This is a genomic window from Micromonospora sp. DT46 (assembly GCF_049841735.1).
Classification (GTDB): domain Bacteria; phylum Actinomycetota; class Actinomycetes; order Mycobacteriales; family Micromonosporaceae; genus Micromonospora; species Micromonospora reichwaldensis.
In genome coordinates this window covers 115344-230686 of the sequence record NZ_JBNCKW010000003.1, presented here as the reverse complement: position 1 = coordinate 230686, position 115343 = coordinate 115344, and the positions used below count along the sequence as shown (strand labels likewise).

Annotated in this window: 83 protein-coding genes and 1 pseudogene (2 of these 84 cut by a window edge); 38 read left to right on the top strand and 46 right to left on the bottom strand. The window is 74.9% G+C overall.

Annotation, left to right across the window (positions count from 1 at the left end):
* The 3 genes from ACLQ20_RS08915 to ACLQ20_RS08905 form a co-directional block, all read right to left on the bottom strand.
* On the bottom strand, nt 1-132 hold the 5' end (the start) of the coding sequence (locus ACLQ20_RS08915) for a TerC/Alx family metal homeostasis membrane protein (protein ID WP_425854958.1). The gene continues 888 nt to the left of window position 1, outside the view; only the first 132 of its 1020 coding nucleotides appear in the window; the start codon lies at nt 130-132; its stop codon lies off the left edge, out of view.
* Between the two features lie 225 nt (nt 133-357).
* A complete protein-coding gene (locus ACLQ20_RS08910) occupies nt 358-1347 on the bottom strand; it encodes a glycosyltransferase family 9 protein (protein ID WP_358122594.1) in 990 nt (329 codons plus the stop codon).
* A complete protein-coding gene (locus tag ACLQ20_RS08905; protein ID WP_358122596.1) occupies nt 1340-2518 on the bottom strand; it encodes a glycosyltransferase in 1179 nt (392 codons plus the stop codon). The genes ACLQ20_RS08910 and ACLQ20_RS08905 overlap by 8 nt, the downstream gene beginning before the upstream one ends.
* Before the next feature lie 73 nt (nt 2519-2591).
* Here ACLQ20_RS08905 and ACLQ20_RS08900 point away from each other — a divergent pair, with 73 nt between their 5' ends.
* Nucleotides 2592-3758, top strand: a complete 1167-nt coding sequence (locus tag ACLQ20_RS08900) for a CaiB/BaiF CoA transferase family protein (RefSeq protein ID WP_425854957.1) — start codon at nt 2592-2594, stop codon at nt 3756-3758.
* 85 nt (nt 3759-3843) lie between these two features.
* Here ACLQ20_RS08900 and ACLQ20_RS08895 read toward each other — a convergent pair whose 3' ends face one another.
* Nucleotides 3844-4254: a DUF2267 domain-containing protein gene (locus tag ACLQ20_RS08895; protein ID WP_151454788.1), complete on the bottom strand. Its 411-nt coding sequence runs from the start codon at nt 4252-4254 to the stop codon at nt 3844-3846.
* A gap of 154 nt (nt 4255-4408) precedes the next feature.
* Here ACLQ20_RS08895 and ACLQ20_RS08890 point away from each other — a divergent pair, with 154 nt between their 5' ends.
* Complete coding sequence (locus ACLQ20_RS08890) at nt 4409-4681, top strand: DUF2795 domain-containing protein (RefSeq protein ID WP_151454787.1); 273 nt, start codon at nt 4409-4411, stop codon at nt 4679-4681.
* 200 nt (nt 4682-4881) lie between these two features.
* The gene (locus tag ACLQ20_RS08885; protein ID WP_225852208.1) at nt 4882-5535 is read left to right on the top strand and encodes a DUF1345 domain-containing protein; all 654 of its coding nucleotides are present in this window, start codon (nt 4882-4884) and stop codon (nt 5533-5535) included.
* A gap of 257 nt (nt 5536-5792) precedes the next feature.
* Here ACLQ20_RS08885 and ACLQ20_RS08880 read toward each other — a convergent pair whose 3' ends face one another.
* The 4 genes from ACLQ20_RS08880 to ACLQ20_RS08865 all read right to left on the bottom strand — a co-directional run bounded on the left by ACLQ20_RS08880 (nt 5793) and on the right by ACLQ20_RS08865 (nt 10167).
* On the bottom strand, nt 5793-6458 hold the full coding sequence (locus tag ACLQ20_RS08880; protein WP_151454786.1) for a hypothetical protein: 666 nt from the start codon (nt 6456-6458) through the stop codon (nt 5793-5795).
* Nucleotides 6459-6500: 42 nt separating this feature from the next.
* Nucleotides 6501-7472, bottom strand: coding sequence for a pirin family protein (locus tag ACLQ20_RS08875; protein ID WP_327028096.1), 972 nt, complete (start codon nt 7470-7472; stop codon nt 6501-6503).
* Between the two features lie 442 nt (nt 7473-7914).
* Nucleotides 7915-8508 (bottom strand): hypothetical protein, encoded by a 594-nt coding sequence (locus tag ACLQ20_RS08870; protein ID WP_425854954.1) that lies wholly within the window; start codon nt 8506-8508, stop codon nt 7915-7917.
* A gap of 855 nt (nt 8509-9363) precedes the next feature.
* Nucleotides 9364-10167, bottom strand: a complete 804-nt coding sequence (locus tag ACLQ20_RS08865; protein ID WP_425854952.1) for a DedA family protein — start codon at nt 10165-10167, stop codon at nt 9364-9366.
* A 175-nt stretch (nt 10168-10342) separates the two neighbouring features.
* Between ACLQ20_RS08865 and ACLQ20_RS08860 the strand changes: the two genes are divergently transcribed.
* A complete protein-coding gene (locus ACLQ20_RS08860) occupies nt 10343-11170 on the top strand; it encodes an MOSC domain-containing protein (RefSeq protein ID WP_358122808.1) in 828 nt (275 codons plus the stop codon).
* Between the two features lie 6 nt (nt 11171-11176).
* Here ACLQ20_RS08860 and ACLQ20_RS08855 read toward each other — a convergent pair whose 3' ends face one another.
* The 6 genes from ACLQ20_RS08855 to ACLQ20_RS08830 form a co-directional block, all read right to left on the bottom strand.
* Nucleotides 11177-12730 (bottom strand): serine/threonine-protein kinase, encoded by a 1554-nt coding sequence (locus tag ACLQ20_RS08855; RefSeq protein ID WP_425854950.1) that lies wholly within the window; start codon nt 12728-12730, stop codon nt 11177-11179.
* Between the two features lie 136 nt (nt 12731-12866).
* Nucleotides 12867-13070 carry a hypothetical protein gene (locus ACLQ20_RS08850; protein WP_425854949.1) on the bottom strand — a complete coding sequence of 68 codons (204 nt, stop codon included), beginning with the start codon at nt 13068-13070 and terminating at the stop codon, nt 12867-12869.
* Nucleotides 13071-13072: 2 nt separating this feature from the next.
* Complete coding sequence (locus ACLQ20_RS08845) at nt 13073-14128, bottom strand: LacI family DNA-binding transcriptional regulator (protein WP_151456399.1); 1056 nt, start codon at nt 14126-14128, stop codon at nt 13073-13075.
* Nucleotides 14129-14409: 281 nt separating this feature from the next.
* Nucleotides 14410-15258, bottom strand: a complete 849-nt coding sequence (locus ACLQ20_RS08840; protein ID WP_151456398.1) for an SAM-dependent methyltransferase — start codon at nt 15256-15258, stop codon at nt 14410-14412.
* Between the two features lie 107 nt (nt 15259-15365).
* Entirely contained in the window at nt 15366-16247 is an 882-nt protein-coding gene (locus ACLQ20_RS08835; protein ID WP_151456401.1) for a helix-turn-helix domain-containing protein, read from the bottom strand.
* A gap of 135 nt (nt 16248-16382) precedes the next feature.
* Nucleotides 16383-16622, bottom strand: a complete 240-nt coding sequence (locus tag ACLQ20_RS08830; RefSeq protein WP_425854947.1) for a DUF397 domain-containing protein — start codon at nt 16620-16622, stop codon at nt 16383-16385.
* Nucleotides 16623-16882: 260 nt separating this feature from the next.
* Here ACLQ20_RS08830 and ACLQ20_RS08825 point away from each other — a divergent pair, with 260 nt between their 5' ends.
* Complete coding sequence (locus ACLQ20_RS08825; RefSeq protein WP_151456396.1) at nt 16883-17533, top strand: GGDEF domain-containing protein; 651 nt, start codon at nt 16883-16885, stop codon at nt 17531-17533.
* A gap of 118 nt (nt 17534-17651) precedes the next feature.
* Nucleotides 17652-18302 carry a flavodoxin family protein gene (locus tag ACLQ20_RS08820; protein WP_425854945.1) on the top strand — a complete coding sequence of 217 codons (651 nt, stop codon included), beginning with the start codon at nt 17652-17654 and terminating at the stop codon, nt 18300-18302.
* 4 nt (nt 18303-18306) lie between these two features.
* Here the strand turns inward: ACLQ20_RS08820 and ACLQ20_RS08815 are convergent, their stop codons facing one another.
* Nucleotides 18307-18789, bottom strand: coding sequence for a type II toxin-antitoxin system PemK/MazF family toxin (locus ACLQ20_RS08815; protein ID WP_425854943.1), 483 nt, complete (start codon nt 18787-18789; stop codon nt 18307-18309).
* Nucleotides 18790-18877: 88 nt separating this feature from the next.
* Here ACLQ20_RS08815 and ACLQ20_RS08810 point away from each other — a divergent pair, with 88 nt between their 5' ends.
* The 5 genes from ACLQ20_RS08810 to prfH all read left to right on the top strand — a co-directional run bounded on the left by ACLQ20_RS08810 (nt 18878) and on the right by prfH (nt 23066).
* Nucleotides 18878-19483, top strand: a complete 606-nt coding sequence (locus tag ACLQ20_RS08810) for a DUF4291 domain-containing protein (RefSeq protein ID WP_425854942.1) — start codon at nt 18878-18880, stop codon at nt 19481-19483.
* A gap of 53 nt (nt 19484-19536) precedes the next feature.
* Nucleotides 19537-20511 carry a class D beta-lactamase gene (blaOXA, locus tag ACLQ20_RS08805; RefSeq protein WP_425854940.1) on the top strand — a complete coding sequence of 325 codons (975 nt, stop codon included), beginning with the start codon at nt 19537-19539 and terminating at the stop codon, nt 20509-20511.
* A 25-nt stretch (nt 20512-20536) separates the two neighbouring features.
* Nucleotides 20537-20926 (top strand): bleomycin resistance protein, encoded by a 390-nt coding sequence (locus ACLQ20_RS08800; RefSeq protein WP_327028088.1) that lies wholly within the window; start codon nt 20537-20539, stop codon nt 20924-20926.
* 278 nt (nt 20927-21204) lie between these two features.
* Entirely contained in the window at nt 21205-22380 is a 1176-nt protein-coding gene (locus ACLQ20_RS08795) for an RNA ligase RtcB family protein (protein WP_151456390.1), read from the top strand.
* Nucleotides 22377-23066, top strand: coding sequence for a peptide chain release factor H (prfH, locus tag ACLQ20_RS08790; RefSeq protein WP_327028086.1), 690 nt, complete (start codon nt 22377-22379; stop codon nt 23064-23066). The genes ACLQ20_RS08795 and prfH overlap by 4 nt, the downstream gene beginning before the upstream one ends.
* Here prfH and ACLQ20_RS08785 read toward each other — a convergent pair.
* A complete protein-coding gene (locus ACLQ20_RS08785; protein ID WP_327028085.1) occupies nt 23055-23741 on the bottom strand; it encodes a macro domain-containing protein in 687 nt (228 codons plus the stop codon). The genes prfH and ACLQ20_RS08785 overlap by 12 nt on opposite strands.
* A 227-nt stretch (nt 23742-23968) precedes the next feature.
* Here ACLQ20_RS08785 and ACLQ20_RS08780 point away from each other — a divergent pair, with 227 nt between their 5' ends.
* Nucleotides 23969-25585, top strand: coding sequence for an ADP-ribosyltransferase domain-containing protein (locus ACLQ20_RS08780; RefSeq protein WP_327028084.1), 1617 nt, complete (start codon nt 23969-23971; stop codon nt 25583-25585).
* A 10-nt stretch (nt 25586-25595) separates the two neighbouring features.
* On the opposite strand, the gene ACLQ20_RS08775 is transcribed toward ACLQ20_RS08780, so the two are convergent.
* Together ACLQ20_RS08775 and ACLQ20_RS08770 are read right to left on the bottom strand one after the other, a co-directional pair.
* Nucleotides 25596-26174: an AAA family ATPase gene (locus ACLQ20_RS08775; RefSeq protein WP_151454681.1), complete on the bottom strand. Its 579-nt coding sequence runs from the start codon at nt 26172-26174 to the stop codon at nt 25596-25598.
* Nucleotides 26175-26307: 133 nt separating this feature from the next.
* On the bottom strand, nt 26308-27945 hold the full coding sequence (locus tag ACLQ20_RS08770; protein WP_151454682.1) for a BCCT family transporter: 1638 nt from the start codon (nt 27943-27945) through the stop codon (nt 26308-26310).
* Between the two features lie 473 nt (nt 27946-28418).
* On the opposite strand from ACLQ20_RS08770, the gene ACLQ20_RS08765 reads away from it, so the two are divergent.
* On the top strand, nt 28419-29009 hold the full coding sequence (locus tag ACLQ20_RS08765) for a D-alanyl-D-alanine carboxypeptidase family protein (RefSeq protein ID WP_425854936.1): 591 nt from the start codon (nt 28419-28421) through the stop codon (nt 29007-29009).
* Between the two features lie 31 nt (nt 29010-29040).
* On the top strand, nt 29041-30297 hold the full coding sequence (locus tag ACLQ20_RS08760) for a hypothetical protein (protein WP_358122792.1): 1257 nt from the start codon (nt 29041-29043) through the stop codon (nt 30295-30297).
* 3 nt (nt 30298-30300) lie between these two features.
* Here the strand turns inward: ACLQ20_RS08760 and ACLQ20_RS08755 are convergent, their stop codons facing one another.
* The 6 genes from ACLQ20_RS08755 to ACLQ20_RS08730 all read right to left on the bottom strand — a co-directional run bounded on the left by ACLQ20_RS08755 (nt 30301) and on the right by ACLQ20_RS08730 (nt 36114).
* A complete protein-coding gene (locus ACLQ20_RS08755) occupies nt 30301-31254 on the bottom strand; it encodes a TauD/TfdA family dioxygenase (RefSeq protein WP_151454685.1) in 954 nt (317 codons plus the stop codon).
* An 87-nt stretch (nt 31255-31341) separates the two neighbouring features.
* Nucleotides 31342-32100 carry a thioesterase II family protein gene (locus ACLQ20_RS08750; protein WP_151454686.1) on the bottom strand — a complete coding sequence of 253 codons (759 nt, stop codon included), beginning with the start codon at nt 32098-32100 and terminating at the stop codon, nt 31342-31344.
* Nucleotides 32101-32368: 268 nt separating this feature from the next.
* Nucleotides 32369-32758 carry a DUF2267 domain-containing protein gene (locus ACLQ20_RS08745; protein ID WP_425854933.1) on the bottom strand — a complete coding sequence of 130 codons (390 nt, stop codon included), beginning with the start codon at nt 32756-32758 and terminating at the stop codon, nt 32369-32371.
* A gap of 139 nt (nt 32759-32897) precedes the next feature.
* On the bottom strand, nt 32898-34262 hold the full coding sequence (locus ACLQ20_RS08740) for an MGH1-like glycoside hydrolase domain-containing protein (protein WP_425854930.1): 1365 nt from the start codon (nt 34260-34262) through the stop codon (nt 32898-32900).
* Nucleotides 34259-35077 carry a TIM barrel protein gene (locus ACLQ20_RS08735; protein ID WP_425854928.1) on the bottom strand — a complete coding sequence of 273 codons (819 nt, stop codon included), beginning with the start codon at nt 35075-35077 and terminating at the stop codon, nt 34259-34261. Before ACLQ20_RS08735 ends, ACLQ20_RS08740 begins: the two co-directional genes overlap by 4 nt.
* Nucleotides 35074-36114: a zinc-dependent alcohol dehydrogenase gene (locus ACLQ20_RS08730; RefSeq protein WP_151454689.1), complete on the bottom strand. Its 1041-nt coding sequence runs from the start codon at nt 36112-36114 to the stop codon at nt 35074-35076. The genes ACLQ20_RS08735 and ACLQ20_RS08730 overlap by 4 nt, the downstream gene beginning before the upstream one ends.
* A gap of 116 nt (nt 36115-36230) precedes the next feature.
* On the opposite strand from ACLQ20_RS08730, the gene ACLQ20_RS08725 reads away from it, so the two are divergent.
* The 5 genes from ACLQ20_RS08725 to ACLQ20_RS08705 all read left to right on the top strand — a co-directional run bounded on the left by ACLQ20_RS08725 (nt 36231) and on the right by ACLQ20_RS08705 (nt 40801).
* Nucleotides 36231-37625: an ABC transporter substrate-binding protein gene (locus tag ACLQ20_RS08725; protein ID WP_425854926.1), complete on the top strand. Its 1395-nt coding sequence runs from the start codon at nt 36231-36233 to the stop codon at nt 37623-37625.
* A complete protein-coding gene (locus ACLQ20_RS08720; RefSeq protein ID WP_358122008.1) occupies nt 37622-38584 on the top strand; it encodes a carbohydrate ABC transporter permease in 963 nt (320 codons plus the stop codon). The genes ACLQ20_RS08725 and ACLQ20_RS08720 overlap by 4 nt, the downstream gene beginning before the upstream one ends.
* On the top strand, nt 38584-39450 hold the full coding sequence (locus ACLQ20_RS08715) for a carbohydrate ABC transporter permease (RefSeq protein WP_132240245.1): 867 nt from the start codon (nt 38584-38586) through the stop codon (nt 39448-39450). Before ACLQ20_RS08720 ends, ACLQ20_RS08715 begins: the two co-directional genes overlap by 1 nt.
* A gap of 50 nt (nt 39451-39500) precedes the next feature.
* A complete protein-coding gene (locus tag ACLQ20_RS08710; RefSeq protein WP_425854923.1) occupies nt 39501-40100 on the top strand; it encodes a GNAT family N-acetyltransferase in 600 nt (199 codons plus the stop codon).
* A gap of 95 nt (nt 40101-40195) precedes the next feature.
* Nucleotides 40196-40801 (top strand): class I SAM-dependent methyltransferase, encoded by a 606-nt coding sequence (locus ACLQ20_RS08705; protein WP_425854922.1) that lies wholly within the window; start codon nt 40196-40198, stop codon nt 40799-40801.
* Nucleotides 40802-40978: 177 nt separating this feature from the next.
* Here ACLQ20_RS08705 and eccB read toward each other — a convergent pair whose 3' ends face one another.
* On the bottom strand, nt 40979-42364 hold the full coding sequence (eccB, locus tag ACLQ20_RS08700; RefSeq protein WP_425854920.1) for a type VII secretion protein EccB: 1386 nt from the start codon (nt 42362-42364) through the stop codon (nt 40979-40981).
* 215 nt (nt 42365-42579) lie between these two features.
* Between eccB and ACLQ20_RS08695 the strand changes: the two genes are divergently transcribed.
* The 4 genes from ACLQ20_RS08695 (at nt 42580) to ACLQ20_RS08680 (ending at nt 46080) form a co-directional block, all read left to right on the top strand.
* The gene (locus ACLQ20_RS08695) at nt 42580-42849 is read left to right on the top strand and encodes a metal-sensitive transcriptional regulator (RefSeq protein ID WP_151454694.1); all 270 of its coding nucleotides are present in this window, start codon (nt 42580-42582) and stop codon (nt 42847-42849) included.
* 136 nt (nt 42850-42985) lie between these two features.
* Nucleotides 42986-44389 (top strand): MBL fold metallo-hydrolase, encoded by a 1404-nt coding sequence (locus ACLQ20_RS08690; protein WP_425854917.1) that lies wholly within the window; start codon nt 42986-42988, stop codon nt 44387-44389.
* A gap of 135 nt (nt 44390-44524) precedes the next feature.
* On the top strand, nt 44525-45127 hold the full coding sequence (locus ACLQ20_RS08685) for a rhodanese-like domain-containing protein (RefSeq protein ID WP_151454696.1): 603 nt from the start codon (nt 44525-44527) through the stop codon (nt 45125-45127).
* On the top strand, nt 45124-46080 hold the full coding sequence (locus tag ACLQ20_RS08680) for a sulfite exporter TauE/SafE family protein (RefSeq protein WP_425854914.1): 957 nt from the start codon (nt 45124-45126) through the stop codon (nt 46078-46080). Before ACLQ20_RS08685 ends, ACLQ20_RS08680 begins: the two co-directional genes overlap by 4 nt.
* Here the strand turns inward: ACLQ20_RS08680 and ACLQ20_RS08675 are convergent.
* Nucleotides 46038-46223 carry a hypothetical protein gene (locus ACLQ20_RS08675; protein ID WP_425854913.1) on the bottom strand — a complete coding sequence of 62 codons (186 nt, stop codon included), beginning with the start codon at nt 46221-46223 and terminating at the stop codon, nt 46038-46040. The genes ACLQ20_RS08680 and ACLQ20_RS08675 overlap by 43 nt on opposite strands.
* 121 nt (nt 46224-46344) lie before the next feature.
* Here ACLQ20_RS08675 and ACLQ20_RS08670 point away from each other — a divergent pair, with 121 nt between their 5' ends.
* The gene (locus ACLQ20_RS08670; protein WP_151454698.1) at nt 46345-47058 is read left to right on the top strand and encodes a spermidine synthase; all 714 of its coding nucleotides are present in this window, start codon (nt 46345-46347) and stop codon (nt 47056-47058) included.
* 572 nt (nt 47059-47630) lie between these two features.
* Nucleotides 47631-47807, top strand: a complete 177-nt coding sequence (locus tag ACLQ20_RS08665; protein ID WP_425854912.1) for a hypothetical protein — start codon at nt 47631-47633, stop codon at nt 47805-47807.
* Here ACLQ20_RS08665 and ACLQ20_RS08660 read toward each other — a convergent pair.
* Entirely contained in the window at nt 47764-49392 is a 1629-nt protein-coding gene (locus ACLQ20_RS08660) for a glycosyltransferase 87 family protein (RefSeq protein WP_425854910.1), read from the bottom strand. The genes ACLQ20_RS08665 and ACLQ20_RS08660 overlap by 44 nt on opposite strands.
* A gap of 108 nt (nt 49393-49500) precedes the next feature.
* Between ACLQ20_RS08660 and ACLQ20_RS08655 the strand changes: the two genes are divergently transcribed.
* Entirely contained in the window at nt 49501-51195 is a 1695-nt protein-coding gene (locus ACLQ20_RS08655) for a long-chain-fatty-acid--CoA ligase (RefSeq protein WP_425854909.1), read from the top strand.
* Nucleotides 51196-51343: 148 nt separating this feature from the next.
* Here the strand turns inward: ACLQ20_RS08655 and ACLQ20_RS08650 are convergent, their stop codons facing one another.
* Nucleotides 51344-51709: a hypothetical protein gene (locus ACLQ20_RS08650; RefSeq protein ID WP_151457840.1), complete on the bottom strand. Its 366-nt coding sequence runs from the start codon at nt 51707-51709 to the stop codon at nt 51344-51346.
* Between the two features lie 130 nt (nt 51710-51839).
* Nucleotides 51840-53654 (bottom strand): acyl-CoA dehydrogenase, encoded by a 1815-nt coding sequence (locus tag ACLQ20_RS08645; RefSeq protein ID WP_425854906.1) that lies wholly within the window; start codon nt 53652-53654, stop codon nt 51840-51842.
* Between the two features lie 494 nt (nt 53655-54148).
* On the opposite strand from ACLQ20_RS08645, the gene ACLQ20_RS08640 reads away from it, so the two are divergent.
* Nucleotides 54149-55729: a pectate lyase family protein gene (locus ACLQ20_RS08640; RefSeq protein ID WP_327028071.1), complete on the top strand. Its 1581-nt coding sequence runs from the start codon at nt 54149-54151 to the stop codon at nt 55727-55729.
* A 265-nt stretch (nt 55730-55994) separates the two neighbouring features.
* Here ACLQ20_RS08640 and ACLQ20_RS08635 read toward each other — a convergent pair whose 3' ends face one another.
* The 3 genes from ACLQ20_RS08635 to ACLQ20_RS08625 form a co-directional block, all read right to left on the bottom strand.
* Entirely contained in the window at nt 55995-57167 is a 1173-nt protein-coding gene (locus tag ACLQ20_RS08635) for an alanine--tRNA ligase-related protein (protein ID WP_425854904.1), read from the bottom strand.
* Nucleotides 57168-57423: 256 nt separating this feature from the next.
* On the bottom strand, nt 57424-58566 hold the full coding sequence (locus ACLQ20_RS08630; protein ID WP_327028069.1) for a fatty acid desaturase family protein: 1143 nt from the start codon (nt 58564-58566) through the stop codon (nt 57424-57426).
* A 14-nt stretch (nt 58567-58580) separates the two neighbouring features.
* On the bottom strand, nt 58581-59672 hold the full coding sequence (locus tag ACLQ20_RS08625; RefSeq protein ID WP_327028068.1) for a ferredoxin reductase: 1092 nt from the start codon (nt 59670-59672) through the stop codon (nt 58581-58583).
* 84 nt (nt 59673-59756) lie between these two features.
* Between ACLQ20_RS08625 and ACLQ20_RS08620 the strand changes: the two genes are divergently transcribed.
* From ACLQ20_RS08620 to ACLQ20_RS08590, 7 genes are all read left to right on the top strand, one after another.
* On the top strand, nt 59757-60995 hold the full coding sequence (locus ACLQ20_RS08620; RefSeq protein WP_425854902.1) for a PucR family transcriptional regulator: 1239 nt from the start codon (nt 59757-59759) through the stop codon (nt 60993-60995).
* A 245-nt stretch (nt 60996-61240) separates the two neighbouring features.
* Entirely contained in the window at nt 61241-62635 is a 1395-nt protein-coding gene (locus ACLQ20_RS08615) for a hypothetical protein (RefSeq protein WP_425854901.1), read from the top strand.
* Entirely contained in the window at nt 62632-63714 is a 1083-nt protein-coding gene (locus ACLQ20_RS08610; RefSeq protein WP_425854899.1) for a transporter substrate-binding domain-containing protein, read from the top strand. The genes ACLQ20_RS08615 and ACLQ20_RS08610 overlap by 4 nt, the downstream gene beginning before the upstream one ends.
* Nucleotides 63715-63728: 14 nt before the next feature.
* A complete protein-coding gene (locus ACLQ20_RS08605; RefSeq protein WP_425854897.1) occupies nt 63729-64598 on the top strand; it encodes a hypothetical protein in 870 nt (289 codons plus the stop codon).
* Nucleotides 64595-66772 (top strand): tetratricopeptide repeat protein, encoded by a 2178-nt coding sequence (locus ACLQ20_RS08600; RefSeq protein WP_425854896.1) that lies wholly within the window; start codon nt 64595-64597, stop codon nt 66770-66772. Before ACLQ20_RS08605 ends, ACLQ20_RS08600 begins: the two co-directional genes overlap by 4 nt.
* A gap of 35 nt (nt 66773-66807) precedes the next feature.
* Nucleotides 66808-68259 carry a VWA domain-containing protein gene (locus ACLQ20_RS08595; protein ID WP_425854894.1) on the top strand — a complete coding sequence of 484 codons (1452 nt, stop codon included), beginning with the start codon at nt 66808-66810 and terminating at the stop codon, nt 68257-68259.
* Between the two features lie 6 nt (nt 68260-68265).
* On the top strand, nt 68266-70002 hold the full coding sequence (locus ACLQ20_RS08590) for a hypothetical protein (protein ID WP_425854892.1): 1737 nt from the start codon (nt 68266-68268) through the stop codon (nt 70000-70002).
* A 32-nt stretch (nt 70003-70034) separates the two neighbouring features.
* Here ACLQ20_RS08590 and ACLQ20_RS08585 read toward each other — a convergent pair whose 3' ends face one another.
* The 5 genes from ACLQ20_RS08585 to ACLQ20_RS08565 form a co-directional block, all read right to left on the bottom strand.
* Entirely contained in the window at nt 70035-70415 is a 381-nt protein-coding gene (locus ACLQ20_RS08585) for a VOC family protein (protein WP_151452392.1), read from the bottom strand.
* A 21-nt stretch (nt 70416-70436) separates the two neighbouring features.
* Nucleotides 70437-70682 carry a DUF5988 family protein gene (locus ACLQ20_RS08580; protein ID WP_327028061.1) on the bottom strand — a complete coding sequence of 82 codons (246 nt, stop codon included), beginning with the start codon at nt 70680-70682 and terminating at the stop codon, nt 70437-70439.
* Between the two features lie 254 nt (nt 70683-70936).
* Entirely contained in the window at nt 70937-71674 is a 738-nt protein-coding gene (locus ACLQ20_RS08575) for an ABC transporter permease (RefSeq protein WP_151452394.1), read from the bottom strand.
* Nucleotides 71671-72612 carry an ABC transporter ATP-binding protein gene (locus ACLQ20_RS08570; protein WP_151452395.1) on the bottom strand — a complete coding sequence of 314 codons (942 nt, stop codon included), beginning with the start codon at nt 72610-72612 and terminating at the stop codon, nt 71671-71673. Before ACLQ20_RS08570 ends, ACLQ20_RS08575 begins: the two co-directional genes overlap by 4 nt.
* 275 nt (nt 72613-72887) lie before the next feature.
* On the bottom strand, nt 72888-73562 hold the full coding sequence (locus tag ACLQ20_RS08565; RefSeq protein ID WP_425854890.1) for an HAD-IA family hydrolase: 675 nt from the start codon (nt 73560-73562) through the stop codon (nt 72888-72890).
* 238 nt (nt 73563-73800) lie between these two features.
* Here ACLQ20_RS08565 and ACLQ20_RS08560 point away from each other — a divergent pair, with 238 nt between their 5' ends.
* Entirely contained in the window at nt 73801-75210 is a 1410-nt protein-coding gene (locus ACLQ20_RS08560) for an acyl-CoA synthetase (protein ID WP_425854888.1), read from the top strand.
* Here ACLQ20_RS08560 and ACLQ20_RS08555 read toward each other — a convergent pair.
* Nucleotides 75207-75869, bottom strand: coding sequence for a 4'-phosphopantetheinyl transferase family protein (locus ACLQ20_RS08555; RefSeq protein ID WP_425854886.1), 663 nt, complete (start codon nt 75867-75869; stop codon nt 75207-75209). The two genes, ACLQ20_RS08560 and ACLQ20_RS08555, sit on opposite strands and share 4 nt — an antisense overlap.
* 173 nt (nt 75870-76042) lie before the next feature.
* On the opposite strand from ACLQ20_RS08555, the gene ACLQ20_RS08550 reads away from it, so the two are divergent.
* Nucleotides 76043-76522, top strand: a complete 480-nt coding sequence (locus tag ACLQ20_RS08550; RefSeq protein WP_425854884.1) for a cold-shock protein — start codon at nt 76043-76045, stop codon at nt 76520-76522.
* A 45-nt stretch (nt 76523-76567) separates the two neighbouring features.
* Here ACLQ20_RS08550 and ACLQ20_RS08545 read toward each other — a convergent pair whose 3' ends face one another.
* Nucleotides 76568-77947 (bottom strand): AMP-binding protein, encoded by a 1380-nt coding sequence (locus ACLQ20_RS08545; RefSeq protein WP_151452400.1) that lies wholly within the window; start codon nt 77945-77947, stop codon nt 76568-76570.
* Between the two features lie 1394 nt (nt 77948-79341).
* Between ACLQ20_RS08545 and ACLQ20_RS08540 the strand changes: the two genes are divergently transcribed.
* Together ACLQ20_RS08540 and ACLQ20_RS08535 are read left to right on the top strand one after the other, a co-directional pair.
* Nucleotides 79342-82194 (top strand): AAA family ATPase, encoded by a 2853-nt coding sequence (locus ACLQ20_RS08540; RefSeq protein ID WP_425854882.1) that lies wholly within the window; start codon nt 79342-79344, stop codon nt 82192-82194.
* A gap of 808 nt (nt 82195-83002) precedes the next feature.
* Complete coding sequence (locus ACLQ20_RS08535; protein ID WP_358122043.1) at nt 83003-85819, top strand: helix-turn-helix transcriptional regulator; 2817 nt, start codon at nt 83003-83005, stop codon at nt 85817-85819.
* 67 nt (nt 85820-85886) lie between these two features.
* Here ACLQ20_RS08535 and ACLQ20_RS08530 read toward each other — a convergent pair whose 3' ends face one another.
* The 7 genes and pseudogenes from ACLQ20_RS08530 to ACLQ20_RS08500 all read right to left on the bottom strand — a co-directional run.
* Complete coding sequence (locus ACLQ20_RS08530) at nt 85887-87293, bottom strand: glycosyltransferase (RefSeq protein ID WP_425854880.1); 1407 nt, start codon at nt 87291-87293, stop codon at nt 85887-85889.
* A gap of 482 nt (nt 87294-87775) precedes the next feature.
* Entirely contained in the window at nt 87776-88615 is an 840-nt protein-coding gene (locus tag ACLQ20_RS08525) for an ABC transporter permease (protein WP_151452404.1), read from the bottom strand.
* A complete protein-coding gene (locus ACLQ20_RS08520) occupies nt 88612-89664 on the bottom strand; it encodes an ABC transporter ATP-binding protein (protein WP_327028054.1) in 1053 nt (350 codons plus the stop codon). Before ACLQ20_RS08520 ends, ACLQ20_RS08525 begins: the two co-directional genes overlap by 4 nt.
* A gap of 87 nt (nt 89665-89751) precedes the next feature.
* Nucleotides 89752-95229: pseudogene (locus ACLQ20_RS08515) on the bottom strand (type I polyketide synthase); the annotation flags it as partial.
* Between the two features lie 25 nt (nt 95230-95254).
* Complete coding sequence (locus ACLQ20_RS08510; protein WP_425854878.1) at nt 95255-104761, bottom strand: type I polyketide synthase; 9507 nt, start codon at nt 104759-104761, stop codon at nt 95255-95257.
* A gap of 49 nt (nt 104762-104810) precedes the next feature.
* Complete coding sequence (locus tag ACLQ20_RS08505; protein WP_425854876.1) at nt 104811-109811, bottom strand: type I polyketide synthase; 5001 nt, start codon at nt 109809-109811, stop codon at nt 104811-104813.
* Between the two features lie 36 nt (nt 109812-109847).
* Nucleotides 109848-115343: the 3' portion of an SDR family NAD(P)-dependent oxidoreductase gene (locus ACLQ20_RS08500; RefSeq protein WP_425854874.1), read on the bottom strand. It continues 5451 nt past the right edge of the window; 5496 of the gene's 10947 nt are visible here — the last part of the coding sequence; its start codon lies off the right edge, out of view; its stop codon occupies nt 109848-109850.

Sequence of the window (115343 nt, the reverse complement as noted above, 5' to 3'; positions counted from 1 at the left end):
CTCGTGCGGCTTCCGGGTGACCAGGAAGTCCAGCACCAGCAGTGCGATCACGGCGGCGATGGTGACGCCCCACAGCGTGGGGGTGCCCACCGACTGGAGATCGGTGGCAGCAAGATATGGCAAATCGGACATGGAGCCTCCTCGAACACCCTGTCATGTTCGAGGTCTCCTTCACCCACTTTCGTGGGCAGCCACCCGAGGCGTGCTCCGGGCACGCCGTACTGACCGGGATGGCTCGTGGGAAGTACTCCCCTCGTCGCGACAAGGTTAGGGCAGGCCCGTGGGCTCGGCAAACGCGGCACGCCAGATCACGCGCGCAAGGCGTGATCTGGGGCCTCGAGGGGCTTTCGTCCCAGCTCAGCGGGCGGTGACGGCGGCGAGCACGGCCGCCACGTCGAGGTCGGCCATGCACGCCGGGCCGGCCGCGTCGAGCGGGCAGCGCGCGTCCCACCAGCAGGGCTGTTCGGTGATGGCGGTGGGGCGCCGGTACCCGCAGCCGGGCAGGCCCTGCAGGTCGGTGCCGCCCATCCCGTACCGCCGGGCGTCGGTGGGGCCGAACAGCGCCACCGTCGCGGCGCCGGTCGCGGCGGCGAGACGCACCGGCCCGGTGTCCGGCCCGACCACCACCCCGCCGCGCCGACCCACGGCCGCGAGCTGCCCGGCGAGGGTGGGCAGGTCGGCTCGGGGCAGCGGCACCCCGACCGGCGCGACGGGGTCGACCGGGCCGACGGTGAGCACCGGGTGTCCGCGCCGGGTCAGGGCGCGGGCCAGCCCCCGCCAGCGCCGGTCCGGCCAGCGCTTGACCGCCATCCCGGCGTCGGTGACGAGCACCACCGGCGGCGCGAGGGGCTCCCCCACCAGCCGGGCCACGGCCCGCTCCCCCGCGCGCCGGGCCTCCTCGCCCAGGTGGACCCGGGGCCGGGCCTCCCGGTCGGCCGCGCCGAGCAGCCCTTCGGCGCAGAGGATCTCCAGGTAGCGGTCGCCGACCGGCTGCTCCGGCGGCGGAGCGCGCCACAGGTTCGTCACGGCCCGCCCGGCGTCGGCCTCGAGCAGGTCGGGGATGCCGTCGTAGCGGGTGGTGGCGACCGCCAGGTCCGGCCGGCAGGCCGCGAGGGCCTCGGCGACCGCCTCCCGCTCGGCACCCGGCCGGCCGTGCCGGGGGGTGCGCACCTCCGCGACCGCCGGGTCGGCGCGCACCAGGTCCGCCCCGGGCTCGTGGGTGAGCAGCCGCAGCCGCGCGCCGGGATTGCGGCGGGCCAGGCCGTGTACCGCCGGCAGCAGCATCAGCAGGTCGCCGATCCCGCCGAGCAGGTCGACGACCAGGATGTCCGCGTACCGGTCAGGCATCCGCGCGCCCCAGGGTCCGCGCGTAGAGGTCACGGTGCGCGGCGGCCACCCTCGGCCAGGAGTACGCGGCGGCGAAGGCCCGCCCGCGCTCGGCGAGCCGGCGGCGCAGCACCGGATCGGCGAGCAGCCTGCCGACGGTACGCGCGATCGCGGCACTGTCCCGGCGCGCGCCGATCACCGCCACCGCGCCGCTGCGGTGCGGCCCGTCGTCGCCTGCGTCTGACTGCGTCACCGCGGTCGGCACGCCGTGCGCGAGCGCGGCGAGCAGGGCGCCGCTCTTCGTGCTCACCCCCGTGGTGAACGGCAGCACCGCCACGTCGGCGGCGTGCAGCGCGGCGGAGACCCGGTCGGCGGGCAGGTGCCCGGTGAACGTCACCGCGTCGACCACCCCGCATCGGTGGGCCAGCCCGGTCAGCTCGGCGCGGAACGCGCGCGCCTCCCGCTCGGGCAGCGCCTGCGAGGTGAACCCGCCGACCACCAGCAGCCGCAGGTCCGGATGGTCGCGACGCAGCTCCGGCAGCGCCTCGATCAGGTACCGCAGTCCCTTCACCGGGTGCACGAAACCGAAGAAGGCCAGCAGCGGCGCGCCCTCCGGCAGGCCCAGCTCCGCCCGCAGGCGCAGCCCCGCGGTGGACGCGCCGACGCGGTCGACGACGTTCGGCGCGATCGGGATGTGCGTGGCCCGCCGGCCGGTACGCGCGTGGACCACGTCGCCGTGGCCGGGATTCGTGACGATCACGGCCGCGCTGGCCGGCACCAGCCGGCCGGACTCCCGGTCCCAGCAGCGGGCCCGCTCCAGCGCCGACCAGAGCCGGGTCGGCAGCCAGCCGGGGCAGGCCCACCAGCCGTACTCGTGCAGGGTGGTGACCAGCGGCGCCCGCCGGGGCAGCCGCCACGGCAGCAGTCCGGGCTGACCCGAGAACCGGTACGCCGACGGGGCGAACTGCACGTGCACCACGTCGGGGGCCAGCTCGCGGACCCGGCGGGCGGCCCGGGCGGTGGCGGCCCGCCAGCGTTCCCGGTCGGCGTCGGGGCGCACCGGCACCGGGGTCACCTCGACACCGACGCCGTCGAGCGCCTCGACCAGGTGCGTCACGTAGTCGCTGACGCCGTCGGCGTCGGGCCGACCGGGACCGTGCAGCATGGCCACCCTGATCCGGTCGTCGACCACGCCACCTCCCGCTTCTCGGCGGGCGGGTTCCCGGCCCCTTACGACGCAAACGCGCCTCGCCTATGGTGTGCCGATGACCGAGGACGTCCCGGCCGGCCCGCTGGCCGGCGTACGGGTGATCGAGCTGGCCGGCATCGGTCCCGGCCCGTTCGCCGCGATGATGCTGGCCGACCTGGGCGCGGACGTGGTCCGGGTGGACCGGGCCACGGACGTCGACCCGGACGCCTTCGGCACCCCGCACCCGGACCTGCTCAACCGGGGACGCCGCTCGATCGGGGTCGACCTGAAGTCCCCCGGCGGGCGGGAGGTGGTGCTGGCCCTGGTCGCCGACGCCGACGCGCTCATCGAGGGGTTCCGCCCGGGGGTCACCGAGCGCCTCGGGGTCGGCCCGGCGGACTGCCTCGCGGCGAATCCCCGGCTGGTCTACGGCCGGATGACCGGCTGGGGACAGGACGGCCCGGCGGCGCCGTACGCGGGGCACGACATCGACTACCTCGCGTTGACGGGCGCGCTGCACGGGATCGGCCGGGCCGGCGAGCGCCCGGTGCCGCCGTTGAACCTGCTCGGCGACTTCGGCGGCGGCGGGATGATGCTCGCCCTCGGCCTGGTCTCCGCCCTGTACGCGGTGCGCGGCGGCGCGCGGGGCCAGGTGGTCGACGCGGCCATCGTCGACGGCGTGGCGGTGCTCAGCACCCAGATCCACGCGCTGCGCCGGCTCGGCATGTGGCAGGACGCGCGCGGGGTGAACCTGCTCGACGGTGGCGCTCCCTTCTACGACACCTACGAGTGCGCCGACGGCCGGCATCTGGCGGTCGGCGCACTGGAGCCACGGTTCTACGACGAGCTCGTCCGGCGCACCGGCTTCCCGCTGGCCCCGGACGAGGCGCTGGACCGCACCGACCCGGCGAACTGGCCGGCGCTGCGCCAGTCGTGGGCGCGGGTGTTCCGCACCCGGACCAGGGACGAGTGGACGGCGCTGCTGGGCTCCTCGGACGCCTGCGTGGCGCCGGTGCTGGACTGGCGGGAGGCGCCGGAGCACCCGCACCTGGCCGCGCGGGGCACCTTCGTCCAGCGGGACGGGGTCACCCAGCCGGCGCCGGCGCCCCGCTTCTCGGGCACTCCCACCGCGCTGCGCCGCCCCCCGCCCCAGCCGGGCGAGCACACCGACGAACTGCTGGCCGGGGCGGGCTTCGCCCCGGCGCGGGTCGCCGCCCTGCGCGCCGCCGGCGCCGTCGCCTGAGGCGGCGCACCACCGCGGCGGGCGGCACCGTGCGCCGGCAGCACCGGGTGGAAGTCCGGCCGGCGTCGCCGGGCGGGCGGCAGGGTCAGGGGCGGCGCAGGGTGGCGCCCGGCGCCATCGCGGGCTCGACCATGTCCCGGAAGTCGCGCGGGAGCTGCATCACCACGTCGTCGAACTCGCCGCCGCTGATCGCCTCGCGCAGGGTGACGAAGACCGCCCGGGCGGCGTCGCGCGCCGCCGGCTCGGTCACCCCGGCCCGTACGGCGACGCGGGCGACGAACTCGGCCGCGCCGAACCGCTCCGCCGACTCGGTACCCGGCCTCGGCTTCAACACGAGCTGCAACGGCTTGGGCAGCTGGGCCGCCAGGTCCAGCACCTCCCCGCCGGTCAGCCGCTCGGCGAGGGTCTCCAGCGTCGCCCGGGTCAGCGTCACCGCCTGCTCCGAGGAGGTACGGGTGCGCTGGGCGACCTGGTCGACGAAAGTGTCGTAGTTCATCCGGGCTCCTTCAGGCTGCGTCGGGGCCTGCGCGTACCCGCCGGCGCGGCCGGGAAACGACGGGGATTTCCGCGCGGCACGGCGCGTGACGGCCCGCCGGGCGGGTAACCGCCGCCGGTCGTGACCGGATCGATGCCCCGGAGGAGCCGACACCATGGCGAGTTACGCCGACGTGCTGCAGTACCTGTCGAGCCTGGACTACCCGGCCGAGAAGGACGACGTGGTACGCGAGGCCGAACGGGAGGGCGCCCCGCCGGACGTGCTGCGCGCGTTGCGGGCCCTGCCGCCGGTCGACTACGCCAACGGCAACGAGGTGGCCCGTTCCGCGGGCATCGAGGCGGCCCCGGAGGTGAGCTCCGCGCAGCGGGCGGCGCAGGCCCGGGACAAGCGGCACCAGCGCGTGTCGCAGCACCTGCGCGGCATCTGACCCTTGCTGTCGCGGGCCGACGACGCGCCCGGGCCGGGCACGTCCGAGCCGGGCACGTCCACGCCGGGCGCACCGGGCACGTCCGGGTCGGGCACGTCCAGGTCGAGCACGGTTGGGCCGGGCACGCCGGGCACGTCCACACTGGGCACGTTCGGGCCGGAGCATGGCGCCCGCGCCGAGCGGGCCCGTGCCGGTGACGGATGACGACGCGCGGGCCGGTCGGGCACACCCCGGCCGCGCTCCAGCTCACCGTGATGGGCGCGATCGGCCTGGTGGCCGGCGGGCTCACCGCGCTGGCCGTCACGCCGGCGCTGGCGCCGCTGGCCGGCTGGGACGCCGCGGCGTTGAGCTGGCTGGTGCTGGTCTGGCACCGGCTGTGGCCGATGGACGCGCGGGGGACGGCCCGACTGGCCGTGCACGAGGACCCGAACCGGGCGGCGCGTGACGCGCTGCTGCTCGCCGCCTGCCTGGCCAGCCTGCTGGCCGTCGGCGTCGTGGTGACCAGCGCGCACGGGGCGCCCGCCACGCCCGCCCGCGACGTCTACGGCGGGCTGGCCGTGCTGAGCGTACTGCTGTCCTGGCTGGTGGTGCACACGGTGTTCGCCGCCCGGTACGCGCGGATCTACTACACGGGGCCCGACGGTGGGATCGACTTCAACCAGTCGGAGCCGCCCCGCTACTCGGACTTCGCCTACCTGGCGTTCACCGTCGGAATGACCTTCCAGGTCTCCGACACAGCTCTGACCAGCAACGAGATGCGCCGGACGGTCCTGCGACACTCGATGGTGTCGTACCTGTTCGGGGCGTTCATCATCGCGGTCACGGTGAACCTGCTGGCCGGCCTGGCGAGATGAGCCGGCATCCGCGTGGAGTGGGCCGATGCCCGGCGGAGGGCGGGAGTTGCCGGACAGGCGGGCGCCCCCGTCGCGAACCGCGACCGGGGCGCCACACAGAACCTGTCCGGTGGCCGGTCGGGCCCGAACCGGGCCGCGACCACCAGGCGGTCGATGCACGCCCGAACCGGGCGGGCATCAGTGCCGCGACCATCATACGATGAAACATCACCCGTTCGGACGATTACGAAGGAAGTGTGGGCCAGCCCACCACCGCGTCAGGCGGCCAATTCCGCGTACCGCTTCTCCAGGTCCACCCGGGCCAACGCCCCGACCAGCCAGGCCAGGCGCTCGGACTCCCCGCTGCCGGCCAGGCCCGCCAGGTCGTCGGCGGAGCGGCCCAGTCCCAGCCGGCGGGCCGCGACGAGCGCCCTCCGGTCGGCCACCGGCGCCACCTCACGCCACAGCGCCTGGGCCTCGCGCAGGAACAGGTCGACCACCGTGGCGTCCACCCCGGGCAGTTCGGTGAGCAGTTCCCGCTCCCGGGCCGGGTCGTGGTGGGCCACCGCGCGCAGGCGGCGCAGGTCGCCCCGGTAGCGCTCCACCACGGCGCGCGCCAGATCGCCGAGCGTGTCAGCGAGCGCGTCGACGTCACCGCGCTGGCCGCTGTCGCGAAGCACGCGTACCCGGTCGCCGTGCAGGGACCGGGCCAGTCGGGCGGCGCTGTCCCAGCCCGCGGCGGGCAGGGCGTGCGCGCTGTCCACGGCCCGCCGGAAGTCACCCCGGCGGGCCAGCAGCACGGCGAGACAGAGCACCTGGAACAGGCTCGACGGGTTGTTGACGACCCGGAAGCCGTACTGCTCGGCGAAGCCGCGCCCACTGCCGGCAAGCCGGCGTACCAGGCGTTTCCTGTCCTCGACACGGGTAGTGGATGTGGTCGGCATGCCGGCGACTACCCGCGCCGCGCCCGGCCACGCCTGCCTGCCTCAGCCGTGCAGCCCGCCGCTGCGGTCGCGCGCCTTGAGGCGGGTGGTCGGCAGCGCCGGGGCGGGCAACGGCGGGGCGGGATCGTCGGCGACGACGCCGAAACGACGCCCGGCCATCCAGTCCTCCCGCGCGGCGGCCACCTCCTCGTGCGAGCGGCCGACGAAGTTCCACCACATCACCAGCGGCTCCTCGAACGGGGCCCCGCCGAGCAGCAGCAGCCGGCTCCCCGGCGCGCCCGTCAGGGTGAGCCGTTCCCGGCCGGTGCCCAGGTAGAGCAGCGCCCCCGGGGTCAACGGCACCCCGTCGACCTCGGCGGTGCCGGACATGGCCAGCAGCCCGTACTCGAAGTCGGGCCGCAGCGGCAGCGTGGCCGGCGCGGATCCGTGCAGCTCCACCTGCGCGCCCAGCAGCGGGGTGTACGTCAGAGCCGGGGACCGCTCGCCCGCGAGCTCGCCGACCAGCAGGGCGACGTCCAGTTCACCGTCGCGCCAGCGCGGCAGGTCGGCGTGGTGGGCGAAGTCGGCGGCCCCGGCGCGGGCCGGGTCCGGCAGCGCCACCCAGAGCTGCACACCGTGCATCAGCGGCGGATGCCGCTCGGGCGACCGCTCCGAATGCGCGATGCCGTGCCCCGAGGTCATCACGTTGAGCTGGCCGGGGCGGATCGGTTGGACGTTGCCCAGGCTGTCGCGGTGCAGGATCTCCCCGTCGAGCAGCCAGGTCACGGTCTGCAGGCCGGTGTGCGGATGCGGCGGCACCTCCATGCCTGGCCGCTCGGCCACGTCGTCCGGGCCGAAGTGGTCCACGAAGCACCAGGCGCCGATCATCCGCCGCTGCCGCTGCGGTAGCAGCCGTCGAACGGTCGTGTAGCGCCCCAGCGGCACGTCGTGGCCCGGCAGCAGAACGCTGCCGGGATCGACGGTCGCCACGCCAGGTGGTCGGGTCTCCGCAGGCATCTTCTCGGTACGCTCCACCGCCCGACTGTACGCCCGGACAGGCCACGAACCCGTCGGCCTCCCCACCGCTCAGCCGGCTCCGACCTCCGGCTCGGTCGGGGCGCCTCCGGTTCGCGACGCCCGAAGCGGTCGGCTCGGCGCACGGCCGGGCGCAGCGCCACTCCGGTGGGCGTCGCCCTGGCGAACTCGGGTGGGGCCCGGGGCTTCCGGTTGGCGTCGCCCGGCGAACTCCCCAGTGGGCGTCGCGTGGCGAACGCCGTGGTAGGCGATGTCCGGAACTCCGTGGGCGTCGCCTGGGCGAACTCCGGTGGGTGAGGCCCGGGGCTGGTGGGTGAGGCCCGAGGGCTCCGGTGGGCGCCGCCCGGCGGGCTCCGGCGGGTGAGGCCCGGGGGATCTGGGGACATGCGTCTGGCCGGCACCCCGGTTGGGGTGCCGGCCAGCGGCCATTCGGCTACTGCTGTCAGCTGTTCCAGTGCTCGGCCACCAGGTCAGCGGCCTGCTGCTCCCACTGGGCGTAGTGGTCCGGGTACGCCGACACCTGCACCGTCTGCGCGGCCTTCGTCAGCGGCATGTCCTGCCACCCGTCGACCTGCTTCAGACCCTTCAGGAACGCCATCGTCGAGTACTCCGGGTCGGTGATCTGCTCCACCGTGCCCCAACCCGAGGACGGGCGCTGCTGGAACAGGCCCTGCGAGTCGTGGTCGTTGCGGTCACCCAGATGACCCAGGTTCTCCAACTTCGACTCCTGCAACGCGGTCGCGATCGACACCACCGCGGCGCGCTCGTCCATGCCGGCCTTCTTCGTCGCCGCGATGATCGCCTTCACGTTCGCGACCTGCTCGTCCGACAGGTCGATACGCGACTGCGCGCCCTGCACGCCGTGCGGGATCAGCTTGGCCTTGTCGACCGACGGCTTGTCGGCCTGCACGGCAACTGCCACCGGCGTCGACTCCACCGACGGGACCGCCTGCGCGGTCGCGGGACCGGCGAACACGCCACCGGCGAACGCCAGACTAGCAACACCAAGAACGCTCTTACGAATGATCGTGTTCATCAGAAACGCTCCATTCGGGGGTTGGCACCCACACCGAAGGGGGATCGGCTTCACGCGGATGCAAGCACCGTCGGCGCTCATACGAACTCAAGGGGATCTCCAGCGAAGCCTGGAGAGGATCTCCGACATTCAGCCGGAGGAAAGATCAGATCGGCTATGCCGGCCGGATGACCCGTGCGGGCCGAAAGGGGGCCGGGCTGTTGCGCGGGGCGGGGGACGCCCTCACGTCGGCCGGACCATGTGTAACCACCGCCGGCCCGCCATCATTCCGGGGCCCCGGGCCCGCCAACCCATCGGGGCGGCGAGACCTCGGCGGCCTGGCCTTGCTCGGTCGTACGCAAGGTGTAACGACCCCACCCCCGCCACGATTCCGCCCCCACGATGCCCCCGGTCACACTCACACGCCACCCACCGACGACCCACCGACCCAACCCGCACCGGACAGCCACACGAAATCGGACACCGGCCACAGACAGGTCCACGGGCTCCACGGGCTCCACGGGCTCCACGAGTAACGGGTCACCGGGTCACCGGGTCATCGGGTTATCGGGTTATCGGGTCACCGGGTGGAGATCTTGGTAGAAAACGGCCCCTGGAGGGGCCGTTTTCTACCAAGATCTCCGGTAGGAGCCGGCGGACGGACGCGAGAGTGGGCCCCGCCCGGGTGTGGCCGCCGTGCCCCGGCGCAGGGATCAAGCCCGCGGGTGGACTTCCGCGTCCCGGGGCCGATCGGGATCGGGGCGGGGTGCCCGCGCCGACTGTGCAGTGCGCCTCGGCGGCGGCGGCGGATCCCGAGGGCCACCGCGGCGGGGACCCGGCGGGCGTGGTGGCGCCCGCCGTGGCCGCGCCACCGGCTCAGCGGGACAGGTCGCGGTCGGGCGCCTGCCCGTCCGAGTACGCGCTGCGGTAGATCGTGCCCCGCCCCGTCGGGTCCGGCGCGTGGGGCAGCGGGGCGGGGTCGACGGGCGGGACGGGGTCGACGGCCGGCGCGCCGCGCCGCGCGCGGATGATCCGGGAGACCACGAACCAGCCGGCGGCCGCCACGCTGGCGACGATGACCACCTTCTGCAGCACGCCGGCGTACCCCTCGACGAGGTGCCAGTTGTCGCCGAGCAGGTAGCCGGCCATCACGAAGGTGGTGTTCCAGATCAGGCTGCCGAGCGTCGTGTAGACCGCGAAGGTCAGCACCGGCATCCGCTCCACGCCGGCCGGGATGGAGATCAGGCTGCGGAAGATCGGGATCATCCGGCCGAAGAAGACGGCCTTCACCCCGTGCCGCAGGAACCACTCCTCGGTGCGGTCCACGTCGCTGAGCTTGATCAGCGGCAGCCGCTGCGCGATCGCCCGGATCCGCTCCCGGCCCAGCGCGGCGCCGATCCAGTACAGGGCGAGGGCGCCGAGCAGCGAGCCGAGGGTGGTCCAGAAGATCGCACTGACCACGCTCATCCGGCCCTGGCCGGCAACGAAGCCGGCCAGCGGCAGGATCACCTCGCTGGGGATCGGTGGGAAGACGTTCTCCAGGGCGACGGCCAGACCCGCGCCGGGGCCGCCGAGCCGCTCGACCAGGCCGATGACGAAGCCGACCAGTCCGTCCTCCGGCGGCGCGGCCTTTTCGGGGGCGGTGCCGGAGGCGAGCAGGGCGTGCGCGGTACGAATCATGGCCCACACGCTACGAACCGATCCTGGGAGTCCGCCAATGGGCCGGCCCTTGCGTCCCACGGACCGTCCACAGCCGCGGGGGTTCGCACTAGGGTGGCCCCGTGACGACGTGCATCACGACCGCCGGCGGGGCCCCGGTCCGGGTCGCGGTGCCCCGCGCCGGGGCGGCGGCAGGATGACCGGCCGGCTGGCGCAGCTGTGGCGTTACCCGGTGAAGTCGATGCTGGGTGAGCGGCTGCCCGCCGCCGACGTCGGCCCGGCGGGTGTGGCGGGCGACCGACGGCTGGCCCTGCGGCACCGGGACACCGGGCGGGTGGCCAGCGCGAAGCATCCCCGGCTCTGGCGCGACCTGCTCACGCTCCGCGCGGCCGGCGCCGCACCCGATGAGGTACGGATCACGCTGCCCGACGGGCGGGTCCTGTCCAGCGTGGACCCCGGCGTCGACGACGTGCTGTCCCGGGTGCTCGGCGTCCCGGTGACGCTGATCGACCGGCCGCCCGCCGGGGCGCTCCTGGACCGGGCCGACCCGGACGCGGTGCTGGCGGCCGGTCTGGCCGCCGAGGTGCCGGTCGACGCCAACCCGCTCGGGGCGGCGGCGCCGGGGACCTTCTTCGACTTCGCCCCGGTGCACCTGGTCACGACGGCCACCCTGGCCCGGGTGGCCGCCGAGCTTCCGGGCGGCACCGTCGAGGCGGTCCGCTACCGGCCCAACCTCGTGCTCGACGTCGAAGTGGACGGCTTCGCCGAGAACGACTGGGTCGGTGGCGAGCTGCGGGTCGGTCCCGAGCTGGTGCTGCGGGTACTCGCCCCGACCCCGCGGTGTGCGGTGCCGACCCTGGCGCACGGGTCGCTCCCCCGGCAGGCCGAGGCGTTGCGTGTCCCGGCCCGCCTCAACCGGGTCGCGCCGCTGCCGCAGCTCGGCGCGCAGCCGTGCGTGGGCGCGTACGCGCAGGTGGTGCGGGGTGGCCGGGTGGAGCAGGGGTCCGCGGTCGAGGTCGGCTGAGCCGGTTCAGTCGTCGTCCTCGTCGTCGTCCGGCGACGGCGTGTCGATCCGGTCGAGCAGGGCGTTGAGTCGGGCCGCCGTGTCGGGCGGGAGCTGCCCTTCCTCGGCCGCCTCGGCGAGGCGCTCCCGCAGCTTCTCGACCCGCTTGGCCCGGTCCTTCTCCTTGCCCCGGCTCAGGTCCGCGAGCTTGTCCCGCAGCCCCTCGACCGTCTTGCGGTCGATCTCGCCGCGGGCCTGCGCCCAGGCGAGCACCGCGGCGAACTCGGCGACGAACTGCGGCAGGCCGACCGGGTCGGGCCGCGCGGTCACCGGCGGCGGGGCGGAGGTCCTGGGCGGCGGCGTCGGCCTGGCCGAGGTCGGCTTGCCGGCCGGTGTGCCGGTGACGGGGGCCGCCGCCGGTGGCGGGCTTCCGCCGTCGCCGATGACGAGCGCGCCGACGAGCCCGACGAGCAGCGCGACGCCGACGGCGACCAGCGCGGTGACGGGCCTGTTGCGCGTGGTCCCCGCGCCGCCGGCCGGGGCGGGACGGCCGGTGCGGGCGGCCACGGGGTGGCGCCCGCCCGGCGGGGCGGGGTACGGCACCCCCGCGCGGCCGGTGGGGTTTGGGGACGGCGGTGAGCGGTCGATCAGGGTCGGCGGGTGCTCGGCGCCTGCCGACGAAGGGGCAGTCGCGGACGATGCGCCGGCGGACGGGGCCGGCAGGACGGCCGCGGGCGGGTGGGCCGACGCCCCGGCGGCGAAGCGGGTGGCGAGCTGGGCCGCGCCCGGCCGGCGCGCCGGATCGGTGGCCAGGCAGGCCAGGGTCAGCTCGGCGATGTCGGGCGGCAGCCCGGGGACCTGCGGGGGCGGCACCGGCGGGTGCCCGGCGTGCACCTCCAGCGCGTCCTCCCAGGTCTGCACGGGCAGTGGGGCCCGGCCGGTGAGGGTGCGGTAGAGCAGCGCGCCGAGGGCGTAGACGTCGCTGGCCGGGTTCGGCGGCCCGGGCCGCATCCGCTCCGGGGCGAAGTACGCGGGCGTGCCCATCAGCAGTTCGCCGGTCTGTCCCGCCCGTGGGTGGTGCGGCCCGGCGAGCGCGGCGATGCCGAAGTCGAGCACCTTGGCGCCGGTCTCGGTGAGCATCACGTTGCCGGGCTTGACGTCGCGGTGCACCACGCCGATGCGGTGGGCGGCGGCGAGCGCCGCGGCGATCTGGCCGGCCATCCGCACCGCCTCCGGCCAGGGCAGCGGCCCGGCGGCGAGCCGGTCGGCGAGGTTGCGCCCCTGCACCAGCTCCATCACCAGGTACGGGACGACGATGCCGCCGTCCAGGGCCGCCTCTCCGTAGTCGTACACCTGGGTGACGTGCGGGTGGGTCAGCCGCGCGGCGGCGCGGGCCTCGCGCTGGATGGTGGCCCGCAGTTGCGGGTCGGTGGCGAACTCCCGGGTGAGGGCCTTGACGGCGACGGGCCGGTGCAGCACCTCGTCGTCGGCGCGCCACACCTCGGACATCCCGCCGAGGCCGATGCGCTCGCGCAGGACGTAGCGGTCGTGCAACCGCAGGGTGGGCGAGAACGGCGACATAGCCGTTCAGTCTGCCCTGCCGGCGGGGTCGGCCACCAGCGCGGTGCCCGGTTGCGGGCCGGTCGTCGCGGTTCGGCGGCGACGACCGGCCCGCACCGACGGTCAGGAGCAGCGGGCTACCGGCCCCCAGCGACGGTCAGGAGCAGCGCGGCGCGGCGGCGACCGTCGGCGGTTGGATGCGGTCGGCGAGCCGCCGCAGGACGCCGGCGGCGGCCAGCCGGGTGGGTGCGAGTCGCGCGACGCGGGGCCGCTCCGGGCGGACGGGGGCGTCCGGCCGGGCGGAGTTGACGTGTCGGGTCACCGCGTCGACGGCGAGGACGAAGCCGGTGGGCTGTTCCATGGTCAGCTCCCTGGGACGGGTCCGGTGGAGGACCGGACGACGAGTGCGGTGGGTAGCAGGACGTGGCCGGCCGCCGGGTCGGCGGGCGGGTCGAGCAGGAGCCGGGCGGCGATGCGCCCCTTCTCCTCGGCTGGTTGCCGCACGGTGGTGAGGCCGGCGGTGGCGGCCTCGGCGATGTCGTCGAAGCCGGTGACCGACACGGGCGGCCGGCCGGCCTCGGCGAGCGCGTCGAGGACGCCGAGGGCGAGCACGTCCGCGCAGGCCAGTACCGCCGTGGGCGGTTCGGGAGCGGCGAGGGCGGCGGCGACGGCCGTGGCGCCCGCCGACCGGCTGTTGTCGGTGGCGGCGAGCACGGTCAGCTCGGACCAGGCGACGCCGACCTCGGCGAAGGCGTCGGCGAACCCGGCCAGCCGCGCCCGGGTCGTCGGGTGGGCGACGTCGGCCACGTCGGCGAGGCGCAGTTCGCCCGGCGCCGCGCCGGGGCGCACGGCATCGCCGAGCAGGGCGACCCGCCGGTGCCCGAGCCCCGCCACGTGGGCGGCGACGGCCCGGGCGGCGGCCCGCTCGTCGATGCCGACGTAGCGGTCGTCGGGGCCGGCGTCGTCGCGGGGGGCGGTCGTGACGACGGGCAGGCCGCGCTCGCGGAGCACGTCGACGACCCAGCCCTCGTCGCCGACGCAGTAGACGCAGAAGCCGTCGACGGCGGCGTTCTCCACGGCCCGCCGTGCGGCGGGCTCGTCGGGCGGCAGCGGCACGAGCAGCAGACTGGTGCCGTGCCGCTCGGCCGCCTCGGCGACGCCGGCCAGGAAGCGGACCGCGAAGGGGTCGGTGAAGGCGTACGACAGCCGCGACTCGAAGAGCACTCCGATGGCGCCCACGTACCCGCGCCGCAGCGACCGGGCGGTGGGGTTGGGGCCGGGGTAGCCGAGCTGCCGGGCGGCGTCCAGGATCCGCTGGCGCAGGGCGGCGGAGAGCTGGTCGGGTCGGCTGTAGGCGTTGGAGACGGTGCTGCGGGACACGCCGACGGCGTCCGCGACGGCTTGCAGGGTCGGCTTCACCGCGCCCCTCTCTGCATCGATTCAGACTGGATCGATGCAGAGACTAGGCGGAGCGGGCCGCCCTCGTCAACGCCACAGGCGGCGATCCGGCTCGGGACCGCACGCGACAGGAACACCGACGCGGCCCACCACGCCGCCCGGCCACGGTGACGTCGAGTGCGGGGGCGACGTCGAGTGCGACTCCGCGCGGCAGCGCAGGGCGACGTCGAGGGTGACCCCGCGCAGCAGCAGCGCCGGCCCGGACCGTGGTGGTCCGGGCCGGCGGGCGCGCAGGTGTGCGGTCAGCCCTTGCGGGCCACCGCGCCGTACATGCTGACCTCGGCCGCCGCCGGGCGGGGCTGCGGCGCGTCCTCGGCACGCCACTCGGCGACCGACGTGACGCCGGGCTCCAACAGCTCCAGCCCGTCGAAGAACCGGGTGAACTCGGCCCGGGTGCGCAGATTGATCAGGCCGTGCGGGCTGCCGCCCCGGGCCGCCGCCTTCGCCTCCTGCGCCACGTGTGGGGGGAGGTAGTCGTGGGTGGCGTGCGAGGCCGCCAGGTAGCTGCCCGGCGGCAGCGCGTCGAGCAGCCGCGTGACCACGGCGTACGGGTCGTCGTCGTCGCCGACGAAGTGCAGGATCGCAACCAGCATCAGGGCGACCGGCCGGGACAGGTCGATGGTGCGCAGCAGGTCGGGGTGGCGCAGGATCCGCTCCGGGTCGCGCAGGTCGGCGTCGATGTAGGCGGTGGCGCCCTCGGGCGAGCTGGTCAGCAGCGCCCGGGCGTGCGCGAGCACGATCGGGTCGTTGTCGACGTAGACCACCCGCGACTCGGGGGCGATCGCCTGCGCGACCTCGTGGGTGTTGTCGGCGGTCGGAATGCCGGTGCCGATGTCGAGGAACTGGCGGATGCCCTCCTCCCGGGCGAGGTGCCGCACGGCCCGCTGGAGGAAACGGCGGTTCTCCAGCGCGGCGGTGCGGATGGTCGGGAAGGACGCCGCCACCATGTCGCCGGAGTCCCGGTCGGCCTGGAAGTTGTCCTTGCCGCCGAGCCAGTAGTTGTACCGGCGGGCGGGGTGGGCCACCGAGGTGTCGATGCGGTCGCTCGGGTGCGCGGGGCCGGTCGTCGTACCCGGGGCATCGGTGGTCAAGGCAGCCTCCACGACTCTGCGCCACCCGCGACCGGGGGCGTCCGTCCACTGTCGCCGGTCGGCGACCATGGTAGCCGCACCGCTGTCCGGGCGAGGCCCCGCCGGGGTCACCCCGGGTAGAGGTCGTCCAGGATCGCGCCGAGGATCTCCGGCGTACGCTCCGGCGGCTCGGCCTCCACGCAGAGCCGTTCCATCGCGACCGCGTAGTAGTCGAGGTCGTCGCGCTTGTCGAGGTAGAGCGCGCTGGTGAGCTGTTCGATGTAGACGATGTCGGGTAGTTCCCGGTCACCGAAGCGCAGGATGGTGAAGGCCCCGCCCGCGGCGGCGTGCCCACCGGCGGCGAACGGGATGACCTGGAGCCGGATGTTCGGCGACTTGGTGGCCTCGATCAACGCCGCCACCTGCTCGCGCATCACCCGCGGGCCGCCGATCGGCCGGCGCAGCGCGGCCTCGTCCACCACCGCCCAGAGCTGCGGCGGGTTCTCGCGGTGCAGCAACCGCTGGCGCTGCATGCGCAGTGCGACCCGACGCTCGATCTCCGCCGGTGCGGCCCGACCGTGCCCGAGCAGCACCACCGCCCGGGCGTACTCCCGGGTCTGGAGCAGGCCGGGGACGAACTGGACCTCGTAGCTGCGGATGAGCGCGGCGGCCGCCTCCAGCCCGAGGTACGACTGGAACCAGTTCGGCAGCACGTCGCCGTAACGGTGCCACCAGCCCGGGCTGTTGGCGTCGCGGGCGAGCTTGAGCAGCGCCTCCCGCTCCTCGGACGCGGTGACGCCGTAGAGGGTGAGCAGGTCCGCGACGTCGCGTTCCTTGAAGCCGACCCGGCCCAGCTCCATCCGGCTGATCTTCGACTCGGAGGCGCGGATCTCCCAGCCGGCGCCCTCCCGGGTCACCCCGCTGGACTCGCGCAGCCGGCGCAGTTGGGCGCCGAGCAGCATGCGCAGCACGGTCGGGCCGGTCCCCGGACCGCCCTCGGCGGGACCCATCGTCACAGCCGACCTCCACATGCCGGTTCGTGCCGACCAGATGCCCTAGCGCGGCCGACGGGTAAGCATGCCATGAACCGTGAGTGAGGTGAACTTCTTCGGTGCGGACAATTCGCCCCGGTCGTCGGGGCGCGGTCAGGCGATCAGGTTGTCGAAGTCCCCGTCGCGCGCGCCGAGCACGAAGGCGGCGATCTCGTCCACCGTGTAGATCAACACCGGCCCCTCCGGGTACCGGGAGTTGCGCAGGGCGATGCCGGCGCCGCCGGGCAGTTCGGCCAGCTCGACGCAGTTGCCGCTGGGATTGCTCCGGCGGCTCTTCTGCCAGGCGAGGGGGGGCAGCTGGGTGGTGGGAACGCCGTTCGGAGGCTGCTGCATGGACGTCTTTCTCTCGCGAGCCCCGCGATGCCGGGCAGCGGTGCCTGATGAGGGGGCACGATATCGACGAAGGGCTTCCTGCACGTGCATCTGCTATTGCATCTGCACCGGACAGCGAGCATGATAACGCACGTGGACAGTGCCCATCTGTTCACTCTGAGTCACCGACCTGGGGCTGCCACCAGGACGGACGGGGCCCGACACGCGGGCGCGGACCGCCGCGCGCGGGGGCCGGCGGCAACGTGCTGATGGGAGGTCTCGTGCCGGATCCGTTGACCATCGCGTCCGGCATCTGTGCCGCCGGGGCACTCGTCACCTCCTGGCAGCTGCGGCGCCGCGCGATCCAGGCCGAGGTCGAGATCAGGCACCTCCAGGCCGAGCTCGCCGCCGAGCGGCACGCCGCCAGCCACGACCCCCTGACGGGACTGCCCAACCGCCGCGCGTTCTACCGCCTGGCCGCCACGCTGCTCACCGACGCGGCCGGGCAGCCGCTGATCGCCGTGGTGCTCGACCTCGACGACTTCAAGCAGATCAACGACAGCTACGGCCACGCCGCCGGCGACCAGGTGCTGGTCAGCGTCGCCCAACGGCTCGCCGCCTTCGCCGGAGACAACCTGGTCGCCCGGCTCGGCGGCGACGAGTTCGCCGGGCTGCTGGCCAGCCCCACGATCGACCGGCGGTGGATCGAGCACGCCACCCGGCGGCTCTGCGACAGCCTCGCCGCGCCGATCCCGCTGGGCGGGCTCAGCGTCCGGGTGACCGCCTCCGTCGGGCTCGCCCCCGTCACCGGGCCCGCGCAGCTCACCGAGGCACTCGACCGGGCCGACGCCGCCATGTACCGGGCCAAGAGCCTCGGAGTGGCCCGCCCGCCCCGGCAACTCGTCGACAGCGCCCACCTGGCGGAGTGCTGAGCCCGCAGGCCCACGCCAGCGGACCGCCGGTCGGGACACGACGCGTTTCGACGTGTCTCGCGCCGGTTGCCGGGTATGCCGGCAGGGTCAGCGTCGCACCGGCCGAGGGAGGAACACCGTGACGAGCATCCGGGCCCTGGTCCTGAACTGCACCCTCAAGCGGTCCCCCGCCCCGTCGAGCGCCGAGGTGCTCGGGCGCGAGGTGCTCGACGCCCTCGCCGACCAGGGCGTGGCGGGCGACCTGATCCGGGTCGTCGACCACGACGTGCGCTTCGGCGTCTCCACCGACGAGGGCGACGACGACGGCTGGCCGGTCATCCGGTCCAGGCTGATGGCCGCGCAGATCCTCGTCATCGCCACGCCGATCTGGCTCGGTCAGCCGTCCGCCGTGTGCAAGATGGTCCTCGAACGGCTCGACGCCGAGCTCTCCGAGACCGACGCCGAGGGCCGGCTGCTCACCTACGGCAAGGTGGGCGGGGTCGCGGTCGTCGGCAACGAGGACGGCGCGCACCACACCATCGGCGAGGTCCAGCAGGCCCTCAACGAGGTCGGCTTCACCTGCCCCGCGGCGGGCGCCACCTATTGGGTCGGCGAGGCGCTGCACAAGGTGGACTACATCGACGCCCGGCCCAAGCCCGAGACCACGGGACGCACCACCAAGGCGTTGGCGCTCAACAGCGCGCACCTGGCCCGGCTGCTGGCCGAGCAGCCGTACCCGCCGCCGGACACCCGCGACGCCGGGATCGGCCCGAGCCGCGAGCCGGCCTGACGGGTCAGCGCCAGCCGTAGCCGGAGCGCAGGGCCTGCCCGACCCGGTCGAAACGGGCCCGGTCCAATACGGCGCCCTCCCGGCGGATGCCGTCCTCCCGCATGGTCAGCACCCGGTCCAGCCGCACCCAGCTCGGCCGGTTGTCCCGGTCCCACTCGCCCGGACCGAGCGCCAGCCAGTGCCGCTGCCCGTCCCGCTCGCTCTGACTGGACAGCATCAGCCCGAACAGCGTCCGGCTGTGCCGGCCCACCACCAGCACGGGGCGGTCCTTGCCCTGACGCGGGTCGTCCTCGTACTGCACCCAGGTCCAGACGATCTCGCCCGGATCGGCGTGCCCGTCGAGCTCCGGGGCGTACGCCAACTGCCGACGCTGCAACGCCGCGACCTGGCGGGGGCGGGCGACCTGCGCCGGGCCCGGCCCGGGCCGGCGCGGCGACGGGATCACCCCGCCGATACGGGCCGCCACACTCCTGAGAAGACCTGCCACGACCGGCAGCCTATCCCCCACCGGGGCCGCCGGCCCGGGCGGGACAATCCGATGGACCGGGCCCGGACGATCGGCCAGGATCGGCGCCATGCAGGTCCCCGTCCACCAGGTTCGCGCCCGCTTCACCGCCGACACCGTGACCGTGTACCAGGCGTACCCGCCGGAGATCGCCCGCCCGGCGCTGGCCGCCGGCCGCTTCGTGCCGCCGTTCAAGCGGGAACGGATGACCTGGATCAAGCCGTCGTTCCGCTGGATGATGTACCGCTGCGGCTGGGGCACGAAGCCCGGGCAGGAGCGGGTGCTGGCCGTCGAGATCACCCGCGCCGGCTTCGAGTGGGCGCTGACCAACTCGTGCCTGAGCGGCTTCGAGCGCGACCGCCACCAGGACCGGGAGGACTGGTCGCGACGGCTGCGGGCCAGCCCGGTGCGGGTGCAGTGGGACCCGGAACGGTCGCTGCGCCTGGCCCCGCTGCCGCACCGGTCCCTACAGGTGGGGCTCGGCGGCGAGGCGGTGCTCCGGTACGTCGACGAGTGGCTGGTCGGTCTCAACGACGTGACCCCGACCGCCCACGCGGTGCGCGCGGCGCTCGACGCCAGCGACGACACCGCCGCCGGGGCGCTGCTGCCCCCGGAGCGCCCCTACCCGCTGCCGCCCGACGTGGCCGCCGTGATCGGCGCGACGGCGGAGCCGTGAGCCGACCGACGGGGCGATGCCGTACCCCCGGGACGTGCTTGACTGGGGCGTCTGTGCCGGCACGGACAGAGGCGGTGGCGGTGGTCTTCGAGTCACGGACGCGGTCCCTGCCCGCGCGACCGACGGCGGTCCGCGCGGGCGCCCGGCGGCGGGTCGCGGGCACCGCGGCCGTCGTCCTGCTCCTGCTGGCCGGCGCGACCGGTTGCACCGGCAGCGGGCGTCCGCAGCCGCCGCCGGCCGGCGCCGCGTCCGCCACCGCCGCGACGGGTCCGTCCCCCACGCCGACCGTGCCGGCGGTCGAGGTCCGCGACGACCTGGCGGGCCTGTTCCGGCAGGCCGGCCTCCGGGGCACCTTCGTGATGTACGACGTGACGGCCGGGCGCGTCGTCATGGTCGACCGGGCGCGGGCCGAGCGGCGCTTCGTCCCCGGCTCGACGTTCAAGATCGCGCACAGCCTGATCGCGCTGGAGACCGGCGTGGTGCGCGACGAGCGGGAGAAGGTCCCCTACGGCGGTCGGCCGCAGCGCGTCGCCGCCTGGGAGCGGGACATGGGGCTGCGCGACGCGGTCCGGGTCTCCAACGTGCCGGTGTTCCAGGAGCTGGCCCGCCGCATCGGGCCGGACCGGGAGCGGGAGTGGCTGCACCGGCTCGGCTACGGCAACGGCCAGGTCGGGCCGGCCGTGGACCGGTTCTGGTTGGACGGGCCGCTGGAGATCTCGGCCGACGAGCAGGCGCGGTGGCTGGCCCGGCTGGTCCGGGGCGAGCTGCCGGCCGGCCGGGGGCACCAGGCCACCGTCCGGGACATCCTGCGCCTGGAGCGCACCGCCGAGTACGCCCTCCACGGCAAGACCGGCTGGACGGACGCCACCGACCCGGGCACGGGATGGTGGGTCGGCTGGGTCGAGCGCGGCGACCGGCTGTATTGCTTCGCACTCAACGTGGACGTCCACACGGACGGCGACGCCGACAAGCGCCTGCCGCTGGGCCGGCAGCTACTGCACCGCCTCGGCGCCCTGCCCGCCCCCTGACCGTCCGCCCACCGGAGGAGCCCTGATGGCCGACGCCGACACCGAATTCCACAAGATCATTCCGACGCTGCCCGTGCGCGACGTGTCGGCGTCGGTCCGCTGCTACGTCGACACGCTGGGCTTCACCCTCGGCGGCCGGATGGGCGAGGAGTTCGCCTCGGTGTTCCGGGGCGAGGTCGCCGAGGTCAACATCTACCTGCGGCGAAGTCCGGGGGCGTTCACCCCGGCGGAGTGCTTCGTCATGGTCACGGATCCCGACGCGCTGCACGCCGCGTACGCCCGGCGGAACGTGACCGTCGTCGAACCGCCGCGAGACACCGAGTGGGGATACCGGCAGTTCACCATCGCGGACCCGGACGGCCACCTGCTGCACCTCTTCCGCCATCTCGACCGGGCGGGAAGCGTCCCCGACTGAGAACGGTCCGGCGGCAGGCCCGCACCGCGCCGACGCCGGCCACAGCCGACGGCGCAGCGGGGCCGGCGGCGACGACCCACGGCCATGAGGCGGAACCCCTGGCAGGGCGTCGAACAGGTCGCCGGCGCGGCGGAAAGTCGGTTGCCGCACCCGGTCGGCTCCGCAACAGTGTCGTCCATGACGTTCTGACGGGCAGCATCCCCATCGCCGAAGCGCGCGGCACCGACCGGTGTCGTGGTGCCGCGCGTCCATGCCGTCTTAGCGAGAAGCGAGCGTCCTTGTCTCCGCACCAGTCCCTGCCGCAGTCCGCCCCCGCCACCGTCACCGTGTTCGCCTCCCCCACGAGCTGGATCGAGTCCGAGGCCCTGACGCAGTGCCAGCAGGTGGCCGCCCTTCCCGGCATGATCCACGTCGCCGCCATGCCGGACCTGCACCCGGGCAAGGGTGCCCCCATCGGCGCCGCCATGGCGTCGACCGTGCTGTACCCGTTCCTGGTGGGCTCCGACATCGGCTGCGGCATCGCCGTGTTCCCCATCCGGCTCAAACGTGCCGTGCCGGAGCGGCTCGCCGCCCGGTTCCCCGACCTCGACCGCCCCCTCGACCCCGGGCGGGACGCCGACGACCCCGCCTGGGCCGTCGTGGCGGGCGACATTCCCGCCGGCCACGTCGACGGGCTCGGGACGGTCGGTCGCGGCAACCACTTCGTCGAGCTGGCGCGCGTCGACACGGTCTTCGAGCCGGGCCACGCGAGCCGGCTCGGGCTCGACGCGGGCGACCTCGTGCTCATCGTCCACACCGGCTCCCGGGGGCTGGGCGAGCGGATCCTGCGGGTGCACACCGAGGCCCACGGCGCGGGCCCCGCCCCTGATCCCGCCGCCTACCTGGCGGCGCACGACGACGCCGTACGGTGGGGCTCGCTCAACCGGCGGCTGCTGGCCGCCCGGGTCGCCCACGCCCTGGGGGCCGAGCCCACCGAGCCCGTCGTCGACCAGTGCCACAACCTGGTGGAGGTCCACGACGGGGTCTACCTGCACCGCAAGGGCGCGGCGCCGGGCGACGGCCGCGACGTGCTCGTCGCCGGCACCCGGGGCACCGCCTCCTACCTCGTGGCCGCCCACGCCGGCCCGGACGCCAACCACTCGGTGGCGCACGGCGCGGGCCGCAAGATGTCCCGCGCCGACGCCCTGCGGCGCAGCCGGGCCAAGCACACCGTCGAGGAACTGCGGCGCACCCCGGTGGGGTCGCTGGTGGTGTGCGGCGACCGCCAACTGCTCTTCGAGGAGGCGCCCACGGCCTACAAGCGCATCGAACGCGTGATCACGGATCTCGTCGACCACGACCTGGCCACGCCCGTGGCCACCACGGTCCCCCTGGTCACCTACAAGACGCCCGACGCCGGGTCCACCACCCGGTCCGACCGCGGCGACGACCGCCGCAAGCGGGGCCGGCGATGAGCCTGCACCTGCTCGTGTCCGCCGGGCGCGGCCCGCAGGAGTGCGCCTGGGCGCTGGCCCGGCTGCTGCACCGCCTGGAGACCGAGGCCGCCCGGCGGGGCCTGACGACCCACCGGGTCCGCACCGTGCCCGGCGAACGGCCCGACACCTACCGGTCGGCACTGATCCGGATCTCCGGCGACGACGCCGAGGCGTTCGCCGCCTCGTGGACCGGCACCCTGTGCTGGCAGGCCCCCAGCCCCTACCGGGCGAGCACCGGCCGGAAGAACTGGTACGTCGTCGCCCGACCGTGCCAGCTCGACAGCCCGACCACGGCGTTCGCGGAGGCGGACGTCGACATCGTGGCCTGCCGTACCGGCGGCCCCGGCGGCCAGCACCGGAACAAGGTCAGCACGGCGGTGCGGGCGACCCACCGCCCGTCGGGCATCGTCGTGGTGGTCGACACCGAACGGCACTTCAGCCTCAACCGGCGCCTCGCCATCCAGCTGCTGCGACAGCGGATCGCACGCGACGACCAGACCGCCGAGCGCGCCGCCGACACGGCCCGATGGCGCATCCACGACGAACTCGTCCGCGGCGACCCCACCCGCGTCGAACGCCCGGAACCGTCGGGGCGGGAGGCGGGCCCACCGCAGCGGGCACGCCGCGGGCGCTCGCCCCGCCGCCGGGACGCCTCAGCCCCGTGAACGGCGGGCGCCGGCCACCGTCGGCACCGTCACCCGCACACGCTCCTCCTCCGGGCGGCTGTCGATGTCGTCGAGCTGCGTGCGGATGGTCCTCCGCAGGTCGTCGTAGTCGCGGAAGTGGTAGTCGTTGAACAGCGTGTAGCCGGTCCACATCAGGTTGGCGCAGACCCGCGCCGGCACCCGGCCGGTCGCCGCGCCCATGCCGACCAGCGCCACCGACGCGATGCTGCCCGGCTCCCTCTCGTTCTGCGTGTGGATGGCCTGGAACGCGGCGGCGCAGGCCAGCGCCACGTTCAGCGTCTCGCTGACGTCCTGCGCCGACTGCTCCATGGTCGGGGTCGAGATCAGGAACCTGGGGTTGGTGGCCCCCGACGGCACGCAGACGGCGCTGCCCACCGGCATCGCCGCGCCGAACTGGTCGCGGATCGCCCGTTGGACGCGCAGTTGGATCCCCGCCCCGAGGTGCCGCTTGACGACCGCGTCGACGCCGCCGTCCATCCGCCCCCGCGAGTTGGTCGGGCTGACCCAGGCGTCGGCCTGCCGGGTGAGGATCGACCCCTTGTGGATCTCGACCTCGGGGGTGTCGGCGAACGCCGCACGCCACGCCTGCACCACATTCGCGTTGACGTCCGTCAGCACCACCCTGAGCAGCGGCTTCTCGCGGTCGAGGGTCATGGTTCACTCCGGTGGGGAAGAGGTTGTCTCCGACGTGGAGCACGCTATCGCCGCCCACCGACAACCGTCCGCGTCGCGCCACACACGGCGCCCGGCACCCGAACCGCCGGCGCTGGGGGCCGCGCCGGTCGCCGGCGCCGTAACTGTCGCCCGCTGGCGGCAGAATGCCCCCACCTCGATCACCCGTGCCGTCGGACCGGCACGGCCCGCCACTCCGGGAGCCCGCGATGAGCGACACCACCGCCCCCACCCCGCCCGACCCGAACGACCCGCTGGCCCTCGCCGACCTGTTCACCGGCGGCGGCGAGCCGTGGCTGCCGCTGGTCAAGCCGGTCATCGAGGCGCAGCCGGGCGCCGCCACCTTCATCGGCCCGGGCCGCAGCCCGATGGTCGTGCCCGTGCGGGAACTGACCTTCCAGGCGCTCAAGCCCCACCCGCCGCACAAGTGGAAGGTCGTCGTCTTCGGGCAGAACCCCTACCCGCGCAGCGAGAGCGCCACCGGCATCGCCATGTTCGACAACACCTTCCACGACTGGAACGACAGCCAGTTCGGCAGGGTCGTCACCATCCGCTGCATCATCAAGGCGGCGGCGATGTGGAAGCACGGCATCGCCAAGAAGACGCCGATCGCCGACATCCGTGCCCTGCTGCGCGAGCACGACACGGTGCAGCCACCGGAGTGGTTCCAGGCGATGCTCACCCAGGGCGTGCTGCTGTTGAACGCGGCGCTCACCGCCAGCGGCGACGGGGCGATGGCCACCGACCGGCACACCGCGTTCTGGCGGCCGGTCGTCGAGGCCCTGGTCGAGGAGATCCTGAAGGCCAAGCAGCACGCCGACGAGGAGGACCGGGGCGTGGTGTTCGCGTGGTGGGGCGCGCACGCGCGCAGCCTCAAGCGGGTGGTGCAGCGGCTCGAGAAGAAGTACCCGGGCGTGGAGGTCCGCCACCTCGACCACCCCAATCCGGCGGCGCAGGGCGACATCTTCTGCGACGGGAACCACTTCGCCGACGTCAACGAGGCGCTCAGGACGCTGGGCGCCGACGAGATCGACTGGCTGCCCCGCAAGGGATGGAGCGGATCGGCGGCGCACGCGGGCGGCACCGACACGGGCACGGCCGAACGCATGGGGGCGTTCATCGCCTCCACCATGGAGTTGCACAAGCTCTACCTCGAGCGGCTCGCCAGCGTCAAGGACGAGGGGCTGGCCCTTCCCGCGATCACCGGCGTGTCCGCCACCCCGCTGATGGACTTCCGTGCGGCCGTCGCCCCGGTGGCCGCGCTGCTGCCCGGGCTCGACTGGCACGTCGAGCAGTCACACCGGTTCGGCGAGAAGCAGGTCGACGGCGGGGCCGACGCCCTCTCCGCCGACGAGGTCGCAGCCCTCTACCTCTACACCTGCGAGTCGGCCTTCTACCGGCAGATCAACGCCACGCTGCGCCACCCGGACCGTGGCCGGATCGTCCCGTACCTGCCGTACCTTCGGCTGCTGTTCTCGGCCGTGTCACGGCTCCCGGCCCGCACGGAGCCGCTGTGGCGTGGGGTGTCGCTGGACCTGCGGGCGCAGTACCCGCTCGGGCAGACCGTGACGTGGTGGGGCGTCTCGTCGTGCACGTCGAAGCTCGGCGTGGCCCAGGCGTTCCTCGGCGGTCGCGGCAAGCGGACGCTCTTCGAGGTGCTGCCCGTGCGGGCCGTGGGCATCCGGCGGTTCTCCGCCTTCACCGGCGAGGAGGAGGTCATCCTGGCCCCCGGCACGCAGCTCACGGTGACCGACGTGAAGGCGGAGCGCAACGGACTGTGCACCGTCCGGCTGACGGAGCTGGCCGAGGAGCGCATGGTGGCGTGAGCGGCGGCGGCTAGCTGAGGCAGGCGAGGAGTTGGCGGTAGGCCTCGTCCTCCCTGCCGTGCTCGCTGCGCACCACGCTCGTCCCGGGCCGGGCGGCGACGACGGCGAGCAGCCGGTCGTACATCGCCGCCAGCTCGGTGGTCCCGCCATGCCGGTCGAGTAGGCGCTGGGCGTCGAGATGCGCCGGATCCGTGGAGGTACGGCTGCGTTCGGCGAACCGCCACAGCGCGTTCTCCTTGCCGTCGAACAGGACGATCTCGTGGAACCGGGCGCCGGTGTCGTGCGCCACGCGCTCGGCCTGTTCGATGAACTCGGGACGGCCGAGGAACTGCGGAATGATCACGTCGTGGCGGCCGGCCAGGTGTGCCCGGGCCGCCGCCAGCGTGACGGCGCGGGCGAGGAGACCGGCGGGACCGGCGTGATCACGCCACCGCCCGATGAGGTCACGGATCCGGTCGATGTCGAGGTCGAGCGCGAGGGGGTGGTCCTCGACGTACCTGCGGGCCAGCGTCGACTTGCCGCAGCCGGGTGGCCCGTTGAGCACGATCAGGCGTGGCGCCCGCGCGGCAGCCGGCTGGGCCTGGGTCACGACACGCCTCCTCGCTCGGCCCGGCGCCGCCGGGAGGCGCCGCCCGTACGGACGTCCACGATGGTACGGAGCCCACGTGCGGCGTGGGCCGTCCCCGGGTTCGGAGGGACGGCCCACGCCGCACGCGCCGGGGTCAGGAGGACTCGGGCCTCGTGGCGGCCGGTGACGTGCCGGCGGACACGAGGGCCCGCAGTTCCGGGGCCATCGTGGCGCTGTCCGGCTCGCGCCGCAGCTCGCGGAGCAGGCCGACGACCATGCCGACCATGACGAACAGGAACGGCAGCGCGGCGAGGATGGTCAGCGACTGCAGGGCGGACAGTCCGCCGGCGAGCAGCAGCACCGCGGCCACCAGGCCGGTCAGCACGCCCCACATGGAGACGAGCCAGGCCTTCGGCTCCAGGCTGCCGCGCGAGGAGAGCGTGCCCATCACCACCGAGGCGGCGTCGGCGCCGCTGACGAAGAAGAGCGCCACCAGCACCATGACCAGGATCGCGGTGACGGTGAAGAACGGGAACTCCCGCAGGACCGCAAAGAGCGCCGCCTCCGGGCTCTCCTTCACCGCGGCCGACAGGTCGGTGCCGTTGAGTTGCAGGTTGATGGCGGTACCGCCGAACACCGAGAACCAGACGAAGCTGACGAGGCTCGGGATGGCCACCACACCGAGGACGAACTGGCGGATGGTGCGGCCCTTGGAGATGCGGGCGATGAAGGCGCCGACGAACGGGGTCCAGGAGATCCACCACGCCCAGTAGAAGATGGTCCAGCCCGCCATCCACTGCTCGCCGCCGAAGGCGCCGGTGCGGAAGCTCATCGGGATGAGGTCGTAGAGGTAACCGCCGGTCGACGCGGTGAGCGTGTTGAGGACAAAGACCGTCGGGCCCACCACGAGCAGGAAGAACATCAGCGCCACCGCGAGCACCATGTTGGTGTTCGACAGGAACTGGATGCCCCGCTTGACGCCCGTGACGGCGGAGACCACGAACGCCACGGTGAGCACCGCGATGATGCCGATCGCCAGTGGGGTGGACTTCGGCACGTCCCAGAGGTTCGTCAGGCCGCTGTTGATCTGCAGGGCGCCCAGCCCGAGGGAGACGGCCGACCCGAACAGCGTCGCGAAGATCGCGAAGATGTCGATGGCCCGGCCGGGTCCCCGGTTGGCGCGCTCCCCGATGAGCGGGAAGAAGGCGCTGCTGATCAGGCCGCGCCGACCCTTGCGGAAGGTGAAGTAGGCCAGCGCGAGGCCCACCACGGCGTAGATCGCCCACGGGTGCAGCGCCCAGTGGAAGAAGGAGTACTCCATGGCCACCCGCGCGGCCTGCGGGGAGTTCGGTTCGTTGAGGCCACGCGGCGGGGTCGCCAGGTGCGACAGCGGCTCGGCGGCGCCCCAGAACATCAGGCCGATGCCCATGCCGGCGCTGAACATCATCGCCACCCAGGAGACGGTGGAGAACTCGGGCTCGTCGTCGTCGCGGCCGAGCTTGATCCGGCCGTACCGGCTGAGCGCCAGCCAGATCGACAGCACCACGAAGCCGGTGCTGGCCAGCACGAAGACCCAGCCGAACGACCGGACCACCCAGTCGAGCGCGGTGTCGGTGACCGAGGCGAGGTTGTCGGTGGCGACGATGCCCCACGCGACGAAGAGAACGGTCACCGCGGCGGCGACGCCCAGCACCGTCCGGTCGATGCCCTGCGCCGGGCGGCCAGGCTCAGGTGGTGCGTCGCCCGGCGGGGTGTTGTCGTCGGTTGCCGGACCTGTCGCGGACACGGTCATGGTCTGTGGACCTCCGTGGGCTGCCCGGTCCGCGGGCCGCGTTCCCGGCTCCGCGCGCGCCGGTCGGCCCGCATGTCGGGTTGTCCCGCGCCCCGTCCGGGGCCCGGGAACTCGGAAAGTTGTCGCCGCCGGTGCCGACGTCGTTCCGGCGGGCGTCCGGGTCGGCCGGGGCTCGGCCGCCACGGACGTCGGCGACGACCGGCGATCACTCTCGGCGTCGATGTTGGAGGTGACCCTGCGGTCTCATGACAGTCCGGTGACAAAACCGACCGACCCGCGACCACGCGCTGAGTAGTCGTACTCAGGCCGGCGCGTGACGGTTGCGGAATTCTGACTCCATGATTCCGGTCGATGACGTGGAGTGCCACGGGTCAGGGGCATCGACGAGGCGACGGCCTCCCGGTCGACGGCGGGCGCCGGCCGGGCCACGGATCAGGTCCGTCGTCGTCCGCCTGGCCCGGCAGGCGAACATCATGAGCGCGGCCCGGTCCGCCCGGCGCCGCGATCACGTGTACCAGGCCGTCACGCTGACTCTCGCGGTGGGGCTCCTGCCGGTGGCGTTCGTCGTCGCGCGCGGCCGGGCGATGCATGTGGCCTGCCAGTGGGCGCTGGCGACGCGTTTTCCGGCCGAGGACCTGACCGGCCTGACGCCCGCCACGCGCGCGGCCTTCGAGGCCGCCCGGGCGCAGGCCCTGTGGCGCGACGGTGAGTTGATCGGGCTCACGTCCGGGCACCGGACCGCCGAGGAGCAGGCACGCCTGTTCGCCGAGGCGGTCCGGTGCGCCGGGTCCCCGGAGGCGGCCCGGCTGCGGGTACTGCCGCCGCACGAGTCGCGGCACGTCGCGGGCACGGCCCTCGACGTACGGCCCGCCGAGGGCGCGCGCTGGTTGGAGACGTACGGCGCCCGCCACCACCTGCACCGGGTGTACGACAACGAGTGGTGGCACTTCGAGTACCGACCCGGTCGTCGCCCCGAGCGGCTGCCCCACCCGGGTGCCTCGACGCCCCCGACCGTGGTCCCCGCCCGGCCGTCGCGGCTGGTGCGGCTGACCGACAGGAGGTGACGGCGGCCCGCCGAGCGGGCACAGTGAAGCGGTGACCACCGACATCCGTACCCCCCTGGCCCGCTACGCCGACCGCCTGCACGCCGTGATCGGCGACGGGCACCACGTCGCCTCCCCGCTCGGCGCGTGGCTGCTGCTGGCGCTCGCCGCACCGGCCGCCACCGGCCCGACCCGCACCGCCCTGGAGGAGACGCTCGGCACCGACGCGGAGACCGCCGCGCGGGCGGCCCACGCCCTGGTGGCCGCGCCACACCCCCTGGTGCCCTCGGCGACCGCGTTCTGGCACCGACCCGGGATCGAGACGACCGGGCTCGACGGATGGCGGGCGACCCTGCCCGCGTCGACCGCCACCGGACCGGTGCCGGAACAGGACGCCCTCGACGCGTGGGCCCGGACCCACACCCTCGACCTGATCAGGAAGTTCCCGCTGACGGTGACGCCGCAGGTGCTGCTCGTCCTGGCCAGCGCCCTGGCCACTCGGATCTCCTGGGAGGACCCGTTCGAGGTGGCGCCGGCGGGCGCGCTCGGGCCGGGCAGTTCCTGGACCGGCCGGCTGCGCCGGGTGCTGCGCAGCCCCGAGTACGGCCACCAGTGCTGGATCACCGACACCGTGCGGGCCGGCACCGTGGCCGCCCACGCCGCCACCGCCAAGCCGGCGCGGACCGCCGAGGGCACGGCCGGGCTGTCGGTGGTCTCGGTCGCGGCGGCGCCCGAGGTGCCGGCCGGGGACGTCCTCGCCGCCGCCCACGAGGTGGCGGCGGCGGTCGCCACCACCTCGCCGGACCGCCTTCCGGCGGATCGGCGTTCCCTGTTCGACGTCCCGCTGGGCGACGGCCCGATCTGGACCGTGCGTGAGGAGCCGACCCGCACGAACGCGCCGGACGGCCGGGAGGAGCGGCTCACGGCCGTACTGCCGTGCTGGTCGGCCAGGAGCCGGCACGAGCTGGCCGCCCCCGGGTCGGGCTTCCCCGCCGTCGCGGAGGTCTTCGGCGAACTGCTGGGCGCCCCGGGGCTGAAGTTCGAGGCGGCACAGGCCGCCATGGCCCGCTACGGCCGGTACGGCTTCGAGGCGGCCGCCGTCACCGGATTCGCCATGCTCGAGAGCCTTCCGCCGGAGGGGGTGGCCCGGGTGGCCGAGTTGCGCTTCGGCCACCCGTACGCCGTGGTCGCGGTCGCCACCGACAGCCGGGCCGGCGGCACGACCGGCCCGTGGCACGGGCTGCCGGTCTTCTCCGCCTGGGTCGCAAACCCGGAGGAGCTGCCGGAGACCGACGTCGCCGACCGGTAGGCGTCACCTGCCGTCGGCCGCCACGGGGTCGTGCGGCTCGGCCATCGCGACGGCGATCTTGCGAGGGCCGGTGAACGGCTCCCGGCCGTGCGCGGCGGTCATGTTGTCCACGACCAGCACGTCGTCGCGCCGGTAGTCGAAGCGGACGCTGGCCGCCCGGTACGCGGCCCGCAGGTGGTCCATGACGTCGGCGGGTATCTCGCCGCCGTCGCCGTAGTACGTGTTGGCCGGCAGCCCGTCGGTGCCGAACATGGCCAGCAGCCCCTCCTGGAGGTCCTTGGCGAGGGTGCTCACGTGGAAGAACGTGGCGTGGTTGAACCAGCGCGGGGTGTCCGAGCCGGGCCGGTGGTGCACGACGTCGCGCACCGCGCGGGTACGCAGCCCGCCGCCGCCCCGCCACTCCAGCTCGATCCGGTTCGCCGCCGCGTACGCCTCGACCTCGGCCCGGTCGTCGGTGCCGAAGACGTGCTGCCACGGAGTGCCGAAGTCACCGTGGAAGTTGCGCACCAGCATCCAGCGGCGGCGGACGAACTCCTCGCGTACCGCCGGATCGATCTCGGCGTACACCCGGCGGACGTCGGCCAGCGGGGTGGCGCCGCGCGTCTGCGGCGCGGTGATGCAGTAGAAGAACAGCGTCAACGGCCAGCGGGCCTGGTACGAGTTCTCGTTGTGCAGGAAGATCTCCTCGTTCGGCGGGTAGTCGGTCGAGGTGTAGACCCGGCCGGCGATGGCGTGCCGGGGCGACGAACGCTCGGTGTAGACCAGCGGCTCGCCGGAGAGCGCCCGCACCGCCCGGTCGAAGCCCTCGACGCCGCCGACGTCGAACCCGCGGAACAGCAGCCCGCCGTGCTCGACCAGGTCCGCCCGCAGCTCCGCGCGGCGGGCGGCGATCAGCTCGGTCAGCTCGCGGCCGTCGTTCTCGACGACGATCGGCAGCGTGGCGGTCCGGTCACTCATGCTCTCGCTCCTGTCGTCGCCGCCGTCGCCGCGGGCTGCCGCGGAACAGCGGGATGGCGGCCCGGAGGGCGGCCGTGGCGGGGCGGCTCACCCGTGGTGGCGGGTGGCCGCGTCGGTGCGGGCGGCGGTGAGGTCCGCCCGGATCACGGCGAGCAGGTCGGGCAGCCGCTCGTTGAGGAAGAAGTGCCCGCCGTCGATCTCGTGCAGGGTGAAGCCGGCGGCGGTGTGCTCCCGCCAGCCGGCGCTGTGCTCCCGGTAGACGGTGTCGTCGCCGCGCCCGCTGAACGCCACGATCGGCATCGGCAGCGGCTCCTCGGGGGTGTAGCGGTAGTCGTCCACCCGGGCGAGGTCGGCGCGCAGCAGGGGCAGCAGCAGCTCGACCAGCTCCGGGTAGTCCAGCAGCCCCGCCGGCAGTCCGCCGCCGGCCGCCAGGCGACGCAGCAGTTCGTCGTCGTCCACCCGGGACAGCCCGTCGAAGTGGCTGGGCGCGCTGACGTGCGGGGCGCGGGCGCCGCCGACGTAGAGCCGCAGCGGCAGCGGACGCCCGGCGCGGCGCAGCTCGCGGACGACCTCGAAGGCGACCCGGCCGCCCATCGAGTGGCCGTAGATCGCGTACGGGCCACGGGCCCGTTCGGCGATGGCGTGCGCGACGTCGACGACCTTGAACACCGGGTTCTCGCTGATCCGGTTCTCGCGGCCGGGCAGTTGCACCGGCAGCACCTCGACGTCGGGGCCGAGCTCGTCCTGCCAGCGCCGGTAGACGGTCGCGCCCCCGCCCGCGTAGGGCAGGCAGAAGAGTTGGACCGGCGCCGGGTGCCAGCCGCCGGCGGAGAGGAACCAGGTCACCGCGCGCCTTTCGTCGAGAGGGGCCGCTCCGGTGCCGCTGGCGCCGGAACGGGTGGTGGGTCGCTCCGGCGCGCCGGAGCGACCCGGGGTGCGGCGCCCTCCGAGGCATCGGCGGGCCGACCGCGATCGGGCCGACCACCATGCTCCGGGAGGGGCCTCATGATCTGCCTATACCTTCGGGTCGGAAGCAGCATAAGGCTCGACGCTCGCCCGCGAGGATCCGCGTGGCGGGCCGCCGCGACGGTGCGTGGGCGGTGGCGGTGGCCGGTCAGGCGTCGTCGGGTCGGGGGATCGGTTGGGTCATGCCGTCGAAGTCCCGGGGCAGCCGGGCCACCATGTCGCGGAACTCGTCGACGGTGACCGCCTCCCGCAGGGTGGCGAAGACGGCACCGGTTCCCGCCCGGGCGGTGGCCTCGTCCGTCCCGGCCCACTCCCCCACCCGACGCACGAAGTCCGCCGGACCGGGCGCGCCGGGCGGGCCGTCGCCGGCACCGGGGCCCGCGAGGTAGCCGTCGAGTTCGTCGGGGAGGTAACCGGCCGTACCGCCGCTCATCCGTTCCACCATGGTCTGCAACACGGCGCGGGCGATCGTGGCGGCCTGGGCGGTGGGTAGTCCGGCGCGGCGCGACACCGCGTCGACGAAGAGGGGGAACCGCACGGCAGCCTCCTGTCGTCAGCGGCCCCACGCTTACCCGCGCCCGGCACCGGCAAACGACCCCGCCGTCCGGCCGACCCCGGGCGCGGGGCGGTCGACGGACGTCGTACCCGCCGGCTGACCGGGGACGACCCGGCCGGTGTCAGCCGGCCGGGTCGTCGGCGAGGACGTCGAGCAGCAGCGCGGCCGTCCAGCCGAACGCCGGCGAGCCCAGCCCGGCCCCGGTGTCCGGGTGGAAGTACTCGTGGCAGCCGGAGCGGGCCACCAGCTCGATCATCGAGTCGCGCAGGCCGGCCGCCAGGTCCGGGCGGCCGTGGCGCAGCAGCCCCCGGCGCACCAGCCAGTTGACGTTCATCCAGCTCGGCCCGCGCCAGTAGCGCAGCGGCTCGAAGTCCGGCGCGGTGCGGTCGTGGCTGGGCAGCGGCCGGTCCATCCGGGCGGCCAGCCCGAAGCGCGGCGAGCAGGCCTCGGCGACCAGCGCCGACACCTGCCGCGCGGGCAGGTCGGGCAGGACCAGCGGGGCCAGCCCGAGCACCGTCCGGGCCGGCACGAGGCGGTCGGCGCGCAGGTCCCGGGGGCGGAAGGTGCCCGTCGTCGGCTCGTACAGCCGGCGCACCAGGGCCTCGGTGATCCGCGCGGCGCGCTCCCGGTGCGGACCGGGGTCGGCGCCGACCAGCGGCGCGATCCGGGCGAGGGCGTGCTCGGCGGCGCCCATGGCGGCGTTGACCAGCGGGCACTCCACCAGGAACGGGTGCCGGCCGGCGAGGTCGTCGTCGCGGTAGCGGCGCTCGCGGTAGGACGCCACGATCGCGACGTAGCGCGCGTAGTCGAGGTCCGTGGGTCGGTGCGCGGCGTCGGCGTGCGCGGTGTCGTGCCGGCGGTACGCGCGCATGACGGCCGCGTCGGCGGGCACCGCCGCCATCGGCGTGTCCCAGGCGGGGCTGTTGTCCAGCCCGGACTCCCACGGGTGGACGATGCAGGCCAGCCCGCCCCCGCCGACGTCCCGGCGGGTCGCGAGGTAGCGCTGCTGGGCCACCAGCCGGGGATAGAGCCGGCGCAGCGCGGCCCGCGCCTGCTCCGAGGGGCACCGCCGGTACGCGAGCCAGGCGGCGGGCGCGTGCACGGGCGGCTGGATCAGCCCGGAGGTGGCGGCCGCCGGGGCGCCCTCGGCGAGCCCCGACTCCCAGAACTCCGGCCCGGGGAAGTACGAGCCGACGCGCAGGGCCGGGTTGAACACGATGTGCGGCACCCGCCCGTCGACCCACTGGGCGCGGAACAGGCTGGCCAGTTCGCACCAGGCGCGCTCGGGGCGGACGTGGGACCAGCCGATGGCGATGAATGCCGAGTCCCAGCTCCACTGGTGCGGGTAGAGGGTGCGCGAGGGCACCGTGTGGTCGTGTTCCCAGTTGGCGTCGAGGGTGGCGACGGCGAGGCGGCGCAGGGCCCCCCGGTCGTGGGCGCCGGCGTCGACGGCGGTGGGCGGGCCGCCGGCGGTCCCGGTGCTCACGCCGCCGCCTGCCGGGGCTGGGCGTGACGCAGCACGGCGGCGGCCTGGTGCAGGGCGCGTACGGGGTCGCCGCGCAGCCGGCACTCCAGCGCCAGCCAGCCCCGGTAGTCGATCTCCAGCAGGGTGCGGAGCAGCGCCGGCCAGTCGAGGTGCCCGGCGCCGGGCTGGTAGCGGTTGGAGTCGCTGACCTGCACGTGCCCGAGGTACGGGGCGGCGGCTCGCAGCGCCCGGTGCACGTCGTCCTCCTCGATGTTCATGTGAAAGGTGTCCGCCACCACCCGCACCGTGGGCAGCCCGACGGCCGCGCAGAGGGCGACCGCGTCGGCGAGCCGGTTGACCATGTGGTCCTCGTACCGGTTGAGCGGTTCCAGGAAGAGGGTGACCCCCTCGGCGCGGGCGTGCTCCCCCAGCTCGCCCAGGGCGTCGACGAGCACCTGCCGGTCGGCGGCGGGTGGGCGGGGCGGCTCGAACGGCGGCAGCCGCCGGGAGAACATCCCCCACGCGGCCGGGGTCATCGCGCCGACGCCGCCGAGCTCGGCCATCACGGAGAGCTGGGAGCGCAGGTTGCGTACGGCGTCGCGGGAGCGCTCGGGGTCGAAGTCGCCGATGAAGTGGTCCATCTCCACGCAGACGGTGGGCATGACCACCCCGGCGGCGCGGGCCCGGCGCAGCTCGGGCAGCCGGCGGGCGAGGCCGAGGTCGCCGGAGCCGCGCAGCTCGATCGCGTCGTAGCCGAGCGCGGTGGCGAGCGCGTACTTCTGGATCAGGTCGGTGCCCGGCAGGAGCTGCTCCTGGCAGGCCAGGGGAATCGTCATGGGAACCTCAGCACCACTTGGAGGGCGTCCGCGTCACCGCGGTCGAGCAGCGCCAGCGCGTCGGCCACCGCGCTCGCGTCGACGACGTGGCTCACGAGCGGCAGCGGGTCGACGCTGCCCTCGGCCACCAGGTCCATGAAGGTGTGTGCGACGCGGGCCCCGGTCCACCGGCCGGCCATGCCGGGCGCCGGGGTCGGCCCGGAGACCTGGGCCGCCACCAGCTGGATCCGGTTGTGGTGGAACTCCTCACCCAGGCCGAGCCCGTCGGCCTGTCCCTGGTAGAAGCCGGCGGCCACGACGCGACCGGCGTGAGCGGTGGAGCGGATCGCCTCGTGCAGCGCCGGGTACGCCCCGGACAGTTCCAGGCAGACGTCCGCGCCCCGGCCGCCGGTGGCCCGGCGCAGCACGGCCGCGGCGGACTCGGCACCCGCGTCGACGACGATCCGGGCGCCGAGTCGGCCGGCGTGCGCCAGCCGGGCGGGCACCCGGTCGACGGCGACCACGCGTGCGCCGGAGAGGGCGGCGAGCCGGGTGGCGAGCAGCCCGATGACGCCTTGGCCGAAGACCGCGACCCAGTCGCCCAGGTGCAGGTCGCCGGCGAGCACGGCGGTGAGGGCGATCGCCCCCGGGCGGGCGAAGACCGCCGCGAGGGGATCCAGCCCGGCGGGCAGCGGGTGCACCGTGTCGGCGGGCACGACGGCCTCGGCGCGGTGCCCCCAGATGCCCCAGACGACCTGCCCGGCGCGCCGGTCGGCCACGTCGGGCGCGACCTCGATGATCTCGCCGACCTCCTCGTAGCCGAAGCCCACCAGCGGGTACGGCACCGCGGTCTGCCGGGGCACGAACATCCGGCTGACGTCGTCCCAGTCCTTGCTCAGCCGGGGGTTGCTGCCCCGGTAGAGGGTGAGCTCCGTGCCGGCCGAGATGCCGGAGTAGCAGGTGCGGACGCGGACCCGACCGGGGCCGAGCGGATCCGGGGGGCAGGGCTCGAGGCTGATCCGTCGGGGCCCGGCGAGTGAGACAACCCAGTTGACCATGAGTCACATCCCGGTAGCACTGGGCTCCATCGTAGGCAATAAATCGGCATATGTCTTGTAATTGATCAATCGAAGGGGTTGAATCCCTTGTATACCCTTCGAGAGGAGTGCCACCGATGTCAGCACCTCCGATGCGGATACTCGCCGCCACCCTGATCATGGCAGTCACCGGGGCCGGTCTGCTGGGCTGCGGCGACGAAGAATCCGACAACAACAGCAGGAAGATCACCGTGTGGAGCTTGGAGGACGTGGCCGACCGGGTCACCGCCACCAAGGCGATCATCGCGGACTTCACCGCCAGCACCGGCATCGCCGTCGACCTGGTCACCGTGAACGAGGACCAGTTCCCCGCCCTGATCGCCACCAGCGCCGCCGCCGGCGAACTGCCCGACGTGGTCGGTTCGGTGTCGCTCGCCGGCGTGCGCACCCTCGCCGGCAACGAACTGCTGCACTCCTCGGCGAACGCGGAGGTCGTCGAGAAGCTCGGCAGGCAGACCTTCTCGCCGCGGGCCCTGGAGCTGACCGCGGACGACGGCACGCAGCTCGCCGTGCCCAGCGACGGCTGGGGGCAGTTGCTCGTCTACCGCAAGGACCTGTTCGCCGCCGCCGGGCTGCCCGCCCCCGACACGTACGAGAGGATCGCCGCCGCCGCGACGAGGCTCAACACCGGCGGCGTCGCGGGCGTCACCGCCGCCACCGCCCCCGGCGACGTGTTCACCCAGCAGACCTTCGAACACCTCGCGCTGGCCAACAACTGCCAGCTCACCGACGACTCCGGGGCCGTGAAGCTGGACTCCCCGGAGTGCGTCGAGGCGTTCCGGTTCTACGGCGACCTGATGCGCACCAGCTCGGTCAGGGGCGCGCAGGACGTCGACACCACCCGGGCCACCTACTTCGCCGGCAAGGCGGCCATGCTGGTCTGGTCGCCGTTCATCCTCGACGAGCTGGCCGGCCTGCGCGACGACGCCAGGGCGACCTGCCCGCAGTGCCAGGCCGACCCGGCGTTCCTCGCGAAGAACAGCGGCTTCGTCACCGCGATCAAGGGCCCGAACGGCGCCGAACCCGCCCAGTACGGCGAGATCAGCTCCTGGGCCGTGCTCGACGGCGCCGCCGCCGACCCGGCGAGGTCCTTCGTGGAGCACATGCTCGGCGACGGCTACCCGCGCTGGTTCGGCATGTCCCCCGAGGGGCGCTTCCCCGTCCGCAAGGGCACGCCGCAGGAGCCGGAGAAGTTCCTCACCGCCTGGAACACCAGCCAGGCCGGCGTCGACACCAGGAAGCCGCTCGCCGAGGTCTACGGCGAGGAGGTGCTCGCCAGCCTGCGCCGCAGCCCCGACACCTTCCAGCGGTGGGGGCTCACCCAGGGCCAGGGCAAGCTCGTCGGCGCGATCCTCGGCGAGCTGCCGGTGCCCAAGGCCCTGAACGACGTGGTCGCCGGCAAGACCGACGCCGCAGCGGCCGCCGGACGGGCGAAGAAGGACGTGGAGGCGATCAAGGCGGGCGTCAATTGACCACCGCCCCACCGGACACCGGCCGCTCCCCCGCCCGGGAGCGGCCGGCCCCGGCCCGCCGCCGCAGACCACTGACCCTGCGCCGCCGCGAGTCCCGCGCCGGGCTCGCGCTGGTCGCCCCGACCCTGCTCGTCGTGGTCGCCGTGATCGGCATCCCCATCGTCTGGACCGTCGTGCTGGCCTTCCAGCGGGTACGCCTGGCGACGCTGCGGCGTACCGGGCTGTTCGGCGAGTTCACGATGGACAACGTCCAGCGGGTGCTGAATACCCCGGGCTTCGCCGACACGCTGTGGACCACGCTGGTCTACGCCGTGGCCAGCACCGCCGGCTCGATCGTGCTCGGCCTGGTGGCGGCGCTGGTCGTCCGCCGGCCGTTCCGGGGTCGCACCCTGGTGCGCGCGTCGATGCTGCTGCCGTACGTGGCGCCGGTGGTCGCGGTCACCTTCGTCTGGCAGGTGATGCTCGACCCCCAGCTCGGCATCGTCAACGACTGGGGCCGGCGGTTCCTCGGCTGGGACACCCCGGTGCCGTTCCTGTCCCAGGAGTCGACGGCCCTGGCCACGGTCGTCGCCTTCGAGGCGTGGCGCTACTTCCCCTTCGCGTTCCTGTTCCTGCTCGCCCGGCTCCAGGCGGTGCCGGGCGAACTGGAGGAGGCGGCCCGGGTCGACGGGGCCACGCCCACCCAGCGGTTCCGGCACATCCTGCTGCCGCAGCTGCTGCCGGTGATCGGCCTGCTGGGGGTGCTGCGCTTCATCATGACGTTCAACAAGTTCGACGACGTCTATCTGCTCACCGGCGGGGCCGCCGGCACCGAGGTGGTCAGCGTCCGGGTCTACGAGTTCCTGACCGCGCGTACGGACATCGGCGCGGCGGCGGCGCAGGCGGTCGTGCTCGCCGTGGTGCTCATCGTGTTCGTGGTGGTGTACCTGCGCTTCTTCGGCGGACGGAGGGACGGCTGATGGACCGGGACCGGATCGAGACGGTGGGCCTGCGCTGGCTGCGCCGGCTGGTGATCGCCGCGTTCCTGCTGGTCACCGTCTTTCCCTTCTACTACATGCTGGTGCTCTCGGTGCGCCCCATCGAGCGGCTGCTGCTCGACCCCGGCTCGCTGGTCGTGGGGCTGGGCGAGCTGACCTTCGACACGTACGCCGAGGTGGTGAAGGCCGTCGACGACGGCGGCCAGGGTTTCCTGACCTTCATGCGCAACAGCGGCCTGGTCGCCGTCGCGGCGACGCTGCTGACGCTGGCCGTGGCGATCCCCGGCGCGTACGCGGTCGCCCGGCTGCGGTTCTTCGGCCGGCGGCAGGTCGACTTCCTCTTCCTGGCGGTCTACCTGTTCCCGTCGATCGTCATCGCCATCCCGCTCTTCGTGGTCTTCACCCGGGCCGGGCTGCGCGGCTCGCTGCTCGGCCTGGTGCTGGTCTACATCTCGCAGACCCTGCCGGTCTCGGTCTACATGCTGCGCAACTACTTCGAGACGATCCCGGTCAGCCTGGAGGAGTCGGCCGCCATCGACGGCGCCGGGCGGCTCGGCATCATCCGCCGGGTAAGCCTCCCCCTGGCGGCGCCGTCCATCATGGCCGTCGCCCTGTACGACTTCATGATCGCCTGGAACGAGTTCCTCTTCGCCCTGCTGTTCCTGGTCGACAAGCCGCACCGGTGGACGGTGTCGCTGGGGCTGGCGCAGCTCGCGGACGGCGTCGAGGTGCCCAAGACGGTGCTGATGGCCGGCTCGGTGATCCTCACCCTGCCCATCGTGATCCTCTTCTTCGCCAGCGAGCGCCTGCTCACCGAGGGGCTCACCAGCGGGGCGGAGAAGGGCTGAGGCGGCGGGCGGGGTTGCCGCGCGGTGGGCGCTGACCGAGGATGGGCCGGGTGGATGCCTCCCCCGGCGCGGTCCCCGACGACGACGCGCCCACGGCTGCCCCGCCCGCGGTCGGGATGCGGCTGCGCGACGTGGAGCCGGGCGACCTCGACGCGTACGTGCGGATGCGCTGCGATCCGGCCGTGATGGCGGAGCTGGGCGGCCCGCAGCCGCGTGAGCGCGTACCCGCCCAGCTCCGGCGTGACCTCGAGACCCTCCGGGACGGTAGCGCCTGGATCAAGATGATCATTACCGGCGACTCCGCGCAGGTGGCGGGGACGGTGACGCTGTACTCCCACGGGGGCGTCTCCGAGATCGGCTGGATGGTCGTGCCGGAGTTCCAGGGCAGGGGCCTCGCGGGCAGAGCCGTCCGCGCCGTGCTCGCCCTGGCCCGGGCGGACGGCCGGTGGGGCCTCGTCCACGCCTTCCCCGCCACGACCAACGCCGCGTCGAACGCGATCTGCCGATCGGTCGGCTTCGCTCTCGTCGGCGAGGAGCAGACGGAGTTCGCCGGCCGCCTCTTCCGCACCAATCACTGGGTCGTCGATCCGTCGGCCGGCGCTGCCGACTCGTCGGCGGGAGGCCCGGGCGGCGACGTCCCGCCGGCCTGAGCGGCCACGGCTTCCCCGGCCCACGGCACCGGCGGGGCATCGCCCCGTCCGCCCCACCCCCCGGGGAGCACCGGGGACCCGGCTACGGTGGCGGCATGGCAAACCCGACCCGTTGGGAGACCGAGACCGGTCCGGAGCACTCGCAGTGGTACATCGACCGGTTCCGCCGGCTGGCCGCCGAGGGGGCCGACCTGGCCGGCGAGGCCCGCCTGCTGGACACGCTGGTCGCACCCGGGTCCCGGATCCTCGACGCCGGCTGCGGCACCGGCCGGGTGGGCGCGGCGCTGGCCGCCCGGGGCCACACCGTGATCGGGGTGGACGCCGACCCGGCGCTGGTGGAGGCCGCCCGCACCGACCACCCGGGCCCGCGCTGGCTGGTCGCCGACCTGGCCGAGCTGGACCTGGCGGCGGCCGGCGAGCCGGAGCCGTTCGACGCGGCGGTCGTGGCCGGGAACGTGCTGGCCTTCGTCGCCCCCGGCACCGAGCGGGAGGTGCTGCGCCGCGTCGCCGCCCACCTGCGCCCCGACGGCGTACTGGCGGTCGGCTTCGGCACCGACCGGGGCTACCCGCTGACCGGCTTCGACGCCGACGCGGTGGCCGCCGGCCTGCGGCTGGAGCACCGCTTCGCCACCTGGGACCTGCGTCCGTGGCGCGACGACGCCGACTTCGCCGTCACCGTGCTGCGTCGCCCCGCCGACTGAGCCCCGCCCGGCCGAGCCCGACCGGTTCGCCCTCGCCGAGGCCACCCGAGGTCGCGGCGCGGCTCCGGCGGGGGCACGGGACCGGCCCAGCCGGCGGCGCGACTCCGGCGGAGGCACGGGACCGGCCCAGCCGGCGGCGCGACTCCGGCACTGGCACCGGCCCAGCCGGCGGCGCGCTCAGGCGGGGGCGGCGACGACCCGCGCGGCTGCCGGGTCGAGCGTGGCGCCGGCGGGCACCAGGGCGACCAGGCTGGCCGGCAGCCGCACCGGCCGCACGTCGCGGTAGCCGAGCGTGCCCAGCACCTCGCCGCCGGCAAGGACGTAGCGTCGGCCCAGGTCGGTGACCACGGAGACCGCGCCGCCGGTCGCACCGGGCGCCGCGACCGCCTCGACCACCGCGCCACGGCCCGGCTCCACCACGACGTGGTCAGCGCGCACCCCACCCCCGGCCGCCGGGACGGTGCGCGGCGCGGCGGCGAGGTCGGGCAGCCGTACGCCGAGCCGGACCTCCGTGACGCCACCGTCGTCGCCCACCCGGGCGCAGAGCCCCGCCCCGTCGGAGGCGGCCAGCCGGGGCGGCGCGGTCGGCGGTGCCGTGGGCCCCGTCGGGGCCAGGTCGGGCAGCTTGGGCAGCGCCGCGAACCGCCCGAGCGTGATCGGCTCCGGCTCGCCCTGGCCGGTGCGGGCCAGCAGCAGGCCGGCCTGCAACTCGGTGATGCCGGCCAGGCCGTCCCGCAGCGCGACGGCGTACTGCCGGCCACCCCCGGAGTTGCGCACCAGGTAGACGTCGCCGATCCGCGCCCCGGACACCCGCGCGGAGCGCTCCCCCTCGGCCGGCAGGGCGAGCGGGGCGAGGTCGGCGCCGGCGGGCAGACTGTTGAGCAGGGCCGGGGCCGCCGGGACCGCCCGGGCTCGGGTGGCCGCCAGGGCGGCCAGCACCCGGTTGGTGTCACGCACCAGGTAACGGCGCTGGTGCCAGACGAGGTGCAGCCCGCCGTCGGGGTGGCGCAGCAGCAGCGCGTCCTCGCCGAGGGCCCGGCCGCCACCGGCGGTCACGCCGATCAGCAGCGCGGAGCGGGGCGTCGTCCGGTCGGCCTCGCCGGCGGCGGAGCAGACCGTCCACGGCGCGGTGGAGAGCCGGCCCCTGGCGGGCAGCGAGTCGGGGGCGTCGGCGATGCCCAGCGGCAGCCCGCGCGGCACCCCGTCGATGGCGCGACGGGAGACGAGCACCGTCTTCGGCCGCTCGGCACCGATGATCAGCAGGGCCGAGGCGTAGTTGAGCACCGGGTGCAGCTTCTCCTCCCGGTAGACGAACCGGGCCCCGGACTCCTTCTCCACGATCACCGCGCCCGGGTCGCGCCACGTGCTGCCGCCCCCGGTGAAGAGGCCGTAGAGGGCGAAGCCGCCCAGGCCGATGGCCGCGACCAGCACGCTGGCCAGGCCGGCGCCGGCGAGCCGTCGGAACGGCGACTGCGCCGGGTCGGTCTCCCGCATCACCAGGGCGGCGACGGCCCGCTGGACGGTGAACTGGTACGAGTGCAGCTGGTCCTGCCGCGACGGCATCGCGTCCCTTCCGATGGGCGGTCGGGGCACAGGATAAGCGTTGCGTCGATGCCCCGAGGACCCTGCGTCGCGGCGGCGCCGGGATTCCCGGTGCCTGGGCCCCGCCGGAGCGACCAGGATCACCGCGCGGACGCGTACGCCTCTCGCTTAAGGGGATAGCATGGGCACGTACGGGTACCCCCGGGGGTATGCCGGAGAGAGGGAGGAGGCGCGCGGTGAAGCTGCGACCCGAGATGACGAGCGACGCCCTGACCCGCCTGAAGCGGGCCCGGGGCCAGCTCAACGCGGTCATCGAGATGATGGAGACCGGCCAGGACTGCCGCGAGGCGCTGACCCAGCTCGCGGCGGTGTCGAAGGCGATCGACCGGGCCGGCTTCAAGATCATCGCTTCCGGCATGCGGCACTGCACCGCCGCCCGCGAGCGGGGCGACTCCCCGGAGATGACCGAGGAGGAGCTGGAGAAGCTCTTCCTCGCCCTCGCCTGACCACCGCCGGAAGAAACGCACCGCACACGTTGCGTGACAGTGGCGTGTGCGGGTAGACAGATTGCACGCGTCAACACCCCCGACGTGTGTCCGCCGCATACCCCCCGGGGTATTTGATCCCACAAGGAGCACGGCAATGGCAGTTGAGGTGTCCGTCATCGCGACGTCCTCGCTCGGCGACCGCAGCTACCTGGCCTCCGACGGCACGGTGGCGATCGTGGTCGACCCGCAGCGCGACATCGACCGGATCCTGTACCTCGCAGGCGAGAAGGGCGTACGCGTCACCCACGTGGTGGAGACCCACATCCACAACGACTACGTCTCCGGCGGCCTGGAGCTGGCCCGGCTGACCGGCGCCCGCTACCTCGTCGCCGCGGACGACGAGGTCGACTTCGACCGGGCGCCGGTCGCCGACGGCGACACCGTGCCCGTCTCCGGCGCGCTGCGGCTGCGGGTGCTCGCCACGCCGGGACACACGTTCCACCACCTGTCGTACGTGCTCGACGAGGCCGACGACTCCGGCTGGCGCCCGGTCGGCGTCTTCACCGGCGGCTCGCTGCTCTTCGGCACCACCGGGCGCACCGACCTGCTCGGCGGGGAGCACGCCCACGAACTCGCCCACCACCAGCACGCCTCGGCCCGGCGTTTGGCCGACCTGCTGCCCGACGGCGCCGAGGTGTGGCCCACCCACGGCTTCGGCAGCTTCTGCTCCGCCAGCCAGGCCGACGCGCCCGAGTCGACAATCGGCCGGGAGAAGCGGGCGAACCCCGTGCTGCGACTCGCCGCCGACGAGTTCGTCACCGAGACCCTCGCCGGGCTCGACGCCTACCCGGCGTACTACGCCCACATGGGGGTGGCGAACCTCGCCGGCCCGACGCCGGTGGACCTCACCCCGGTCGCCCGGGCCGACGCCGCCGAGCTGCGGGAGCGGATCGCCGCCGGCCAGTGGGTCGTCGACCTGCGCCACCGCAAGGCGTACGCCACGTCGCACCTGGCGGGCACGGTCGCCCTCGGACTCGACGGCCCGATGTCGACCTGGCTCGGCTGGCTCATCGACTGGGGCGCGCCGCTCACCCTGCTGGCGGAGACCGAGGAGCAGGTCGCCGACGCCCAGCGCGAACTGGTCCGCATCGGCATCGACCGGCCGGCCGCCCAGGCCACCGGCGACCCCGACCGGTGGACCACCGGGCCGGGACAGCTCCGCGAGCTGCGGATGGCCGACTTTCCCGCGCTGGCCGCCGCCCGGGCCGGTGACACCCCGGCGGGGCTGCCCACCCCGGACGTGGTGCTCGACGTCCGGATGACCAACGAGTGGACCGCCGGTCACGTCGAGGGCGCCGTGCACATCCCCCTGCCCGACCTGCCCGGGCGCCTCGCCGAGGTGCCCGCCGGCACCGTCTGGGTGCACTGCGGCTCCGGGTACCGGGCCACGGTCGCCGCGTCCCTGCTGGCCAACGCGGGCCGCGAGGTCGTCGTGATCGACGACAAGTTCGGCCGGGCCGGAGCCGCCGGAGTCGCCATGAGCCCCGGCGACGCCTGACCGACCCCGCACCGCCGACCCCGCCCCCTGCGTACGCCACCGGTCGTCCGCGCGGCGACGCGCGCCCGCCGCCGAGCGGCGCCGGTCCGGCTCACCCTGCCCTTCCACGGGCGATCGACCCCTGAACGAGGAGCGATGACCACCTCACCGAGCGCCCTGCCCACCCTCGACGCCGCCACGCTGCGCGAGCTGATCGACTCCGGCCGCGCTCCGCGCATGCTGGACGTGCGCACCCCCGCGGAGTTCGGGACGGCCCACGTCCCCGGCGCCCACAACGTGCCGCTCGACGTGCTCAGGGAGCACCGCGAGGAGCTGCGGCGGCACCTCGACGAGACGGTGGTGCTCATCTGCCGCTCCGGGGCCCGCGCCACCCGGGCCGGGCAGGCTCTCGCGGGCGTCGGGCTGCCCGACCTCAGGATCCTCGACGGCGGGATGACCGCGTGGCAGGCCGCCCGGGGACCGGTCCGACGGGGCACGCCCCGCTGGGAGCTGGAGCGGCAGGTCCGCCTCGTCGCCGGCTCGATCGTCCTGCTCAGCGTCCTCGGTTCGGTGTTCGTACCCGGCCTGAAGTGGGTCGCCGGCCTCATCGGCGCCGGCCTCACCTTCGCCGCCGTCACCGACACCTGCGCGATGGGCATGCTGCTCGGCAGGCTCCCCTACAACCGCGGCGCGAGCTGCGACGTGGAGACCGTCGTCGGTCGGCTCGGAGACCACCCGACGCCCCGGCCCCTGCCGTGACCGGCAGCCTCGCGCTGACCGTCGGGCTGGCCGTCCTCATCGGGATGAGCCTCGGCCTGCTCGGCGGCGGCGGGTCCATCCTCGCCGTGCCGCTACTGGTCTACGTGGCGGACCTGCCGGCCCGCGAGGCGATCGCCACCTCACTGCTCGTCGTCGGGGTGACCAGTGCCGTCGGCGCGCTGCCGCACGCCCGGGCCGGCCGGGTCCGGTGGCGCACCGGCCTGCTCTTCGGGGCCGCGGGCATGGCCGGCGCGTACGGCGGCGGACGCCTCGCCGCGTTCGTCCCGCCCGCCGTCCTGCTCGCCGGCTTCGCCGTCATGATGATCGCCACCGCGACGGCCATGCTGCGGGGCCGACACGACGGCCCCGGGCGGCAGCGGCGTGAGCTGCCCGTGGCGCGGGTGCTCCTCGACGGCGTCGTGGTCGGACTGGTCACCGGGCTGGTCGGCGCGGGCGGCGGGTTCCTGGTGGTGCCGGCCCTCGCGCTGCTGGGCGGCCTGCCGATGCCGGTCGCGGTCGGCACCTCGCTCGTGGTCATCGCGATGAAGTCGTTCGCCGGGCTGGCCGGCTACCTGTCCACCGTCGACATCGACCCGGGCCTGGCCACCGCCGTCACCGCCGCGGCCGTGCTCGGCAGCCTGGCCGGCGGCCGACTGGCCGGACGCGTCCGCGAGGACGTGCTGCGCCGGGCGTTCGGCTGGTTCGTGGCGGCGATGGGCGTGTTCGTCCTGGCCGGGCAACTGCCCGCACACCTGCGGACGGACCCCCTGCTGTGGACCGTCGCCCTGGTGGCGGTGGCGACGGCGGCTACGGCGGTCGCGGTCGTGCGGCGCCGCCGCTTCGGCCGACCCGACCGGCGGGACCGGCCCGACCATCGGAGCCCACCCGACCGGCGGGACCGGCCCGACCGTCAGAGCCCACCCGACCATCGGGACCGGCCCGACCGGACGTAGCGGAATTGCACGTCCGACAGGCAGACCTCCGCCGCCTCGACCCTGACGCGCACCTGACCGTTCTGCGGCTCGGGCACCGGCACCGACTCCATCCGCAGCGCCCGTTCCGTCAGGTGCAGCCGTCCGGCCAGCATGTCCGCCACCGCGCGCCCCCTGCCCGGCCCCGGTCGGATGGCCTTCGACGGGTGGGCATACCCGGCCGGGCGGGAGGAATGGCGTGCCGGCCGCCGGCGCCCGGGGCGGCGGCGGGTAGCATCCGGGCCCGTGGGCGTGCGATTCGAGGAACTGGCCTGGCGGGAGACCCCGATCGGCCTCATCAGCCTGCGCCGGCGCCGCGACCCGTCGCTCGACGTCGAGGTGTACGAGGTCAAGCTCGACGACGAGTACCTGATGTCCAGCCTCTTTCCCGTCGCGGAGATCGAGCTGGCCCGGCTGGGCCTGGCTCCCCTGTCCGGGCAGGGGCTCGACGTGGTCGTCGGCGGCCTCGGCCTCGGCTACACCGCCCGCACCGCGCTCTCCGACGACCGGGTCGGCTCGCTGGTGGTGGTGGAGGCGATCGAGGACGTCATCGACTGGCACCGCCGGGGGCTGCTGCCCTTCGCCGCCGGGCTGGCCGCCGACCCGCGTACCCGGTTCGTGCGGGCCGACTTCTTCGCCGCGGTGGCCGACGGCACCGGCTTCGACCCGCGGGAGCCGGGGCGGCGGTTCCACGCCGTGCTGCTCGACGTGGACCACTCGCCGCGCAACGTGCTGCACCCCGGCCACGCCCCCTTCTACACGCCCGACGGCCTGCGTCGGCTCGCCGCCCATCTGCACCCTGACGGGGTGTTCGCCCTCTGGTCGGACGATCCGCCCGATGCCGACTTCGAGGCCGTCCTCGCCGAGGTGTTCCGTACCGCGCGGGCGCACGTCGTCCCGTTCGCCAACCCGCTGACCGGCGGGCAGTCGGCCAACACCGTCTACGTCGCCCAGCGCTGACGCGGTCACCGGACACCCCGACGGGCGACGCCGGAACGCTGCGCCTCCTGCACGAGAGCCGCGGAAACGGGACGGCCCCGCTGCCCCACAGGGCGAGGTACACCGACCTGAACAGCGGACGCCGCGCCTGATCGGGACGGACGCTTGCCGCCCGCACCGCCACATCCATTCGTGATCTTGGACAGTTGTCGTTACCTGAGGACGACAACTGTCCAAGATCCATCCTGTCGACCAGCGGCGGGGCGGCCGGCCGACACACGTCCGCCGGCACCGACGAGCCAGGTAGCCGGATGGTCGGCGGACCGCCGAGGCCTTCCGGCGCGGAGGAGGTCGGCGGACCGTCGCGGCCCTGCGGGCGTGCGCGGCGTACTCCCGTACCGCCGGCTTCCGGGCGGCGCTGGACGCGGTGCTGGCCGACGCCGCGGCCCGGACCACGACGGTGAGGTCAGCGAAAGTGTGCGCCACCGGCGTGCCGCGCGAGGACTTCGCCGGTCGTGGCGGCATGGCCGGGTGCGGGCCGGGAAGGCAGACGGCCAGGCCGCGCCGTGCGGCCGGAGTCACGGGAGGTGGACATGCGAGGCATGCTCTGGGCCGTCGGCGTCGTCGCCGGCGCGCTCATCCTGCTCGGGCTGCTGCTGGAGGCGGTCCGCTGGCTGGTGATCATCGGCGTGGTGGCGCTGGTCGCGGTCGTCGTCCTGGGGGTGGTCAAGGGCCGGCGGGCGGTGCGCCATTCCGCCGGGCACCGCTGACGGCGAGCGCGGCGGCCAACTCCTCGTCGTAGGTCGCGATCGGGCGCCCGTCGGCCGCGTAGGCGACCAGCCGGCCGTGGGTCATGGTCGCCGACCGGAACGAGAACGTCCGGGGGCCCGGGTAGGGCGCGAGCAGTGGAATGGCCCGGGGCGCGCCCCCGGGGGCGGAGTGGTATTCCAGCCGGGCGACGGCGGGCGACACCACCCCGTTGACGCGGACCTTGGTCTTCTCCCTGCGGGTGCCGAAGGTGACCGGCGCGTCCGTGCCGTATGCGGCGCACTCCGCCGGGCCCCGGCAGACGAAGAAGTAGCGCGGGTTGGCGACGTCGGAGAGCGCGTACGCCTTGAAGGTCGGATCGGCGCCGGCGGGCAGCGGCTGCACGGCGAAGAACGCCACGGCCAACGCGGCGGTCGTGCCCACCCGCAGCCAGCCGCGGGTCGCCGGGGTCCGTCGGCCCGCGCCGGCCGCGGCCAGCGCCGCCCCGCCGAACCCGGCGAGGCAGAGCACAGCGACGCCGAGGGCCCGGGCGTTCTCGAGGAGGAACTGCACCCCGGACGTGGTCGAGACCGGCCTGAGCGCCACCCCCAGCGAGACCACCATGGTCACCAGCAGGGCGCCGCCGGCGACCCGCCGGGCGACCCCGTCGGCCCCAATCAGCAGCATCGCCGCCAGCACCGGCCAGATCTGGTGGTGCGTCCAGGACACGGGGGACGCGGCGACGGTCGCGCAGCCGACGAGCACGGCGGCGTGGCCGGGGCGCCCGTGCGCGGCCAGGTGCCGGGCCCGCAGCAGGGCCACCGCGCAGACGGCGGCCACCAGGGCCGCCCAGAGCAGCGGGAGCGACGCCTGGTCGAGGCCGAGGCGCAGCAGCATGCCGTGCACCGACTGGTTGCCCAGCGAGGCCAGGTTGCCGATCCGGGACGTGTTGCGCACCGCCTCGGTCCAGTAGGTCCAGCTCTCCGCCGGGAGAACCACCGCGCCCAGCGCGGCGCAGGCCAGGAACGTGACGACGGCCCGCCCGGCGTCCCGGTAGCGGCCCGTGACGAGGAAGTAGACAACGAACAGCAGCGGGGTCAGTTTGATCGCGGCGGCCACCCCGACGAGGACGCCCCGCAGCCGGGCCGGGGGGACGCCCATGCCGTCGAGCAGCGCGAGCAGCACGATGAAGACGCTGACCTGGCCGAAGCGCAGATTGCTCTGCACCGGCGTGGAGAGCATCAGGGCGCAGGCGACGGCCGGCACGACCAGGTGCCGCCGAGGCCCGCCAGCCAGTACGCGGCCGACCGGCACCGCGATGGCGACCACCGCGAGGCAGATCAGCGCCAGCCAGACCCCCTGCACGACCCCCTCGGCGACGGCCGAGACCGGCCAGAGCACGAGCGCGGCGAACGGCGGGTAGGTGAAGGGGCCGCCGTTCTCGGCGGCGAACTCGTACAGCGGCCGGCCGGCCTGCAGGTGCAGCAGTGCGCCACGATAGATGTGCAGGTCGGAAAGGCGGTCGGGGCGGAGCGTGACGAGCGCCGACGACGCGGCGGCGAGCAGGGCGAACACGGACCAGAGCGCCACGACCCGTCGATCCCGCACCGTCGGAGTCTACGGCCGGGGCCGGTCGGACGGGGGGATCCACCAATACCTACGCAGCCGTAGGTTACCGTTAAGTAGGAAGTGGTCCGGCGCGGGCGGAGGAGAGACATGGACCTGAGTGCCGAGCGACCCTGGCTGCGCAGCTACGCCCCGGGCGTGCCGGCGACCGTCGCGCCGTCCGACGAGTCGCTGGTCGACCTGCTGCGCGACGCCGCCCGCCGCTTCGGTCCCCGGATCGCCCTGGACTTCTTCGGCGCCACCACCACGTACGCCGACCTGCACGACCAGGTGGGCCGGGGGGCCGAGGCGCTGCGTCGGCTCGGCGTCGGCCGGGGCGACCGGGTGGCGCTGGTGCTGCCGAACTGCCCGCAGCACGTGGTCGCCTTCTACGCCGTGCTGCGGCTCGGCGCGGTGGTGGTCGAGCACAACCCGCTCTACACCGCGCAGGAGCTCACCCGGCAACTCGCCGACCACGGAGCCCGGGTCGCGGTGGTCTGGGACAAGGTGGCCCCTCTCGTCGGCGACAGCGCGGGCGCGACGGCCGTCGAGACCGTGGTCGCGGTGGACCTCACCCGGGCCCTGCCCCGGCGCAAGCGCTGGGCGCTGCGGCTGCCGCTGGCCCGGGCGCGGGCCACCCGCGCGGCGATGACCGGGCCCGCGCCCGGTGCGCTGTCCTGGGAAGGGCTGGTGGCCGCGGCCACCCCCCTCGACGCCGCGCATCCCGCCCCCGGGCCGGACGACACGGCGCTGTTGCAGTACACGGGCGGCACCACCGGCACGCCGAAGGGCGCCATCCTGAGCCACCGCAACCTGCGGACCAACGCGGCGCAGGGCCGCGCCTGGGTGCCGGGCCTGCGCGACGGCGAGGAGACGGTGTACGCGGTGCTGCCGCTGTTCCACGCGTACGGGCTGACGCTCTGCCTCACCTTCTCGGTGGGCATCGGCGCCACGCTGGTGCTGTTCCCCCGCTTCGACCTGGACCAGACGCTGGCGGCGGTGCGTCGCCGGCCGCCGACCTTCCTGCCCGCCGTCCCGCCGATCTACGAGAAGCTCGCCACGACCGCCCGGGAACGCGGGATCGACCTCTCCTCGGCCCGGTACGCCATCTCCGGCGCCATGGCGCTGCCCCCGGCGACGGTCGAGCTGTGGGAGTCGGTCACCGGCGGGCTGCTCGTCGAGGGCTACGGCATGACCGAGACCTCCCCCGTCGCGCTCGGCAACCCGGTCTCCCCCGCCCGCCGGCCGGGCACGGTCGGCGTGCCGTTCCCGTCCACCGACATCCGCATCGTCGACCCCGAGGACCCGTCGCGCGACCGCTCCCCGGGTGAGGCGGGCGAGCTGCTGATCCGGGGGCCGCAGGTGTTCGCCGGCTACTGGAACCGCCCGGCGGAGACGGCGGCGGCGCTGCTGCCCGACGGCTGGCTGCGCACCGGGGACGTCGTGGTGGCCGACGCCGACGGCTTCGTCCGCGTGGTCGACCGGATCAAGGAGCTGATCATCACCGGCGGGTTCAACGTCTACCCGTCGGAGGTGGAGGACGCGCTGCGCCGCGTTCCCGGCGTCCGCGACGCCGCGGTGGTCGGCCTGCCCGGCGAGCACAGCGGCGAGGAGGTGGTGGGGGCGGTCGTCCTGGACGAGGGCGCCGAGCCGCCTGACGAAGCGAGCCTGCGGGCGGCGTGCCGGCGGCACCTGGCCGGGTACAAGGTGCCCCGCCGCGTGGTCGTCGTCAAGGACCTGCCCCGCTCCCAGATCGGCAAGGTCCTGCGCCGCGAGGTCCGCGACCGGCTGCTCGCCGACGGCTGAGACCGCCGGGCCCGGCGCTCCGGTGGTGGGTGAGGCGGTGTCGTGGGCCGGGCGGTGCAGCCGCGGGTGGTGCGGATCGGGGCGGGCGGCCGGCAACCCGCCGGCCGGCACCCCGTCGGGCGGCACGGTCGCCCCGGCTGCCGGGCGGTCAGGCGACGGGTGGGCCGGCCCGCAGGACGCGCCGGGCCCGGCGGCGGTCGAGCCACCGTGGCTCGGGCGGGTCCGTCGGATCGACGCCGGTGACCAGATCCAGCAGGATCAGCGCCCAGAAGCCGGCCGCGCTGAGCATGTTGCGGGCCCGGCCCGGCTCCGGCGCTCCCGGCGGCAGCACGACCTGCGCCCACCGCCAGGCCACCCAGGCGATCTCCCGGTCCGGGTGGTGCCGACCGGAGCGGCTGAGCAGCCGGACCTCGCGCCGCGCGGGAGCCGGCAGCCGCCACCAGCGCCGCAGGGTCTCCAGCCGTTCCTCGGCTCCGTCTGCGGGCGGCGGAACGGTCACGTCACCGGGGTTCATGGCTGGCAAGGATAGGCGGGCCGCGCACCGACCAACCCGGCGGGACCGCGCTCCCGGCGGGGGCCGGTGGGACAGCGCTGCCTGCGGGGGCGGCGGGACCGGCGGGACCGGCGGGACCGGCGAGGGCGGGTCAGAACCAGTCGTCGCGCATCTCCAGCGTGGTCCGGTCGAGGCTGTCCAGCAGGTCGAACTGCGGCCCCGTGCGGGGCAGCTCGTGCCGGAAGAAGTACCGGGCGGCCTGCCGCTTGCCGGCGTGCAGGTCGGCGTCCGGGCCGTCACCGGGGCCGCCGGCTGCCTCGACGACGAGAAGCTGCTCCAGCCACATCCACGCGATCACCACGTGGCCGACCGCCTCCAGGTAGACGCTGGCGTTGGCCAGCGCCACCTCCGGATCACCGGTGCTCCACAGTCGCCGGGTGACCAGGGCGACCCGGTCGAGGGCGGCGCCGAGCGGGGCGGCCAGCTCGGCGGCCTCGCCCCCGGCCTTCCACGCGCGGCTGGTCGTGGCCCGGACCGTCTCCACCAGCAGCGCCAGCCCGGCCCCGTCGCGCATGGTGACCTTGCGCCCCAGCAGGTCCAGCGCCTGGATGCCGTGGGTGCCCTCGTGGATCGGGTTGAGCCGGTTGTCGCGCCAGTGCTGCTCGACGTCGTAGTCGCGGGTGTAGCCGGAGCCGCCGTGCACCTGGATGGCCAGGTCGTTGGCGGCCAGGCACCACTGCGACGGCCAGCTCTTCGCGATCGGGGTGAGCACGTCCAGCAGCAGCCGCGCCCGCTCCCGGTCCGCCGCGTCCGGCGCGGTCTTCTCCTCGTCGAGCAACCGACCGCAGTACAGGACGAGCGCCAGGGCGCCCTCCACGTAGCTCTTCTGCGCCAGCAGCATCCGGCGCACGTCCGGGTGGGCGACGATGGGCACCTGCGGCGTGGCCGGGTCCTTGTCGGCCAACGGTCGGCCCTGTGGCCGCTGGCGGGCGTACGCGAGGGACTTGAGGTAGCCGGTGTAGCCGAGGGCGGTGGCGCCGGCACCCACCCCGACGCGCGCCTCGTTCATCATGTGGAACATCTGCGCCAGGCCCTGGTGCGGCTCGCCGACCAGGTAGCCGACCGCGCCGGGGCGCCCGCCGGGCCGGTGCACGCCCTCGCCGAAGTTGAGCAGCGTGTTGGTGGTGCCCCGGTAGCCCATCTTGTGGTTGAGGCCGACCAGCACGACGTCGTTGCGGGGGCCGAGCGCGCCGTCGTCGCCCAGCAGCACCTTCGGGACGATGAACAGCGAGATCCCCTTGACCCCGGGCGGGCCGCCGGGGATCCGGGCGAGCACCAGGTGGACGATGTTCTCCGACAGCTCGTGGTCGCCGCCGGAGATCCACATCTTGGTGCCGTGCAGCCGGTACGTCCCGTCGTCCTGCGGCTCGGCGCGGGTGGTGATGTCGGCCAGCGAGCTGCCGGCCTGCGGCTCGGACAGGCACATCGTGCCGAAGAAGCGCCCCTGCACCATCGGGCGGACCCAGGTGTCGATCTGCTCGGGGCTGCCGTGCGCCAGCAGCAGGTTGGCGTTGCCGAGGGTCAGCAGCGGGTACGCCGAGGTGCCGGCGTTGGCGGCCTGGAGCCAGGCGAAGCAGGCGGCCCGTACGACGTGCGGCAGCTGCATGCCGCCGACGGACGCGTCCATGCCGGCGCCCAGCAGCCCGGTCTCGGCGAAGACGTCGAGAGCCTCCTTGACCTGCGCGATGGTGTGCACCCGGCGGCCGTCGAAGGTGGGCTCGGCGAGGTCGGCTGCCCGGTTGTGCGGGGCGAACCGCTCGACCGCGACCCGCTCGGCGAGCTCCAGCACGGCGTCGAAGGTCTCCCGGGAGTGCTCGGCGTAGCGGTGCCGCTCGGTCAGCCGGGTCACGTCCAGCCAGTCGTGCAGCAGGAAGCGCAGGTCGCGACGGGAGAGCAGGGTGGACACGGGTCTCCTTCCGTCGACGGGCGGGCCGTCGGCCGCGGCGCGGCCCGGCGATGCCCTCGCGCAGGTCATCCTGTCTGATCCGGCCGGCCACCGCATCACCCGACGCCCATGCCCCCGCTACCGGCGGCGGCGCGGACGGCGGCTGTCGTGATGGGCGGAGCAGGGCATCACACCGCAATCCGGACAGGTTCTTGCCATATCGATAGACAGGTCCCTATCCTCGCTGGAAAGCGCTTTCCGGGCACGGGCGACGACATCACGACAGGCGGAACGGGCGGAGCACGATCACGGCGGCCTCGCGGCCGACGACCTCGACGGTCGAGGCCGGGCGGAACCGCCGACCCGCTCCGCATCGAGAAGAAACACCCCCACAGCCGGGTCGACGAGCGACCCGTCCGGCGGCCGGCGGCACGGCGGCAGCCTCGACGGCCCCGCCGGCCGGACCACGGCACGTGGCAGCAACACCCGGCATTTCATACGAAGGTGAGGCAAGGATGAGACGACCAGTCGCACTGCGACTCCAGGTGGCACTGGCCACGACAGCCGTCGGGGCCGCGCTCGGCGTGGCGGTCCTGCCGATGCAGCAGGCGTCGGCAGCCGCCGGTGCCGCCACCGGCTACGCGACCCAGAACGGCGGCACGACCGGCGGCGCGGGCGGGCAGACGGTACGGGTCAGCACGGGCACCGGGATCCACACGGCCCTGTGCACCCGGGCCAGCAGCAGCACCCCGATCATCATCGAGGTGCAGGGGACCATCAACCACGGCAACACCGCCAAGGTGTCGGGCGACAGCTGCAACACCGCCGCCGGCGTGATCGAGCTCAAGCAGATCAGCAACGTGACGATCATCGGGGTCGGCAGCGGAGCCGTCTTCGACCAGTTGGGCATCCACATCCGCGACTCCAGCAACATCATCATCCGGAACGTGACGGTCCGGAACGTCAAGAAGTCGGGCTCGCCCACGTCCAACGGCGGTGACGCCATCGGCATGGAGAGCACCGTCCGCAACGTCTGGGTCGACCACGCCACCCTGGAGGCCTCGGGCGGGGAGTCGGAGGGGTACGACGGCCTCTTCGACATGAAGGACAACGTCCAGTACGTGACGCTGTCGTACAGCATCCTGCGCAACTCCGGCCGTGGCGGCCTCATCGGGTCCAGCGAGAGCGACCGCTCGAACGGCTTCGTCACGTTCCACCACAACCTGTACGAGAACATCGACTCCCGTACGCCCCTGCTGCGCGGCGGCATCGCGCACATCTACAACAACCACTACGTGAGCCTCCACGAGTCCGGCATCAACTCGCGGGCCGGGGCCAGGGCCAAGGTGGAGAACAACTACTTCCGGAACTCCAAGGACGTCCTGGGCACCTTCTACACCAGCGAGGCCGGCTACTGGCAGGTCGCCGGCAACGTCTTCGACAACGTGACCTGGTCCAGCCGCAGCGGCGACCACAACCCGGCCGGCCCGAACCCGGTGTCCAACACCAGCGTCAGCATCCCGTACTCCTACAGCCTGGACGGGGCCGCCTGCGTGCCGGACGTCGTCCGCCAGACGGCGGGCGCCAACACCGGCCTGCGGGAGTCGAACGGCAGCTGCTCGCCGCAGACGCCGGCACCGACGCCGACCACCCCCACCCCGGGGCCGACCACCAGCCCGACGCCCGGGCCGACCAGCAGCCCCACCCCTGGGCCGACGAACCCGCCCAGCGGGAGCAACCTCAGCATCGGCGCCGGCTCCGACGGCTCCAGCAAGGCCGACGGCACGAGCTACGGCAACGTGCGCGACGGCAGCCTGAGCACCCACTGGTCGCCGTCGGGCGCGACCGGCGACATCTCGATCAAGTGGGGTTCCGCCACCAGGGTCGCCCGGGTCGTCATCCGTGAGCCGTCGGGCACCCAGGGCAGCATCGGGTCCTGGCAGCTCGTCAACAACGGCACCGGCGCCGTCCTGGCCTCCGGCAGCGGGGCGGGCGTCATCACCTTCACCGCGACGTCCCTGACCAAGATCACCTTCAGGATCACCGGTTCGAGCGGCGCGCCGAAGGTCGCCGAGTTCGAGACCTACGCCAGCTAGTTGCCAGCTCCCGCTGCCGTCCGGGACCGGCGACCCGGGCCCGGACGGCAGCGGCGACCCGGTCCCCGGACGGCAGCGGCGGCCCGGTCCCCGGACGGCAGCGGCGGCCCGGGCACGGACGGCAGCGGCGGCCCGGTTCCCCGGGTGGCAGCGGCGGTCCGGGCCCGGACGGCAGCGGCGACCCCTCCGGCGTCGGCGCGGCGAGCGCCGCCGCCACCTGTCCCCCGGGCAACGGGCAACGGGCGACGGGCAACGGGCGAGGAGGTCAGGCCACCTCGGCGAGCAGATTGTCGACGAGGTCGCGCGGCAGCCCGTGGGTGTCGTGCAGATCGCGGTAGTCCGCCTCGGTCAGCGGTCCCCGGGACCGGCGCCGGGAGACCACCGGCCGCCCGCGCCGCAGCAGCTCCCGGAACCGCCGTTCCTCGCCGGAGAACACGTCCCGCACCTCGGCCACGCCGACGGACTGCCGGAACCCGTCGAGGGTGTGCCGTACCGGCCCGGTCGGCAGGTCGGACAGGGTCCTGGACGCGTCGTCGCGCCACAGCGTGGTGAGCGTCCGGCGCAACAGCCGGCGCAGCACGTAGCCGCGGCCGGTGTTCGAGGGCCGTACGCCGTCGCCGACCATCGCCACGCCCGTGCGCAGGTGGTCGCCGACGAGGCGCAGCGACGCGTCGCGCAGGCCCCACACGTCGGACACGTCGTGCACCCACGGCACGAGGCCCTCGCCCTCGTGGACCGAGCGGTGCCCGCGCAGCACCATCTCCAGCCGTTCGAGGCCCATCCCGGTGTCCACGTTGGGCTGCCGCAGCGGCGTCAGTCGGCCGTCGCCGTGCCGGTGGTAGCACATCCCCACGTGGTTCCAGACCTCCATCCACCGCTCGTCGGTGCCGGGGGTGCCGTCAGGCGGGCCGTCGCCGGTCCAGACGAAGATCTCGGTGTCGGGCCCGCACGGCCCCGTCGGGCCGTTGGACCACCAGTTCTCCTCCCCCGTCAGCTCCACGGGCACGCCCAGCTCACCCCACGTGCGCAGCGAGGGCTCGTCCGGGCCGACCCGGTCGTCGCCGCCGAAGACCGTCACGTGCATCCGGTCGTGCGGCACGCCGTAGCCGTCGCGCAGCAGCTCGTAGCCCCACCGCACGCTGCGGGGCAGGTCGTAGTCGCCGAGCGACCAGGAGCCCAGCATCCGGAACAGGGTCAGGTGGGTGGAGTCGCCCACCTCGTCCAGGTCGGTGGTGCGCAGGCAGCGCTGCACGTTCACCAGCCGCCGGCCCAGCGGGTGGGGCCGACCCTCCAGGTAGGGGGTCAGGGGGTGCATCCCGGAGGTGGTGAAGAGCACCGGGTCGCCCGGCGGCGGGATCAGGGAGCCGTCGGGCACGAGTTCGTGGCCGCGCTCGCGGAAGAAGTCGAGGAAGGTGCGGCTGATCGGGTCGTACGTCATGGTGGTGGCCTTTCCGGGTGGGACGACCGGAAAGGGTCCGCCGCCGGGGACCGGCGGGCCGACGGGAACGAGAAAGCCGGCGGACCGTTTCCGGTCGCCGGCGGGTGATGGTGAGGTCAGGCGGCGGCGACCGACGAGCGCGAAGCTCGCGCGGCCGCGGCGGCGAAGAAATGCCTGATCTCCATGCCCCGACTGTACGGGGACACCGCGCCGCCGCCCAGCGCGTTTCGCGGCGGGCGGCGGCGTCGGGGGCGGGTCAGACGCCGGACGTGGCGAGCGCCGGCGCGGGGCGGTCGTCGACCCGGCGGGGCGCCTTCCGGTTCGGCAGCGACAGCCGGACGACCTTCTTCCACGCGGAGAAGACCTGCCGGGGCAGCGAGCCGGTGGTGTACTTCAGCCCGTAGCGGTCGAACAGGGCCCGCACCTCGGGGGCGATCTCCTGGTAGCGGTTGCTGGGCAGGTCCGGGAAGAGGTGGTGCTCGATCTGGAACGACAGGTTGCCGGTCATGATGTGCATCAGCCGGCTGCCGCTGATGTTGGCCGAGCCGAGCATCTGGCGCAGGTACCACTCGCCGCGGGTCTCGCCCTCGATCGAGCGCCGGGAGAAGGTCTCCACGCCCTCCGGGAAGTGCCCGCACATGATCACCGAGTGGCTCCACAGGTTGCGCAGGAGGTTGGCGGTGAAGGTGGCGGCCAGCGTGTGCAGGAACGAGGGCCCGGACAGCAGCGGGTGCAGCACGTAGTCCTTGAGCACCTGCCGGCGGATCTTGCGGCCCACCGCGCGGGCCCGGGCCCGGAACTCCGGCTTCTTGTGCCGGCCCTTGCGCAGGTTGCGCCCCAGCTCCAGGTCGTACGCGGCGATGCCGTACTCGAAGAAGCAGGCGTTGATGAAGTTCCACAGCGGCTGCCCCAGGTGGAACGGGTGCCACCGCTGGTCCTCGTCGACGCGCATGATGCCGTAGCCGAGGTCGTTGTCCTTGCCGAGGACGTTCGTGTACGTGTGGTGCAGCTCGTTGTGCGAGTGCTTCCACTGGTCGGCGGGCGAGACGTGGTCCCACTCCCAGGTGGTGGAGTGGATCTTCGGGTCGCGCATCCAGTCCCACTGGCCGTGCAGGACGTTGTGGCCGACCTCCATGTTCTCCAGGATCTTGGCCGCGGTCAGGCCGGCCGTGCCCACGATCCAGGCGGGCGGGAAGAGGGAGAACAGCAGCACGACCCGGCTGCCCAGTTCCAGCTTGCGCTGCGTCGAGATGACCCGGCGGATGTACGCGGCGTCCCGCTCGCCCCGGTCGGCGACCACCCGGGCGCGGATCGCGTCGAGTTCCCTGCCGATGGTCTCGATGTCCTCGGCGGTGAGGTGGGCGATCGGGTTGTCGGGCTTGTTCTGGATCACGGTCACGTCAGGTACTCCGGTCAGTGGTCGATGTCGCAGGGGCCGGCCGCCGCCGACACGCAGGTCTGGATGCGGACGCCGTCGCCGGGCACCGCCGTGGTCAGTTCCCCGTTGCGCAGGTCCCGGACCGCGCCCTGGCGCAGCGGCAGGACGCAGCCGAAGCAGATGCCCATCCGGCAGCCCGAGGGCATCAGCACCCCGGCGTTCTCGCCGGCGTCGAGCAGCGGGGTGGCGCCGTCGGCGTCGACGGTGACGCCCGAGCGGGCGAAGGTGACGGTGCCGCCCTCGCCGGGCGAGATGACGGTCGGCCGGAACCGCTCGGTGTGCAGCCGGTCGCCGCGCCCCCCGGCCGTCCAGTGCTCCTCCAGGGCGTCGAGCAGGCCGAGCGGGCCGCAGGCCCAGGTCTCCCGGTCGAGGTGGTCGGGCACGAGGCGGTCGAGGTCGGCCACGGTGAGCAGCCCGTCGGTGTCGGTGTGCCGCTCCACCAGCCGGATCGCGCCCCGCGCGGCCAGGTCCCGCAGCTCGGCGCCGAAGATCACGTCGGCGGGGGTCGGCGCCGAGTGCACCACGACGACGTCGGCGTCGCCCGCCACGCCGGCGCGCAGCATCCCCATCACAGGGGTGACGCCGCTGCCCGCGGTCACGAAGAGCACCCGGGCCGGCGGCCGGCCCGGCAGCACGAAGTCGCCCTGGGCCTGGTCGAGCTGGACCAGCGTCCCGGGCCGGGTCCGCCGGACGAGATGGTTGCTGACGACCCCGTCGGGGATGGCCTTCACGGTGACCGAGATCGGCCCGCCCCGGCGCGCGGGGGGCGAGGTGACCGAGTAGGCCCGCCACTGGCGTACGCCGTCGACGTCGACGCCGAGGCGGACGTACTGCCCGGGGGTGTGCCCGCGCCAGTCGCGGCCGGGCCGGATCACCAGCGTCGCCGCGTCGGCGGTCTCGGGACGCACGGCGAGGATCCGGCCGCGCAGGTCGGCGCCGGAGCGCAGCGGGGCGACCAGGTCGAGGTAGTCGTCGGGCAGCAGCGGGGTGGTGACCGACGCGGCCAGCCGAAGGATCCGGCCCCGCAGGGCCGCCTTCCCGGAGGGGTTCGGGACGGTGGTGGTCATGATTCGATGGTCGCGGCAGAATGGCATAAAATCTTGACCTGCGAAGGTGAACCGGACGAGGCTTTTTGTGCGGAGGGAACAAACGTGTCCGAACGCTCGGAGGCCACGCGGCGCGCGGCCCGCCTCGAGTTGGACGTCCGGGTGGCCGGCGCGCTGCACGACCGGCTGCCCCTGCTCGCCGAACGCACGGTGACCGCCATCACCGCCGAGGTGCCCAGCTACTCCGGCGCCCTGACCGGTCAGATGCGCGAGAAGATCGAGACTGCGGTGCAGATCGCGCTCGGCACGTTCCTCCAGCTCATCGGCCGTTCCCACGGCGGCGACCCGAGCACCCCGCTGGTCGGCGCGCTGGAGGCCGCGTACGCCCTCGGCAGCGGCGAGGCACGCTCCGGCCGGAGCATGGACGCCCTGCTCGCCGCGTACCGCGTCGGCGCCCGGGTCTCCTGGCGGGAGATGTCCACCACCACCGTGCAGGGCGGGTCGTCCGCCGCCATCGTCGCCGAGTTCGCCGAGCTGATGTTCGCGTACATCGACGAGCTCTCCGCCGCCAGTGTGGCCGGGCACGCCGACGAGCTGGCCAGCGCCGGCCGGGCCCGGCGACGCAACCTGGAGCGGCTCACCCAGCGGCTGCTCGCCGGGGAGCCCGAGGAGGCGCTGCTGCGCAGCGCCGAGCGGGCCGACTGGCCGCCGCCGCAGACCCTCACCGTCGTCCTGCTGCCCCGGGCCAACCTCCGCGCGGCGCTCGCCCGGCTGCACCCGCACACCCTGGAGAGCGGCGACGACCTTCCGGCGGGCGGGGCGGGCGAGGACCTGGCGGTGCTGCTGGTGCCCGACACGCACGGGGAGCGGCGGCGGCAGCTCGCCCGGGTGCTGCACGGCCGCCGCGCCCTGCTCGGCCCCGCCCGGCCCTGGGCCCTGGTCGCCTCCTCCTACCAGCGGGCGGTCCGGGCCCTGTCGCTCGGCCTGCGCCCGGCCGACGACGGGCCGGCGCTGGACACCGAGGAGCACCTGGCCGAGCTGGTGCTGAGCACCGACCCGGAAGGGCTCGCCGACCTGCGCGCCCGGGTCCTGGCGCCGCTCGCGTCGCTGCCGCCCGGCACCGCCGACCGGCTCGCCGAGACCCTGCGCTCCTGGCTGCTGCACCAGGGCCGGCGCGACGACGTGGCCGCCGACCTCTTCGTGCACGCGCAGACCGTCCGCTACCGGATGGGCAAGCTCCGCGAGCTGTACGGCGAGCGCCTGACCGACCCGGCGACCGTCCTCGACCTCACCCTCGCCCTGGCCTTCCCACCCCGGACCGAGGCCGACGACACAGCCTCCTGACCGGACCGGCCACTCCCCTGCGTGGCCGGCCGGTGACGATCAGGTCAGATACCGGACAAACGCGTGCCGCCCGTGCACCCGCGGTGCCACCCTGGTCCTCCCCCGCCCGCGATCACCCGCCTGCTATCGGACTCCGCCGGTGGCCACCCGGGTGACCGCCCGGCGGGGCGGACGGGGCCGCCTCCGGTACCGCGACGCCTTCCGCCAGGAGGCCGCCGGAGGCCCCGGCGAGCGGGAGGACGGGCATGGCGTCGCACACGGGGGACGAGCCCGGGGCCGACCGGCCCGCCCCGGCCAGCGGGCCGACCCGCTCCGTCGGCACCGGTCGGCTCCGCGACGCGCTCCGGACGACCCCGGCGCTGATCGTGCTCAGCGGCGCCGTACTGGTCGCCGCGCTGGCCGCCACCGCCGCCGTCGCCGTGCAGTCACGCGCGTCGGCCACCACACTGGGCGAGCGGTCCGCGGCGACCGCCGTGGGCACCAGCACGACCGCCCGGCAGATCTACCAGGGCCTCGCCGACGCGGACGTCGCGGCCAGCGCCGTCTTCCTGCTGCCGCCGGCCGAGGACCGCCGGGCCCCGCTGGTGGCCGCCTACGACGCGTCCGTCCACGAGGTGGAGCGCACGCTGACCGACTCGATGGGCAACGCCGTCGGCGACCCGGACCGGCTCACCCGGCTGGCGACCATCGCCGCCCGGTTGAAGGTCTACCGCGACGTGGTGTGCGCCGCCCTGCGGGTCGCCGGTCCGCTCTCCGCGACGGCCACGGGCAACCGGCAGCCCTGCCCGCCGGCCGGGGCGGCGGAGCAGGCCGGGACGGGCAGTCCGGCGGCCCGCGCGGTGCTCGCCTCGGCCTACGCGCGGGAGGCGTCGCACTACATGTCCACCGAGCTGCTCACCGCCGCCCAGGGCCTGTGGAACTACGACACCAGGCTCCTGCTCGACGCCCGCGCCGACGCCCGGCCCTGGCTGGCCGCGTCCGTGCTGGTGCCGCTGGGCGCCCTCGCCGCCCTGGTGGTGGTGCAGGTGTGGCTGCGCCGGCGGACCCGGCGCCGGCTGAACGCGGGCCTGCTGCTGGCCTCGGTGGCCACCACGGCCGTGCTGGCCATGCTGGTCTCCTCGTGGTGGCACTGGCCGGACGCCGACCGGGGGTTCCCGGAACTGGAACGGGCGATCGACGCGCAGAGCGCCACCCAGCAGCGGCTCGGCGCCCTGCTGGCCGGCCGGGCCGACGTCTACCTGGGGCTCGGCGCGAGCGTCGACCCGGCCGGGCACAAGGCGGACTTCGACAGCCGGGACCTCTGCTCCGAGCCCGCCGGGGGGCGGGAACCACCGAAGGACCGGATCGACTGCACCGCCCTGGAGCGGGACGTCTGGCCGGCCCGGCAGATCAAGACACCCGACGCGTTCCGCGACGCGGTCGACACCGTGCTCGCCGAGGGATCGGCGGGCCGGGCGTTCGTCGCGGCGGAGGGCCACCTGCTGACCGAACTGACCACCCGCAACGAGGAGGTCACCCGGATGGTCGCCGAGCTGCCCGAGGCACGCCACCACCTGGGCGGCCCAGCCGCCTGGGTCACCCTGCTCGCCGCCGCCGGTGTGGTGGCCGGGCTGCGCCAGCGCCACCTGGAGTACCAGTGACCATACCCCGGCGGACCCCGACGCGGCCCCGGCGCCGGGCCGCGTCGTTCGCGCTCCTGGCGGCGCTGGCCGGGTGCGCCGCGCCGGCGGCACCCGCACCCGCGCCCCCCGCGCGGCCACCGGGGGTGGCCACGACGCCGACCACCGACGCGACCGGCGGGGTCTGCCCGGTACGCCGCAGCCTCCCGCCCGACCCGACGCCCCCGCGCCAGATCCTCGACAGGGGCGAACTGGTCGCCGGCGTGGACCCGTCCGACGCCACCATGAGCCACTGGGACGCCAGCACCCAGCGGTTCGAGGGTTTCAACATCGAGCTGATGCTGGCGGTGGCCCGCGCCCTCTGGCCGGCCGACGACCCGCGCAACCGGCTGACCTTCAAGGCCGTGCCGCCCGGCCAGGGCGCCTTCGCCATGCTCGACAAGGGGGAGATCGACGTCGTCGCCACGTCGCTGACCGCGTCCTGCGAGCGGGCCCGGCGGGTGCTGTTCTCCAACGACTACCTCGACTCCGGGCAGACGGTGCTGGTCCGCAGGAACGCCGACGGCACGCCCGAGTTCGCGGGCATGGAACAGCTCGGTGGCCGGCGGGTCTGCGCCGCCACGGACACCACCTCGCTGGCGATGATCGCCGGCTACCGCACCGCGGGCGGCCTGCGGCCGGTCCCGGTGCACGCCCCGCACCCGGTCGACTGCCTGGTCATGCTGCGTCAGAAACAGGTCGACGGGGTCAGCACCGACGACAACATCCTGCTGGGCTTCGCCCGGATGGCCCCCGACACGACGCTGGTGACCGAGGCGCCCCGGCCGGAGAGGCGGTCCTGCGACCACCACCGGGACGAGGAATGCACCTGGTTCACCGACGAGCCGCACGCCTTCGCGTTCCGCCTGACAGACGGCCGGGAGCTGGTCGCGTTCGTCAACCACGTGCTGGCGCAGCCGCGTACGGCGGTGGTGTGGCAGCAGGCCCACGACCGGTGGCTCGCCGGGCACCGGGACCGGGGCATGCCCTCGCCCGGGCCGGTCACCACCGGGTGGCCGCCCCCCGACCCCGCGCCGGCCACCGCCCGGCCGGCCGACTGATGGGCGGGGGGCGGATGGCCGTGCGGGAACGCCTCGACGCCACCCTGGCCGCGCACGCCTGGGTCTGCGAGCACCTGCTCGACGTGCAGCAGCTGGTCACGGACGCCTTCCGGCAGCCCGACGGCCCGGCCGCCGCGCCCGCGCAGGAGGCGCGGGACCTGCTGCACCGGCTCGGCTGCCTGTCGCTGGCCCTCGACCGGCTGGTGGACGACCTCGACGGGATCGAGCGGTCGACGGACGCGGGCGAGGAGGCCCTGGCCCGGCTGCTGACCGGCCCGTGCGAGGTCCGGTTCACCGCCGCCACCGGCGAGCCGGTGCAGGTGCAGGCGATGGACGTCCAGGAGATCCTGGTCGCGGCCCGCGAGCACGTGGCCCGGATCCGCCGGATCGTCGACGCGTACGGCCGGGACCGGCTGGCGGTCCGGGCGCAGCGGCTGCGCTCCTCGGTCGAGCGGCTCCGGCAGCTCGCGACGGAGGCCGCCGGCGAGGGGCTGGGCGACGGGACGGATCCCCTGGCGGCGCTCGCGCTCGACGGGCTGCTGGACCGGCTCACCGCCGCCGAGGCGGCGGGCCGTGGCCAGTGGTGGCGGGGGGACGTCCAGCCGGAACGCGACGACGGCTCGCTGCGGGCCGCCGTCGACCGCGCGGTCGAGCGGACCGACACCGCGCGGCGCCGGCTGCGCCGGGGCTGCCACGTGGAGCTGACCGGCCGGCTGGAGGCGTACCGGCAGAAGGCCGCCGACGAGGGCCGGGCCGAGCACCCGCAGGTCGAGCTGGCCTACCGGGAGGCGCTGGCCGCGCTGCGCCCCGACGCCTTCACCGTGACCGCCGCGAGCCGCGCGGTGCGGGCCTACCAGCAGGCCGTGAACGGGGGTACGCGATGACGGCGAGCCTCGGCTGCGCGGAACGCAACTGCCCCGGCACCGTCGACCAGGACGGGTTCTGCCGGCTCTGGGGGCACGAGTGCGTCGGGGCCGGCGCCGGGTCCGCAGCCGCCGGCGGGCCGGTACCGGCTGCGGAGGTCGGCCCACGGCCGCTGCGTACGACGTCCCGGCCCTGGGAGCGACCGGCCGTGCTGCCGACCGCCCGGCCGCACGACCCCCTGACGGCGGTGGTGTCGCAGGCGGTCGTGCCCGAACACTCCCGCTACTGCGGCAACACGAGCTGCCCCCGCCACCGCGGTCCCCGGCTGCCCCGGGTAGCCGGCTTCTGCCCCGACTGCGGCACCCGGTACTCCTTCACCCCGCCCCTGGCCGACGGCGACCTGCGCGCCGGGCGGTACCGGATCGAGGGCTGCCTCGGCAACGGCGGCGTCGGCTGGGTGTTCCTCGCCCGGGACGAGGACATGGACGGCGCCTGGCGGGTGCTGAAGGGGCAACGCAACCCGGAGGACCGGGAGGCCATCGCGGCGTTCGTCGCCGAGCGGCAGGCGCTGATCGCGCTGAACCACCCGAGGATCGTCACCATCACCCACGCGCTGCGGCCCGAGTCCGACCGGGACGCCGGCTACCTGGTGATGGAGTACGTCAACGGCGGCACCCTGGAGGAGGCCCGCAGCGCGGCCGGCCCGGGCGGCGGTTCCACCGCCGTGGACGTGGCGCAGGCGCTGGGATACGCCGTGCAGATCCTCGACGCCTTCGAGTACCTGCACGACCAGGGTTGGCTCTACTGCGACCTTAAGCCCGAGAACGTGATGCGGGTCGGCGGCCAGGGCACCAACGACCCGATCAAGCTGGTCGACTTCGGCGCGGCCCGCCGCATCGACAACACGGTGAGCCCGGCGTGGGGCACCGCGGGCTACACCGCGCCGGAGGTGGAGCGGCTGGGGCCCGCCGGCCCGAGCGTGCGGTCGGACCTCTACACCGTCGGCCGGACCCTCGCCGCGCTGACCCTGGTGCCCCGGTCCACCGAGGTCACCCGGATCCCGCCGGGGCAGGACGTGCTGCGGCTGCCCGTGCCCGCGCGGCTCGACCCGTTCCTGCGGCTGCTCGCCCGGGCCACCGCCGCCGCGCCGGAGGACCGCTTCGCCGCCGCCGCCGAGATGCGCGAACAGGTCCGGGGCGTACGACGGCAGGTCAGCTCGGCGGCCGACGGCGTGCCCCGGCCGACCCGGTCCACCCTGTTCAGCCCGTCCGCGTGCGCCTTCGCCCTGCACACCGACCGCGACGCCCTGGACGTCGTGGAGATCATGCTCGGCCTGCCCGTACCCCTGGTCGACGGCGCCGACCCGGCCGCCGGGTTCCTCGCCTCGCTCGGCGCCGCCGACCCGGCCGAGCTCATCGAGCTGTTGCGGACCGCCCCGGAGCAGACCGCGCAGGTGACCTACCGCGCCGTCCGGGCCCACCTCGCCACCGGGCGGGTGGACGAGGCCGGCCCGCTGCTCGCCGACTTCCCCGAGGAGTCGCGGGACTGGGCGCTGTGGTGGCACCGCGCCCTGGTGGCCCTGGTGGGGCGGGACACCAACACTGCCCGGCGCTGGTTCGCGCAGGTCTACGGCTGGCTGCCCGGCGAGGTGTCCACGCGGCTCGCGTACGCGGTGGCCTGCGAACTCGACGGTGACCCGCGCACGGCGGCCGACCACTACCAGGGGGTGTGGGACGCCGACCCGGGCGTGGTGGGTGCGGCGTTCGGGCTGGCCCGCTGCCTGCTGGCGACGGCGGACGCGCGCAGCGCGGCGGACGCCCTCCTGCGGGTGCCGGAGTCCTCCCGCGCCTCGACGGCGGCGGTGACCTGTGCGGTGCGGATCCTGCTCGACGCGCCGGACGACGGGCACCGGCTCGACACGGCGCTCGACGCCGCCGCGATCGTCGACAAGCTGCCCCCGTTCGGCGAACGCGAGGAGGTGGAGGCGCACATCCTGCGGATCGCGCTGGACTGCGACCTGACCGAGGAGCGCCACGGCGGCCGGCGGCTGTTCGGTCACCGGCTCGACGAGGACGCCCTCCGTCGCGCCTTCGAGCGCCGCTGCCGCTCCCGCGCCCGGCGCACCGCCGACCGGCGCGAGCGGATCGCGCTCGTCGAGCTGGCCAACGCGTACCGGCCGGTGACGTGGTGGTGATCCCGGCCGCCGGCCCCGACGGAAAGAGGTCACCCGTGTCCCCCGCCAACGATCTGCCGCTGCGGCTGCGCGCGCACCACACCGAGTGCGTCTCCGCCGACGGGGCGGTCCTCGACGTGGTCGCCACCGTCCGGGGCGAGGAACCCGTCCATGCCGACGTCCGGCACGACGACCTCGCGGAGGTGATCCTGCTCGACTCCTCAGGCTCGATGGGCGCGCCCCAGGCCAAGATGCGCGCCGCCCGGCGGGCCACCGCCGCGGCCATCGACGCCCTGCCCGACGGGGTCGCGTTCGCTGTGGTGGCCGGCACCGCCCGCGCCACGATGGTCTACCCGGGCGACCGGCGGCTGGCGGTCGCCGACGAGACCACCCGGGCCGCCGCCCGCAACGCGTTGCGGCACGTGACGCCGCACGGCGGCACCGCCATCGGCACGTGGCTGCTGCTGGCCCGCCACCTGCTGGCCACACGACCGGACGCGATCGGGCACGTCATCCTGCTCACCGACGGGCGCAACGAGTCCCAGCTCCCCGCCGACCTGCGGGCGGCGGTGGACGACTGCGTGGGCCGGTTCACCGTCGACTGCCGCGCCATCGGCTCCGCCGACGGCGTGCACGACTGGGACGCGGCGGAACTGCTCGGCATCGCGGAGGCGTTGGGTGCCAACCCCGTCGTGCCGGTCGAGGACCTCACCGGGCTCGCCGACGACTTCCGGGCGGTGCTGACCCGCGCGATGTCCCGGCGGGTCCCCGACGTCCGGCTCCGGGTGCGTACCACCGGGCTGGCCCGGGTCCGCTTCGTCAAGCAGGTGCACCCGGCGCTGGCGGACCTGAGCGGGCGCGGCGAGCCGGCCGGCGAGCTGGGCACCGACTACCCGGTCGGCGCGTGGAGCCCGCACGACCAGCGGGACTACCACGTCGCCCTGGAGGTCGACGCGATGGCGCCCGGGGCGAGCCGGCGCATCGGCTGGTTGAGCGTCCACGCGGGCGCGGCCACCACGCCGGTCGAGGTGCCACTCGACGTGGAGTGGACCGAGGACGCACTGCGGTACTCGGAGATCAACGAGAGCGTCGCGTACTACACCCGCCAGCAGGACTACGCGGCGGCGGTCCAGCGGGGGCTGGCCGCCGCCCGGGCGGGCCGGGTCGTCGAGGCGGAGGAGCAGCTCGGGCGCGCGGTGGCGCTCGCCCACGCCACGGGCCGCGACGACGACGTCGCCCTGCTCGCCCGCGTCGTGGACGTCCTGGACGCCGCCGACGGCCGGGTCCGCCTCAAGCCCGACGTCGACGTCCGACTCACGCAGTCCTCCCTGGTCGTGGCGCACCACACGTCCCGGTGGGGACCGCAGGAGCCGCCGGCGCAGCGGGTCGCGCCGGCCGGACCGCCCGCGCCGTGGCGGCACTGCCGCGAGGAGCAGACCGGCGCGTACTGCCAGGGATGCGGCACCCACCACCTGTCGGCGGACCGGCCGGGCGCGGGCCGGTCCTGACCGCCGATGGACCTGGACGTCTCGGACAAGGTCGCCAGCGTCGTCGGCGGCACGGTGGCGCTCGCCACCGCGCTCGTCACCGCGACCGTCGCCGTCCGCCGCCATTCCCGGAGCCGGCGCGGCTGGTGGGCCGCGCTGCGCCCGGTCTGGCGCGGCGAGGCGGACGCCGGCATCGTCCACCCGCACCGCTTCGGGGGGTACGTCAAGCCGCTGTCCGAGGTGTACGTGCCGCGCCGCGCGGTGCCACGGCTCGCCCCGTCCGGTGACGGCGTCGACGTGGCGGACCTGCTCACCGGCGCCGGCAACGTGCTGCTGATCGGGGAGCCGGGCAGCGGGAAGACGGCGCTCGTGCGCTACGAGAGCGCCCGCTCGGCGCGACGGTGGCTCGCCGGGCGCGGGCGGCGACGGCGCTGCCCGCCCGGGCCGGTGCTGGTGAGCCTGCCGGCCGCCGCCCTGGTGCGCCAGCCACTGTCCGCGGCGCTCGCCGAGGCGTACCCGCGCGACGGCGCCCCGCTCGACGTCGAACAGGCCCCCGCCCCCGGCCGGCGGTGGCTGGTCTGCGTCGACGCGCTCGACGCAGTGGCCGACCCGGACGAGCGGGCCGTCGTCCTGAACCGCCTCGCGGAGCTGGCCCGCTCCCCCGGCCCGGCCGGCCCGCCGAGGCCCTGGCGGGTCATGGTGACCACGCGGCACCTGGCGGAGGACGAGCTGGCCGTGCTGGGCGACGGCTATCCGGCGTACCACCTGGCGCACTTCACCGACGCGGACGTGGCGCTGCTGGCGGCCCGCTGGTTCCCCGACGCCGGCACGGCCCGCAGGTTCCTGGACTGGACTCACGCCCAGCGCATCACCGGGCCGGTGCACAACCCGCTCACCGCCACCGTCGCGGTGCTGGTCTGGGAGGGCGGGCAGGCGGAGGCGGCCACGCCGGCGGGCCCGGCCGCCCTGCTCGACGAGTTCGTCCGCGCCCTGCTGCGCGGCGGCCGGGCCAGCCTCGACGCCGCCTGCGCGGCGCTGCGGCACCGCCCGCCCGACGGCGAGGCGGTCGCCGCCTGGCTGGACACCCGGCACACCGACCTCGTCGAGGTGGCGGCGACCGCCGCCGTCGCCGGCGGCGACCCGGTGGCGGCGGTCGTCGACTGGTCGGCGGCCCACGCCCCGGCTGCCCCGGCGACGGTGCTGCCCGACTGGCCCGCGCGCGTACGGCAGATCCTGCTCGCCACCGACCTCTTCCGGGCCGACCGCCACGCCCTGGCCTCGGTCTGGCCCAGCCTGGTGGAGTACCTGGCGGCCGGGCCGCTCGCCCGCGACTGGCGGCCGGACGAGTGGGTGACGCTGATGAACACCGGCTCGGCGCGGTTCGTCGCGTTGCAGGCGATCAGCCGGGCCGCCGTCACGCCGGCCTTCCTGCGCGCCCGGCTGACCGAGCCGGTCGGGGCGATCGCCGCGGGTCACCTGCTCGCCGGGCGGGGCACGGCCGCCGCTGGCGCGCCGGCGTTCCGGGCGGACGTGCTGGCGGCGCTGCTCACCCACTGGTCCGGCGGCGCGGACGGTCCCGGCGGCCGGGACGCCGCCCGGGAGTGCTTCTCGCTGTTGACGACGCTGGCGGCGGACCGCGCCGACCGGGACCTGCTGCACGAGATCGCCGCGGATCCCCGGCGGTCGGGTGAGGTCCGCCGGGCGGCGGCGCTCTTCTTCGCCCTGCGCACCCGCAACGCCCACCGCTCCCGCGCGGTGCGATGACCGACGCAGCGGTGGGCGTCGCGGGTGTTCGCCTACGCCGCCCGCTGCGGGCCGACGACGGTCCAGCACAGGCCGGCGGGATCGCGCAGCGTCACCTGGCGCGACGGATCCGCCGGCGTCTCGACGCGGGCACCGGCGGCCACCGCCCGCCGCAGCACCGACTCGGGGTCGGTCCGCTCGATGGTCAGCACGTCGTCGCGGCTCTCCACCGCCGACGGCGCGCCCGCCTCGTACCACTCGCTGACGGTCAGGCGGTGGCCGCCGACGGCCAGTTCCGCGTGCAGGACGTGCCCGTCGAGCAGACACTCCCGTACGATCGCGACGGCGTCGAAGACATCCGTGTAGAAGGCGATGGCCTCGTTCGTGTCGCTGACCGTCAGGTGGGGACCCGGCCGGTGGTTCTGTGCCCTCATGTGACTGGTGCCGCCCTTCCCCTACTCGGCGATCCGGGTCCGACCGGTCCAGCGGAAGACCACCGGAAGGTCGACCGCCGGCGGGGTGGCGCCCCGTTCGAAGTGCTCGTACCCGCCGTAGTGCAGGACCTTGATCTTCTCCTCCACCCGCGCCACCTGGCGGCTGCGCAGGTCGGTCGGCAGATCGACCGGACCGCCCTCCAGGACGACGTCGATGACGCCGACTGCGTCCCGGGTGACCGGATCAGCTTGCGAAACGTCCTTCATGGCACGACCTCCGTCGCATTCCGCACACCTCGGACGAGCCGCCGCACGGCGGCGGACACGTCCACACAGGCCTGACGACACCCGTTGCCGGGTGAACGGACGCTTCGCGGTCGAACGTCCTTGTCCGGTGACCGGGCGCCCGTTCTGCTCCGAACGTAATCCAGATCACATTCGGCGGACACCCTTAGGCCACCCCTAGGAACGGCCCTGGGCAGCGACGACGTCCCCCGCACCGGCCACGCGGGTGCGGAGGATCACTCCCAGCGGAAGAACCGGGTGGCCGCCGCGGAGCCGACCACGGCCGTCACCGCCAGGGCGATCAGCTGCGGCAGCTCCGGGTTGGCGCCCGCCCACGCCGCACCGAGGGTGTCCACCGTGGCGCCCAGCGGCGAGTAGTCGGCGATGGCGGCCAGCGCGCTCGGCATCCGGTCGCGGGGCAGCCAGGCGCCCGCCAGGAAGAGCAGCGGGAAGAACAGCGCGGGGCCGATCGACTGCGCCGCCCGGGCGGACGGCGCCAGCGCCGCGATCAGCAGACCGACGGCGAAGAGGCACGCCACCCCGAGCAGGAAGGCCAGCACGAACCCGGGAACGTTGGCCGGCGCCGGCTGGTCCAGCAGGAACCGTACGGCGATCGCGGTGACCACCGCGCCGAGGACGCCCATCACGAGGTTGACCACCACCTGCGCCACCAGCAGAAGGGCGGGCTGCACCGGAGTCGTCGCCAGGCGGCGCAGCACCCGGCGTTCCCGGTAGATGCCGAGCGCCATCGGCAGGGTGAAGAGCGCGAGCATGCCGATGGTGAGGGCAAGCGCCAGGGACGGCAGGAAGGTCTGCTCGGCGTGCTGCCCGGTGTCGGCGGCCGTGCCGGCGCGCTGCGGCAGCCCGAAGACGAGCATCAGGCCGATCGGCAGGGCGAACACGAAGAACAACGACACCGGTTCCCGCAGGAACAGCTTCGTCTCGACGGCGATCAGCTTGGACAGGGCGCTCACGACGACCTCCCGTCGGTCGGGGACTGCGCGGCGGTCCGGCCCGAACGGCCGGTGAGGGAGACGAACGCGTCGTCGAGGGTGGGCTGCTCGACCCGCAGCCCGTCGTAGCGGATCCCGCGCCCGTTGAGCACGGACATGACCGACTGGAGCACGTCCTTCGTGCCGGTCACCGTCACCTCGTCGCGGTAACGGGACACCCCCGTCACGTCGGGCGCCGCGAGCAGCAGGGCGTCCTCGACCGGCTCGGCGGGACGGAAGTGCACCCGGTGCTCGCTGCCGACCCGGGTCAGCAGGCCGGCGGGGCTGTCGATGGCCACCACCCGCCCCTTGTCGATGATCGCGAGCCGGTCGCAGAGGCGTTGCGCCTCCTCCATGAAGTGGGTGACCAGCACGACGGTGACGCCCCGGTCGCGAATCCGCTCGACCAGGTCCCAGGTGTCCCGGCGGCCCTGCGGGTCGAGGCCGGTGGTCAGCTCGTCGAGGATGGCGACCTCCGGCCTGCCGACCAGTGCCAGAGCCACCGACAACCGCTGCTTCTGCCCGCCGGAGAGCTTCTGGAAGTAGGTGTTGCGCTGCTCGGCCAAGCCGAGGTCGGTCAACAGCTCGTCGATGTCGGCCCGGTTGCGGTAGAAGGACCGGTACAGGTCCAGCGCCTCCCACACCCGCACCTTGTCCGGCAGCTGGCTCTCCTGGAGCTGGGCGCCGACGCGCTGCCGCACCTCGGTACGGTCGCGGATCGGGTCGAGCCCGAGCACCCGGATGGTGCCGCCGTCGGGACGACGCAACCCCTGCACGCACTCGACCGTGGTGGTCTTGCCGGCCCCGTTCGGGCCGAGCACGCCGAAGATCTCGCCCTGTTCCACGGTGAAGGAGACGTCGTCGACCGCGATCTTCTCGCCGTACCGTTTCTGCAGATGATCGACTTCGATGACCGGCATTGGGGGTGGTCCTCCTTCACGTGCGGGTTGCCGTCGAGAAGGGCGGGACCCCTCGGCTGATCGCGGCGTCGGCTTGCGGGAACGGGCCGGGTCGGCCGGAGCCGGCCGACCGACGCCCGACATCATCCGGCCAACCGATGCGCCGATCAACTGATCGGCTGACAAATCGGGGGTATCGAACCGGGAATCGGCCCGGGACAGGGGTGCCGACCGCGAACGTGGCGCGGGGCAGGGGTGCCGCTCGGTCACCGCAGGTGTCCGTCCACGCGGGTCGGTCACCGGCGGGCCGGGCAGAACGGCAGCAGCTCGTCGAGTCGGGTCAGGACGACGTCCGGGCCGGCGGCGCGCAGGGTCTCCTCGTCGGACTCGCCCCACAGCGCGGCCACCGCCAGCACCCCGGCCGCCCGCGCGCTGGCCAGGTCGCTGGGGGCGTCGCCGACCATCAGCGCCTCCCCGGGGCGGGCCCCGAGCAGGCGCAGCGCCCGCCGCACGATGTCCGGAGCGGGCTTCGGCCGGGGCACCTCGTCCGAGCCCACCACGTGGTCGACCAGCGGGAGCAGACCGAGCCGGCCGAGCAGATCGCGGGCGCGGACCCCGCTGCGGCCGGTGGCCACGGCCAGCCCGATCCCCCGCCGGCGCAGGGTGCGGAGCAGCTCCGGCACCCCATCGACGGGGGTGACCCGGTGCGCGAGGCGGTTGCTCTCCCGCACGAACGGTCCGGCCAGCGTCGCCGGCAGGCCCATCAGCTCCAGCACCTCCGGCAGATACCGGCCCGGATGGCGGCAGTACTCCTCGACCGGGGCGACGCCGTCGCCGACCACCTCGGCGTACGCCAGGGCGAACGCCTCCCTGGCCACGGCGAGGCTGTCGACCAGCACCCCGTCGAGGTCGAGCACCACGGCCCGGACACCGCCCGGCACCGCCGTCCACGCCGTCGCGTTCGCGACCACCGACGTCACCTCCCGCCCGTCCGACCCGGCCGCGCCGCCCGGTAGGGGTGGCAGGCCGGGGTGCCCCCGACTACGGTCAGGACCGTCGTTCCGGGCCCGCCGGCGCGGCGCACCGCGCCCACCTGGATCCGCCGGCGCCCCACCGACCCTACCGGCGTCCCGGGTGCCGCCGTCCGGCCGCCGCGGCACGCCCGGCCGGCTCGGGCCCGGGCCCGAGCCGCTGGAGAGGGGTCGCACCATGCCGCTGCTGAGCTGGCTCGCGGGAGGCACCGACGAGCGTCCGGACGCCATCCGCGTCGACGACCGCGCGGTGTCCTGGGTGGAGCTGCGTCGCCTGGCCGCGGCGGTGGCCGACGAGCTGCACGGCGTCGACCGGGTCGCCATCGAGGCCACCGCGACCCTGGAGACGGTGGTCGGGGTGGTCGGCGCCCTCACCGCCGGAGCGGCGGTCGTGCCGGTCCCGCCGGACGCCGGGCCGATGGAGCGCGACCACATCCTGCGCGACTCGCAGGCGACGGCGCTGCTGGTCCCGACCGGCGCGGAGCGCACCGCCGAGGGCGCGGGCCGGGCCGTCGTACCCGTCGACCTGAGCCGGCGCTCGGACACCGTCCACCCCGAGCCGGACCCGGCCGGCACCGCGGTGATCCTCTACACCAGCGGCACCACCGGCGCCCCGAAGGGCGCCGTGATCTCCCGCCGTGCCATCGCCGCCTGCCTGGACGGGCTGGCCGACGCCTGGGCGTGGACGCCGGACGACCTGCTGGTGCACGGCCTGCCGCTGTTCCACGTGCACGGGCTGGTGCTCGGCGTGCTCGGGCCGCTGCGGCTGGGTGGCCGGCTGCACCACGTGGGCCGGCCGCGACCCGAACGGTACGCCGCCGCCAAGGGCTCGGTGTACTTCGGCGTGCCGACCGTGTGGTCCCGGATCGCCGCCGACCCGGACGCGGCACGGGCACTGCGTCCGGCGCGCCTGCTCGTCTCGGGCAGCGCGGCGCTGCCGGCGGCGGTCTTCGCGGACCTCGCCACCCTCACCGGGCACCGGCCCGTCGAGCGGTACGGGATGACCGAGACCCTCATCACGGTGAGCGCCCGGGCGGACGGTCCGCGCCGGCCGGGCACCGTCGGGCTGCCGCTGCCCGGGGTGCGTACGCGGCTGGTCGACGAGAACGGCGCCACGCTCCCCGCCGACGGGGTGGCGATGGGCGAGCTCCAGGTCGACGGTCCCACCCTGTTCGACGGCTACCTGAACCGTCCGGACGCCGACGCGGCGAGCCGCACCCCGGACGGCTGGTTCCGCACCGGGGACGTCGCCACCGTCGACCCGGACGGCTGGCACCGGATCGTCGGGCGGGCGTCCACCGACCTGATCAAGAGCGGCGGCTACCGGATCGGCGCCGGCGAGGTGGAGGACGCCCTGCTGGCGCACCCGGGGGTCCGCGAGGCCGCCGTGGTGGGCACCCCGCACCCCGACCTCGGCCAGCAGGTCACCGCGTACGTGGTGGGCGACGGGGTGGACGGGGCCGAACTGATCGAATTCGTGGCCCGGCACCTGTCGGCGCACAAACGGCCACGCGAGGTGCGCCTGGTCGACGCGCTGCCCCGCAACGCCCTCGGCAAGGTGCAGAAGACCAGGCTGACGGCGGACTAGGGCCGGACGGCCGGGATGCTGATCGCGGTGGCGACCAGTCCCCGCTCGACCAGGAACCTGCCGGAGAAGGTCGTCACCGGGATCCCGCCGAGGACCGGGCCGGGCACCAGCAGCCGGGCCTCGAAGGTGCCGGCCGGATCGATCACGATGTCCGCCTCCGAGAAGTCCAGCCACCGGCCGGTGAGCGGGAACCACGCCTTGTACACCGACTCCTTCGCGCTGAACAGCAGGCGGTCCCAGCAGACGGCGGGGCGGGCCGCGCCCAGCGTGGCGGTGCGCGCCAGCTCGGCCGGCAGCGCGATCGCGTCGAGCACCCCGTCGGGCAGCGGCGCGTGCGGCTCGGCGTCCACGCCGAGGGTGGCGAACGCGGTCGTACGGCCGAGGACCGCCGCCCGGTAGCCGTCGCAGTGCGTCATGCTGCCGACCACGCCGGCCGGCCAGACCGGGGCGCCGCGCGCGCCGGAGACGATCGGCACCGGCGCGAGGCCCAGCTCGCCGAGGGCAGTGCGGGCGCAGTGCCGCACGGTGGTGAACTCCCGGCGGCGCTTCTCCACCGACCGGGCCACCAGCGCCTCTTCCTCGGGGAACAGGGTCAGGTCGGCGGGGTCCGTGAAGGCCTCGGCCACCGCCACGGCGGGGGGCAGGATCTGCTCGATCACGTCCGCCGATGCTAGGCGCTGCGGCGAGCCGCGCCGCGCCGGCACCGACGGTACGGTGCACCATAGGGGTCGGGTACGGGTGCCGGGCCGCGCGGGCGGCTGCCAGTCTGGGGGCGGGCCCCGGTTCCATGGGCGGGGCACGCGGATTTTGGTCGGATGGATGCGGGAAAGCGATGCTCACTGGCAAGGTGGTGCGGTTCGACGAGGTACGGGGCTACGGGTTCATCGCCCCGGACGACGGAAGCGACGACGTGTTCGTGCACGCGAACATGCTGGACGGCGACAAGTGGGCGCTGACGCCCGGTGTCCCGGTGGAGTACGAGGCGGTGGGGACCGACCGCGGCCCCAAGGCCGTGCTGGTGCGGGTGGTGGGCGCTGCCGTGGGCGCGGAGCGCAACGGGGCGGCCGGCACCGCGGCGCCCTCCCGGGCCGGCGTGGCGTTCACCGGCGGGCGCAGCAGGGACGGCGGGCCGGCCACGGGCGGTGTGGAGGACGACGAGGGCCTGTGCGACGTGCTCTCCGAGCGGGCCTTCTGCACGGAGACCACCGAGGCGCTGGTCACCTCCGTGTCGGACCTGACCGGGGCGCAGATCGTGGCGGTGCGTGCCCGGATGCTGGACCTGGCGCGACGGCACGGCTGGGTGGAGGGCTGACCGCGGGGCGGACGTCGGTGGACCGCCGCCCACGGCCCGGTCGGCTCAACCGGCGGCGATCAGCAGTGACTTCCTGATCCGGCCGAGCGCGCTGCGCGGCAGCTCGTCCACGAAGTGCACCCGCCGGGGCCGTTGACCCGCGGAGAGGTACCGGCCGACGTGGTCGATGAGCACCTGCGCGGTCAACCCCTCGGCGACGACGTACGCGGTGACCTGCTCGCCGAGCGCGTCGTGCGGCGTGCCGACGACGGCGGCCTCCCGGACGCCGGGATGGCTCAGCAACGCCTCCTCGATCTGCCCGGCGTGCATTCGCCGGCCCCGGCAGTGCAGCACGTCGAGCCCGCGCCGACCGATGATCCGGTACGAGCCGTCGGCGGCCACGGTGGCCAGGTCGCCGGTGGCGTGCCAGTGACCGGCGGCATGGCCCCGCCCGCCCTCGACGTAGCCGCTGAACAGCGTCGGCCCGCAGATGCTCAACTCGCCGACCGACTCGCCGTCGGCCGGCACCGGTCGGGCCTCGCGGTCCAGCACCCGGGTCTCCACCCCGGGCAGGGGGGTGCCGACGGCACCGGCGACCGGGTGGTCGTCGGCCCGCCCGGTCAGCGCGATGAGCGTCTCGGTGGTGCCGTACGCCTGGACCGGCGTGTGCGAGGTGAGCAGCCGGAGGCGTTCCGCCACGGCGCAGGCCAGTGGGGCGTCCGCGGAGATCAGGATCCGCGCCGCCGACAGTGACCGGGCCCACCGGGCGTTCAGCGCGATCTTCGCCCACTGCTCGGGCAACCCCAGGTACATGGTGCCGACCGGTCCGGCGGCGGCGTTGCGGTCGAGGTGGACGAAGCGGCTGCCGACCCGCAACGCGCCGAGCAGGCCGACGACCAGGCCGTACGCCCGGAACAGCGGCGCGCCCTGGACCACGACGTCCTCCTCGCTCCACCGCCACGCGTCGGCCAGCAGGTCGAGGTCGGCGGCGATGGCGCGACGCGAGATGCGTACCCCGCGTGATGGCCCGCCGGCGCCACCGGTGTAGAGGATGACCGCGTCGGTGCCCGGCGTCGGCTCGGGGTGCGGTGTCGAGGAGCGCTCCCGCAGGTCGACCGGGACGGTGGGCAGCCGGTGGGTGTCGGACCGGTTGCGGCCGAGGAGCACCGTCGCCCCGGACTGACGCAGGATGCGGCCCCGTTCGCACTCGTCCGCGTCGGGGGGCAGTGGTACGAGCGGTACGCCCGCGTGAACGGCGCCGAGCATTCCCACCACCGTCTCCAGGGTCGGTGTGCCGTCGACGGCGACCGCGCCCGCGCCCCTGATCCGGTCGGCGACCGCGGTGACGCAGCCGAGCAGGGCCTCGCTGGAGAGCGTGCCGCCGGCCACCGTGACCGCATCGGCCCGGTCCGCGCCGAATCCCCGCAGCGCCGGCAGCAGTGTCATCTGCGCTATCCCCTGCGGAGGGCGGCAACGAGTCGCGGCAGCAGGTGGAACATCACGACGGCCACAGAACCCTTCAGGTCACGGGGCAGGGCCCCATATCCGACTATCCCGATGGTGGAAACGGGTGCCCCGAAATTAGGCCGGGCTATCGACCCGGCACAACCCCTAGCTGCCCGGACCGGGTCCCCTGCGGGGGCGACAGGCCAGGTAGGACAGGATCTCGTCCGGTTTTCGGCGGCGGCGGGCCGGACCGCCCTTTCCTGCGGCCGACACTATGGATGGACGGCAACTCGCCGACAGCGGCGGACATTGGAGTCGGCTTTTGACGGAAAATTGTCGATCAGCAGTAATGGAGCGCCAAGACATTGATGTCGGTTACACTTATCCGAGTGCATTCCGTCGGCCACGCAGCGACACCGGCGCCCGCCGGCAGACCCCTGGGCGCATAATTCTTTTTTAACAACATAATCGGTGAATTTCCCAAAGGTCCGAATCTGGTGGCGCATCGGCGGCGCGCGTCGAGTCCCGATCCCCGGGCGACCCGGCGGCCCGCAGTCGCACTTCGGGCAGGCGATGTCGCACGCCGCAACAATCGGGAACCTTTAACAATTGTCGAGCCGCCCGCCCGCACCCGGGAGCGGCTCGTCGCCGGTCCGGGCCGGCGGGCCGGCAGGCACCCCCGGCCCCCTTCCGACCGTCAGCGCTCCCACGCCGGGCCGCACCGCGACCATTGCCGCCGGACCGCCCGCCGGCCATGTTGACACTGAGTTGAGCTGCGCTTACCCGGGATGACGTCGAGGGTTTCCGGCCCACCCGGTGCGGAACCGCCGCCGACGGGAGGGCGGCTTCAGCCGCCGACGGTTCGACGACGGGAGCGCCGTCGCGGTGACCACCCGGACACGCACCGGACGCCTAGCACGCAAGAACGCGTCCGCCAATCGCCGAGTGGGCCGGAAAAGGCGCGCCCAATGGGCCACGGCGGCATGCTGTCACGTTACGGGATCACCCGGCGACTTTCCGCTGTCAACGTACGCACGAAGGCCCGCTCGGGCCGACGCGACACAGAACCGATGTTTGCCCATCCTTTACAAACCTCGGCTTGCCGCCCAATTGCCGAACTGCCATACTCCCACCATCACGGTGGTCGATAGGGGGAAGGCCGACCCGGAGAGGCTGGGGAATTATCACCGACGCTGGCGGGGGCGCGACCCGGAGTCGCCAGCCGGTCAAGTCGGTCGATGGTTCGCCGGCCATACTCGACGGTCGTCTATATTTGCTAATAATGGAATGGGTCAAGAATTGCCGGTCTCCGATTTCGTCGAGCTCCAGGGGCGCGCAGGGCGGGCGGCCCCTCCGGTGACCGCGGACCGCACGCTCCTCCGGGGGCCGCGTCGATGGAGCTGACCGAGCGGTCGTGCCTGCTCAGCATGCTGGAACGCCGGCTGACGGACCTGTCCCGCAGCGAGGCCTCCCCGACCAACCGGACCGTCGCCGTGCTGACCGGCCCGGTCGGCTCCGGCAAGACCACGCTGTTGCAGACCTTCGCCCGGCGGGCCTGCGACTCCGGGGCACGTGTCCTCGGCGCGAGTGCCTCCCGCGCCGAACGCTCCGTCCCGCTGGAGGTCGTCCGGCAGCTCGTGCGGGCGGCGCCGTTGAGTGGAGCCGGCAACCCCGACCTCTGGGCCCGCCTCGGGCGGCTGCTGGACGCGGGCGCCCTCACCTGGGCCGACGCCGAGGACACGGACCACGAGGACACCGCCCTGGCCACCGCCGCTATCGGTGGGGCCCTGCTGGAGATGACCGCGCAGGGGCCGCTGGTCATCGCGGTCGACGACATCCACCACGCCGACGTGCCGTCGCTGCGTTGCCTCGACTACGTGGCCCGACGGATCTCCGGGCTACCCGTGCTGATCATCCTGACGGAGGCGCCGCGCACCCGGCCGTGGCGGCCCGACGTGCACGCCGAGCTGCTGCAACCCGCGCGGCTGCAGCGCATCCGGCTCCCGCTGCTCACCGCCGAGGGGACGTTCCAACTACTCGCCCGGCGACTCGGCGTTCCGGTCGCCCGGACCATCGCCGAGGAGAGCCATCGGATCAGCGGCGGCAACCCGCTGCTGGTGCAGGCGCTCGCCGAGGACCAGGCGGCCGCGCCCCGGCCCGCCGACCGTCCCGTGGCCGGGGAGTCGTTCCGGGAGGCCGTGCTGAGCTGCCTGTACCGCTGCGACCAGCTGGTGCTCAACGCCGCCCGGGTGCTGGCCGTGACCGGCGAGCCGCTGCACGGCAACCTGCTGCCCCACCTCGTCGACGCACGGTCACGGGCCGCGCTCGGTGCGATCGACGACTCGACCAGCGCGGGACTGATCAGCGAGCAGGGGCTGCGCCATCCGGCGGTGAGGCAGGCCGTCATCGACGGCATGACCGCCGAGGAACGCGCACGGCTGCATCTGGAGGCGGCCTGCCTACTGCACGACGACGGCGCGGACCCGGCTCGGATCGCGCCGCATCTGGTCGGGATCGACGAGCTGGCCGAGCCCTGGATGGCGCAGACCCTGCTCGACGCGGGCGAGCAGGCGTTGCGCGACGGCGAGATGGAGACCGCGCTGCGTTACCTGCGCCGCGCGCACCGGAGCTGCGCAGGCGAGTGCCTGCGGGCGCGGATCCGTTCCGCGCTGGCCCGCGCCGAGTGGCGTCTCGACCCGCAGGCCGCGATCCCCCACCTGGTCGGCGTCGTCAGCGCCATCCGCGCCGGGCACCTCGGCAGCCAGCAGGCCGCCGGCGCCATCCACTACCTGCTCTGGCACGGCGAGATCGACAAGGCCGTCGATCTCGTCAACCACCTGAGCGAACGGGCGGACAGCGTCGACCCGAGGTCCGCTGCCGAACTGCTCGTCACCACGGGCTGGATGTCGACCCTCTACCCCGGCGTGATGGTCGACCGCCCCGCACCCGCCGTGGCCGCCCGGGACCCGCTCACGCTGGCCAAGGTCAAGCGCGGGATCGAGGGTGCCACCCTGCTGTCCGCCGTGCTCCACCGCGGTGACGCCAGCGCGGTCGAGCAGGCCGAGCGGGCGCTGTCGACCACCGGGCTGGACGACGAACCGAACATGTGGACCGCCGTCTGCGCACTCATCGCCATGATCTACGCCGACCGGCTGGACCTGGCCGGCGACTGGTGCGACCGGCTGGGCCGCAACCCCGCCACCCCGCGCTACCCCACCCCGTCGGCGACGCTCGCGGCCCTCCGGGCAGCCGTCGCCGGACGGCTCGGCGACCTGCCCCGAGCCGAGAAGCTGGCCGACGAGGCGCTCGGTCAGCTCTCGCAGAAGGGCTGGGGAGTGGTGATCGGGATACCGCTCGCCGTCCGGGTACGGGCCCTCACCTTCATGGACCAGCTCGACGCGGCGGCAGCCTCCCTCCAGGTCCCGGTTCCCCCGGCGATGTTCGAGACCCCGATCGGGCTGCACTACCTGCAGGCTCGCGGGATGCACGCCCTCGCCGCGGGAAGCCCGGAGGCCGCCCTGGCCGACTTCCAGCTCTGCGGGCAGCTGATGAATCGCTGGCGGCTGGACTTCTCGGGCCTCGTCCCGTGGCGGACCGAGTCGGCGCGGGCGTTGCTCCGGATGGGCCGCCGCCAGCAGGCCGGCAGGTTGGTCCGCGAAGAGCTGGCCCGGCTGCGGCCCGTGCACGTGCGGCACCGGGCCGCCGCCCTGCGGGTCCTGGCCGCCACGGAGGACGGGCCGGACCGGATCCCGCACCTGCGAAGCGCCGTCCGACTGCTGCGGCAGTGCGGTGACCGGATGGAGCTCGCGCACAACCTGGCCGACCTCGGTCAGGCCTACCAGCAGGTCGGCGACCGGCGGCAGGCCCGCGTCGCGGCGCGGTCGGCCCGGGTCCTCGCCGAGGAGTGCGGGATCCCGATGCTGCGGCCCGGCCTCTCCGCCAGGAGCGGCGGCGCCGAGGGCGCCGGCGCGACGGCCGTCGTCCGGGGACTGACCGACGCGGAGTGCAATGTGGCCACCCTGGCCGCCCAGGGCCACACCAACCGCGAGATCGCCGAAAAGCTCTTCCTGACCGTCAGCGCCATCGAGCAGCGGCTGACCCGGATCTACCGGAAGCTGGACGTCAACTCGCGCAGCGAGCTGGCCGCCCGGCTGCGCATGAACCGACCCGGCGCGACGGTCCTGGACCCACCGCCGCGAGGCAGGGACGACCCGGGCCACCGGCCCGCGGGGCCCCGGCCGCGCTGACCTTCGCGGCCGACCGCCGCTCCTGCACCGCCGACCGTCCCGGCCGCCATTCCTGCACCGCCGACCGTCCCGGCCGCCATTCCTGCACCGCCGACCGTCCCGGCCGCGGCTCACCGCCGGCCGTGGCCTCCTGGGCCTGTCCACGGACCGGTTCGACCTGCCGTCGCGCGAGGTCCGCACGACCACGTCGAGCGGCACCCGCGGCCACCTTCGGCGTGGACCGTCGCCGGCCGTCCGCCGCCGTTCGCTCCGGCTTCCGCCGCCCGCCATCGTTCGCCGCCGTCCGCTCCGGCTGGCGCCGGTCGTTGGGGGTCGACTGTGGAGGATGGGCTCGGGCCGCCACCTGCGCCGATCGTCGCCGGGTGTCCACGCCCCAGCACTGAGCGTGCTATCGGGCGTGCGTGGCGAAGCCCGATGTGACACCATCAAGCCGCACACCCGACACCAGCCCCTCACCGTGTCGCCATCTCCCCCGCCGGGTCGAGTCCGACACCCCTTCGTGGCACTTCGCGCAACCCCTAAATGCGTTTCAGGGCCGCAGGTTTGTGCGCGAAACGATGGGGTCTCGCGCCCGTTGTCGCACACCCACGCCGGTGCCAGACTCCCCTGAGCACCCGGACCGTACGGCGAGAACCCCGGTCCGGCGAAAGATTTCCAGGTCCACCCGGCACGGCGGCCCGGTGCGCTCCACCCCTACCCGGAAGACGCGGGTGGAGGGGCGGCTGTCCGGCAAGGGGGAGGCGGCGTCGGCAACACCGGGGTTCCCGGTCCCGCGCCGCGTAGGAGAAGGGCTGACACGTTGGTGTTGGTGCAGCAAGAGGAGCAGACGACCCGTCTCCGGCACGCGTTCCGGGCTTGTGAGGACCAGCAGCGCGGACACGTCGCGCTGGTCACCGGCGCCGTGGGCAGCGGCAAGACGAGCCTGCTGGAGTCGTTCAGCGAGTGGGCGGCGGGCACCGGCGGGCAGGTGCTGAGCGCCGCCGGCTCCCGGGCCGAGCGCGGGCTCCACCTGGGAGTGGTCGGGCAGCTGTTCCACAGTGCACGGCTCACGCCGGAGGCCGCGGCCCGGGTCGAGAAGCTGATGCGGGACGCCACCTTCGCCGTACCGCTGCCCGAGCCCGGCGCTGAGGCGGCCGACGGTGACCGGGCCTGGGCCCCCCTGCTGCACGGTCTCTTCGCCGCCCTGCTCGACCTGACCGCCGCCGGCCCCCTGGTCCTCGCCGTCGACGACGTGCACCACGCGGACCCGGCCTCGCTGCACTGCCTGCTCTACGTGACCCGCCGGCTGCGCCACGCCCGGATCATGGTCGTGCTCGCGGAGGCCTCGACGCTGCGCCCGCCGCACCCGCTGTTCCGCGCCGAGCTGCTCAGCCAGCCGCACTTCTCCCGGATCGGCCTGCCGCCGCTGACCGTGGACGCCGTCGCCCGGCTGGTCGGCGGCGAGGCCGACAACGCCGACGCCCGACGGACGGCGGAACGCTGCGTCCGCATGACCGGCGGCAATCCGCTGCTCACCCGGGCGCTGCTCGAGGAACGGGCCAGCGCGGAGACGAACGACGAGTACGGTCCGCCGGTCGGCGACGCGTTCGACCAGGCGGTGCTCGGTTGCCTCTACCGGCACGAGCCGGGCGTGCGCCGGGTGGCGCAGGCGCTGGCGGTGCTCAACCGGCCCGCGACGACCGACCTGCTCGGCCACCTCCTCGACGTGGTGCCCGAGTCGACGGCCCCGGCGGTACGGGTGCTGCGCACCTCGGGCCTGATGGAGGGCGACCAGCTGCGCCACCCGCGCATCCTGCGGTCGATCCTGGGCGACATGTCGGCCGACGAACGGCGGAGCCTGCACCAGCGTGCCGCCGAGGTGCTGCACGACCACGGCGCCGAGCCGAGCGTGGTCGCCGAGCACCTGGTGGCCGCCGGCTCGGCGAGCGCGCCCTGGGTGGTGCCGGTGCTCCAGGACGCCGCCGGCCACGCGCTGGCGTCGGGCCGGCCCGACGTGGCCGCCGCGTGCCTGCGCCTGGTCTCCCGCGCCCCGGTGGACGCGCAGCAGCGGACCGCCACCACCGAGATGCTGGTGAACGCCCGCTGGCAGATCAACCCGTTGACCGTGAACGGGCAGCTGACCGAGCTGGTGGAGACGGCGCGGGCCGCCGGTTGGTCCACCGACGCGGGCCTGTCCGCCGTGCCCTACCTGCTCTGGCAGGGCCGGGTGGACGAGGCCACCGAGGCGGTCAGCGCCTTCCCGACGGACGAGGAGCACGGCTCGGCCGGCACGGCCGGTCGCCTGCGGATGATGCAGCTGCTGGTCTCCCTCTCCCACCCGGAGCACCTGGCCACCGTGCGGGAGACCCCGAGCACCTGGAGCCGGGCGGCGAGCGCGCCGACCACGATCAGCCCGCTGCTCCAGGCGGTCACGGTGCTCGGCACCGCGCTGACGCCGGCCGCGGACAACGACACCGTGGCAACCGCCGAGCAGCTTCTCCAGCGCCACCACACGGACGACGGCGCGCTGGGTCTGCTGACCGCTCCCCTGCTGGCGCTGCTCTGGGCGGGTCGGTCCGACCGGGCCACGGTCTGGGGCGACGTGCTGCTCGGCCGGCCGGTGACCCAGCACGCCCCGGTGTGGCGGGCCGTCATCCGGGCGGTCCGGGCGGAGGCAGCGTTGCGCGTCGGCGACCTGCCCGGCGCGGAGCACCACGCGCGGGCGGCCCTGGAGGACATGCCCGCCCCGGCCTGGGGGGTGGCCATCGCCGGTCCCCTGGCCACGTTGGTCGCCTGCGCGACCGAGTCGGGCCGGTTCTCCGAGGCCGAACGGTGGCTCGCCCACCCCGTCCCGCCCGGCATGTTCCGCACCCCGCTGGGCCTGCACTACCTGGCCGCCCGGGCCCGGCACCACCTGGCCGTACGCCGGCCGCACGCCGCCACCACCGACCTGCGCCGGTGCGGCGAGCTGATGCGCGCCTGGGGCATCGACGCGGCCGGGCTGGTGCCGTGGCGGCTGGAGCTGGCCCGGGTGCAGCTCAGCGTCGGCAACAAGACGCAGGCCACGCAGCTTCTCCAGGAGCAGCTGCGGGTGCCGCACGGGGTCGACGACCGCACCCGGGGCCGGACGCTCCGGCTGCTCGCCACCACCGCCGCCCAGGACCACCGGCGCAAGCTGCTCTCCGAAGCGGTCAACCTGCTCCAGTCCAGCGGCGACCGGCTGGAACTCGTCCGGGCCCTCGGCGACACCGGCCAGACGCTCCAACGTGCCGGGGACTCCGCCCGCGCCCGACTGCTCGTCCGCCGGGCCTACCAGCTCGCCCAGGACTGCGGCGCATCGGTGCTGGCCCAGCGGCTGATCCGCCGGGAGCCGGGCAGCGGGCTGCCGGCGTACCCGGCCGCCGCCGAGTTGCAGGAGCCGGACGACGGGCTGAGCGACGCCGAGCGCCGGGTCGCCGCGCTGGCCGCCCAGGGGCACACCAACCGGCAGATCTCCAGCAAGCTCTTCATCACCGTGAGCACGGTGGAGCAGCACCTGACCCGGGTCTACCGCAAGCTCGACGTCAAGCGGCGCACGGACCTGCCGTCCCGGCTCGTCGCGTACGCGGAGGCGCTGGCTGACGAGACCCAGGGCGCCGCGTCCTGACGGGCGTCGCAGGGGCGCGGTGGGGGTGTCCCACCGCGCCCCTGCGACGCGTACGGCGACCGGAAGGTCAGCCGACGGCCAGCCCGACGGTACGACGGGCCGCCGCCTCGTCGCGGTGTTCCAGCACGAGGTCGGCGGCGGCGGTGACCCCGCCGGCCTGCCGCATCCGCCGGCTCCACAGCTGCGCCCGCGCCCGGAACGTCTCCTCGCCCAGCAGCCGCGCGAGCTTGGCGAGGACGTCCTCGACGTTCGGCGAGTCGGCGCGCTCGACGGCCAGGGCCACCCCGCTGTCGACCGCGCGTACCGCCCCGTCGGGGCAGTCCAGCCAGAACGGCATCACCAGCTGCGGCACGGCGAAGTGGACCGCCTCGTGGATGGCGTTGGCGGCGCCGTGGTTGAAGAAGACCCGCACGTGCGGGTGGGCCAGCACCCGGTGCTGCGACGGCACCCACGCCTCCACCCGCAGGTTGCCCGGCAGCCGCTGCGCCGGCGGGAGGAGGTGCTGCTGGCGCGCGGGCACCTTCCACAGCACGGCGTGCTCGGGCCCGAGCCGGTCGGCGATCTCGACGATCGCGTCCACCTGGCCGCGCGACAGACGCATGATGGTGCCGAAGCCGACGTAGACCACCGAGGGGTGCGCGTCGAGCCATCGGGTCAGCTCGTCGTCGCCGTCGGCCGGCGGCAGTTCCCGGGGCACGACGGGACCGAGCATCCGCAGCTTCTCCGGGGCGGTCGCGAACGGGTACTCGAAGCCGAAGACCGTGTACGCCATGAGTGCCTCGGCGGCCTCGACGTAGCCGGCCGGGCGCATCTCCGGGTTGTGGATGCCGGCCGCCTTCCGGGCGGCCACGGCCGCGAGGCTGCGCCGCAGCCGCTCCGGCTCCATCAGTGCCCGCACCAGCCGGTTGCGGAAGCCGACGTTGGCCGCCTGCTGCCGGGGCGTCATCCGCTCCGGCAGCCCCGAGAACGGGGCGGGGTAGCGCGTCGGCAGCTGCTCCTGGAAGAAGTTGGACGGCGGCAGCGAGATGCTGACCACGTAGGGCAGCTGCCGGGTCTGCGCCGCGTCCATCGCCCAGCTGGCGAGGCTGTCGATCACGGCCACCACCGGCCCGACCTCGTCGATGACCTGGAGGCAGCGCCGGTGGAGCTGCCGCACGTGGTCGTAGTCGGTGCTGACGTCGAGGTACCGGGCGAAGCTGGTCGCCCGGTCGCCGGTGGTCAGCAGCCGGTACGTCGCGTCGTCCCAGGTGTCCGGTGACGACTGCGGCCGGGCCGGGCCGAGCGAGACGAACGAGACCTCGCCCGGCCCGCGCAGTCCCTCGACGTCCCCCCGGCGATCCTCGGTCGATGCGAACCAGACGTTCCCGACGCCCCGGGCCTTCAACTCGCCCACGATGCTGAGCAGCGGGTTGAACATCCCCGCGCTGTTGTAGGCGACGACGAGTACCGCCCGGCCACGGTCGTCTCCGGTCATGTCCACAGTCCGTCACTCCTTCCCGCCTGTGCGGCGACCCGCGCCGTCCGACCCTTGGAGTACGCCGCACCGGTGGCTGTTCGTGGAGCCGTTCGGTCTGCGGCCGGGCCGGCACCGACGTTCGTCGGTGTGGCGACGTTCGGCGGAGCCCGGATGGGATGGTTGCCACTCCAAGACAGCCGAAAGGGTGAACTGCCGCCGTCCGTACAGCCTGCCACGGCTGACCTGGCGACGCCCAGCGGAGAGGTGAATTGTTTTCTCCATCCTCCCCGATGGAGTGACCTGATCTGCATTTGCGCTGGTAAATGGCGTGTATTCGGGTGACTACGGAATGGGGCGACCGGGACGCCCGTCCCGGCCGGCTGGGTTCGACTCGCGCGATCCGGCGGGCGGGACGGGCCGAGGTGTCACCGGCGACACCGACGCCGATGGCCCGGGCCGCAGGAGCGGCTCGGGCCATCGGCGGTTCGGATCCTGTCGAGCTAGTCCATGGCGCGGCGCATGAAGCCACGCATGCCGATCATCGAGAACACCACGAAGACCCCGGCGAGGACGCACATGCACAGCCAGAGCGGCAGCGACTCGACCCCCGGCGGACCGACGAGCGACCGGGTCCCCTCGCTGATGTAGGTGAGCGGGTTCAGCGAGCAGATCACCTGGTACCAGCGCAGCGAGTCCAGGCCGAGCAGCGGGAACTGGGTCGCGCCGGTGAACATGATCGGGGTCATCACCACGGTGAACATGATCTGGATGTGCTGCGTCGGCACCAGCGTGCCGAAGGCGAGGCCGACCGCCGCGCCGACCAGCGCGCCGATCGCCAACACCCCGATCACCTTGAGCACGACCGCCCAGGGCCAGGTGACACCGAGCATGAGCATGCCGACCGGGATCAGCACCACGCCGGCGATCAGGCCGCGGATGCCGCCGAAGACGATCTTCTCCAGGGCCACCAGCGGGATCGCCATGGGCGACAGGAGGCGGTCCTCGATCTCCCGGGTGAAGGAGAAGTCCATCATCATCGGCAGCGCGGTGTTCTCCAGCCCGATCAGGAAGGCGTTCAGCGCGATGACGCCGGGCAGCAGCACGTTGGAGAAGTCGTCGCTGGCGTAGCCCAGGTCGCTGAGCACCTTGCCGAAGATCAGCAGCATGAACAGCGGCTGGATGAAGACCTGGAGCAGGAAGCCGACCAGCTCCCGGCCGGTGACGAACAGGTCCCGCGAGAGCACCGCGCGGAACGTGGCGAACTGGTCCAGCGCGCTCACCGGCGGCGGCGCCGCGGCCGTCGAGGGCGCGGACGGGGGGGCGGGGGCGGCGACGCTCACCGAAGTTCCCTTCCGGTCAGGTGGATGAAGACATCTTCCAGGCTGGGCTGGCCGATGTTCAGGTCACGAACCTCGCAGCCCAGGTCGGCGAGGATCTTCATCGCCATCGGGATGGCGTTGGCCGGCTGGCCGCTGGTGTAGACCCGGAAGGAGAGCGGGGCGTCCGGGTCGACGGGCGCGTCGGGGGCCGGCGCGGGCACCGGCATCGCCGGCATGCCGGGGAACGCCGGCGCGGCGACGGGCGCCGGGGCGGCCACCTTGAAGTGTTCCACCTGCTCCACGTCCGGGATCGCGTCGAGCGCGGCCCGCACCTCCTCGGCGGGGGCGCCGGGGGTCACCACGAGGGTCAGGGTGCTGCTGCCGGGCAGCGTACGGGTCAGCGCGGACGGGGTGTCCATGGTGAGCAGCTTGCCGTGGTCGACGATGCCGACGCGGTCGCAGAGCTTCTCCGCCTCGTCCATGTCGTGCGTGGTGACCACCACGGTCACTCCGGCCCGCTTCAGCTCGGCGATCCGGTCGTGCACGAAGAGCCGGGACTGCGGGTCGAGGCCCGCGGACGGCTCGTCGAGGAAGAGCACCCGGGGCGAGTGCATCAGCGCGCGGGCGATCATCGTGCGCTGGGCGAGGCCGCCGGACAGGAAGTCGGTGCGGTGGTTCGCGAAGTCCTTGAGCCCCATCTGGTCCAGCAGCTCGTCCGCCCGCCGGATGCGCTCCGCCCGGGGCACGCGGTGGTACGCCGCGTGGAACAGCAGGTTCTGCCGGACGGTCAGCGCCCGGTCCAGGTTCACCCGCTGCGGTACGACCGCCAGCAACTGCCGCGCGACAGCGGGCGCGCCGATCACGTCCGCGCCGCACACCCGGGCCCGGCCCGAGGTGGCCCGCACCCGAGTGGTCAGCACCCCGATCGTCGTCGTCTTGCCCGCCCCGTTCGGCCCGAGCAGGCCGAAGACCTCACCGGCGGCGACGGAGAAACTCAGCCCGTCCACCGCCGGTGGCATGTTGGGCTGGTACCGCTTGACCAGCTCCGTGACCACCACTGCCTCGTCCACGTCGTCATGCTCCGTCCTGCAACGTCGGTTCGATAGATGTGTGTACGCCGATAGGGGGCGCTAGGGGCACGCCAGGGGCGGGAACGGTCACAGGCCCCGCGCGGCCAGCCACCGCTGGAGCGTGCCGGCGAGTTCCGGCCCCCGGTCGGCGACCATGCTGAAGTGGTCACCGGCCGCGTCCGCCACCTCGTGCGGGTAGGGCCAGCGGGACCGCCAGCCGCCCTCCTCGCCCGTCCACTCCCCCAACGGCTCGCTGGCCCGGACCAGCAGGGTCGGCGCCGCCATCTCGGACGGCTGCCAGTCCAGGAACAGGGGCAGGTAGCCGGCCCACGCGGTCGTCCGCCAGTCGTCCATCGGCGTGTACGCGGTCTCCCGGTCGATCATCCCGTCGAGCAGCTGCGGCACCCACCCGCCGAGCACCTCGCTGTTCGCCGGGTAGGTGTCCATCAGCACCACCGCGTCCGGCGAGCGGCCCTGGCGTTCCAGCTCGCCGGCCAGCAGGTTGGCCACCATCGCGCCACCCGAGTGACCGGCCAGCACGAACGGGCCGGCGCCGACGGCGCGCAGCACCGTGTCGGCGTGCACCCGCAGCAGGGCGTCGAGGTCGGCGGGCAGCTCCTCGCCCACGCCGAACCCGGGGTTGGGCAGGGCCCAGACGTTGCGCACCCCCCGGAAGCCGGCGGCGAGCCGGGCGTACTCGTGTGCGCCGGAGAGCAGGGACATGGTGCAGCAGCACACCAGCTGCGCCGCGGCGCTGCCCTCCGCCAGCCGCAGGATGCCGGCCGGGCGGGTGAGCTGCGCCGGCTCGCTGAAGCTGGGCCGGAACTGCGCGAGCTTGACCAGGAGCTCGGCGTACCCGGCGGGATCCTCGCGCGCCTTCGGCTGGTTGAACAGCCCGCCGAGCAGTCCGCCGCCGGAACTCTCCGCAGCGGGTCCCCCGGCGTCGTCCGCGCCGTCCCCGGCCGCGTCCGCGCCGCCGAGCTGACCGAGCAGGTGGCGGGCGAGCGCCGTAGGAGTCGGATGGTCGAAGAGCAGGGTGGCCGACAGCTCCGCCCCGGTCTCCTGGCACAGCGCGTCGCGCAGCTCCAGTGCGGTCAGCGAGTCGAAGCCGAGCTCCAGGAAGTCCCGGTCGGCCTCGACCGCTCCGGGCGAAGCGTGCCCGAGCACCGTGGCCACGCGCGCGCGGACCAGATCCAGCAGGATCCCGTGCCGATCGCCGGCCGGGGTGCCGGCCAGCCGGTCCCGGAAGGCCCGGGCCGGATCGGTCACCTCGCCACCGGGGCCGGCGTCCCGGTCCGCGGCTGCCGCCGCCTCGGGCACGCCGCGCAGCAGCGGTGCGGGCCGTACGGCGGTGAAGGCCGGCACGAACGCCGACCAGTCGAGGTCGGCGACCGCGAGCTGGTCGTCGCCGCGGCCCACGGCCTGCTGCAACGCGGACACGGCCAGTTCGGCGGGGAGCGGACGGACCCCCCGGCGGCGCAGCTGTGCCGGGTCGGTGACCTCGTCGGCCCAGGGCACCCACGCGACGACGGTGGCCGGGCGGCCGGCGGCGCGCCGGCCGGCGGCCAGCGCCTCCAGCCCGGCGCCGGCGGCGGCGGCGACTGCCGCTCCCCCGCTGCCCCAGACGGCGGCCGTGGAGGTGAAGACCACGAACTCGTCGATCGGCCGGCCGGCGCAGGCCCGGTCGAGCAGCTCCACCCCGGCGGTACGGGCGGCCACGGCGTCGGCCAGGTCGCGCGGGTCCAGCGCCGCGACCGGTTCGCCGGCCCCGTCGGAGTCGGCGACGTGCAGGACGGTGCGGACCACGGTCCCGGCGTCGGCCAGCCGGTCCAGCGCCTCGGGCAGCCCGTCGAGATCGTCGACGACGGTGACCGCGACGTCCCGGCCGATCGTCCCGGCGGGCGCCCCGGGACCGGCGAGGACGAGATGGGTGGCGCCACGGTCGGCGAGCCACCGCAGCAGGTGCGGGGTGCGCACCGCCGCGGCCCCGTGCACCAGGACCGCACCCCGGGGCCGCCAGTCCGCGTCGGCGGCGGTGCCGGCCGGGGCGCGCGACAGCCGCCGCGCGTACACCCCGCCGGAACGCACCGCCAGCTGGTCCTCGTCGCCGCCGGCCGCGACGAGCCGGGCGAGCGCGGCGAGCGCGGCGTCGTCCGGCTCCGCGGGCAGGTCGACCAGCCCGCCCCAGAGGCGCGGCTGTTCCAACGCCAGCACCCGACCCAGGCCCCAGAGGTACGCGCCGGCGACGCCGGGCGCGGCATCGTCGGCGTCGACGGCCACCGCGCCCCGGGTCACGGTCCACACCGGCGCGCTGCCCCCGGCGCCGGCGAGGGCCCGGACGAGCGCGGCCGTCCCGGCCAGCGCGACCGTCCCCGTGGCCCCCGCCGCCAGCAGCGAGACCACGACCGACGGGGTGCCCCCGGTGTGCTCGACGGCCCGGGCGATCTCGTCCGGGTCGTCGCCCACGGTCACGAGCACCGGGTCCAGTCCCTCGGCGCGCAGTGCGGCCAGCACGCCCGTGGCGTCGGTCCGCGTCCCGGCCACCACCAGGCATCCGCCGGTCGTCGCGGTGCCGGAGGGCGCGGCGACGCGGACCCAGTCGGCGCGGTACCGCAGGCCGTCCAGGGCGGAGCCGCGGCGCCGCCGGTCCCGGTAGGACGCGAGGGCGGGCAGCAGTTCGGCGAGCGCCTCCTGCCGGTCGGCGTCCAGGCCGAGCGCGGCGGCCAGCGCGGCCGGCCGGTCCTGGGTCACGGCGGCCCAGAACTCCTCGTCGTCGCTCGGCGCGGCGGGCTGACGGAGGTCGACGGCGGGCGGATCCGGCCAGTACCGCTCGTGGTGGAAGGCGTAGGTGGGCAGCTCGACGCGCGTGGCGTCGCTGCCGGCGAAGAGGGCCGGCCAGTCCACCCCGGCGCCGCGCAGGTCGACGGCGGCGAGCGCGGCGAGCAGGCTGGCCGGCTCGGGCTGGTCCCGGCGGCCGAGCGGCACGAAGGCCGCCGGCTCGACGTCGGGCAGGCACTCGCGGGCCAGCGCGGTCAGGGCGCCGTCGGGGCCGAGCTCCAGGAAGGTCCCCACGCCGGCGGCGGCCAGGGTGGCGACGCCCTCGTGGAAGCGGACGGTGTCCCGGACGTGGTCGACCCAGTAGCCCGGGTCGGTGGCCTGGGCGGCGGTGAGCGGCTCGCCGGTGCGGTCGGAGACGACCGGCAGCGTCGGCGGATGCCAGGTGACCTTCTCCGCGACGACCCGGAAGTCGGCCAGCATGCCGTCCATCCGGGCCGAGTGGAAGGCGTGGCTGACCCGCAGCCGGCGGGACCGCCGGCCCTCGGCGGCCAGCCGCGCACCGGCTGCGAGCACGGCCTCCTCGTCGCCGGAGAGCACCACCGACCGGGGGCCGTTCACGGCGGCCAGCGACACCCGCTCGTCGAGCAGCGGCGTCACGTCGGCCTCCGACGCCCGCACCGCCAGCATCGCCCCGCCGGGCGGCAGCTGCTGCATCAGCCGACCCCGGGCGACCACCAGGGCCGCGGCGTCGGCCAGCGACAGCACGCCGGCGACGTGCGCCGCGGCCAGCTCGCCGACCGAGTGGCCGAGCAGGTGCTGCGGGCGCAGCCCCCACGCCGTGACCAGCCGGTAGGCGGCGACCTCGTAGGCGAACAGTGCCGGCTGGGTGAACTCGGTACGGTCCAGCAGCGCCGCCTCGGGCGAGTCGGGATCGGCGAAGACCACCTCCCGCAGCGGCCGGCTCAGGTGCCGGTCCAGTTCCCCAGCGACCTCGTCGAAGGCGGCGGCGAACACCGGGAACCGGCGGCACAGCTCGGCGCCCATGCCCAGGCGCTGGGCGCCCTGGCCGGTGAAGAGGAAGGCGACCTTGCCGGCCGGGCGGGCCACGCCGCGTACCACGCCGGACGTGTTGCGCTCCTCGGCGACCGCCCGCAGGCCGGCCAGCAGCGCGTCGCGGTCCTCGCCGATCACCGCTGCCCGGTGCGGCAGGGCCGCGCGGGTGGTGACCAGCGAGTACGCCACGTCGGCCGGGGCCAGGTCGGGGTGGTCGGCCAGGTGGTCCAGCAGCCGCCGGGCCTGCCCGGCCAGGGCCGGCGCGGAGCGGGCGGAGACGATCCAGGGGGTCGGCGGGGCGGGCGTACCGGCCGGCCGGGCGTCGTCGGTGTCCGCTTCGGCGGCCTGCTCGATGATGACGTGCGCGTTGGTGCCGCTGATCCCGAACGCGGAGACCCCGGCCCGGCGCGGCTGCCCGGTCTCCGGCCAGGGCTCCGCCCCGGTCAGCAGGGACACCGCCCCCGCCGACCAGTCGACGTGCGGGGTGGGCTCGTCCACGTGCAGGGTGGGCGGCAGCACCCCGTGCCGCATCGCCAGGACCATCTTCATCACCCCGGCCACACCGGCGGCGGCCTGGGTGTGCCCGATGTTCGACTTCACCGACCCCAGCCACAACGGCCGGTCGGCGCGGCGGTCCTTCCCGTACGTGGCCAGCAACGCCTGCGCCTCGATGGGGTCGCCGAGCGTGGTGCCGGTGCCGTGCGCCTCGACGACGTCCACCTGGTCGGCGGTCAGCCCCGCGTTGGTCAGGGCCTGCCGGATCACCCGGCGCTGGGACGGGCCGTTCGGGGCGGTCAGCCCGCTGCTCGCCCCGTCCTGGTTGACCGCGCTGCCGCGCACCACGGCGAGGACCGGGTGGCCGTTGCGGCGGGCGTCGGAGAGCCGCTCGACCAGCAGCATGCCGGCCCCCTCGGACCAGCCGGTGCCGTCGGCGGCGGCGGCGAACGACTTGCACCGGCCGTCGGTGGACAGGCCGCGCTGGCGGGAGAACTCCACGAAGACGGTCGGGGTGGCCATCACCGACACGCCGCCGACCAGCGCCATGGTGCACTCGCCCAGCCGCAGCGCCTGGCAGGCGAGGTGCAGCGCGACCAGGGACGAACTGCAGGCGGTGTCCACGGTGACCGCCGGCCCCTCCAGTCCCAGGGCGTACGAGATCCGGCCGCTGGCCACGGCGGCGGCGCTACCGGTGCCGAGGTAGCCCTCGACGCCGCCGCTGACCCCGGTGAGCAGCGCGGCGTAATCGCCCTGGCTGCTGGTCGCCGCGTACACGCCGGTGGGTGCGCCGCGCAGCGTGGTCGGGTCGATGCCGGCCCGCTCGAACGCCTCCCAGGCGGTCTCCAGCAGCAGCCGCTGCTGCGGGTCCATCGCGAGGGCCTCGCGGGGACTGATGCCGAAGAAGGCGGGGTCGAAGTTCCCGGCGGAGTAGAGGAACCCACCCTCCCGCACGTACGACGTGCCCCGGCTGTCCGGGTCGGGATCGGGGTCGTAGAGCGCCCCCAGGTCCCAGCCCCGGTCGTCGGGGAACGCCGACATCGCGTCGGTGCCGTCGGCCACCAGGTCCCACAACTGCTCCGGCGACCCGACGCCGCCGGGGAACCGGCAGCTCATGCCGATGATCGCCACCGGCTCGCTGAGCGCGGCGGTGAGCTGCTGGTTCTGCTGCTTGAGCTTCTGGTTGTCGAGCAGGGACGCGCGCAGCGCGCCGACGACCTCGTCCAGTGAAACACTCATCGGGGGCTCCTCAGGGCCGGCCGGGTCACGAGTCGGAGCCTTCCAGGGCCATCCGGACCAGGCCCGCGACGTCGAGTTCGTGGATCTGCGCCTCGGGCGCGGCCGGGGCGGCGGGCGCCACGGCCGGCGGAGCGGCGCTCGTGCGGGCCAGCTGGAGCAGCTGGTCGAGCAGACCCGTCCGCCGCAGCTCGTCCAGCGGGATCGCGGCGAGGGCCCGGCGGACCGACTCCTCGTCGCCGTCGTCGCCGAACTCCCCGTCGCCGCCGGCGAAGAGCTCCTCGTACAGGTGGTCGGCCAGGCCGGCCGGCGTCGGGTAGTCGAAGACGACCGTGGTGGGCAGGTCGTGCCCGGTGGCCGCGGTGAGCAGGTTGCGCAGCTCCACGGCGGTGAGCGAGTCGAAGCCGAGGTCCAGGAAGCCCCGGTCCGTCTCGATCACGTCGCCGGAGGAGTGGCCGAGCACCTTCGCCGCGTCGACGCGCACCATCTCCAGCAGCGCGGCCCGCCGCTCGTCGCCGGGCAGCGCCCGCAACTCGGCGAGCAGGTCCCGGGCGACGGGCGCGGAGGCGTCCGGCGCGTCGGCGGGGGTGACGGCCAGCTCGCGTACGGCCGGCAGGTCGGCCAGCAGCGGGCTGGGCCGCAGCGAGGTGAACAGCGGCGCGAAGGTGGCCCACTCGACGTCGGCGACGGTGACGCAGGTGTCGCCGACGGCCAGGGCGTGCCGCAGCCCGGCCATCGCCACGCCCGGCGGCATCACCCGCAGGCCGCGGCGGCGCAGCTGCTCCGCCGCGCCCTCGGTGTACATGCCGGACTCGGTCCACGGTCCCCAGGCGACGGAGGTGGCCGCCAGGCCCCGGCCCCGGCGCCGCTCGGCGAGCGCGTCCAGGTAGGCGTTGCCGGCCGCGTACGCGCCCTGCCCGCCGCTGCCCCACACCGCCGAGATGGACGAGAAGAGCACGAACGCGTCCAGGTCGACGCCGTCGAGCAGCTCGTCGAGGTGCTCGGCGCCGGACAGCTTCGGGGCGATGACGTACGCCAGGTCCTCCAGGGTGGTGTCGGCCAGCGGCACCACCTCGCTGACCCCCGCGGCGTGCACCACCGCGCGCAGCGGCGGGCCCTCCCGCCCGAGGTCGGCCAGGAGCTCGGCCACCGCGTTCCGGTCGGCGGCGTCGCAGCGGGCGACCCGGCAGTCCACCCCGAGGCCGGTCAGCTCGGCGAGCAGCTCGGCGGCGCCGGGGGTGTCGGTGCCGCGCCGGCTGGTCAGCACCACCCGTTCCGCGCCGGCGCCGGCCACCCAGCGGGCCACGTGCCCGCCGAGCGCGCCGGTGCCGCCGGTGATCAGCACCGTGCCCCGGGGCTGCCACGGCGCGGGCTCCCCGTCGGTGACGGCCGGGACGAGCCGCCGCACCAGCACCCCGGACTCGCGGACGGCGAGCTGGTCCTCCACGCCGCCGCCGGTGAGGATGCCGCCGAGCCGCATCGCCGTCCAGGGCTCGAGGTCGGTGGGCAGGTCGACCAGACCGGCCCAGCGGACGGGCTGTTCCAGCGCGGCCACCCGGCCCAGGCCCCACAGCATCGCCTGCCGCGGGTTGGCCGGTACGTCGCCGTCGCCGACCCCGACGGCGCCCTGGGTGACGGACCAGAGCCGGGCCGGGGCGTCGAGGTCGACGAGCTGCTGGAGCAGGTGCACGGTCGCGGCGAGGCCACGCGGCAGCGCCGGGTGCTCGGCGTGCGGGGCGTCGTCCAGGCCGAGGAAGGAGAGGATCGACAGCGGCCCCCCGTCCTCGCCGAGTGCCTCGGTGAGCACGTCGGCGAATCCGCCGCACAGCTCGTCGGGGTCCGCGCCGGTGTCCACGGGCACGATGGTCACGTCGGTGCCCAGGGCCCAGGTGCAGGAGTTCAGGTCGGGGTCGTCGGCCCGGTCGGCGGGCAGCAGCACCAGCCAGCGGCCGGGATCCTGCTCCTCCGGGGTCTCCTCGATGGGCTCCCAGACGACCCGGTACCGGCTGCCATCGACCAGGGACCGTTCCCGGCCGCGCCGCCGCCACGCGGAGAGCGCGGGCAGCACCGTCCCGAACGGCTGGTCGCGGTCCACGTCCAGGTCGCGGGCCAGCGACTCGAGGTCCTCGGCCTCGACGGCCGCCCAGAAGCGGCGCTCGACGTCGGTGCGGTCGTCCTCGGCCGCCAGGCTGGCCCACGGCGGCGGCTCCGGCCAGTAGCGCTGCCGGTCGAACGTGTAGGTGGGCAGGTCGACCCGCTGCGCGCCGGTGCCCGCGTAGAGGGCGAACCAGTCCGGGGAGACGCCGTGGGTGTGCAGCGCGGCGACCGCCCGCAGCAGGGTGGTCGGCTCGGAGCGGTCCCGGCGCAGGGCGGGTACGACCAGCGGGGCCCGGCCGCCGCTCGGGGCGTCCTCGGCCAGGACGGCCTGGGCGAGGGCGGTGAGCACCCCGTCCGGGCCGATCTCGACGTAGCCGGTGACGTTGCGCTCCCGCAGCGCCGCGACGGCGTCGGCGAAGCGCACGGCGTCGCGGGCGTGCCGCACCCAGTACTCCGGCGTGCCGATCTCCGCCGCGTCGACCGGCGCGCCGGTGACGGTGGAGATCATCGGAATGGTCGGGTCCTGGTACCGCAGCCGTCCGGCGACGGCGGCGAGGTCGTCGAGCACCGGTTCCATCAGCGGGCTGTGGAACGCGTGGCTGACCGTCAGCCGCCGGATCCGGACGCCCCGCGCGGTCCACTCGGCGGCCAGTTCCTCGACGGCGTCGCCGGCCCCGGACACCACGACGGCGGCGGGACCGTTGACGGCGGCGACGGAGACCCGGTCGGCGCGGTCGCCGAGCCCGGCGGTCACCTCGGCCTCGGTGGCGGCGATGGCGAGCATCGCCCCGCCGGCCGGCAGCGCCTGCATCAGCCGGCCCCGGGCGGCGACCAGCTCGGCGGCGTCGGCCAGGGAGAGCACCCCGGCGGCGTGGGCCGCGGCGAACTCGCCGATGGAGTGCCCGGCGACCGAGTCGGGGCGCACCCCCCACGCCTCGAACAGCCGGAACAGCGCCACCTCCACGGCGAAGAGCGCCGGCTGGGTGAACTCGGTCCGGTCCAGCGCCTCGGCCTCGGGGGTGTCCGGCTCGGCGAAGAGCAGCGGCTTCAGCGGGCGGGGCAGGTGCGGGTCGAGTGCGCCGCAGGCCTCGTCGAGCGCGGCGGCGAAGACCGGGAACGCCTCGGCCAGCTCGCGCCCCATCCCGGCCCGCTGCGCCCCCTGCCCGGAGAACAGGTACGCCACCTTCGGCCGGGACGCGGCCACGCCGGTGACCACCAGCGGCGAGTCCTCACCGGCGCCGAGGGCGCGCAGCCCGGCGCCCAGCGCGATCCGGTCGGTGGCCAGCACGACGGCCCGGTGCTCCAGGGTGGCCCGGGAGACCGCCGACGACCAGCCCACGTCGACCGTCCGGGGGGCCTCCAGCCCGGTGAGCTGCTCGGCCCAGCGGTCCGCCTGGGCGGCCAGCGCGACCGCCGTACGTCCCGACAGCAGCACCGGCACCACCGGCAGCCCGGCCGGCTCCCCCGTCGGCGGCTCGACGACGGCTGGCTCCGGGGCCTGCTCCAGGATGGTGTGCGCGTTGGTGCCGCTGATGCCGAACGAGGAGACGGCCGCGCGGCGCGGGTGGTCGGTGACCGGCCACGGGCGGCCCTCGCCGAGCAGCTCGACCGCGCCGACGGACCAGTCCACCTGGTCGGTCGGCTCGTCGACGTGCAGGGTCTGCGGCAGGTAGCCGTGCCGCAGCGCCAGCACCATCTTGATGATCCCGGCGACGCCGGCGGCGGCCTGCGTGTGCCCGATGTTGGACTTGATCGAGCCGAGCCAGAGCGGCTGGTCGGCGGGCCGCTGGCCGTACGTGGCGAGCAGGGCCTGCGCCTCGATGGGGTCGCCGAGCTTGGTGCCGGTGCCGTGCGCCTCGACGGCGTCCACGTCGGCCGGGGTGAGGCCGGCGTTGGCGAGCGCCTGCCGGATCACCCGCTGCTGCGACGGCCCGTTCGGAGCGGTCAGGCCGTTGGAGGCGCCGTCCTGGTTGACGGCGCTGCCCTTGATCACGGCGAGCACGGGGTGGCCGTTGCGGCGGGCGTCGGAGAGCCGCTCGACGAGCAGCAGGCCGAGGCCCTCGCCCCAGCTGGTGCCGTCGGCGGCGGAGGCGAACGCCTTGACCCGGCTGTCCGGGGCGAGCCCCCGCTGCCGGCTGAAGCCGACGAACACCCCGGGGGTGGACATGACGGTGACGCCGCCGACGAGGGCGAGGGAGCACTCCGAGCGGCGCAGCGCCTGGCAGGCCCAGTGCAGCGCGACCAGCGACGACGAGCAGGCGGTGTCGACCGAGACGGCGGGCCCCTCCAGCCCGAGGGTGTACGACACCCGGCCGGAGAGCACGCTGCCGGCGTTGCCGGTCATCAGGTGCCCCTCGGCGCCCTCGGCGCTGAACATCAGGTTCCGGTAGTCCTGGTAGTTGGTGCCGACGAAGACGCCGGTGGGGCTGCCGCGCAGCGCGTGCGGGTCGATCCCCGCCCGCTCGATCGCCTCCCAGGACGCCTCCAGCAGGAGCCGCTGCTGCGGGTCCATGGCCAGGGCCTCGCGGGGGCTGATGCCGAAGAAGCCGGCGTCGAAGTCGGCGGCCCCGGTGACGAATCCGCCCTCGCGGGCGTAGCTGGTGCCCTCCTTCTCCGGGTCGGAGTCGAAGAGCCGGTCGAGGTCCCAGCCCCGGTCGGTGGGGAACTCGCCGATCGCGTCGCCGCCGCCGGCGAGGAGCTGCCACAGCTGCTCCGGGGTGTCCGCCCCGCCGGGCAGGCGGCAGCTCATCGCCACGATGGCGATCGGCTCGTCGTCGTCGGCCGGCGCGGCCGGGGCGGGGGTGGCCACGTCCGGGGTGGCCCCGGTGAGCAGTTCGTCGAGGTGCGCGGCGAGCGCCGTCGGGTTCGGGTAGTCGAAGGCGAGCGTCGCGGGCAGCCGCAGGTCGGTGGCGGTGGCCAGGAAGTTGCGCATGTCCACGGCGGTCAGCGAGTCCAGGCCGAGGTCGCGGAAGGGCAGGGTGGCCGGGATGTCGTCGGCCGCGCCGTAGCCGAGCGCGGTCGCCGCGCACTGGCGGACCAGCTCCAGCAGCGTCGCGGCGCGCTCCGCCGCGGCGAGCCCGGCGAGCCGCCGCGCCAGGGCCGACGGTACGTCCGTCGCCTCCTCAGCGGCCTCCTGCGGGTCCGGCCGCGTCGCCTCGCGCACCTCGGCGAGGTCGCCGATCAGCGGGCTGGGCCGGACCAGGGTGAACGCGGGGGCGAACCGGGCCCAGTCGATGTCGGCGATCAGGGTCGTGGCCTCGCCGCGCCGCAGCGCCCGGGCGAGGGCCTCGACGGCCAGGTCCGGGTCCATGCCGAGCATGCCGCCCCGGCGCAGTCGCTGCTGGGCGCGTTCGTTGTCGGCGGGCAGGCCGGCCCCGCTCCACGCGCCCCAGGCCACCGAGAGTGCGGGCAGGCCCTCGGCCCGGCGCCGCTCGGCGAGGGCGTCGAGGAACGCGTTCGCCGCCCCGTACGCGCCCTGCCCGGCGTTGCCGGTGGTGCCGGCGACCGAGGAGAAGAGCACGAAGGCGTCCAGGTCGAGGTCCCGGGTCAGCTCGTCCAGGTGGACGGCGGCGGCGCACTTGGGCGCGGCGACGGTGTGCAGGCGCTGCGGGGTGACGGTGTCGACGATCCCGTCGTCGAGGACGGCGGCGGTGTGCAGCACGGCGGTCACCGGGGCGTCGGCGGGTACGGCGGCCAGCAGGTCGGCCACCTGCGCCCGGTCGGCGACGTCGCAGCGGGCCACGGTGACCCGTACGCCGAGGTCGGTCAGCTCCGCCTCCAGCTCGGCGGCACCCGGGGCGTCCGGGCCGCGCCGGCTGGCCAGCAGGACGTGCGCGGCGCCGGTGCGGGCCGCCCAGCGGGCCAGGTGCCCGCCCAGCCCGCCGGTGCCGCCGGTGATCAGCACGGTGCCGCGCATCCGCCAGGTGTCGTCGACGGCGTCGCCGGACGCGGTCGGCTCGGGTTCGGTGAGCCGGGTGAGCCGGCGGACGAAGACCCCGGACCCGCGCACGGCGAGCTGGTCCTCGTCGCCGCCGAACTGCTCCGCGCCGTCGTCGTCGCCGAACTGGTCGGCGCCACCGCCGAACTGGTCCTCGCCGTTGGCGCCGAGCGCCGCGCAGAGCAGGGCGCCGGCCTGCGCGTCGAGGGTGTGCGGCAGGTCGAGCAGGCCGCCCCAGCGGGCGGGGTGTTCGAGGGCGACCGCGCGGCCGAGCCCCCAGACGGCGGCGGCCACGGGGCTCGGCGCCGGGTCGTCGGCGCTGACCGCGACGGCTCCCCGGGTCGCGCACCACAGCGGCGCCTCGACGCCGAGCGCCCCGAGCGCCTGCACCAGCAGGGCGGTGCCCGAGACGGCCAGCGAGGTCGCCGGGTGCTCCGGGTGCGCCCGCTCGTCCAGGCCCAGCAGGGAGAGCACGGCGACGGGTCCGTCCGGGCCGGCGAGCGCGGCGCGCAGCGGTTCGGCCAGCGCCGCCGGGTCGTCGGTGGCGTCCAGTTCCACGGGTACGACGTCCGCGCCGAAGTTGCCGAGCGCCGACAGCACGTCGGCGACCAGGGGGTCCCCGGCCAGCGCCGCGGGCACCGGGACGAGCCAGGTGCCGGCGAGCCAGGTCAGCGGCAGGTCGGGCACGGCCTGCCAGGTGACCCGGTAGCGCCACCGGTCGAGGTCCGGCTCGCCGTCGGGCGCGGCGAGGAAGGCCGGCGGGGCGGGCCAGTACCGGTGGTGGTCGAAGGCGTACGTGGGCAGGTCGACGGTGGGCGCGGCGGGCAGGACCTTCGTCAGGTCGACGGGCAGGCCGATGGCGTGCGCCGCGGCGAGGTTGGTCAGCAGCCGGGTCGCGTCGTCGTCGTCGCGACGCAGGCTGCCCAGGGTGTTACCGGTGACGCCGGTGTCGTCGAGGATCGCCGTGACCGGCATCGTCAGCACGGGGTGCGGGCTGATCTCCACGAACGTGGTGTGCCCGGCGGCGACGGCCACCCGCACCGCCGTGTCGAAGAGCACCGTCCGACGCAGGTTGTCGTACCAGTAGTCCGCGCCCATGGAGATCGGGTCGGCCCAGTCCCCGGTGAGCGTGGAGACCAGGCGGGTGTGGCCGACCTGCGGCGTCACGTCGGCCAGGTCGGCGCGCAGCTGCTCGGCGACCTCCTGCACGGCGGGCGAGTGCGACGCGTAGTCCACGGGGATCAACCGGGCCCGGACCCCCTGGGCCTGGCACGCCTGCACCAGGTCGGCGACGTGCTGCGGCGGGCCGGAGACCACGACGGTGGACGGTCCGTTGACCGCCGCCACCCCGACGCCGGGGAAGGCCGGCAGTCGCTCGGCGACCGCGTCGGCCGACAGGTCCACCGACGCCATCGTCCCGGTGCCGCGCAGCACAGTCAGGGCGCGGGAGCGCAGCGCCACCGCCTTCGCGGCGTCCTCCAGGCTGAGGATGCCGGCCACGCACGCCGCGCCGATCTCGCCCTGCGAGTGACCGATGACCGCGGCCGGGGTCACCCCCGCGTGCTGCCACACCGCGGCGAGGGCCATTCCCACGGCCCACAGCACCGGCTGCACGACCTCGACCCGCTCCAGCCACGACTCGTCGTCGCCGGTCAGCACCGACACCACGTCGACGGCGAGGTACGGGTCGAGGGCCCGCTGGCACTCGGCCAGCTTCGCGTCGAACACCGGCGTCCGGCCGACCAGACCGGCGGCCATCCGCGCCGACTGCGCGCCCTGACCGGGAAAGACGAAGACGGGGCCCGCGCCGGGGCCCGACGCCACACCGTTGACCACGTTCCCGGCGGGCAGGCCGGCCGCGACCGCGTCCAGCCCCGCCAGCAGCTCGTCAGCGGTCGAGCCGACCACGGCGGCGCGGTGGTCGAACGTCGAGCGGGTGGCCGCCAGGGACCAGCCCACGGCGGCCGGCTCCAGCCCGTCGCGCTGTCGCAGGTGCGACGCGAGCCGGGCGGCCTGCCCGGCCAGGGCGGCCTTCGACCGGGCCGACACCGGCCAGAGGAGCGCGTCGGCCGCGACCAGCCCGGGGGCGGAGTCGGAGCGGTGCTCCTCGGCCGACTCGTCCGGCTGCTCGATGATCACGTGCGCGTTGGTGCCGGAGATGCCGAACGAGGAGACGGCGCCCCGCCGCGCCCGCCCCGTCTCGGGCCACGGCCGGGCCTCGGTGGCCAGTTCCACCGCGCCGGCCGTCCAGTCGATGTGCGGGGACGGGGCGTCGACGTGCAGCGTCGCCGGGACGACGCCGTGCCGGATGGCGAGCACCAGCTTGATCACCCCGGCCACGCCGGCGGCGGCCTGGGCGTGGCCGATGTTCGACTTCACCGAGCCGAGCAGCAGCGGCGGGGCCTCCCCCCGGTCCTGCCCGTACGTGGCGATGAGCGCCTGCGCCTCGATCGGGTCGCCCAGCTTGGTGCCGGTGCCGTGCGCCTCCACGACGTCGACGTCGGCGGTGGAGAGCCGGGCGGAGGCGAGGGCCTGGCTGATCACCCGCTGCTGCGCCGGCCCGTTCGGGGCGGTCAGCCCGTTCGACGCGCCGTCCTGGTTGACGGCCGTGCCGCGGACCACCGCGAGGACGTGGTGGCCGTTGCGGCGGGCGTCCGACAGCCGCTCGACCAGCAGCCAGCCGACGCCCTCGGAGAACCCGGCGCCGTCGGCGCTGGCGGCGAACGACCTGCACCGCCCGTCGGTGGAGAGGGCGCGCTGCCGGCTGGATCCGATGTAGAGGCCCGGGGTGGCCATCACGGTCACCCCGCCGGCCAGCGCCAGGTCGCACTCCCCCGCCCGCAGCGCCTGCACCGCGAGGTGCAGTGCCACCAGCGACGACGAGCAGGCCGTGTCGATGGAGACGGCCGGCCCTTCGAGCCCGAGGGTGTACGACACCCGGCCCGACGCGACGGCCGCCGCGCCCCCGGTCATCGAGTGCCCCTCGTCGCCGTCGGGCGACATCATCAGCAGGGTGCCGTAGTCCTGCCCGTTGGTGCCGACGAACACCCCGGTCCGGCTGCCGCGCAGCGAGGCCGGGTCGATCCCGGCGGCCTCGACCGCCTCCCAGGACGTCTCCAGCAGCAACCGCTGCTGGGGGTCCATGGTCAGCGCCTCGCGGGGTGAGATGCCGAAGAAGGCGGAGTCGAAGTCCCCGGCCCCGTCGACGAACCCGCCCTCCCGGGCGTACGAGGTGCCCGGGTGGTCGGGGTCGGGGTGGTAGAGGCGCTCCAGGTCCCAGCCCCGGTCGTCGGGGAAGGGCGTGACCGCGTCCCGGCCGTCCCGCAACAGCTCCCACAGGTCGTCGGGGTTGCGCACCCCGCCCGGCAACCGGCAGCTCATCGCCACGATCGCCACCGGCTCCAGTTCCTGGGACTGTGCCTCACTGAGCCGGCGGCGGGTGTCGTGGAGATCAGCCATGACCCGCTTGAGGTAGTCGCGGAGCTTGTCTTCGTTGGCCATCGGAGTGCCGCTTCCTCGAAAGGGACGGGAGAGAGCTGGAGCTGGAAGGTCAGGAGATGCCGAGGTCCTTGTCGACCATCGCGAACAACTCGTCGTCGGTGGCGTCGTCGAGGTGCCGGCCGATGTCGGCGCCACCGCTGTCCTGGGCGAGCCGGGACAGCATCGCCTGCAGGCGTACGGTGGCCCGCACCCGGGCCGCCTCGTCCCGCGCCACCACGTCGAGGCTGTCGGCGATCCGGTCCAGATCGTCGAGGAGGGCGGTCGGGGTGACCACGTCGTCGTGGGCGACCTCGGCGAAGAGGTACTCCGCCAGGGTCGTCGGGGTCGGGTAGTCGAAGACCAGGGTGACCGGCAGGGCCACGCCGGTGGCCGAGCCGAGTCGGTTGCGCAGCTCGACGGCGGTGACGGAGTCGAAGCCCAGCTCCCGGAACGCCCGGTGCTCGTCCACCGACTCGGCGGACGGGTAGTTGAGCACGGCGGCGACCTGGCTGCGGACCAGGCCGAGCAGCACGGCGAGCCGCTCGGCGGCGGGCAGGCCGGCGAGCCGGTCCTGCAACGTCTCCGGGCCGTCGCCGGCCTCCACGCTGGCCACCTGCTCGGCCGTGACGAGGCGCCGCACGTCCGGCAGGTCGCTGATCAGCGGGCCGGGCCGGGTGGCGGTGAAGGCGACGGAGAACCGTTCCCAGGCGATGTCGGCGATGGTCAGGAACGCCTCGCCGTGGTCCACGGCCTGGTGCAGCGCGGCGATGGCCGCCTCGGGGGTCATCTCGGGTACGCCGTGTCGGTGCAGCAGCTCGCCGAGCGGCCCGTCGGCCATGCCGCCGCCGGCCCACGCCCCCCAGGCGATGGAGGTGGCGGTCAGGCCGAGGCCACGCCGGTGCTGGGCGAGGGCGTCGAGGAACGCGTTGCTCGGGGCGTAGTTGCCGACGCCGGAGCTGGCCACGCTGCCGGCGAAGGACGAGAACATGATGAACGCCGACAGCTCGTGGTCGAGGGTCAGCTCGTGCAGGTTGTACGCGACGTCGACCTTGGCCTGGAGCACCCGCTCGATCTGCTCCGGCCGGATGTCGTTGATCATGGCGTCGTCGAGCACGGCGGAGGCGTGCACGACCGTGGTGAGCGGGTACTCGGCGGGGATCGCGTCGATCAGGTCGGCCAGCGCGTCCCGGTCGGAGGCGTCGCACTCGACGACGGTGGCCTGGGCGCCCAGCTCGGTGAGGTCGTCGACGAGCTGCTGCGCGCCCGGCGCGGCCATGCCCCGCCGGCTGACGACCACGATGTTCTCCACACCGCTGCGGGCCAGCCAGCGGGCGGCGTGCCCACCGAGCGCGCCGGTGCCGCCGGTGACCAGCGCCGTGCCGTACGGCTGCCACGGGTTCGCGGGCTGGCTCTCGCCGAGCGGGACCCGGGTGAGCCGGCGGGCGAGCAGGCCGCCGGGACGTACCGCGATCTGGTCCTCCTCGCCGGCGGCGGTGAGGGCCGCGACCAGCAGGTCGGCGCAGCGCTCGTCGACGGCCTCCGGCAGGTCCACGAGACCGCCCCAGCGCTGCGGGTGCTCCAGCGCGGCGACCCGGCCGAAGCCCCAGACCAGCGACTGCACCGGGGAGCGCAGCAGGTCGGCCATGCCGACCGACGCGGCGCCGGAGGTGACGCTCCACATCGGGGCGCGCAGGCCGAGGTCGCCGAGGGCCTGGAAGAGCGCGACGGTGGCGGCGAAGCCGCCGGGCACGGACGGGTGCAGCGGGTGGGCCAGCTCGTCGAACGCGAGCAGCGAGACCACGCCGGTCACCTCGGCGGCGGCGTCGTCGCCACCCGGCGCGGCGGCGAGCGCCTCCTGAAGCAGCTTGCCGAACTGGTCGCGGTCGACGTCGGGGGTGGAGACGGGCACCGGGACGAGCGTCGCGCCGGCCGCCGTGAACGCCTCGACGCAGGCGTCCTGCCAGGGCTCGATGATGTCGCCGGTGGGGAGCACGACGACCCAGGTGCCGCTCATGCCCCGGTTGGCGACGCCGGTCAGCGGCTTCCAGGTGTCCTGGTAGCGCCAGCTGTCGATGTCGGACTGGCGGCGCCGCTGCCGGCGCCAGGAGGTGAGCAGCGGCAGGGCCGGCAGCAGCGCGTCGAGGACCTCGTGTGCCGGGGTGTCCTCGGTGGCGATGGTCTCGGCGAGGGCGGTGACGTCCCCGCGTTCCACGGCCGCCCAGAAGCTCGTGTCGCTGGGGTCGCTGCCGGCCGCGCCCTGGAGCAGGCTCTGCAGGTCGGGGCCGCCGCTGCCGTCCAGCCAGAACCGCTGGTGGTCGAAGGCGTACGTGGGCAGCGGCGCCACCTCGGTCTCGGTGAGGACGTTCGTCAGGTCGACGGGCAGGCCGATGGCGTACGCGGTGGCGAGGTTGGTCAGCAGCCTGGTCGCGTCGTCGTCGCCGCGGCGCAGGCTGCCCAGGGTGTGCCCGGTGACGCCGGTGTCGTCGAGGATCGCCGTGACCGGCATCGTCAGCACGGGGTGCGGGCTGATCTCCACGAACGTGGTGTGCCCGGCGGCGATCGCCGTCCGGACGGCGGCGTCGAACCGCACGGTGCGGCGCAGGTTGTCGTACCAGTAGTCCGCGGTCATCGAGGTCGGGTCGACCCAGTCCCCGGTGAGCGTGGAGACCAGGCGGGTGTGGCCGGCCTGCGGCGTGACGTCGGCCAGGTCCGCGCGGAGCTGCTCGGCGACCTGCTGCACGGCCTCGGAGTGGGAGGCGTAGTCCACGGGGATGAGCCGGGCGCGCAGGCCCTCGGCCTGGCACGCCGCCACGAGGTCGGCGACGGGCTGCGGCGGGCCGGAGACCACGACGGTGGAGGGACCGTTGACCGCCGCGACGCCGACGCCCGGGAAGGCCGGCAGCCGCTCGGCGACCGCGTCGGCCGACAGGTCCACCGACGCCATCGTGCCGGTGCCGCGCAGCGCGGTCAGCGCCCGCGAGCGCAACGCGACGGCCTTCGCCGCGTCCTCGATGCTGAGGATGCCGGCGACACAGGCCGCGCCGATCTCGCCCTGCGAGTGGCCGACGACCGCGTCCGGGACGACGCCCGCCGCGCGCCACACGGCCGCGAGGGCGATGCCGACGGCCCACAGCACGGGCTGCACGACCTCGACCCGCTCCAGCCACGACTCGTCGTCGCCGGTGAGCACCGACACGAGGTCCACGTCCAGGTACGGGGCGAGGGCCCGCTGGCACTCGGCCAGCTTCGCGTCGAACACCGGCGTCCGGCCCACCAGGCCGGCGGCCATCCGCGCCGACTGCGCGCCCTGGCCCGGGAAGACGAAGACGGGGCCGGTGCCGGCGCTGGTGACCGTACCGGTGACGAGGTTGCCGGCCGGGTGGCCGGCGGCGAGGGCGTCCAGCCCGGCGAGCAGCTCGTCGGTGCCGAGGCCCGCCACGGCGGCGCGGTGGTCGAACGTCGACCGGGTGGTGGCCAGCGACCAGCCGACGGCCGCCGGGGCGAGGTCGCCGTGCTCGCGCACGTGCCGCGCGAGCCGGGCGGCCTGCCCGGCGAGGGCGGAGCGCGACCGGGCCGACACCGGCCAGAGGGTCACGTCCGAGGCGACCAGGCCGGGGCGACGCGCGGGCTCGACGGCGGTGGCCTCGACGGCCTCGTCGCCGTCCACGGACGCCGGTTCGGCGACGCGCGGCCGGTACTCCTCCAGGATCACGTGGGCGTTGGTGCCGCTCACGCCGAACGAGGAGACGCCGCCGCGGCGGGGGCGGTCCAGCTCCGGCCACGGCTTGGACTCGGTGAGCAGGGAGACCGCCCCGGCGGTCCAGTCCACGTGCGGGGACGGCTCGTCGACGTGCAGGGTCTCCGGCATGACGCCGTTGCGCAGCGCCATCACCATCTTGACCAGCCCGGCGACGCCGGCGGCGCTCTGGGTGTGGCCGATGTTCGACTTGACCGAGCCCAGCCACAGCGGCCGGTCGGCGGGACGGTCCTGCCCGTACGTGGCGATGAGCGCCTGCGCCTCGATGGGGTCGCCGAGGGTGGTGCCGGTGCCGTGCGCCTCGACCATGTCGACGTCGGCGGTGCCGAGCCGGGCGTTGGCGAGGGCCTGGCGGATGACCCGCTGCTGGGAGGGGCCGTTCGGGGCGGTGAGCCCGTTGGACGCGCCGTCCTGGTTGAGGGCGCTGCCCCGGATCACGGCGAGGATCGGGTGGCCGTTGCGCTCGGCGTCGGCCAGCCGCTCCACGACGAGCACGCCGCCGCCCTCGCCCCAGCCGGTGCCGTCCGCGCCGGCCGCGAAGGCCCTGCACCGGCCGTCGACGGACATGCCGCGCTGCCGGGAGAAGACGACGAACACGCCGGGGGTGACCATCACGGTGACGCCGCCGGCGATGGCCAGGTCGCACTCGCCGCGGCGCAGCGCGTTCACGGCGAGGTGCAGGGCCACCAGCGAGGAGGAGCAGGCGGTGTCGACGGTGACGGCGGGGCCGTTGAGGCCGAGGGTGAACGAGATCCGGCCGGACGCGACGCTTGTGGTGTTGCCGGTGCCGATGTACATGTCGACGCCCTCGGGCACGTTCGGCAGACCCATGCCGTAGTTCGAGGTGCTCAGCCCGACGAAGACACCGGTGGAGCTGCCGCGCAGCGACAGCGGGTCGATGCCGGCCCGCTCGACGGCCTCCCAGGACGTCTCCAGCAGCAGCCGCTGCTGCGGGTCCATGGCGAGGGCCTCACGCGGCGAGATCCCGAACAGGGACGGGTCGAAGTCACCGGCGCCGTCGAGGAACCCGCCGATGCGCGTGTAGCTCTTGCCCGGCTTGTTGGGGTCGGGGTCGTAGAGCGCTTCCAGGTCCCAGCCCCGGTCGTCCGGGAACTCGGTGAGCGCGTCCCGGCCGTCGGCGACGAGGTCCCACAGGGCTTCCGGCGACCGGACCCCACCGGGGAAGCGGCAGCTCATCGAGACGATGGCCAGGGGTTCCTGGTCGCGCGCCTCGACGGTCTGCAGCTTGCGCTTGGTCTCGTGCAGGTCGGCGGTGACCCGCTTGAGGAAGTACCGCAGCTTGTCATCGCTCATCGGGGGGCACCTGCCTCGATTGGAAGGTTGGTCATCTCAGGAGATTCCAAACTCTTTGCTGATGAAGTCGAAGATCTCGTCGTCGCTGGCCGAGTCGAGGTCGGGCCGGTCCGGTTCGGCGGCGGGCCCGGCCGCCAGGTCGGACGCCTTGGCGAGCAGGTCCTGCATCCGGGCGGTGAAGCGGGCCCGGGCCGCCGGGTCGAGCGGGATGGCGTTGAGCAGGCTCTCCACCGTGTCGATGCCCTGGAAGAGGGGCTGCGTGGAGGGCGCCGCGTCGGCGGCGATCTCGCTGGTCAGCTTCTCGGCGAGCGCGGTCGGCGTCGGGTAGTCGAAGACCAGCGTCGCCGGCAGCCGCAGCCCGGACAGGCCGTTGAGCCGGTTGCGCAGGTCGACGGCGGTGAGCGAGTCGAAGCCCAGGTCGGTGAAGAGCCGGTTCGGGTCGACGGCGTCGGCGCCGGCGTGGCCGAGGACGGCGGCGATGTTCGCCCGTACCACGTCGAGCACCACCTTGAGCCGCTCCGGGCCGGCCAGGCCGGCGAGCCGCTGGCTGAGCTGCACCCCGCCGGAGCGGGCGCCGGTGGCGTCGACGGAGCGCCGCAGCGGCACCCGGACCAGGGCCCGGAGCATCGGCGCGAGGGTGCCGGCCTCGGCCTGCCCGCGCAGCGTCCCGACGTCCAGGCGCATCGGCACGACGGCCGCCGCGTCGAGCCGCCAGGCGGCGTCGAAGAGGTTCAGCGCCTGCTCGGTGGCGAGGCCGGCAGCACCCTGCTCGGCCATCCGCCGCACGTCGTCGTCGCCGAGGTGGCCGGTCATGCCGCTGGCCTGCTCCCAGAGGCCCCACGCGAGCGAGATGCCGGCGAGCCCGCGGGCCCGGCGGTGCGCCGCGAGGGCGTCGAGGAAGGCGTTCGACGCGGCGTAGTTGGACTGGCCGGCGCTGCCCAGGGTGGCCGCCGCCGAGGAGAAGAGGACGAAGGCCGCGAGGTTCGCGTCGGCCGTTAGGCGGTGCAGGTGCCACGCCGCGTCGATCTTCGGCACGGCGACCGCGTCCACCCGTTCGGGCGTCATCGACTCCAGCACGCCGTCGTCGAGGACACCGGCGGCGTGCACCACGGCGGTGAGCGGGTGCGCGGCGGGCACCCCGGCCAGCAGCGCCGACAGGGCGTCGGGGTCGGCGGCGTCGCAGGCCGCGACGGTCACCTCCGTACCGGCGCCGGCGAGTTCGGTGACGAGGTCGTCGATCCCCTCGGCCGCCGCGCCGCGTCGCCCGGCCAGCAGCAGGTGCCGCACGCCGTGGGTGGTGGCGAGGTGGCGGGCCAGGATGCGGCCCAGCACGCCCGTGCCGCCGGTGATCAGCACGGTGCCGTCCGGGTCGATCCCGCCGGGCAGCGGCTCCACGCCGGCCGGGACCCGCCCGAGCCGTGGCGTGCGCACCTGCCCGGCCCGCACGGCGAGCTGCGGCTCGCCGGAGGCGATCGCGGCGGCCAGCGCGGTGGCGCTGTCCGGGGTGTCGTCGAGGTCGACGAGCTGGCATCGGCCCGGGTGTTCGAGCTGGGCGGTGCGCAGCAGACCCCAGACCGGGGCCTGGCGCAGGTTGACCACCTGCTGCTCGCCCGCCGCGACCGCGTCGCGGGTGACCAGCACCAGCCGGGACTCGGCGAACCGGTCGTCGGCGAGCCAGGTCCGCAACGCGGCGAGGGTACGGTGCGTGGTGGCCCGCGCCTGCCCGGCCAGCGCCGGGTCCGTCGGGTCCCCCGCGTCGCCGATCGGCACGATCACCGCCTCGGGCGCCGGCTCACCCCCGGCGAGCAGGTCGCCCAGCGAGTCGAGGCCGACGTCGGTACGCACCCGGGCGCCGGCCGCCTCGCAGGCGGCGCTGAGCGCCAGGTCGTCGCCGAGCGCCACCCAGCGGGTGGCCGCCGGCACGGGTCCGGTGGGCACCGGCAGCGCCGGCCAGTCCACCTGGAACAGCGACTCGTGCCGGCCGGAGCGGGCCGCGCCGAGCGAGTCGCCGGAGACCCGGCGCATGATCAGCGAGTCGACGTGCAGCACCGGGGCGCCGGTGGCGTCGGCCACCTGGAAGGAGACGCCGACCTCGCCGGCGGCGGCGACGCGTACGCGCAGGGCGGTGGCCCCGGCGGCGAGCAGGGACACCCCGGTCCAGGCGAACGGCAGGCGGGGCACGGTGGCGTCGGCGCCGTCGCCCATCCGGCCGAGGAAGCCGCCGATCGACATGGCCTGCAACGCGCCGTCCAGCAGCGCCGGGTGCACCCCGAAGCGGCCGGCCTCGGCGTGGTGGTCGGCGGGCAGTTCGACCTCGGCGAAGACCTCGTCGTCGCGGGTCCACGCGGCGCGCAGGCCACGGAACGCCGGGCCGTACCCGAAGACGGTCGCCTCGATGCCGGAGTAGAAGTCGTCGGCCTCGACGCGCGTCGCGCCGGGCGGCGGCCACACCCCCAGGTCGAAGGCGGGCGCGGCGTCGCCCGGCTGCGGACCGAGCAGACCGGTGGCGTGGCAGGTCCAGGCGACGTCGGCCAGGATCTCGTCGGAGCCGTCCCGGTAGGGCCGGGAGTAGAGCTGGACGGTACGCCGCCCGTCGTCGTCCCGGTCGCCGACCATGAGCTGCACCTGGAGCGCGCCGAGTTCGGGCAGGACGAGCGGGGCGAGCAGGGTCAGCTCCTCCACCGTCGGGCAGCCGGCCTGCTCACCGGCGTACGTGGCCAGCTCGACGAAGGCGGTGCCGGGCAGCAGGATGTTGTCCATCACCCGGTGCTCGCCGAGCCACGGGTGGGTACGCACCGACAGCCGCCCGGTGAAGACCATCCGCTCGCTGTCGGGGAAGGTCAGCGTGGCGCTGAGCAGCGGGTGCCCGGCGTCCTGGAGGCCGGCGGAGCTGACGTCCTGCGCCCGGTGCAGCGGCGGCTCGACCCAGTACCGCTGGTGGTCGAAGGCGTACGTGGGCAGCGCCACGACGTCGGTCCCGGCGAGGACCGTGCCCAGGTCGACGGGCAGGCCGATCGTGTGGGCGGTGGCGAGGTTCGTCAGCAACCGCGTCGCGTCGTCGTCACCCCGCCGCAGGCTGCCCAGCGTGTGCCCGCTCGCGCCGGCGTCATCGAGAATGGCCGTGACCGGCATCGTCAGCACCGGGTGCGGGGAGATCTCGACGAACGTGGTGTGCCCGGCGGCGACGGCGACGCGCACGGCGGCGTCGAACTGGACGGTCTGCCGCAGGTTGTCGTACCAGTAGCCGGCAGTCATCGACGCCGGGTCCACCCAGTCCCCCGTCAGCGTCGACACCAGCCGGGTGTGGCCCGGCTGCGGGGTCACGTCGGCCAGGTCGGCGCGCAACCGCTCGGCGACCTCCTGCACCGCCGCCGAGTGCGACGCGTAGTCCACCGGGATCAACCGGGCGCGCACACCTTCGGCCTGGCAGGACTCGACCAGGTCTGCGACCGGTTGCGGCGGACCGGAGACCACGACGGTGGACGGGCCGTTGACCGCCGCCACCCCGACGCCCGGGAACGCCGGCAGCCGCTCGGCCACCGCCTCTGCCGACAGGTCCACCGACGCCATCGTCCCCGTGCCCCGCAGCACCGTCAGCGCCCGCGAGCGCAGCGCCACGGCCTTCGCCGCGTCCTCGATGCTGAGGATGCCGGCCACGCACGCGGCACCGATCTCACCCTGCGAGTGACCGACCACCGCCGCCGGGGTGACCCCGGCGTGCTGCCACACGGCGGCGAGCGCCATGCCGACAGCCCACAGCACCGGCTGCACGACCTCGACCCGCGCCAACCACGACTCGTCCTCATCGGTGAGCACCGACACGAGGTCCACGTCCAGGTACGGCGCCAGGGCCCGCTGGCACTCCGCCAGCCGCGCGTCGAACACCGGCGTACGACCGACGAGGCCGGCGGCCATCCGCGCCGACTGCGCACCCTGACCCGGGAACACGAACACCGGACCCGCCCCGTGGGGCGTGGCGGTGCCGGCGACGACGTTGCCGGCCGGCGCCCCCGACACCAGCGCGTCCAGCCCCGCCAGCAGCTCCTCCAGGCTCGACCCGACGACGGCGGCCCGCTGGTCGAACACCGACCGGGTGGCGGCGAGGGACCAGCCCACCGCCGCCGCGTCGACCTCGCCGCGCTCGCGCACGTACTCCGCCAGGCGGGCGGCCTGGCCGGTCAGGGCGCCCTTCGACCGCCCCGACAGCGACCACAGCACCGCGTCGGAGGTCACGAGCCCGGGGCCGGGCTCGGCCGGGGCCACGGCCTGCGGCTCGTCGGCCTGCTCGATGATCACGTGGGCGTTCGTGCCGGAGATGCCGAACGAGGACACCGCCGCCCGGCGCGGCCGGTCCACCGCCGGCCACGGCCGCGACTCCGTCGCCAGCTCCACCGCGCCGGAGGTCCAGTCGATGTGCGGGGACGGCTCGTCCACGTGCAGCGTCGCCGGGACGAGGCCGTGCCGGATGGCCTGCACCATCTTGATCACGCCGGCGACACCGGCGGCGGCCTGGGCGTGGCCGATGTTCGACTTGATCGAGCCGAGCAGCAGCGGCCGGTCGGCGGGCCGCTCCCGCCCGTACGTGGCGAGCAGGGCCTGCGCCTCGATCGGGTCGCCGAGGGTGGTGCCCGTGCCGTGCGCCTCGACCACGTCCACGTCGGCGGTCGTCAGGCGGGCCGACGCGAGGGCCTGGCGGATCACCCGCTGCTGCGAGGGGCCGTTCGGGGCGGTCAGCCCGTTGGAGGCGCCGTCCTGGTTGATCGCGGAGCCGCGCACCACCGCGTACACGGTGCGGCCCTGCCGGCGGGCGTCGGAGAGCCGCTGCACGAGCAGCATGCCGACGCCCTCGGACCAACCGGTGCCGTCGGCGGACGCGGCGAAGGACTTGCACCGGCCGTCGGCGGCCAGGCCGCGCTGCCGGGAGAACTCGACGAACGCGGTCGGGGTGGCCATCACCATGACGCCGCCGGCGAGGGCCATGTCGCACTCGCCGCGCCGCAGCGCCTGACCGGCCCAGTGCAGCGCGACGAGGGAGGACGAGCAGGCGGTGTCCAGCGACACCGCCGGCCCTTCCAGCCCGAACGTGTACGCCACCCGCCCGGAGATGACGCTGCTGGTCATCCCGGTCAGCATGTAGCCCTCGGCGGCCTCCGGCGAGTACGCGAGCAGCGAGCCGTAGTCCTGGCCGCTGGTGCCGACGAAGACGCCGGTGCTGCTGCCCCGTACGTCGGCCGGGTCGATGCCGGCGGACTCGAAGGACTCCCAGGTGGTCTCCAGCAGCAGCCGCTGCTGCGGGTCCATGGCCAGGGCCTCGCGGGGCGAGATGCCGAAGAAGCCGGGGTCGAAGCGGTCGACGCCGCTGAGGAAGCCGCCGCCCCGGGCGTAGAAGGTGCCGGGGGCGTCCGGGTCGGGGCTGTAGAGGCTGTCGAGGTCCCAGCCCCGGTCGGTCGGCAGGTCGCTGATCGCGTCGACGCCGTCGACCACCAGCCGCCACAGGTCGTCGGGCGACCACACGCCGCCGGGCAGCCGGCA

Coding starts and splice junctions, on each gene's coding strand:
- ACLQ20_RS08910 (WP_358122594.1), bottom strand. CDS start 1,347: ATGCCTGACCGGTACGCGGACATCCTGGTCGTCGACCTGCTCGGCGGG.
- ACLQ20_RS08900 (WP_425854957.1), top strand. CDS start 2,592: ATGACCGAGGACGTCCCGGCCGGCCCGCTGGCCGGCGTACGGGTGATC.
- ACLQ20_RS08895 (WP_151454788.1), bottom strand. CDS start 4,254: ATGAACTACGACACTTTCGTCGACCAGGTCGCCCAGCGCACCCGTACC.
- ACLQ20_RS08890 (WP_151454787.1), top strand. CDS start 4,409: ATGGCGAGTTACGCCGACGTGCTGCAGTACCTGTCGAGCCTGGACTAC.
- ACLQ20_RS08885 (WP_225852208.1), top strand. CDS start 4,882: ATGACGACGCGCGGGCCGGTCGGGCACACCCCGGCCGCGCTCCAGCTC.
- ACLQ20_RS08880 (WP_151454786.1), bottom strand. CDS start 6,458: ATGCCGACCACATCCACTACCCGTGTCGAGGACAGGAAACGCCTGGTA.
- ACLQ20_RS08870 (WP_425854954.1), bottom strand. CDS start 8,508: ATGAACACGATCATTCGTAAGAGCGTTCTTGGTGTTGCTAGTCTGGCG.
- ACLQ20_RS08865 (WP_425854952.1), bottom strand. CDS start 10,167: ATGATTCGTACCGCGCACGCCCTGCTCGCCTCCGGCACCGCCCCCGAA.
- ACLQ20_RS08860 (WP_358122808.1), top strand. CDS start 10,343: ATGACCGGCCGGCTGGCGCAGCTGTGGCGTTACCCGGTGAAGTCGATG.
- ACLQ20_RS08855 (WP_425854950.1), bottom strand. CDS start 12,730: ATGTCGCCGTTCTCGCCCACCCTGCGGTTGCACGACCGCTACGTCCTG.
- ACLQ20_RS08850 (WP_425854949.1), bottom strand. CDS start 13,070: ATGGAACAGCCCACCGGCTTCGTCCTCGCCGTCGACGCGGTGACCCGA.
- ACLQ20_RS08835 (WP_151456401.1), bottom strand. CDS start 16,247: ATGGGTCCCGCCGAGGGCGGTCCGGGGACCGGCCCGACCGTGCTGCGC.
- ACLQ20_RS08830 (WP_425854947.1), bottom strand. CDS start 16,622: ATGCAGCAGCCTCCGAACGGCGTTCCCACCACCCAGCTGCCCCCCCTC.
- ACLQ20_RS08810 (WP_425854942.1), top strand. CDS start 18,878: ATGCAGGTCCCCGTCCACCAGGTTCGCGCCCGCTTCACCGCCGACACC.
- ACLQ20_RS08800 (WP_327028088.1), top strand. CDS start 20,537: ATGGCCGACGCCGACACCGAATTCCACAAGATCATTCCGACGCTGCCC.
- prfH (WP_327028086.1), top strand. CDS start 22,377: ATGAGCCTGCACCTGCTCGTGTCCGCCGGGCGCGGCCCGCAGGAGTGC.
- ACLQ20_RS08785 (WP_327028085.1), bottom strand. CDS start 23,741: ATGACCCTCGACCGCGAGAAGCCGCTGCTCAGGGTGGTGCTGACGGAC.
- ACLQ20_RS08780 (WP_327028084.1), top strand. CDS start 23,969: ATGAGCGACACCACCGCCCCCACCCCGCCCGACCCGAACGACCCGCTG.
- ACLQ20_RS08770 (WP_151454682.1), bottom strand. CDS start 27,945: ATGACCGTGTCCGCGACAGGTCCGGCAACCGACGACAACACCCCGCCG.
- ACLQ20_RS08765 (WP_425854936.1), top strand. CDS start 28,419: ATGAGCGCGGCCCGGTCCGCCCGGCGCCGCGATCACGTGTACCAGGCC.
- ACLQ20_RS08755 (WP_151454685.1), bottom strand. CDS start 31,254: ATGAGTGACCGGACCGCCACGCTGCCGATCGTCGTCGAGAACGACGGC.
- ACLQ20_RS08735 (WP_425854928.1), bottom strand. CDS start 35,077: ATGACGATTCCCCTGGCCTGCCAGGAGCAGCTCCTGCCGGGCACCGAC.
- ACLQ20_RS08730 (WP_151454689.1), bottom strand. CDS start 36,114: ATGGTCAACTGGGTTGTCTCACTCGCCGGGCCCCGACGGATCAGCCTC.
- ACLQ20_RS08725 (WP_425854926.1), top strand. CDS start 36,231: ATGTCAGCACCTCCGATGCGGATACTCGCCGCCACCCTGATCATGGCA.
- ACLQ20_RS08715 (WP_132240245.1), top strand. CDS start 38,584: ATGGACCGGGACCGGATCGAGACGGTGGGCCTGCGCTGGCTGCGCCGG.
- ACLQ20_RS08705 (WP_425854922.1), top strand. CDS start 40,196: ATGGCAAACCCGACCCGTTGGGAGACCGAGACCGGTCCGGAGCACTCG.
- eccB (WP_425854920.1), bottom strand. CDS start 42,364: ATGCCGTCGCGGCAGGACCAGCTGCACTCGTACCAGTTCACCGTCCAG.
- ACLQ20_RS08690 (WP_425854917.1), top strand. CDS start 42,986: ATGGCAGTTGAGGTGTCCGTCATCGCGACGTCCTCGCTCGGCGACCGC.
- ACLQ20_RS08685 (WP_151454696.1), top strand. CDS start 44,525: ATGACCACCTCACCGAGCGCCCTGCCCACCCTCGACGCCGCCACGCTG.
- ACLQ20_RS08665 (WP_425854912.1), top strand. CDS start 47,631: ATGCGAGGCATGCTCTGGGCCGTCGGCGTCGTCGCCGGCGCGCTCATC.
- ACLQ20_RS08655 (WP_425854909.1), top strand. CDS start 49,501: ATGGACCTGAGTGCCGAGCGACCCTGGCTGCGCAGCTACGCCCCGGGC.
- ACLQ20_RS08650 (WP_151457840.1), bottom strand. CDS start 51,709: ATGAACCCCGGTGACGTGACCGTTCCGCCGCCCGCAGACGGAGCCGAG.
- ACLQ20_RS08640 (WP_327028071.1), top strand. CDS start 54,149: ATGAGACGACCAGTCGCACTGCGACTCCAGGTGGCACTGGCCACGACA.
- ACLQ20_RS08635 (WP_425854904.1), bottom strand. CDS start 57,167: ATGACGTACGACCCGATCAGCCGCACCTTCCTCGACTTCTTCCGCGAG.
- ACLQ20_RS08625 (WP_327028068.1), bottom strand. CDS start 59,672: ATGACCACCACCGTCCCGAACCCCTCCGGGAAGGCGGCCCTGCGGGGC.
- ACLQ20_RS08615 (WP_425854901.1), top strand. CDS start 61,241: ATGGCGTCGCACACGGGGGACGAGCCCGGGGCCGACCGGCCCGCCCCG.
- ACLQ20_RS08605 (WP_425854897.1), top strand. CDS start 63,729: ATGGCCGTGCGGGAACGCCTCGACGCCACCCTGGCCGCGCACGCCTGG.
- ACLQ20_RS08600 (WP_425854896.1), top strand. CDS start 64,595: ATGACGGCGAGCCTCGGCTGCGCGGAACGCAACTGCCCCGGCACCGTC.
- ACLQ20_RS08590 (WP_425854892.1), top strand. CDS start 68,266: ATGGACCTGGACGTCTCGGACAAGGTCGCCAGCGTCGTCGGCGGCACG.
- ACLQ20_RS08585 (WP_151452392.1), bottom strand. CDS start 70,415: ATGAGGGCACAGAACCACCGGCCGGGTCCCCACCTGACGGTCAGCGAC.
- ACLQ20_RS08580 (WP_327028061.1), bottom strand. CDS start 70,682: ATGAAGGACGTTTCGCAAGCTGATCCGGTCACCCGGGACGCAGTCGGC.
- ACLQ20_RS08570 (WP_151452395.1), bottom strand. CDS start 72,612: ATGCCGGTCATCGAAGTCGATCATCTGCAGAAACGGTACGGCGAGAAG.
- ACLQ20_RS08560 (WP_425854888.1), top strand. CDS start 73,801: ATGCCGCTGCTGAGCTGGCTCGCGGGAGGCACCGACGAGCGTCCGGAC.
- ACLQ20_RS08550 (WP_425854884.1), top strand. CDS start 76,043: ATGCTCACTGGCAAGGTGGTGCGGTTCGACGAGGTACGGGGCTACGGG.
- ACLQ20_RS08545 (WP_151452400.1), bottom strand. CDS start 77,947: ATGACACTGCTGCCGGCGCTGCGGGGATTCGGCGCGGACCGGGCCGAT.
- ACLQ20_RS08540 (WP_425854882.1), top strand. CDS start 79,342: ATGGAGCTGACCGAGCGGTCGTGCCTGCTCAGCATGCTGGAACGCCGG.
- ACLQ20_RS08530 (WP_425854880.1), bottom strand. CDS start 87,293: ATGACCGGAGACGACCGTGGCCGGGCGGTACTCGTCGTCGCCTACAAC.
- ACLQ20_RS08510 (WP_425854878.1), bottom strand. CDS start 104,761: ATGGCCAACGAAGACAAGCTCCGCGACTACCTCAAGCGGGTCATGGCT.
- ACLQ20_RS08505 (WP_425854876.1), bottom strand. CDS start 109,811: ATGAGCGATGACAAGCTGCGGTACTTCCTCAAGCGGGTCACCGCCGAC.